The 111,026-nt window shown below is 72.6% G+C and carries 103 protein-coding genes and 7 pseudogenes (1 of these 110 only partly in view); 62 read left to right on the forward strand and 48 right to left on the reverse strand.

Annotated elements, in window-relative coordinates; translation table 11 throughout:
- On the forward strand, positions 1-998 hold a 998-nt coding region (locus ACZ5ON_RS11140; protein WP_465589006.1), incomplete at its 5' end, for an alpha/beta hydrolase family protein.
- A gap of 65 nt (positions 999-1,063) precedes the next feature.
- Here ACZ5ON_RS11140 and ACZ5ON_RS11145 read toward each other — a convergent pair.
- A complete protein-coding gene (locus tag ACZ5ON_RS11145; protein WP_465589009.1) occupies positions 1,064-1,771 on the reverse strand; it encodes a response regulator in 708 nt (235 codons plus the stop codon).
- Positions 1,768-3,468: a sensor histidine kinase gene (locus ACZ5ON_RS11150; protein WP_465589014.1), complete on the reverse strand. Its 1,701-nt coding sequence runs from the start codon at positions 3,466-3,468 to the stop codon at positions 1,768-1,770. The genes ACZ5ON_RS11145 and ACZ5ON_RS11150 overlap by 4 nt, the downstream gene beginning before the upstream one ends.
- A gap of 172 nt (positions 3,469-3,640) precedes the next feature.
- On the opposite strand from ACZ5ON_RS11150, the gene ACZ5ON_RS11155 reads away from it, so the two are divergent.
- Positions 3,641-5,002, forward strand: a complete 1,362-nt coding sequence (locus ACZ5ON_RS11155) for a cation:dicarboxylate symporter family transporter (RefSeq protein ID WP_465589017.1) — start codon at positions 3,641-3,643, stop codon at positions 5,000-5,002.
- 144 nt (positions 5,003-5,146) lie between these two features.
- On the opposite strand, the gene ACZ5ON_RS11160 is transcribed toward ACZ5ON_RS11155, so the two are convergent.
- The gene (locus ACZ5ON_RS11160) at positions 5,147-6,352 is read right to left on the reverse strand and encodes a hypothetical protein (RefSeq protein ID WP_465589020.1); all 1,206 of its coding nucleotides are present in this window, start codon (positions 6,350-6,352) and stop codon (positions 5,147-5,149) included.
- A gap of 129 nt (positions 6,353-6,481) precedes the next feature.
- Between ACZ5ON_RS11160 and ACZ5ON_RS11165 the strand changes: the two genes are divergently transcribed.
- Positions 6,482-7,327 carry an alpha/beta fold hydrolase gene (locus ACZ5ON_RS11165; RefSeq protein ID WP_465589025.1) on the forward strand — a complete coding sequence of 282 codons (846 nt, stop codon included), beginning with the start codon at positions 6,482-6,484 and terminating at the stop codon, positions 7,325-7,327.
- 71 nt (positions 7,328-7,398) lie between these two features.
- Here ACZ5ON_RS11165 and ACZ5ON_RS11170 read toward each other — a convergent pair whose 3' ends face one another.
- The 6 genes from ACZ5ON_RS11170 to ACZ5ON_RS11195 all read right to left on the reverse strand — a co-directional run bounded on the left by ACZ5ON_RS11170 (position 7,399) and on the right by ACZ5ON_RS11195 (position 14,334).
- Positions 7,399-8,730 carry an ABC transporter substrate-binding protein gene (locus ACZ5ON_RS11170; protein WP_465589028.1) on the reverse strand — a complete coding sequence of 444 codons (1,332 nt, stop codon included), beginning with the start codon at positions 8,728-8,730 and terminating at the stop codon, positions 7,399-7,401.
- Positions 8,731-8,896: 166 nt separating this feature from the next.
- Positions 8,897-9,502 (reverse strand): GTP-binding protein, encoded by a 606-nt coding sequence (locus tag ACZ5ON_RS11175; protein WP_465589033.1) that lies wholly within the window; start codon positions 9,500-9,502, stop codon positions 8,897-8,899.
- Entirely contained in the window at positions 9,483-9,812 is a 330-nt protein-coding gene (locus ACZ5ON_RS11180) for a DUF742 domain-containing protein (RefSeq protein WP_344637119.1), read from the reverse strand. The genes ACZ5ON_RS11175 and ACZ5ON_RS11180 overlap by 20 nt, the downstream gene beginning before the upstream one ends.
- A 182-nt stretch (positions 9,813-9,994) precedes the next feature.
- Entirely contained in the window at positions 9,995-10,405 is a 411-nt protein-coding gene (locus ACZ5ON_RS11185) for a roadblock/LC7 domain-containing protein (RefSeq protein ID WP_465589036.1), read from the reverse strand.
- Positions 10,402-13,308 (reverse strand): sensor histidine kinase, encoded by a 2,907-nt coding sequence (locus tag ACZ5ON_RS11190; protein WP_465589040.1) that lies wholly within the window; start codon positions 13,306-13,308, stop codon positions 10,402-10,404. Before ACZ5ON_RS11190 ends, ACZ5ON_RS11185 begins: the two co-directional genes overlap by 4 nt.
- 228 nt (positions 13,309-13,536) lie before the next feature.
- A complete protein-coding gene (locus ACZ5ON_RS11195) occupies positions 13,537-14,334 on the reverse strand; it encodes an MHYT domain-containing protein (protein WP_465589043.1) in 798 nt (265 codons plus the stop codon).
- A gap of 262 nt (positions 14,335-14,596) precedes the next feature.
- On the opposite strand from ACZ5ON_RS11195, the gene ACZ5ON_RS11200 reads away from it, so the two are divergent.
- Together ACZ5ON_RS11200 and ACZ5ON_RS11205 are read left to right on the forward strand one after the other, a co-directional pair.
- Positions 14,597-15,682: an ADP-ribosylglycohydrolase family protein gene (locus ACZ5ON_RS11200; protein WP_465589047.1), complete on the forward strand. Its 1,086-nt coding sequence runs from the start codon at positions 14,597-14,599 to the stop codon at positions 15,680-15,682.
- A gap of 28 nt (positions 15,683-15,710) precedes the next feature.
- A pseudogene (locus tag ACZ5ON_RS11205) lies at positions 15,711-16,554 on the forward strand (NADP-dependent oxidoreductase).
- 31 nt (positions 16,555-16,585) lie between these two features.
- On the opposite strand, the gene ACZ5ON_RS11210 reads toward ACZ5ON_RS11205, so the two are convergent.
- The 3 genes and pseudogenes from ACZ5ON_RS11210 to ACZ5ON_RS11220 all read right to left on the reverse strand — a co-directional run.
- On the reverse strand, positions 16,586-18,007 hold the full coding sequence (locus ACZ5ON_RS11210) for a cytochrome P450 (RefSeq protein ID WP_465589050.1): 1,422 nt from the start codon (positions 18,005-18,007) through the stop codon (positions 16,586-16,588).
- Between the two features lie 112 nt (positions 18,008-18,119).
- On the reverse strand, positions 18,120-19,190 hold the full coding sequence (locus ACZ5ON_RS11215; protein ID WP_465589053.1) for an RNA ligase (ATP): 1,071 nt from the start codon (positions 19,188-19,190) through the stop codon (positions 18,120-18,122).
- Between the two features lie 133 nt (positions 19,191-19,323).
- Positions 19,324-19,562 (reverse strand): annotated as a pseudogene (locus ACZ5ON_RS11220) (transcriptional regulator); the annotation flags it as partial.
- Between the two features lie 14 nt (positions 19,563-19,576).
- Here ACZ5ON_RS11220 and ACZ5ON_RS11225 point away from each other — a divergent pair.
- Positions 19,577-19,762: an aromatic-ring hydroxylase C-terminal domain-containing protein gene (locus ACZ5ON_RS11225; protein ID WP_465589418.1), complete on the forward strand. Its 186-nt coding sequence runs from the start codon at positions 19,577-19,579 to the stop codon at positions 19,760-19,762.
- Positions 19,763-19,870: 108 nt separating this feature from the next.
- Positions 19,871-21,370 carry an IPT/TIG domain-containing protein gene (locus ACZ5ON_RS11230; protein ID WP_465589056.1) on the forward strand — a complete coding sequence of 500 codons (1,500 nt, stop codon included), beginning with the start codon at positions 19,871-19,873 and terminating at the stop codon, positions 21,368-21,370.
- Between the two features lie 240 nt (positions 21,371-21,610).
- Here ACZ5ON_RS11230 and ACZ5ON_RS11235 read toward each other — a convergent pair whose 3' ends face one another.
- The 3 genes and pseudogenes from ACZ5ON_RS11235 to ACZ5ON_RS11245 form a co-directional block, all read right to left on the reverse strand.
- The gene (locus tag ACZ5ON_RS11235) at positions 21,611-21,814 is read right to left on the reverse strand and encodes a DUF397 domain-containing protein (RefSeq protein ID WP_465589059.1); all 204 of its coding nucleotides are present in this window, start codon (positions 21,812-21,814) and stop codon (positions 21,611-21,613) included.
- The gene (locus tag ACZ5ON_RS11240; protein ID WP_465589421.1) at positions 21,807-22,034 is read right to left on the reverse strand and encodes a Scr1 family TA system antitoxin-like transcriptional regulator; all 228 of its coding nucleotides are present in this window, start codon (positions 22,032-22,034) and stop codon (positions 21,807-21,809) included. Before ACZ5ON_RS11240 ends, ACZ5ON_RS11235 begins: the two co-directional genes overlap by 8 nt.
- Positions 22,028-22,609, reverse strand: a pseudogene (locus tag ACZ5ON_RS11245) (DUF5753 domain-containing protein); the annotation flags it as partial. The pseudogene ACZ5ON_RS11245 and the gene ACZ5ON_RS11240, both read right to left, overlap by 7 nt.
- A 61-nt stretch (positions 22,610-22,670) precedes the next feature.
- Here ACZ5ON_RS11245 and modA point away from each other — a divergent pair.
- From modA to ACZ5ON_RS11260, 3 genes are all read left to right on the forward strand, one after another.
- Positions 22,671-23,486, forward strand: a complete 816-nt coding sequence (modA, locus tag ACZ5ON_RS11250; RefSeq protein WP_465589062.1) for a molybdate ABC transporter substrate-binding protein — start codon at positions 22,671-22,673, stop codon at positions 23,484-23,486.
- Complete coding sequence (locus ACZ5ON_RS11255; RefSeq protein WP_465589065.1) at positions 23,483-24,334, forward strand: ABC transporter permease; 852 nt, start codon at positions 23,483-23,485, stop codon at positions 24,332-24,334. Before modA ends, ACZ5ON_RS11255 begins: the two co-directional genes overlap by 4 nt.
- 175 nt (positions 24,335-24,509) lie before the next feature.
- Positions 24,510-25,574: an ABC transporter ATP-binding protein gene (locus ACZ5ON_RS11260; protein WP_465589068.1), complete on the forward strand. Its 1,065-nt coding sequence runs from the start codon at positions 24,510-24,512 to the stop codon at positions 25,572-25,574.
- 214 nt (positions 25,575-25,788) lie between these two features.
- On the opposite strand, the gene ACZ5ON_RS11265 is transcribed toward ACZ5ON_RS11260, so the two are convergent.
- Together ACZ5ON_RS11265 and ACZ5ON_RS11270 are read right to left on the reverse strand one after the other, a co-directional pair.
- Positions 25,789-26,367 (reverse strand): AMIN-like domain-containing (lipo)protein, encoded by a 579-nt coding sequence (locus ACZ5ON_RS11265; RefSeq protein ID WP_465589071.1) that lies wholly within the window; start codon positions 26,365-26,367, stop codon positions 25,789-25,791.
- 674 nt (positions 26,368-27,041) lie between these two features.
- Positions 27,042-29,018 (reverse strand): annotated as a pseudogene (locus ACZ5ON_RS11270) (BTAD domain-containing putative transcriptional regulator).
- A 117-nt stretch (positions 29,019-29,135) separates the two neighbouring features.
- Here ACZ5ON_RS11270 and ACZ5ON_RS11275 point away from each other — a divergent pair.
- Positions 29,136-30,014, forward strand: a complete 879-nt coding sequence (locus ACZ5ON_RS11275) for an alpha/beta fold hydrolase (RefSeq protein ID WP_465589074.1) — start codon at positions 29,136-29,138, stop codon at positions 30,012-30,014.
- Between the two features lie 28 nt (positions 30,015-30,042).
- On the opposite strand, the gene ACZ5ON_RS11280 is transcribed toward ACZ5ON_RS11275, so the two are convergent.
- Entirely contained in the window at positions 30,043-31,188 is a 1,146-nt protein-coding gene (locus ACZ5ON_RS11280) for an FAD-dependent oxidoreductase (protein WP_465589077.1), read from the reverse strand.
- Between the two features lie 137 nt (positions 31,189-31,325).
- On the opposite strand from ACZ5ON_RS11280, the gene ACZ5ON_RS11285 reads away from it, so the two are divergent.
- Positions 31,326-31,979, forward strand: coding sequence for a TetR/AcrR family transcriptional regulator (locus ACZ5ON_RS11285; protein WP_465589080.1), 654 nt, complete (start codon positions 31,326-31,328; stop codon positions 31,977-31,979).
- A 3-nt stretch (positions 31,980-31,982) separates the two neighbouring features.
- Positions 31,983-32,078 (forward strand): annotated as a pseudogene (locus ACZ5ON_RS11290) (GNAT family N-acetyltransferase); the annotation flags it as partial.
- 314 nt (positions 32,079-32,392) lie between these two features.
- Here ACZ5ON_RS11290 and ACZ5ON_RS11295 read toward each other — a convergent pair.
- Both ACZ5ON_RS11295 and ACZ5ON_RS11300 read right to left on the reverse strand, forming a co-directional pair.
- A complete protein-coding gene (locus ACZ5ON_RS11295) occupies positions 32,393-32,548 on the reverse strand; it encodes a hypothetical protein (protein ID WP_465589083.1) in 156 nt (51 codons plus the stop codon).
- A 460-nt stretch (positions 32,549-33,008) separates the two neighbouring features.
- A complete protein-coding gene (locus ACZ5ON_RS11300; RefSeq protein ID WP_465589086.1) occupies positions 33,009-33,281 on the reverse strand; it encodes a hypothetical protein in 273 nt (90 codons plus the stop codon).
- Positions 33,282-34,185: 904 nt separating this feature from the next.
- On the opposite strand from ACZ5ON_RS11300, the gene ACZ5ON_RS11305 reads away from it, so the two are divergent.
- Both ACZ5ON_RS11305 and ACZ5ON_RS11310 read left to right on the forward strand, forming a co-directional pair.
- On the forward strand, positions 34,186-34,467 hold the full coding sequence (locus tag ACZ5ON_RS11305) for a helix-turn-helix domain-containing protein (RefSeq protein ID WP_380459111.1): 282 nt from the start codon (positions 34,186-34,188) through the stop codon (positions 34,465-34,467).
- Between the two features lie 388 nt (positions 34,468-34,855).
- Complete coding sequence (locus ACZ5ON_RS11310; RefSeq protein WP_465589089.1) at positions 34,856-35,134, forward strand: STAS domain-containing protein; 279 nt, start codon at positions 34,856-34,858, stop codon at positions 35,132-35,134.
- 91 nt (positions 35,135-35,225) lie between these two features.
- On the opposite strand, the gene ACZ5ON_RS11315 is transcribed toward ACZ5ON_RS11310, so the two are convergent.
- The 3 genes from ACZ5ON_RS11315 to ACZ5ON_RS11325 form a co-directional block, all read right to left on the reverse strand.
- A complete protein-coding gene (locus tag ACZ5ON_RS11315) occupies positions 35,226-35,606 on the reverse strand; it encodes a CBS domain-containing protein (protein ID WP_465589092.1) in 381 nt (126 codons plus the stop codon).
- Positions 35,607-35,724: 118 nt separating this feature from the next.
- Positions 35,725-37,275, reverse strand: a complete 1,551-nt coding sequence (locus tag ACZ5ON_RS11320; RefSeq protein ID WP_465589095.1) for a DEAD/DEAH box helicase — start codon at positions 37,273-37,275, stop codon at positions 35,725-35,727.
- 367 nt (positions 37,276-37,642) lie between these two features.
- Positions 37,643-37,846 (reverse strand): cold-shock protein, encoded by a 204-nt coding sequence (locus tag ACZ5ON_RS11325; protein WP_099897249.1) that lies wholly within the window; start codon positions 37,844-37,846, stop codon positions 37,643-37,645.
- Between the two features lie 482 nt (positions 37,847-38,328).
- Here ACZ5ON_RS11325 and ACZ5ON_RS11330 point away from each other — a divergent pair, with 482 nt between their 5' ends.
- The 3 genes from ACZ5ON_RS11330 to ACZ5ON_RS11340 all read left to right on the forward strand — a co-directional run bounded on the left by ACZ5ON_RS11330 (position 38,329) and on the right by ACZ5ON_RS11340 (position 40,060).
- Positions 38,329-38,556, forward strand: coding sequence for a hypothetical protein (locus ACZ5ON_RS11330; RefSeq protein ID WP_465589099.1), 228 nt, complete (start codon positions 38,329-38,331; stop codon positions 38,554-38,556).
- Between the two features lie 348 nt (positions 38,557-38,904).
- Positions 38,905-39,267 carry a hypothetical protein gene (locus ACZ5ON_RS11335; protein WP_465589102.1) on the forward strand — a complete coding sequence of 121 codons (363 nt, stop codon included), beginning with the start codon at positions 38,905-38,907 and terminating at the stop codon, positions 39,265-39,267.
- A 151-nt stretch (positions 39,268-39,418) separates the two neighbouring features.
- Positions 39,419-40,060 carry a carbonic anhydrase gene (locus ACZ5ON_RS11340; protein WP_465589105.1) on the forward strand — a complete coding sequence of 214 codons (642 nt, stop codon included), beginning with the start codon at positions 39,419-39,421 and terminating at the stop codon, positions 40,058-40,060.
- Positions 40,061-40,064: 4 nt separating this feature from the next.
- Here the strand turns inward: ACZ5ON_RS11340 and ACZ5ON_RS11345 are convergent.
- From ACZ5ON_RS11345 to ACZ5ON_RS11355, 3 genes and pseudogenes are all read right to left on the reverse strand, one after another.
- Positions 40,065-40,610: pseudogene (locus ACZ5ON_RS11345) on the reverse strand (transposase family protein); the annotation flags it as partial.
- Positions 40,611-40,888: 278 nt separating this feature from the next.
- On the reverse strand, positions 40,889-41,659 hold the full coding sequence (locus ACZ5ON_RS11350) for a peptidyl-tRNA hydrolase (protein WP_465589426.1): 771 nt from the start codon (positions 41,657-41,659) through the stop codon (positions 40,889-40,891).
- Between the two features lie 152 nt (positions 41,660-41,811).
- Positions 41,812-42,738 carry a hypothetical protein gene (locus ACZ5ON_RS11355; RefSeq protein WP_465589108.1) on the reverse strand — a complete coding sequence of 309 codons (927 nt, stop codon included), beginning with the start codon at positions 42,736-42,738 and terminating at the stop codon, positions 41,812-41,814.
- A 135-nt stretch (positions 42,739-42,873) separates the two neighbouring features.
- Between ACZ5ON_RS11355 and ACZ5ON_RS11360 the strand changes: the two genes are divergently transcribed.
- Together ACZ5ON_RS11360 and ACZ5ON_RS11365 are read left to right on the forward strand one after the other, a co-directional pair.
- Positions 42,874-43,245, forward strand: coding sequence for a YbjQ family protein (locus ACZ5ON_RS11360; RefSeq protein WP_465589111.1), 372 nt, complete (start codon positions 42,874-42,876; stop codon positions 43,243-43,245).
- A gap of 192 nt (positions 43,246-43,437) precedes the next feature.
- Positions 43,438-44,226 carry a hypothetical protein gene (locus ACZ5ON_RS11365; RefSeq protein ID WP_465589429.1) on the forward strand — a complete coding sequence of 263 codons (789 nt, stop codon included), beginning with the start codon at positions 43,438-43,440 and terminating at the stop codon, positions 44,224-44,226.
- Positions 44,227-44,591: 365 nt separating this feature from the next.
- Here the strand turns inward: ACZ5ON_RS11365 and paaE are convergent, their stop codons facing one another.
- The 6 genes from paaE to ACZ5ON_RS11395 all read right to left on the reverse strand — a co-directional run bounded on the left by paaE (position 44,592) and on the right by ACZ5ON_RS11395 (position 50,300).
- Entirely contained in the window at positions 44,592-45,662 is a 1,071-nt protein-coding gene (gene paaE / locus ACZ5ON_RS11370) for a 1,2-phenylacetyl-CoA epoxidase subunit PaaE (protein ID WP_465589114.1), read from the reverse strand.
- On the reverse strand, positions 45,663-46,175 hold the full coding sequence (paaD, locus tag ACZ5ON_RS11375) for a 1,2-phenylacetyl-CoA epoxidase subunit PaaD (protein WP_465589432.1): 513 nt from the start codon (positions 46,173-46,175) through the stop codon (positions 45,663-45,665).
- Between the two features lie 74 nt (positions 46,176-46,249).
- Positions 46,250-47,149, reverse strand: a complete 900-nt coding sequence (gene paaC, locus ACZ5ON_RS11380; RefSeq protein WP_465589118.1) for a 1,2-phenylacetyl-CoA epoxidase subunit PaaC — start codon at positions 47,147-47,149, stop codon at positions 46,250-46,252.
- Between the two features lie 15 nt (positions 47,150-47,164).
- On the reverse strand, positions 47,165-47,458 hold the full coding sequence (gene paaB, locus ACZ5ON_RS11385) for a 1,2-phenylacetyl-CoA epoxidase subunit PaaB (RefSeq protein WP_344637031.1): 294 nt from the start codon (positions 47,456-47,458) through the stop codon (positions 47,165-47,167).
- The gene (paaA, locus tag ACZ5ON_RS11390; RefSeq protein ID WP_465589435.1) at positions 47,455-48,432 is read right to left on the reverse strand and encodes a 1,2-phenylacetyl-CoA epoxidase subunit PaaA; all 978 of its coding nucleotides are present in this window, start codon (positions 48,430-48,432) and stop codon (positions 47,455-47,457) included. Before paaA ends, paaB begins: the two co-directional genes overlap by 4 nt.
- A 635-nt stretch (positions 48,433-49,067) precedes the next feature.
- Positions 49,068-50,300 carry a M20 family metallopeptidase gene (locus tag ACZ5ON_RS11395; RefSeq protein ID WP_465589123.1) on the reverse strand — a complete coding sequence of 411 codons (1,233 nt, stop codon included), beginning with the start codon at positions 50,298-50,300 and terminating at the stop codon, positions 49,068-49,070.
- 1,524 nt (positions 50,301-51,824) lie between these two features.
- On the opposite strand from ACZ5ON_RS11395, the gene ACZ5ON_RS11400 reads away from it, so the two are divergent.
- The 3 genes from ACZ5ON_RS11400 to ACZ5ON_RS11410 all read left to right on the forward strand — a co-directional run bounded on the left by ACZ5ON_RS11400 (position 51,825) and on the right by ACZ5ON_RS11410 (position 54,654).
- Positions 51,825-52,832, forward strand: a complete 1,008-nt coding sequence (locus tag ACZ5ON_RS11400; protein ID WP_465589126.1) for an aldo/keto reductase — start codon at positions 51,825-51,827, stop codon at positions 52,830-52,832.
- Between the two features lie 67 nt (positions 52,833-52,899).
- Positions 52,900-53,487 (forward strand): TetR/AcrR family transcriptional regulator, encoded by a 588-nt coding sequence (locus ACZ5ON_RS11405; RefSeq protein WP_465589129.1) that lies wholly within the window; start codon positions 52,900-52,902, stop codon positions 53,485-53,487.
- 261 nt (positions 53,488-53,748) lie between these two features.
- Positions 53,749-54,654: an ADP-ribosylglycohydrolase family protein gene (locus tag ACZ5ON_RS11410; RefSeq protein ID WP_465589132.1), complete on the forward strand. Its 906-nt coding sequence runs from the start codon at positions 53,749-53,751 to the stop codon at positions 54,652-54,654.
- Positions 54,655-54,712: 58 nt separating this feature from the next.
- On the opposite strand, the gene ACZ5ON_RS11415 is transcribed toward ACZ5ON_RS11410, so the two are convergent.
- Positions 54,713-54,979 (reverse strand): GlsB/YeaQ/YmgE family stress response membrane protein, encoded by a 267-nt coding sequence (locus ACZ5ON_RS11415; protein ID WP_465589135.1) that lies wholly within the window; start codon positions 54,977-54,979, stop codon positions 54,713-54,715.
- A gap of 328 nt (positions 54,980-55,307) precedes the next feature.
- On the opposite strand from ACZ5ON_RS11415, the gene ACZ5ON_RS11420 reads away from it, so the two are divergent.
- The 11 genes and pseudogenes from ACZ5ON_RS11420 to ACZ5ON_RS11470 all read left to right on the forward strand — a co-directional run bounded on the left by ACZ5ON_RS11420 (position 55,308) and on the right by ACZ5ON_RS11470 (position 65,506).
- Positions 55,308-56,117 (forward strand): response regulator transcription factor, encoded by an 810-nt coding sequence (locus tag ACZ5ON_RS11420; protein WP_465589138.1) that lies wholly within the window; start codon positions 55,308-55,310, stop codon positions 56,115-56,117.
- A complete protein-coding gene (locus tag ACZ5ON_RS11425) occupies positions 56,114-57,586 on the forward strand; it encodes a sensor histidine kinase (RefSeq protein WP_465589141.1) in 1,473 nt (490 codons plus the stop codon). Before ACZ5ON_RS11420 ends, ACZ5ON_RS11425 begins: the two co-directional genes overlap by 4 nt.
- A gap of 187 nt (positions 57,587-57,773) precedes the next feature.
- Positions 57,774-58,172, forward strand: coding sequence for a hypothetical protein (locus ACZ5ON_RS11430; protein ID WP_465589144.1), 399 nt, complete (start codon positions 57,774-57,776; stop codon positions 58,170-58,172).
- Entirely contained in the window at positions 58,169-58,411 is a 243-nt protein-coding gene (locus tag ACZ5ON_RS11435; protein WP_465589147.1) for a hypothetical protein, read from the forward strand. The genes ACZ5ON_RS11430 and ACZ5ON_RS11435 overlap by 4 nt, the downstream gene beginning before the upstream one ends.
- A 457-nt stretch (positions 58,412-58,868) precedes the next feature.
- Positions 58,869-59,411, forward strand: coding sequence for a cysteine dioxygenase (locus ACZ5ON_RS11440; protein WP_465589150.1), 543 nt, complete (start codon positions 58,869-58,871; stop codon positions 59,409-59,411).
- A pseudogene (locus ACZ5ON_RS11445) lies at positions 59,405-59,773 on the forward strand (rhodanese-like domain-containing protein); the annotation flags it as partial. The gene ACZ5ON_RS11440 and the pseudogene ACZ5ON_RS11445, both read left to right, overlap by 7 nt.
- Positions 59,774-60,033: 260 nt before the next feature.
- Complete coding sequence (locus tag ACZ5ON_RS11450; protein WP_465589153.1) at positions 60,034-61,122, forward strand: ABC transporter ATP-binding protein; 1,089 nt, start codon at positions 60,034-60,036, stop codon at positions 61,120-61,122.
- Complete coding sequence (locus tag ACZ5ON_RS11455; RefSeq protein WP_465589158.1) at positions 61,112-61,777, forward strand: ABC transporter permease; 666 nt, start codon at positions 61,112-61,114, stop codon at positions 61,775-61,777. Before ACZ5ON_RS11450 ends, ACZ5ON_RS11455 begins: the two co-directional genes overlap by 11 nt.
- Positions 61,774-62,472, forward strand: a complete 699-nt coding sequence (locus ACZ5ON_RS11460) for an ABC transporter permease (RefSeq protein ID WP_465589163.1) — start codon at positions 61,774-61,776, stop codon at positions 62,470-62,472. Before ACZ5ON_RS11455 ends, ACZ5ON_RS11460 begins: the two co-directional genes overlap by 4 nt.
- Before the next feature lie 76 nt (positions 62,473-62,548).
- Positions 62,549-63,463 carry an ABC transporter substrate-binding protein gene (locus tag ACZ5ON_RS11465; protein WP_465589166.1) on the forward strand — a complete coding sequence of 305 codons (915 nt, stop codon included), beginning with the start codon at positions 62,549-62,551 and terminating at the stop codon, positions 63,461-63,463.
- 279 nt (positions 63,464-63,742) lie between these two features.
- The gene (locus ACZ5ON_RS11470) at positions 63,743-65,506 is read left to right on the forward strand and encodes a glycosyl hydrolase family 18 protein (protein ID WP_465589169.1); all 1,764 of its coding nucleotides are present in this window, start codon (positions 63,743-63,745) and stop codon (positions 65,504-65,506) included.
- Positions 65,507-65,770: 264 nt separating this feature from the next.
- Here the strand turns inward: ACZ5ON_RS11470 and ACZ5ON_RS11475 are convergent, their stop codons facing one another.
- The 3 genes from ACZ5ON_RS11475 to ACZ5ON_RS11485 all read right to left on the reverse strand — a co-directional run bounded on the left by ACZ5ON_RS11475 (position 65,771) and on the right by ACZ5ON_RS11485 (position 69,135).
- Complete coding sequence (locus tag ACZ5ON_RS11475; protein WP_465589172.1) at positions 65,771-67,060, reverse strand: multidrug effflux MFS transporter; 1,290 nt, start codon at positions 67,058-67,060, stop codon at positions 65,771-65,773.
- 103 nt (positions 67,061-67,163) lie between these two features.
- The gene (locus ACZ5ON_RS11480) at positions 67,164-67,622 is read right to left on the reverse strand and encodes a hypothetical protein (protein WP_465589175.1); all 459 of its coding nucleotides are present in this window, start codon (positions 67,620-67,622) and stop codon (positions 67,164-67,166) included.
- 331 nt (positions 67,623-67,953) lie between these two features.
- Positions 67,954-69,135 (reverse strand): acyl-CoA dehydrogenase family protein, encoded by a 1,182-nt coding sequence (locus ACZ5ON_RS11485; protein ID WP_465589178.1) that lies wholly within the window; start codon positions 69,133-69,135, stop codon positions 67,954-67,956.
- Positions 69,136-69,367: 232 nt separating this feature from the next.
- Here ACZ5ON_RS11485 and ACZ5ON_RS11490 point away from each other — a divergent pair, with 232 nt between their 5' ends.
- The gene (locus tag ACZ5ON_RS11490; protein ID WP_465589181.1) at positions 69,368-69,598 is read left to right on the forward strand and encodes a hypothetical protein; all 231 of its coding nucleotides are present in this window, start codon (positions 69,368-69,370) and stop codon (positions 69,596-69,598) included.
- 49 nt (positions 69,599-69,647) lie between these two features.
- Here the strand turns inward: ACZ5ON_RS11490 and ACZ5ON_RS11495 are convergent, their stop codons facing one another.
- The gene (locus tag ACZ5ON_RS11495) at positions 69,648-69,971 is read right to left on the reverse strand and encodes a hypothetical protein (RefSeq protein ID WP_465589183.1); all 324 of its coding nucleotides are present in this window, start codon (positions 69,969-69,971) and stop codon (positions 69,648-69,650) included.
- 93 nt (positions 69,972-70,064) lie between these two features.
- Positions 70,065-70,691, reverse strand: coding sequence for an aldo/keto reductase (locus ACZ5ON_RS11500; RefSeq protein ID WP_465589186.1), 627 nt, complete (start codon positions 70,689-70,691; stop codon positions 70,065-70,067).
- A gap of 110 nt (positions 70,692-70,801) precedes the next feature.
- Here ACZ5ON_RS11500 and ACZ5ON_RS11505 point away from each other — a divergent pair, with 110 nt between their 5' ends.
- The gene (locus ACZ5ON_RS11505; protein WP_465589192.1) at positions 70,802-72,196 is read left to right on the forward strand and encodes a class II fumarate hydratase; all 1,395 of its coding nucleotides are present in this window, start codon (positions 70,802-70,804) and stop codon (positions 72,194-72,196) included.
- Positions 72,197-72,274: 78 nt separating this feature from the next.
- On the opposite strand, the gene ACZ5ON_RS11510 is transcribed toward ACZ5ON_RS11505, so the two are convergent.
- Positions 72,275-72,766 carry an SPW repeat protein gene (locus ACZ5ON_RS11510; RefSeq protein WP_465589197.1) on the reverse strand — a complete coding sequence of 164 codons (492 nt, stop codon included), beginning with the start codon at positions 72,764-72,766 and terminating at the stop codon, positions 72,275-72,277.
- Between the two features lie 281 nt (positions 72,767-73,047).
- Here ACZ5ON_RS11510 and ACZ5ON_RS11515 point away from each other — a divergent pair, with 281 nt between their 5' ends.
- Positions 73,048-73,599 carry a PadR family transcriptional regulator gene (locus ACZ5ON_RS11515; protein WP_465589201.1) on the forward strand — a complete coding sequence of 184 codons (552 nt, stop codon included), beginning with the start codon at positions 73,048-73,050 and terminating at the stop codon, positions 73,597-73,599.
- Between the two features lie 26 nt (positions 73,600-73,625).
- Entirely contained in the window at positions 73,626-75,344 is a 1,719-nt protein-coding gene (locus ACZ5ON_RS11520; protein WP_465589204.1) for an acyl-CoA dehydrogenase, read from the forward strand.
- Positions 75,345-75,438: 94 nt separating this feature from the next.
- Here the strand turns inward: ACZ5ON_RS11520 and ACZ5ON_RS11525 are convergent, their stop codons facing one another.
- The gene (locus ACZ5ON_RS11525) at positions 75,439-75,885 is read right to left on the reverse strand and encodes a DoxX family protein (protein WP_465589207.1); all 447 of its coding nucleotides are present in this window, start codon (positions 75,883-75,885) and stop codon (positions 75,439-75,441) included.
- 510 nt (positions 75,886-76,395) lie between these two features.
- Here ACZ5ON_RS11525 and hppD point away from each other — a divergent pair.
- The 7 genes from hppD (at position 76,396) to ACZ5ON_RS11560 (ending at position 84,016) form a co-directional block, all read left to right on the forward strand.
- Positions 76,396-77,604: a 4-hydroxyphenylpyruvate dioxygenase gene (hppD, locus tag ACZ5ON_RS11530; protein ID WP_465589210.1), complete on the forward strand. Its 1,209-nt coding sequence runs from the start codon at positions 76,396-76,398 to the stop codon at positions 77,602-77,604.
- A gap of 27 nt (positions 77,605-77,631) precedes the next feature.
- On the forward strand, positions 77,632-78,834 hold the full coding sequence (locus tag ACZ5ON_RS11535; RefSeq protein ID WP_465589213.1) for a cupin domain-containing protein: 1,203 nt from the start codon (positions 77,632-77,634) through the stop codon (positions 78,832-78,834).
- The gene (locus ACZ5ON_RS11540; protein WP_465589218.1) at positions 78,831-79,649 is read left to right on the forward strand and encodes a hypothetical protein; all 819 of its coding nucleotides are present in this window, start codon (positions 78,831-78,833) and stop codon (positions 79,647-79,649) included. The genes ACZ5ON_RS11535 and ACZ5ON_RS11540 overlap by 4 nt, the downstream gene beginning before the upstream one ends.
- Complete coding sequence (gene fahA, locus ACZ5ON_RS11545) at positions 79,646-80,860, forward strand: fumarylacetoacetase (protein ID WP_465589221.1); 1,215 nt, start codon at positions 79,646-79,648, stop codon at positions 80,858-80,860. The genes ACZ5ON_RS11540 and fahA overlap by 4 nt, the downstream gene beginning before the upstream one ends.
- A gap of 163 nt (positions 80,861-81,023) precedes the next feature.
- Positions 81,024-81,878 (forward strand): polysaccharide deacetylase family protein, encoded by an 855-nt coding sequence (locus ACZ5ON_RS11550; protein ID WP_465589224.1) that lies wholly within the window; start codon positions 81,024-81,026, stop codon positions 81,876-81,878.
- Between the two features lie 205 nt (positions 81,879-82,083).
- Complete coding sequence (locus ACZ5ON_RS11555; RefSeq protein WP_465589227.1) at positions 82,084-83,139, forward strand: enoyl-CoA hydratase/isomerase family protein; 1,056 nt, start codon at positions 82,084-82,086, stop codon at positions 83,137-83,139.
- 100 nt (positions 83,140-83,239) lie between these two features.
- On the forward strand, positions 83,240-84,016 hold the full coding sequence (locus ACZ5ON_RS11560; protein WP_465589230.1) for an enoyl-CoA hydratase: 777 nt from the start codon (positions 83,240-83,242) through the stop codon (positions 84,014-84,016).
- A gap of 119 nt (positions 84,017-84,135) precedes the next feature.
- Here the strand turns inward: ACZ5ON_RS11560 and ACZ5ON_RS11565 are convergent, their stop codons facing one another.
- Together ACZ5ON_RS11565 and ACZ5ON_RS11570 are read right to left on the reverse strand one after the other, a co-directional pair.
- Positions 84,136-85,962: an NAD-binding protein gene (locus ACZ5ON_RS11565; protein ID WP_465589233.1), complete on the reverse strand. Its 1,827-nt coding sequence runs from the start codon at positions 85,960-85,962 to the stop codon at positions 84,136-84,138.
- Positions 85,963-86,091: 129 nt separating this feature from the next.
- Complete coding sequence (locus ACZ5ON_RS11570) at positions 86,092-86,397, reverse strand: antibiotic biosynthesis monooxygenase family protein (RefSeq protein ID WP_465589236.1); 306 nt, start codon at positions 86,395-86,397, stop codon at positions 86,092-86,094.
- 167 nt (positions 86,398-86,564) lie between these two features.
- Between ACZ5ON_RS11570 and ACZ5ON_RS11575 the strand changes: the two genes are divergently transcribed.
- From ACZ5ON_RS11575 to ACZ5ON_RS11595, 5 genes are all read left to right on the forward strand, one after another.
- Positions 86,565-86,822 (forward strand): Prokaryotic metallothionein, encoded by a 258-nt coding sequence (locus ACZ5ON_RS11575; RefSeq protein ID WP_465589241.1) that lies wholly within the window; start codon positions 86,565-86,567, stop codon positions 86,820-86,822.
- A 384-nt stretch (positions 86,823-87,206) separates the two neighbouring features.
- Positions 87,207-87,923 (forward strand): maleylpyruvate isomerase family mycothiol-dependent enzyme, encoded by a 717-nt coding sequence (locus ACZ5ON_RS11580; protein ID WP_465589244.1) that lies wholly within the window; start codon positions 87,207-87,209, stop codon positions 87,921-87,923.
- Positions 87,924-88,285: 362 nt separating this feature from the next.
- Positions 88,286-88,720 (forward strand): nucleoside deaminase, encoded by a 435-nt coding sequence (locus tag ACZ5ON_RS11585; protein WP_465589438.1) that lies wholly within the window; start codon positions 88,286-88,288, stop codon positions 88,718-88,720.
- Between the two features lie 476 nt (positions 88,721-89,196).
- On the forward strand, positions 89,197-91,125 hold the full coding sequence (locus tag ACZ5ON_RS11590) for a putative Ig domain-containing protein (RefSeq protein WP_465589441.1): 1,929 nt from the start codon (positions 89,197-89,199) through the stop codon (positions 91,123-91,125).
- A 61-nt stretch (positions 91,126-91,186) separates the two neighbouring features.
- On the forward strand, positions 91,187-91,498 hold the full coding sequence (locus ACZ5ON_RS11595) for a P-loop nucleotide/nucleoside kinase family protein (RefSeq protein ID WP_465589248.1): 312 nt from the start codon (positions 91,187-91,189) through the stop codon (positions 91,496-91,498).
- 31 nt (positions 91,499-91,529) lie between these two features.
- Here ACZ5ON_RS11595 and ACZ5ON_RS11600 read toward each other — a convergent pair whose 3' ends face one another.
- Positions 91,530-93,359 (reverse strand): hypothetical protein, encoded by a 1,830-nt coding sequence (locus ACZ5ON_RS11600; protein WP_465589251.1) that lies wholly within the window; start codon positions 93,357-93,359, stop codon positions 91,530-91,532.
- 252 nt (positions 93,360-93,611) lie between these two features.
- On the reverse strand, positions 93,612-95,102 hold the full coding sequence (locus ACZ5ON_RS11605) for a lipase maturation factor family protein (protein ID WP_465589254.1): 1,491 nt from the start codon (positions 95,100-95,102) through the stop codon (positions 93,612-93,614).
- A 256-nt stretch (positions 95,103-95,358) separates the two neighbouring features.
- On the opposite strand from ACZ5ON_RS11605, the gene ACZ5ON_RS11610 reads away from it, so the two are divergent.
- From ACZ5ON_RS11610 to ACZ5ON_RS11630, 5 genes are all read left to right on the forward strand, one after another.
- Positions 95,359-96,324, forward strand: coding sequence for an EamA family transporter (locus ACZ5ON_RS11610; protein WP_465589256.1), 966 nt, complete (start codon positions 95,359-95,361; stop codon positions 96,322-96,324).
- Positions 96,325-96,445: 121 nt separating this feature from the next.
- Entirely contained in the window at positions 96,446-96,859 is a 414-nt protein-coding gene (locus ACZ5ON_RS11615) for a cupin domain-containing protein (RefSeq protein WP_465589258.1), read from the forward strand.
- A 207-nt stretch (positions 96,860-97,066) separates the two neighbouring features.
- Positions 97,067-98,149, forward strand: coding sequence for a sugar ABC transporter substrate-binding protein (locus ACZ5ON_RS11620; protein WP_465589261.1), 1,083 nt, complete (start codon positions 97,067-97,069; stop codon positions 98,147-98,149).
- A 337-nt stretch (positions 98,150-98,486) separates the two neighbouring features.
- Positions 98,487-98,807: a hypothetical protein gene (locus tag ACZ5ON_RS11625; protein WP_465589264.1), complete on the forward strand. Its 321-nt coding sequence runs from the start codon at positions 98,487-98,489 to the stop codon at positions 98,805-98,807.
- A gap of 198 nt (positions 98,808-99,005) precedes the next feature.
- Positions 99,006-99,905 carry a zinc-binding dehydrogenase gene (locus ACZ5ON_RS11630; protein ID WP_465589267.1) on the forward strand — a complete coding sequence of 300 codons (900 nt, stop codon included), beginning with the start codon at positions 99,006-99,008 and terminating at the stop codon, positions 99,903-99,905.
- Positions 99,906-100,022: 117 nt separating this feature from the next.
- Here the strand turns inward: ACZ5ON_RS11630 and ACZ5ON_RS11635 are convergent, their stop codons facing one another.
- The 3 genes from ACZ5ON_RS11635 to ACZ5ON_RS11645 form a co-directional block, all read right to left on the reverse strand.
- Positions 100,023-100,736, reverse strand: coding sequence for a transglycosylase SLT domain-containing protein (locus ACZ5ON_RS11635; protein WP_465589270.1), 714 nt, complete (start codon positions 100,734-100,736; stop codon positions 100,023-100,025).
- Positions 100,737-100,837: 101 nt separating this feature from the next.
- Positions 100,838-102,430, reverse strand: a complete 1,593-nt coding sequence (locus tag ACZ5ON_RS11640) for an ABC transporter permease (RefSeq protein WP_465589273.1) — start codon at positions 102,428-102,430, stop codon at positions 100,838-100,840.
- Positions 102,427-103,350: an ABC transporter ATP-binding protein gene (locus tag ACZ5ON_RS11645; protein WP_465589276.1), complete on the reverse strand. Its 924-nt coding sequence runs from the start codon at positions 103,348-103,350 to the stop codon at positions 102,427-102,429. The genes ACZ5ON_RS11640 and ACZ5ON_RS11645 overlap by 4 nt, the downstream gene beginning before the upstream one ends.
- Before the next feature lie 143 nt (positions 103,351-103,493).
- Between ACZ5ON_RS11645 and ACZ5ON_RS11650 the strand changes: the two genes are divergently transcribed.
- The 4 genes from ACZ5ON_RS11650 to ACZ5ON_RS11665 all read left to right on the forward strand — a co-directional run bounded on the left by ACZ5ON_RS11650 (position 103,494) and on the right by ACZ5ON_RS11665 (position 106,227).
- Entirely contained in the window at positions 103,494-104,003 is a 510-nt protein-coding gene (locus tag ACZ5ON_RS11650) for a GbsR/MarR family transcriptional regulator (RefSeq protein WP_465589279.1), read from the forward strand.
- 233 nt (positions 104,004-104,236) lie between these two features.
- Positions 104,237-104,734 (forward strand): anti-sigma factor antagonist, encoded by a 498-nt coding sequence (locus ACZ5ON_RS11655; protein ID WP_465589282.1) that lies wholly within the window; start codon positions 104,237-104,239, stop codon positions 104,732-104,734.
- Between the two features lie 62 nt (positions 104,735-104,796).
- Positions 104,797-105,192, forward strand: a complete 396-nt coding sequence (locus ACZ5ON_RS11660; RefSeq protein WP_465589285.1) for a hypothetical protein — start codon at positions 104,797-104,799, stop codon at positions 105,190-105,192.
- 246 nt (positions 105,193-105,438) lie between these two features.
- Positions 105,439-106,227: a hypothetical protein gene (locus tag ACZ5ON_RS11665; protein ID WP_465589288.1), complete on the forward strand. Its 789-nt coding sequence runs from the start codon at positions 105,439-105,441 to the stop codon at positions 106,225-106,227.
- Positions 106,228-106,575: 348 nt separating this feature from the next.
- Here ACZ5ON_RS11665 and ACZ5ON_RS11670 read toward each other — a convergent pair whose 3' ends face one another.
- Positions 106,576-106,833 carry a zf-HC2 domain-containing protein gene (locus ACZ5ON_RS11670; RefSeq protein WP_465589291.1) on the reverse strand — a complete coding sequence of 86 codons (258 nt, stop codon included), beginning with the start codon at positions 106,831-106,833 and terminating at the stop codon, positions 106,576-106,578.
- Between the two features lie 61 nt (positions 106,834-106,894).
- Here ACZ5ON_RS11670 and ACZ5ON_RS11675 point away from each other — a divergent pair, with 61 nt between their 5' ends.
- From ACZ5ON_RS11675 to asnB, 3 genes are all read left to right on the forward strand, one after another.
- Entirely contained in the window at positions 106,895-107,596 is a 702-nt protein-coding gene (locus ACZ5ON_RS11675) for a sigma-70 family RNA polymerase sigma factor (protein ID WP_465589295.1), read from the forward strand.
- Positions 107,597-107,851: 255 nt separating this feature from the next.
- Positions 107,852-109,273 carry an MFS transporter gene (locus ACZ5ON_RS11680; RefSeq protein ID WP_465589298.1) on the forward strand — a complete coding sequence of 474 codons (1,422 nt, stop codon included), beginning with the start codon at positions 107,852-107,854 and terminating at the stop codon, positions 109,271-109,273.
- Positions 109,274-109,355: 82 nt separating this feature from the next.
- On the forward strand, positions 109,356-111,026 hold the 5' portion of the coding sequence (gene asnB / locus ACZ5ON_RS11685; protein WP_465589301.1) for an asparagine synthase (glutamine-hydrolyzing). 213 nt of this gene lie beyond the right edge of the window; 1,671 of the gene's 1,884 nt are visible here — the first part of the coding sequence; it begins with the start codon at positions 109,356-109,358; the stop codon falls past the right edge of the window.

The raw sequence follows: 111,026 nt of genomic DNA on the forward strand, positions 1-111,026 counted from the left end.
TCCTGCACCTCGTCGACCAGGACCGCCCGGACCCCTGGGTCCCCTCCGCAGGCCCCCGCCAACTCATGGTCTCGATGTACTACCCCGCCCACCCCGGTACCGGCGGACCGGCCCCCTACATGACCACCGAGGAGGCCCGGCTCCTGCTGAAGCTGAGGCTCCCGAACTCCGACTACCCGCCGGAGTTGCTCGCCGGCACCCGCACCTGGGCGCACACCGACGCCCGCCCGGAGCACGGCAGGTTCCCGCTGGTGGTGCTCTCCCCCGGATTCACCTTCCCGCGCGCCACCCTCACCGGCCTCGCCGAGGACCTGGCCAGCCGGGGCTACGTGGTCGCACTGGTCGACCACACCTACGAGGCCTCCGGCATCACCTTCCCCGACGGACAGACGATCCCCTGCGGCCAGGTCTGCGACACTCCCCCTACGGGCGGGCCGGGGGAGGTGTCCCAGAGCCGGGCCAAGGACGTCTCCTTCGTACTCGACCAGTTGACCGGGCGTCACCCGGCCTGGCGGCACGCCCGCATGATCGACCCGAACCGGATCGGCATGGCCGGGCACTCCATCGGCGGCGACGCCGCCTCCGTCGCCATGGCCGCCGACGACCGGATCCGCGCCGGAGTGAACATGGACGGCCACTTCTGGGCGCCCGACCCGGCCACCGGACTGCACGGCCGCCCCTTCCTGCTGATCGACAAGCTGGCGGACCACCCCGCCGGTGGCGGGGACAACAGCTGGGACAAGGCCTGGGCGAACCTCGGCGGCTGGAAGCGCTGGCTGACCGTCGCCGGCGCCGACCACTCCAGCTTCACCGACGCGGACGTGCTGGCCGCGGCCATGGGCATACCCCTCTCCGACGGGCTGCCCGCGCCCCGCTCGGAGGAGATCACCCGCAGCTACGTCGGCGCCTTCTTCGACCTCCAGCTCAAGGGAATCCCACGGCCGCTGCTCGACGGCCCGTCCCCCGCCAATCCCGAGGTCACCTTCCAGCACCCGTGACCGCACCCACGACCACATGACCGCCGCCGGGCGGGCCACCACCTCGGCCCGACCGGCCGGCCGTGCTACGGGCCGGAGCGCGGCGCGGCGATCCGGTAGCAGAGTTCCGGGCGGCCCACCTGGCCGTACTGGGGTTCGCGGACCGCGAGGCCGATGTCGACCAGGTGTTCCAGGTAGCGGCGGGCGGTGATCCGGGAGACTCCGGCGGCGGCGCCCGCCGCGGCGGCGGACAGGCCCGCCTCGGCGTTGCGGAGCACCGCCGCGACCGCCTCCAGGGTCGGCGCGCTCAGCCCCTTGGGCAGGGTGCTGCGCTCGGGGGCGGCGCGGAGCGCGGCGAAGGCCTGGTCCACCTCGTCCTGTCCGGTGGCCTCGCCGGTGCGGGCGAGGGTGTCGCGGTAGCGCGCGTACCGCTCCAGTCGGTCGTGCAGGGCGGCGCTGCTGAACGGCTTCAGCAGGTACTGGACGACTCCGGCCGAGACCGCCTGCCGGACCATCGCCAGGTCACGGGCCGAGGTGACGGCGATGATGTCGCTGGAGTGCCCGGCGGCGCGCAGGGTGCGGCAGAGCTGCAGGCCGTGCCCGTCCGGAAGGTAGAGGTCCAGCAGCACCAGGTCGACCGGGGTGCCGGCGGCTCTGGCCCGGTCCAGCTGGCGGAGCGCGTCGGTACAGGTGTGCACGGTGGCCGCCACCTTGAAGCCCGGTGTGCGCTGCACGTACAGGGTGTGGGCGGCGGCGGCCACCGGGTCGTCCTCCACCACGAGTACGTCGATCATCTGACCGCCTCCCGCTCGCTGCCGCTCCGCACCGCCGCCCGCTCCACCGCGCCGTCAATCGCGTGGTCCGCCGCCTCGCGCCGGAGCGGTAGCCGAACGGTGAGCACCGCGCCGCGCTCGCGTCCGACCTCGACGGTGCCGCCGTTGCGCCGGGCGGTCTGGGCGACCAGCGCGAGGCCGAGGCCCCGGCCGCCGCTCTTGGTGGTCCAGCCGCGGCGGAAGACCTCGGTGGCGGCCTGCGGATCGATGCCGGCTCCGGTGTCGGCGACGCGCAGCAGCAGTTCGCCGCCGTCGATCCTGGCGGTGACGGTGACCTCGGGCGGGCCGGCGGCCGTCGCGGCGCCCTCGATCGCGGCGTCCACCGCGTTGTCGATCAGGTTGCCGAGGACGGTGACCAGGTCGCGCGGGCTGAGCGTGGTGGGCAGGACCCCGTCGTCGATCTGGCTGTCCTCGGTGAGGGTGAGCTCGACCCCGCGTTCGGTGGCCTGCGCGGCCTTGCCCAGCAGCAGGGCGGCGAGCACCGGTTCGCCGACCGCCGCCACCACCTTGTCGGTGAGCTGCTGGGCCAGGGCGAGTTCGGCGGTGGCGAACTCCACCGCCTCGCGGTGGCGACCGAGTTCGATCAGTGAGACGACCGCGTGCAGCCGGTTGGACGCCTCGTGCGCCTGTGCACTGAGCGCGTCGGCGAAGCCCCGCACCGAGTCCAACTCACCGCTCAGCGCCTGGAGTTCGGTGTGGTCGCGGAGGGTGACCACGGTACCGAGGCCGGGGCCGACTGCGGAGGTGTTGAGGACCACCACCCGCTCGTGAGCGAGGTGGACCTCGTCACGGACCGGCGCCGGGCCGAGCAGGGCCCGAATGAGCGACTCGGGCAGGCCGAGGCCGGACACCGGCAGGCCCTCCAAGTCACCGGACAGGCCGAGCAGTTCGCGGGCGGCGTCGTTGCAGAGCACCACCCGCCGGGCTCCGTCCAGCAGCACCAGGCCCTCGCGCACCGAGTGCAGGGTCGCCTGGTGGTACTCGTAGAGGTGGCTGAGTTCGGCGGCGCCCATGCCGTGGGTATGGCGGCGCAGCCGGACGCCGACCAGGTAGGTGCCGAGTCCGCCGAGGGCGAGGGCCGCGAGGGCGACGCCGACCAGGGCGGTCAGCGGCCCGCGCAGCCGTTCGCTGATGGACTCGACCGTGATGCCCGAGCTGACCAGGGCGATCACCTGGTGCCGCCCGTCCAGCACGGGGACCACGACCCGGACGGAGGGGCCGAGGGTGCCGGTGTAGGTCTCGGTGACGGTGCCGCCGGCCAGCGCCCGGTCGATGTGGCCGAGGAAGGGTTTGCCGATCTGGGCGGGATCGCGGTGGGTCCAACGGATGCCGTGGGTGTCCATGACGGTCACGAAGTCGACGCCGGTGTCGCGGCGGACCTGCTCGGCGTACGGCTGGAGCAGCCGTGACGGGTCCGGCCCGGCGGCGGCCTCTCGGACCGTCGGCGAGTCGGCGACCGCCCACGCGGTGGCGGTGACCTGGCGGCTGGCGGAGTCCTCGGCACGCCCGGCGGTGGACAGGTAGGCGAGGACCGCGCCGCCCGCGACCACGCCCGCCACGATCACGATCTGCACCGCGAACAGCCGCGCTGCCAGGCTGCGCCGACGGCGGCGCGGCGAGGGGCTCGGGGGCGAGTGCGTGCCAGACAGCCGGTGCATGCCAGACAGTGTGCCTTGCCCGCACGGTGCGGCGGACATGCGTGAACTCTATGAACTTAAGCGTGACGGCCGTCACGCCCGGCGCCCATAGTTCGGTACGGCCCACCACCCGGGCCGGCACGGCGGTCCGCCCCCGGGGCCGCCAGCGACGACAGGGCAAAGGAGCCGCAACATGACGACCGCAGAAATCGGAGCGAAGAGACCCGCCGACCGTACCCACCGGCTCTATCTCGCCGTGATCGTCGCGGTGCTCGCCGGCATCGTGGTCGGCCTGGCCGCGCCCGGCACGGCGGTGGAGCTGAAGCCGATCGGCACCGGCTTCGTCAACCTGATCAAGATGATGATCAGCCCGGTGATCTTCTGCACCATCGTGCTGGGTATCGGTTCGGTCTCCAAGGCGGCCAAGGTCGGCCGGGTCGGCGGACTGGCCCTCGGCTACTTCCTACTGATGTCGACCGTCGCCCTGGCGATCGGCCTGGTGGTCGGCAACCTGCTCGACCCCGGCTCCGGTCTGCACCTCACCAAGGCCCTCGCCAAGGCCGGTCACGCCCAGGTGGCCGGCGGCTCGCAGGGCACCGCCGACTTCCTGCTCGGCATCATCCCCACCACCGCCTTCTCCGCCCTCACCCAGGGGCAGGTGCTGCAGACCCTGCTGGTCGCACTGCTGGCCGGCTTCGCGCTGCAGGCGATGGGCCCGGCCGGCGCGCCGGTGCTGCGCGGCATCGAGCACCTGCAGAAGCTGGTCTTCCGGGTCATGTCGATGATCATGTGGGTGGCACCGATCGGCGCCTTCGGCGCGATGGCGGCGGTGGTCGGGGCGACCGGGACGGCCGCGCTCAAGAGCCTCGCGGTCATCATGATCGGGTTCTATCTGACCTGTGTGCTGTTCGTGGTCGTGGTGCTCGGCCTGATGCTGCGCCTGCTCGCCGGGGTGAACGTCTTCGCCCTGCTGCGCTACCTCGGCCGGGAGTTCCTGCTCATCCTCTCCACCTCCTCCTCGGAGAGCGCGCTGCCCCGGCTGATCGCCAAGATGGAGCACCTGGGCGTCAGCCGCCCCGTGGTCGGCATCACCGTGCCCACCGGCTACTCCTTCAACTTGGACGGCACCGCGATCTACCTGACCATGGCCTCGATCTTCATCTCCGAGGCGATGGACAAGCCGATGTCGATCGCCCAGCAGCTCTCGCTGCTCGTCTTCATGGTGATCGCCAGCAAGGGCGCCGCCGGCGTCACCGGTGCGGGCCTGGCCACCCTGGCGGGCGGGCTGCAGTCCCACCGGCCGGAACTGGTCGACGGCGTCGGCCTGATCGTCGGCATCGACCGCTTCATGTCCGAGGCGCGTGCCCTGACCAACTTCGCGGGCAACGCCGTGGCCACCGTCCTGATCGGGCACTGGACCAAGGAGCTCGACCACGACCGGCTGGGCCGGGTCCTCTCCGGCGAACTGCCCTTCGACGAGAGCGCCCTGGCCGACTCCGACCACCACGCCCCGGCTCTCCCGCCCCAGCCCGAGCCGGCACCCGCCGCGGCCTGACCGACCGCCACCCGCACCCCGGTCCGGGGCCGCCACCCCGGGCGCGGCCCCGGACCGGGGCGTTCCCGTCGCGCCCGAAGCGACCGGCCACCCGGCACCGACCGCACGGCACCCCGGGCCGTACCGCCGGATTCCCCCGGGCCGTCAGCCCTGCCCGGGGAAGTCCGGCACGAGCAAGTCCGGTACGGGGAGGTCGACTTCGGCCCCGCTGACCGCCCAGGCGAGACCGGTCGCGGGGTCCTCGACGGCCAGGTGGACGTACCAGACCTCGTCCGCGGGCTCGCACCAGGTGAAGCAACGCAGGCGCGCGATCAGTGCATTGACCTCGGGTACGTCGACCCCTGCCACGGTGCCCCCGGGCAGCGGGAGCCGGGTCTCCCCGGTCATCGCGGAGAGCACCCGCCACAGCGCCAGCCGTCCGTCCGCCGAACCGAGGGCCGGACTTCCGCTGGCGGCCTGCACCAGCGCCGGATACGCGACACAGAACGGGATGTGACCACCGGTCACCCGGCTCCGGGCCCGCCGGCCGCCAGTACCGCCCTCGCGCGCCGGCCACCCGGCCGGCAGGCGCTCCGCGGCCGAAAAGCCGGCACCCCGGCGGCCGGTGTCCCACACACCGGGGGCCAGCCGTTCCCACCCGGGCGGATCCACCGGACGGACCGGCCGCCCGTTGCTCTCCGGCGACCAGGGGCCCGGCACCAGCTGCGCCACCGCGTCCAGCACGGAGCCGCGCACACACGCCACCTCCAGCCACGGCGCGAGCCCGCCCAGCAGTCGGGTGGCGGTCAGCCCGGCGGCCCGGCGGCCCGGCGGCGGCAGTTCGACCGGCCCGAGCCCCTCCAGGGTCGCGGGCAGCGCCACCAGCGCCCGGCGCGCACCGCCCTGCGGCAGGTACTCGCGGATCCGGCCGCGCTCCTCCCAGCCGGGCACCTCCCATGACTCCAGGGCCAGCGGTACGCCCTCCGGGTCGGGCTCCGCCCCGCAGGAGAGGTCCTCGCCCAGCAGCACCCGGGTGTGCGCGACCAGCCGCCGCACGGCGGGCGGTCCGAGCAGCGGAGCCAGCCGGCGCCAGGTGTGCCTGGTGGCCAGCACCTCCCACAGCGGACCGGCATCGTGGTCACCCTCCCCGGCGGCGGTACCCTGGCCGCCGTCCCGGTCGAAGAGCCGTGCCGCGAGCTCGGGCGGCGCCCCGTACGCGACCAGGTGCCCCAGCGGCGCAGCCTCGGCCGCCGCCGGCTCGCCGCCCCGGGCCACCGCCGCCGCCCGGGTGTACCGGTACAGGCCGAGCAGCTCCGGCCAGCGGCCCTGGACCGCCAGGCTGCGCAGTCTGCGCTCCTCGAACGTGATCACGTTTTTCAGCGTACGTCCGGCGGCCCGACATGACCTGACACATCGTCAGCCCGGTGCGTCGCGCGGCCGGGCGCGGCACGGCGGCGATCGGTTTGCCGACCGCACCGGCGCGTTGCCAGGATCCGCCCCATGCCCACCTTCAGCACCCATGACGGAACCGAACTCGCCTACCGCCTCCGGGGCACCGGCACACCGCTGGTCTGCCTCCCCGGTGGCCCGATGCGCGCCTCCGATTACCTCGGCGAACTCGGCGGACTGTCCGCCCGCCGGCAGCTGGTCCTGCTGGACCACCGCGGCACCGGTGACTCCGCCGGGGCGGCCGATCCGGCCGGCTACCGCTGCGACCGGCTGGTCGCGGACGTCGAAGCCCTGCGCGCCCACCTCGGCCTGGAACGGATGGGCCTGCTCGGGCACTCCGCCGCGGCCGGCCTCGCGGCCCTGTACGCGGCCCGCCACCCCGAGCGGCTGGACTCGCTGACCCTGATCGCGCCCAACACCCGCGCGGTCGGGATCCCGGTCACCGCCGAGGACCGGCGCGAGGCCGTCGCCCTGCGCGCCGACGAGCCCTGGTACGCCGACGCCCTGGCCGCCTTCGAGGCGATCGAGGCCGGCAGCGAGGCGGACGACGACTGGGAAGCCGTCTCCCCCTTCGGATACGGCCGCTGGGACGCCGCCGCGCGGGCCCACGCGGCCGCGGGCCCGGCGCAGACCAACCTGGCGGCCTCCGAGGTCTTCCACGCGGAGGGCGCCTTCGACCCGCCCGCCACCCGCGCCGCGCTCGCCCGCCTCACCGCGCCCGTGCTGCTGCTCGGCGGCGAACTCGACTGGAGCCCGCGGCCGGTGCACCTGCACGCGTTCGCCGCCCTCCTTCCGGCCGCCCGGGCCGAGGTGGTGATCCAGCCCGGCGGCGGGCACTACCCGTGGCTGGACGATCCCGCGGCGTTCACCGGGGCGGTCGCGGCCTTTCTCACCTGACGCCCGACGGGCGGGGTCCGGCCGAGGCCCGGGCGGGCGGCGTGATCAGCGCCGGACCGGCCGGAGGGCTGCTACTGGTTGGCGGGGGGTTTGCCGCCGGTCAGGACCCAGCGGACGTCGGAGAAGCCGCGCTGCTGCTCCGTCAGCCGCCCGTTCTTGACCTGCTGGAAGGTGACCCAGGTGTTCACCAGGCGGGGCGACTCGGCACTGGGGAGCATGTCGGTCATGCCCCAGTTGAGCCTGGGGGTGGTGCCGCCGGTGTCGAAGGAGTCGCCGCTGTCCAGCTCGGACCGCAGGGTCTTGGCGGTGAGCGGCTGGCCGGCCGCGCTCACCCGCTGGGTGGCCTGCAGGAAGACCTGGTAGGCGACCCAGGTGTTCTGCACGCCGAGGTCGGAGGTGTCGATGCGCTGGTCGCCCGCCGACTGGACGGTGGCCCGCAGGTCGTCCCAGACCCTGGCCCCTTCCGGCGGGTACCAGCCGACCGCGAGGCTCTCGTTGAGCGGGCTGTTGGTCCCGCCCGTGGCGTCGATCACGGACTGCTGGACGCTTCCCAGCAGTGAGGCCAGCACGGTGTGTTTGGGGGCGAGCCGGCGGTAGGCGTCGATCAGGGTGAGCGTCTGGTCCGGGCCGAGCGCGTTGGTCACACAGGCACCCGTCTTGTCGTCCCCGATCGCCCGGCTCGCGGGCTCCTTCAGGTCGAGGGACTTCTCCGCGACCTTGATGTCGGTGAGCTTGACACCCGAGGGCTGCAGCGCCCCGCTCAGATAGCGGGTCAGGGTGTCACCGGCCCTGGTGTCGGGGCGGATCAGCGCGACGCTGCGGCAGCCCGCGGCTGCCAGCTGGCGTCCGCTCCCGGCCACCAGCGTGGGCGTGCCGCCGGCCACCGGGTACGAGTCCGGGCTGCTGAAGTCGGCGCTGGAGAGACCGAATCCGCCCAGGTAGGGGATCCGGGCGTTCTCCAGAGCGGGCATGAAGGTGTCGGCGTACTGGCTGTAGGAGCCGAGCACGGCCAACGCGTGGGCGTCCACCGCCTTCCGGGCGCAGGCGGCGGCACCGTCCGCGGTGTTCTGCTCGTCGCAGGTGAGCACCGTCAGCTTCCGGCCGTTCAGACCGTCCTTGAAGACGGTCTTCCCGATCGCGACGGCGACGTCGATCACCCCGTGCCGGTCGGCCGTACCGCTGCCGGACGGGGCCCAGGTCATCACCGTGTAGTCGCCGCTGCCGTCGGCTCCGGCCGGTGCCGAACCGCCGCAGGCCGAGGTGGCCAGCAGCCCGGGGAACACCGCCAGCGCGGCGGCCGTGGCCCCGGCCCGGCGGCGGAGCCGGCCGGCCGGCCGATCGCGGTCGAACGGCCGTCTGCGGTACGGGAGTTGTCCGGCCGCCGATCCGGAGCGCCTCGTCATCCTGTCGTTCCTCCTGCCGTTTCGGCCGGGTTGGAGCCCGCGGCCAAGTGATCACCCAAGCCCGGATCGGGCACGGCCCGGCGGACTCCACGCGAACAGCAGGAAGACGTGAGTGGAACACCCTGTTGTATGGCCAACTTTTCATCTGCGGCCCGGCGACAGGCCGCTACCCCACCTCCGCGATCAGACGGGCGGCGTGCACCCGGCCGGCGTGCTCGACCAGGTTGATCAGTACGCCCTTGCCCGAACTGCGTTGCCTGGCATCGCAGATGAGCACCGGTGTGCCCGCTTCCAGGTCGAGTGCGCGGGCCACCTCCTCGGGCCGGAAGTCCCGGGTGCCCGCGAAGCGGTTGACCGCCACCACGAACGGGATGCCCCTGTGCTCGAAGAAGTCCACCGCCGGGAAGCAGTCGGTCAGCCGACGGGTGTCGGCCAGCACCACGGCACCGAGCGCCCCCTGGGCCAGCTCGTCCCAGAGGAACCAGAACCGGTCCTGCCCCGGGGTCCCGAAGAGGTAGACCGACAGCCCGTCCCTGATGGTGATCCGGCCGAAGTCCATCGCCACCGTGGTGGTGCTCTTCTGCTCCACCCCGCCGAGGTCGTCGACTCCCCTGCCCGCAGCGGTCAGCTGCTCCTCGGTGCGCAGCGGCCGGATCTCGCTCACGGAACCGACCAGCGTGGTCTTGCCGACGCCGAAACCGCCGGCCACCAGGATCTTGAGCGCGAGCACCGGGGTGTCCCGCGCACGGCTGTCAGAGAGCGCGGAGTCCATGGATGACCTCCTGGAGGATGTGCTCGTCGGGGAGCAGGGCGGGCGGCACCGGACGGCTGACCCGGATGAGCTCGGCGGCCAGCAGGTCGCCCAGCAGCACCCGCACCACACCGAGCGGCAGGTCGGTCTCGGCCGCGATCTCGGCGACCGACAGGGCGTTGTTCCGGCAGAGCGCCAGGATCAGGCCCGCCTCGGGGCCGATCGGCAGGTCCTTGGCGTCCGGCACGTCACTGACCACCAGGGCGATCAGGTCGAACTCCAACCCGGCCGGGCGGGTCCGGCCCCTGGTCATCGCGTACGGGCGGACCATCGGACCGGCCGCGTCGTCGTACCAGTGGTCGGGCTGTGGGGGCCGGGTGGGCCGCGGCGGTGCCGGGCGGCCGGACGGCGGCACCGGCAGACCTGGGGCCGGCGGGTGGTCCGGCACCGGCGGGCGGGGGATCGGCGGGTGGTCCGGCGCCGGACGACCGGGCCACGGGTTGGACATCACGCTCACCCGCCGACCGCGCTGCGGGGCGCGGCGTACAGGTGCTCGCCGACCCGGCGGACCAGACGGGCCATCTCGTAGGCGATCAGACCGAGGTCGGCCTCGGCGGTGGAGAAGACCGCCAGGCAGGTGCCCTCACCCGCGGCCGCGACGAACAGGAAACCGTGCTCCAACTCGACCATGGTCTGGCGCACTTCACCCGCCTCGAAGTGCCGTCCCGCCCCCTTGGCCAGACTGTGGAAGCCCGAGGCCACGGCGGCCAGGTGCTCGCCGTCCTCGCGACCGAGGCCGGCCGAGGTGCCCATCGCCAGACCGTCGGCGGAGAGGATCACGGCGAACCTGACCTGGGCGACCCGGGAAACCAGTTCGTCGAGCAGCCAGTTGAGCTCTCCGGCGTGATGCGTGGTGCCGATCATCGAGGCCGTCCTTCCGTGGGGCCGGGACCTGTGGGGGCTGTGGGGGTGTCGGGGGTGCCGGGCCGAAGTGGGTTCCGGCCGCGCGCCCAGCCCTGCTGGAAGGCGGACATCGCGGCCCGAGCCTCCTCCGGGGCGCGGCCGGGGACGCCGGCTCCCCCGCCGAGGCGGGCACCGGGCCGAGGCCGCGGCGGGGCCTCGCGCAGTTGCGGGGCCAGGCTGGCCTGGCGGACCCGGCGCGGGAGTTCGTCGTCCGCCGTCTCGGGCCGGTCGGGCACCCGCTGGGCCTGCCCGGCCGACTGCGGAGGGTCGGCGGCCGCCGGACGTACGGCGGAGGGCTGTCCGGCAGCCGGGTCCCGGCGGGCGGAGAGCGGGCGGACGACGGCCGCACGGGTCGGCGGATTCGGTCCGACGGTCGGGTGCGGTCCGATCGGCGGATTCGGTCCGACGGTCGGGTGCGGTCCGGCCGGCGGGTGCGGTCCGGCCGGCGAATTCAGTCCGACCGGTGCCGGGAACCGGGACGGACGGCTGCCGTCGACGCCGAACGGGGTCAGCCGAAGCACCCCGGGATGGTTCCCGTTCGCACCGAACGGCCGCACCGGTCCCGCCCCACCGGCCGACGGCTCGGACAGCGACTCGGCCGGCGGCACCGCAGGCAGCACCGGGACCTGCGCCGGGGCCGCGACCGCAGCCGGACGCGGCGACAACTCCACTTCGCCAGACGCGGGTTCCTCCACCTCCGGCCCGGCCGACGGCCCACCCGGGGCGCTCTCCGCCGGAAGCCTCAGCAGCACGGTCGGCAGCAGCACCACCGCCGTGGTCCCGCCGTACGCCGAGGGCCGCAGCGCCACCCTCACCCCGTGCCGCTTCGCCAGCCGGCTGACCACGAAGAGCCCGAGACGGTCGCTGTCGAAGAGGTCCACCTGTTCGGAGGCCTCGATCCGGCGGTTGGCGTCGGCGAGCGCCTCCGGGCCCATGCCCAGGCCCCGGTCCTCGATCTCCAGCGCGTACCCGTTGCCGACCTGTTCGCCTCGGACGTGCACCTTGGTGTGCGGGGGCGAGAACCCGGTGGCGTTCTCGACCAGTTCGGCGACCAGGTGGGTCAGGTCGGCCACGGCGGATCCGGTGAGCGCCGCCCGCGGAAGGCGGTGCACCTCGACCCTGGCGTACTCCTCGACCTCGGCGACGGCCGCGCGGACCACGTCCATCAGCGGTACGGGCTTGCGCCAGGCGCGGCCGGGGGCGGCGCCGGAGAGGATGATCAGGCCCTCCGCGTGCCGCCGCATCCGGGTGGTCAGATGGTCGAGCCGGAACAGGTCCTCCAGTTCGGCCGGATCCTCGGTGCGCCGCTCCATCGCGTCCAGCAGGGTGAGCTGGCGGTGCACCAGCACCTGGCTGCGCCGGGCCAGGTTGACGAAGACCCCGGAGACCCCGCTGAGCACCTCCGCCCGTTCCACCGCGGCGGTCACCGCCGCCCGCTGCACGGTGCCCAGTGCCCCGTGCACCTGGCCGATCTCGTCCGCGCCGTGCGGGCGCAGCGGTGCCTCGGTCTCGATGTCGAGTTCCTCGCCGGCGCGCAACCGCCGCATGGTGGCGGGGAGTTTGCGGCCGGCGAGTTCGAGGGCGGAGTTGCGCAGGCCGACCAGCTCGGCGACCAGGCCGCTGCCGATCTGTACCGAGATCAGCAGCGAGGCGATGACGGCGGCCAGTCCGAGCAGCACGGCGGCGCCGGAGGGGGTGAACAGGCCCGGCGCGTACGGGTCGGCGCGCTCGGCCGCGCTGCCGGCCGCGGTGCCGACGGCGAGCAGCGCGCGGCTGACGTTGTCGGCGGCCACCGCCCACTGGTCGGGGCTCACCGCGGCCACGGCGGCCCTGCCGTCGGCGGCGGTACGGACCGCGTCCTCGTAGCGGGTGAGGTCGCGGTAGTCGGTGCCGGAGGAGGTGGCGGTGCCGGCGGTGACGGCGCTCAGCGCGGCGCGGTCGGCGGGCCGCAGGTCGGCTCCGGCGGTCTGGAGGAGCAGCCGGCGGGCGTAGCCGGCACCGTCGAACTCGTGCAGCTGCCCGTCCGTCAGCCTGCCGGTGATCTGGCCGTTGCGCAGCAGGGCGTCCTCGCGGGCGAGCAGTTCCCGGGAGCGGGCGAACTCCAGCAGGACCCGGGCGTCCGAGGCGACCCGGTTGTCCGGTAGCCCGGTGGTGGCACCGGTGACGTCGAGGGCCCGGTCGATGGCGGCGGTGTAGTCGGCGTAGGTCTCGTCCCAGCCGGCCGAGCGGGACAGCACCCGGCCGCGGAGCACGCCGAGTGAGGCGACGGCGGCGGTGAACGCGTCGACCCGGGTGGCCGTCGCGGCGCCCAGGCCCAGGGCGTCGGCCGGGTTGTAGTGGTCGCCCAGCTCCAGCGGGGCGACGGCCCGGTCGGTGGCCTCGGCGGCGTCCCGCAGCGCGCTCTCCCTGACGGTGCCTCCGGGGGCGGCCAACAGCTGTCCGGCGGCGGAGCGTTCGGTCTGCAGTGCGGTGACGGTGGCGTCGACGGGGTCGAGCAGGGTGCGGTGCACCTGCTGCAGGCTGAGCTGGTCCCAGACGTTCCGCGCGATGGTGACGGTGGCGAACGACCAGAGCGCCATCACCGAGACCACCGGGACCATCAGCAGGGCGACGATCCTGGCACGCACGGTGCGGGGGCGCAGCCGCGACCCGAGCGGTCCGGCCGCCGTGCGGGCGGCGCCGGGGCCCGGCGGACGGTGCGGCGGGTCCTGGGTGGCCGGCGGGACGGACACGGTCTCGCGGGCGGGCGGGCCCGCGTGGGCGCCGCGGCGCTGACCGGTGCCGCCGGGGCGGACGGGGCCGCGCACGGTGCCCGGGGTGGTGGCCGCCGGTGCGCTGCGGGGGGTGCCGCGGCGTACTCGCATGGGTGAGGGCCTTTCGGTGCGGTACTCGGTGCTGTCCGGTGGGTGGTGGGATTGCGGTCAGCCAAGGGGCGCGGGGCACGGAGGAGCACGCGACCGGGGCGACGAAGGTGCGGGGGGCTCGATCCCCGCGCCCCCCGGGGTGGTGGGGTACCGGTTCCCGCGCGTGGTGGACGGGTTGCGCCGCCGGTGGCGCGGAGCCTCACGCCCTGGGCTGCCGCCCTCGCGGGTTCAAGCCGCGTGGTCGAGGTCGGCGGGGCGCTGGTCCTCCACGGTGAGTTCGCCGGCCTCGCGGTAGGCGGCGCGCTCCTGGGTGGTCGGGGAGAGCGCGACGAAGGCCGAGGTGAGGAAGAGGAAGGAGCCGAGTCCGACCGCGAGCGGGAAGACGAACTCCATCGGGGTGGCGCCGCCGAGCTCGGCGCGGACGGGGTGCATGTGGACGTGGACTGCGGCCATGCCGGTGTAGTGCATGCAGGTCACCGCGATGCCCATGACCAGCGAGGCCGCCGCGGCCGCGTACACGTTGCGGATGGTGACGGCGGCCCAGAGCGCGGCGGTGGCGGCGCCGACGCCGATGAGCACCGACAGGCTCACCGTGGCCGGGTCGTAGTCGATGGCGCCGTGGATCCGGACGGCGGTCATGCCCAGGTAGTGCATGGCCGCGACGCCGAGGCCGGTGGTGAGTCCGCCGAGTGCCAGCGCCCGGTTCCGGTGCCGGCCGTGGGCGACCACGAACACCCCGGCCCCGGTCACCAGGACGGCGACCAGCAGACTGAGGACGGTGATCGGGACGTTGTAGCGCAGTTCGGTGCCGCTCACGCTGAACCCGAACATCGCGACGAAGTGCATGGTCCAGATGCCCGAGCCGAGCGCGGCGGCCGCGGTGAGCAGCCAGTTGCGCCGGGCGGTGCCGGTGGCGGACAGCGCGCGCAGCGTGCAGCGCAGGCCGAGTGCGGCACCCACGCACGCCATCAGGTACGCGAGGATCGGTGTGAGCCAGCCGAAGCTGAAGTGGTGCAGGGTTCCCATCGGGGCCTCCGGGGCACAGGACCGTCGCGCGCCTGACGAACCGTCATATGCCTTTCGCATAAGCGCTTTCGATCTCGGATGCGCTGGACGCTACCCAGCGTCCGCAATCGGTCACCAGAAGATGTGAAAAGCTGCCCACAAAGGCCCGGGAGTGTGCTCGAATGGTGCGCCACCCCTACCCACGGCCCGGCGTACCACCGCTCGCGCGCCGGCGTGCGCCCCGGGCGACCAGTCCGCCGCCGGGCTCTGCGATGATCTTGACATGACCGACCTCGCACAGTTCGCCGACCGGGTACGCGGTTCGCTGCTCGGCGGCGCGGTAGGCGACGCCCTCGGCTGGCCCGTCGAGTTCCTGGGGCTGGACCAGATCCGCGACCGCTACGGCCCGCAGGGCGTGACCTCCTTCCCCACCGACCGGCCGATCGAGGTCACCGACGACACCCAGATGACCCTGTTCACGGCCGAGGGCCTGCTGCGCTGCCCGCCCGGTGCCCATCTCGCGCCGACGATGTGCGCCGCCTACCAGCGCTGGATGCTGACCCAACGGCTGCCACGGCCGGAGGCCGCGCCGGACGGCTGGCTGCTGGCCCAGCCCTTCCTGTACGCCAGTCGGGCTCCCGGCAACGCCTGCACCAGCGGCCTGATGGACCAGCGCAACAGCTTCAAGACCCCGGCGCCGTTCGGCAAGTTCGGCCCGGTCAACGCCAACTCCAAGGGCTGCGGCACCGTGATGCGCTCGGCCCCGTTCGGCCTGGCCCGGCTCGGCCCCGAGCTCTCCTTCGAACTGGCCGCCACTTGCGCCCAGTTGACGCACGGCCACCCCACCGGCTACCTCGCCGCCGGCGCCTTCGCGGCCCTGGTCGACCGGGTGGCGAACGGCACCGAGCTACGGCGGGCCGTGAACGAGACCATCGCCCAGGTCGCCGCCAAGCCGCACGGCACCGAGACCGTCGAAGCGCTGCGCCGCGCGGTCACGGCGGCCGACACCGCTCCGCCCTCCGCCGAGGGGGTCGAGCAGGTCGGCCTCGGCTGGATCGCCGAGGAGTGCCTGGCCGTCGCGGTCCACTGCGCACTGCACGCCGCCCGGACCGGCGACGTGCGCCAGGCGCTGCTGCTGTCGGTCAACCACTCCGGCGACTCCGACTCCACCGGCTCCGTCTGCGGCAACCTGCTCGGTGCCGTCCACGGACTGGCCGGCCTCCCGCCGGAGTGGACCGGCACGGTGGAGGGCCGGGACACCATCGTCCAGGTCGCCGACGACCTGGTGGCGTACTTCATCCACAACGACCGCGCCCGCCTCGCCGACCGCTACCCGCTGGACACCCCGGGCAACCACCTCCCGCGCTGATCCCGGTCCCGGGGAGGTCCTGGTCCGGGTGCACGCCGCGGGCGTCAATCCGGCCGACTGGAAGACCCGCGAGCGCGGCGAGTTCGCCGTCGGTACCAGGACTCCGTTCGTCCTGGGCTTCGACGTCTCCGGGGTGGTGGCGGAGGTCGGCCGCGGGGTCACCCTCTTCCAGCCGGGCGACGAGGTGTTCGGCATGCCGCGCTTCCCGCACCCGGCCGGCGCCTACGCCGAGTACGTGACCGCCCCCGCCCGGCACTTCGCCCGGCGTCCGGCCGGCCTGGACCACATCCGCGGTGCCGCCCTCCCGCTCGCCGCGCTGACCGCCTGGCAGGCCCTGGTGGACACCGCCGGCGTCCGGCCCGGGCAGCGGGTCCTGGTCCACGCGGCGGCCGGCGGCGTCGGCCACCTGGCCGTGCAGATCGCCAAGTCCCTCGGCGCACACGTGATCGGCACCGCCCGGACGGCCAAGCACGACTTCGTCCGGGGCCTCGGCGCGGACGAAATGGTCGACTACGCCCTGCAGGACTTCGCCGAGACGATCAGCGACGTCGATGTCGTCCTGGACACCGTCGGCGGCGAGTACGGCGCCCGCTCGCTGCGCACGCTGCGGCCGGGCGGCACCCTGGTCTCCATCCTGCCGCTGGCGGAGGACTTCCCCGCCGAGCAGGCCCGCGCGGCGGGGATCCGGGCCGCGTTTCATGCTGGTCGAACCCGACCGGCAGGCGCTGCGCGAGATCGCCGCCCTGGTCGAGAGCGGCCGGCTGCGGGTCGAGATCGACACCGTCGTACCGCTGGCCGAGGCCGCCAGGGCCCACGAGCGCGGCCAGACCAACCGGGCCGGCGGCAAGATCGTCCTGGCCGTGGCGCCGTGAACCCCGGGCGCGCAGAGCCCGTACCGGCGCACTACTCGGTCGCCGGTACCGCCCCGCGCGCCCCGCGCGCCCCGCCGACGCGCTGCCGCGGCGTCAGCCGGATCCTGACCGGCCCCCGCACCTCCAGGGTGACGCCCTGTCCGAGCTGGACCGCGGCGCCCACCGTCTCCACCTCGAACGCCCGCAGGAAGACCGCGAGTCCGAGCACCGACTCCAGCATCGAGAAGTGCTGCCCGATACAGGCCCGCGGCCCACCGCCGAACGGGAACCAGGCGTACCGGTGCCGGGCGGCCTCGCGCTCGGGGGTGAACCGCTCCGGGTCGAAGCGCTCCGGCTCCGCCCAGTGCAGCGGGTGGCGGTGCACCGCGTACGGCGCGACCAGCACGTCAGCACCGGCCGGGATCACCACCCCGTCCACCACGGACTCGGCCACCGAGCGGCGTCCGATCGCGGGAGCCGCCGGGTAGAGCCGCATCGCCTCCTTCAGCACCTGGGTCAGGTAAGGCAGTTCGGCGAGATCACTCGCCCGTGGACGGCGGCCGTCGCCGAGCAGCGCGTCCACCTCGGCCCGGGCCCGGGCCTGCTCCTCGGGGTGCAGTCCGAGGAGTTGCAGCGCGAAGGTGAGCGAGGTGGAGGTGGTCTCGTGCCCGGCCAGCAGGAAGACGAGGACCTGGTCGCGCAGTTCGGCGGGGTCGAGTTGCTCACCGTCCTCACCGCGCGCCGCCGCGAGCAGCCCGAGCAGGTCGTCCGTCTCCCGCTCGCCGTCCCGTGTCCGCCGCCGGGCGATGATCTCGTCGCAGACCCGGTAGAGCTCCCGCTTGGCCGCCATCGCCTGCCGGTTGCCGGGGGTCGGCCAGTCGCGCGGGATGCGGACCGGCGAGAAGCCGCGCGAGACGGTGTAGTGACCCAGCAGGGGGAAGCTACTGCGCACCGCCCTGATCGCGTCCTCCACGTCGGCGCCGAACAGGATCCGGGCCACGGTGCGCAGTGCGAACCGCGACATCTCCTCCACCGCGTCCACCACGCCGTCGGCCGCTCCGCCCGTCGCCGCCGTCCAGCGCTCGGCCAGGGCCTCGGCCTCCACGCCGATCGCGTCCGCGTAGCCGTTCACCCGGCGCTGGGTGAACAGCGGCTGCACCAGGCGGCGCTGGCGCCGGTAGTCGTCGTCCTGCGCGGTGAGCAGACCGTTGCCGAAGCTCTCCCTGATCTCCTCGTAGATGGCGTTCTCCTTGCGGAAGTTCGCCGCCTGGGTGGCCAGTACCTGCTGGGCGCCCTCCGGTGAGGAGACCAGGTAGAACTCCGCGCGCACCCCGGGCGGTCCGGCGCTGATCCGGGCCACGCCGCCGTGGTTCCGGCGGGCGTCCAGATACACCCCGAGGGGGTCCCGGCGGAGGTCGAGCATGGAACCGATCAGCGGGAGTCCGGCCGGTCCGGGTATTCGAGTAGCAGGCATGGATGCTCCGATCGGGACGACTGTTCGGGCCCGCTCAAACTATCCGAGCATCCGTCAGAACATAAGAGGCCCAATGGGGCGCGGCCGCGATCACGGCCACACCCCGCAGTGCTCATTCGTACTCGGTGCCGCCCTTGCGGGTGAGGTAGCCGCCGCCGACGGCCTTGACGATCGCCCGGCCGCCCAGGACCGGGCTGTACCGCTCGACCGCCGGCCGGACCACCACGCCCTCCCTGGTGTGCAGTCGGCGGCCGGAGACCGTCTCCTTGCCTTCGGCCAGCTCCAGCACCCGGGCCGCGTCGAACGGGCCGCGCCACAGCTCGGGGGCCAACGGCAGCTCGCCCGCGAGCAGTCGGGGCGCGTCCAGCCAGCGCAGCTGGCCGTCGATCACCGCCGAGACGTCGAAGGCCGCGTACCCGGGCGGCTGTTCGGTACGGCTGGACGCCCCGTAGCCGAGGTCCTGCACGCCCTCGCCGAAGACCTCACCGAAGATCCCGATCCGGCTCGCCCCCAGCCGCTCGGCCAGCCGGGCGGCCAACTCCGGTATGCCGTAAGCCCGGACGGCGCGCCAGTACAGGTTGCGCTCGTCCTCCTTCAGCGCGAGCCCCTGTGCGCCGATCCCCTTCGAGGAGACCTGGACGGTACCGGAGTCGGCGTGGAAGGTGAGCAGGCAGCAGCTGCCGTGCAGCTTCTCGGTGACCACCACCGGCTCGCCCGGCTCGAAGACCTCGGGGAAGCGCTTGAGGTTCTCGATGTCCACCCAGGGCAGCAGGTCCGGCGCCGATTCGACCTCGCCGCTCATCATGGTCGGCACCGGCGGTGCCCACTTGGTGATGCCGAGCAGTTCCGCGAAGTCCGTGCCCTGCTCGGCCGCCTGCGCCAGATCGACCCCGGCCAGGGCCCGGGGACGGCAGACGATGCCCTGCGACAGCTCGCCGCGCAGCCGTACCGCCTTGACCCGGTCGGCCTTGCTGCCGGCGAGCCGGCCGGTCAGCCCCAACTCCTCGATCAGCTCCGGCGGCAGCACCGACTGCTCGGGGATGTAGCACGCGAAGTCCCCGGTCCGGTAGGCCCCCTTGGGCACGACCGCCCGGTAGAGGCCGATCTGCGCCAGCTCCAGGGCGTCCGCGTTCGGGTGCTCCAGGATGGTCAGGCGCTCGGCGGTGACCCGCAGTGTGGACATGGCGGTTTCGTCCTCCCCGTTTCGGAATGTCCGTGAATCGGACGAGATCCACTCTGTCGGGCGGGCGCCGCGCGGCGCCAAGGGTTTTCGAGCGCTACGGGAAGCTGACGTCCGACTCGGATGGCCTGTGTGCTCAACTCGATTGCAGGGAGGCCAAGGCGCCCACCACAAGTGCGCGCCTCTGCGCCCGCGCTGCCCCTGCGAGAGCCGTTCAAAGGCTCGGGCGTACAGATCGACCTGGCCGGGCTGCGTGAGTGTGGGGGCGGCGTCCAGCGTGTCCGCGTGGACCCTGCTGCCGTCGAAGATCGTGAAAGCCGGCACGGGCCACACGGTCCGCTGCGCCGAGAACGGGACGATGCCCGTGGCGACATTCAGAGGGCGCGCCCATCCGCCCCGACGGCATCGTCGCCTGGGCCGCCGCCCCGGGCCCGCCCGCGGACACCGCAGCTCTGGCGACCGCGCTGCGCACCTGGCTCGGCGGACCGCGCGAACGCATGACGAACGGCCAACAAGGTGAACCTTGTCAACCTGAAGTCAGGAAAAGCACCGGACAACGCAGAGGGGGGTTCTGATTGTGCGCGATCCACTCTGACGGTCGGTTCGGCACGGATCTGCCCTGATGCTGCCGAAAGACCGGCCCGCCTCCGCACCGGCAGAACATCCGAGGAGCAGGAACGACGATGGCACCCGATCCGACAACCGCCCAGGTGACCATGACCCTGGCTGCCCTTGCAGCCACCGGGGCCACCCCGATTCCGTCCGGGGAAACCCTGGAGCATCACACCAAACGAATCATCACCGGCATCGACGCGCAGCTGGACAACACCAGCCTTGCGACGCAAGGCGCGTGGGAGCTGGTGTGGCTCGCGCTGAGCGAGGCCAACGCCAACATGGCCTACATCGCACGGAGCACCAACGGCTCGAACGAGTTCGCCGTGGTCGCTCGCGGAACGGACGCCGATCTGACCGACATCCTCGAGGACCTCGATGTCGGCACGGTCGTCCCGTTCCCCGAAAGTGGTTCGCCGACGCCCGTCGCCGTCTCCAAGGGGGCGATGGACGCGTTCAAACGGGTCGTCAACGCCCGCTCGATCGCCTCGCCCTCCCCGAACGTCACGCTCGCTCAGGCGCTCTCCGCCGCGCTCGAGTCGGCGCCCTCCTCGCCGCAGCCGACCGTCTATCTGACCGGTCACAGCCTGGGCGGTTGCATCGCCACCATGCTCGCGCCGTACGTGCAGGCACAGACCTGGCCGAAACAGCCGAAGTTCGCGGTGATCACCTATGCCGCTCCCACCGCCGGCCTGCAGAGCTTCGTCGACTACGTCGACTCCTTGCCGTGGGTCATCAACGAACGCCACAACAACGCCTTCGACCTGGTACCGCACGCGTGGGCCGATCTCGACACCACCACCCGCTGGTACCCGAAGCCGGGACCGCAGGCGACCGAAGAAGTGAAGCTGCTCATCGAGGCGATCTCCAAGCGCACCAACGGCAACATCTACGTCCAGCCCGGCGCGCTCCACCAGATGAACACCGGATACACGAGGTTCGCCAGGAACCTGGTCAACAAGACGACCCAGGACTTCCTCGGCCAGGTCGCCTTCCAGCACGCCAACTCCACCTATCTGGCCCTGGTGGGGGCGCCTGCCGTCCCTTCCGGGCCGGTGGTGACCGACGTGACCCCCACCTTCGGCGCAGCAGGCGCCACGGTGACCATCCACGGCCACGGTTTCAGCCCGGACAGTGTGGTCGACTTCGGCCACTTCGCCTGCACCAAGCGCGACATCCATCCTTCCGGTACCAGGATCACCGCTCAGGTCCCCAACGGAACCGGCGTGGTCCACGTCCGCGTCACCAACACCCTCGGCACCTCCCCGGCCGTCGCGATGGGGCAGTTCGCCTATGGCGGACCCGCGCCCGTGGTGGTCCGTGCGGTCAGCCCGACCAGCGGAAAGATCGGCACCCCGGTCACCATCAGCGGCTCGGGCTTCGCCAACGGCGCCACCGTGCACTTCAAGGACAAGGCATCCGCTTCGGTCAAGTTCGTCTCCACCGGCCAGATCATCGCAACCGCCCCCGGTCAGCTCGACGACCACCAGACGGTGAACATCACCGTGACGGTCGGCAAGGCCACCTCTCCCACCAGCCCGGACGACGAGTTCACCTACACCGGACGGTAGCGTCCGCACTTCCCGTTCCCGGGGCGGCTCTTCGAGCAGCCCCGGGCCCTTGCCGCCGACCAGTCGAACAGTGCCGGGCGACGATCCGCAGCCGCCGCGACGAGTCGGCGGCAAGCACGGCGGGTCAGGTCGCCGCGGATCGGACGGCGTGGATGACGGGCTTCGAAGCGACGTCGGGCGGGGGGCGCTGTTGTGCTTGAAGCGGTCCCTCGCTCACTGGAGCGAGGGGCCGCCGTCGCGTCAGCCGGCGAAGTCACCATGGTGGTCGAACTCCCCGGCCTTGACGCCCTGGAGGAAGTTGGCGAACTTGACGGGGGTGGTGCGGACGATGATGTCGCCGTCTTCGGACTCGCGGAGTTCGACCAGTCCGTTGACGGTACGTACCTCGACACACGCGTTACTTGAGCCGGAGTAGCTGGACTTCTGCCATGCGGGGCTATTCATGTTTGCCCTCTATCTCCTTCTTGATGGACCGGATGAAGTCGCGCGAGTCTTCCTCCGAGAGTGCTACGGATGCCACGCGGGCGAGGATCTCGCGGTAACTTGACAGGTCGGAGGGCGCATCGAAGAGCGGGCAGCCGAAGCTGATGTCAATCTGTACGGTGTCCAGCTCGGGGACCAGGCCCTCGACGTAGACGAAGTTCTCGCTGGGGCCGGCAGCGATTCGATGTCGAACGGGACAACTCGAACTGAGATGCCTGGGCTCTGGGAATCCTCGATGAGAGCACCGAGCTGCTCGGCGAGTACCTCCGGCCCGCTGAACTGCATGTGGCGTGCGGCTTCGTGGATGGACGCCGTACAGGGCGTCGCGCCCGATCGGACGATCTGCTGCCTCTGCAGGCGGAAAGCCATCCTGAGATCGACATCTGAGCGCGGCAGCGCTGGGATCGCACGAGCGAATACCGAGGCCGCGTAGGCCGGGGTCTGGAGCAGCCCGGGTACGAAGGTGATCGAGTAGGTAGAGATCCTCCGGGCATGAGCCTCGATCGCAGCCACGTCGAGCAGGTCGGTGGTCAGGCTATGGCTGTACTCCTCCCACCAGCCCGTCCCTCGTTCCTCGATCAGACATCGAGGTCGACGCCGTCCCTGCCGCGAACGCGGGAGAACTCGGTACCCTGCTGGTCCGCAAGAGCCCGTTTCGTGCCGACCTGTCCGAGCCTTCGCACCTACGGGGATCAGCAGCGCTCGGACATGGCTGGTGCAAGGACGAAGTGCTTTCTGGTGCCGTAACCGCGACACTATGATCGCCTCAAGCTACGAGCTCCTGCGCCGTCCGCGGCGCGGCAGAGGGGACCGCCGAATGACCACCACCATGCGCCGCACCGCGATCGCCGCCGTCTCCGCCCTCTCCCTCGCCACCGGGCTCAGCGCCTGCGGCAGCGGCGGTTCCGGCAACGCGTCCGGCGGGGGCGACTCCTCGTCCGCCTCGCCGTCCAAGGTGTCGGGCACGATAACGGTCTTCGCCGCCGCCTCGCTGCAGGGGACCTTCACCGACCTCGGCAAGAAGTTCGAGGCCGCGCACCCGGGCACCACGGTCAGGTTCAACTTCGGCGGCAGCTCGGCCCTCGCCCAGTCGATCGTCTCGGGCGCCCCGGCCGACGTCTTCGCCGCCGCCAGCCCGGCCACCATGAAGACCGTCACCGATGCCAAGGACGCCGCGGGCGAGCCGAAGGTCTTCGTCCGCAACACCCTGGAGATCGCCGTCCCCAAGGGCAACCCGAAGCACATCGCCTCGCTGGGGGACCTGGCCGGCTCCGGTCTGAAGGTCGCGCTGTGCGCGAAGCAGGTGCCGTGCGGCTCGGCGGCCCTGACCGCGCTCGACGCGGCCGGCGTCAGCCTCACCCCGGTCACCCAGGAACAGGACGTCAAGGCCGCGCTCACCAAGGTCGAACTCGGCGAGGTGGACGCCTCGCTGGTGTACCGGACGGATGTCCGGGCCGACGCCGGCAAGATCGACGGTGTGGACTTCCCCGAGGCCGCCAAGGCCGTGAACGACTACCCGATCACCGCCCTCTCCAAGGCGCCCAACGCGGGCGGCGCGGCGGCCTTCGTCGCCTACGTCCAGTCCGCCGAAGCCGGGCAGGTGCTCACCGCGGCGGGCTTCCAGGCACCGTGAGCCCCATCCCGCCCACTGCCGTCGCGCCCGACCCGGCCGTCTCTCCACGGCCCCGGACGCGGCGGCGCTCCGCGCGCATCCCGTACGCCCTGGTGCTGCCCGCCCTGCTCGGGCTGGCCTTCCTGGTCCTGCCGCTGGTCGGGCTGCTCGTCCGGACGCCGTGGAGCTCGCTGCCCACCCGGCTCTCCAGCACCGAGGTGTGGGACGCGCTGCGCCTGTCGCTGATCTCCGCCACCGCGGCAACCGCCCTCTCGCTGCTGGTCGGCGTGCCGCTGGCCTGGCTGCTGGCCCGTACCGACGTCCCGGGCCGCCGGCTGATCCGGGCGCTGGTCACCCTGCCGCTGGTGCTGCCGCCGGTGGTCGGCGGGGTGGCCCTGCTGCTGGTCCTCGGACGCAACGGCATCCTCGGCCGCTGGCTGGACTCGGCCTTCGGGATCACCCTTCCGTTCCACACCTCGGGCGTGGTGCTGGCCGAGGCCTTCGTCGCGATGCCCTTCCTGGTGATCAGCGTCGAGGGCGCGCTGCGCGCCGCCGACCCCCGTTACGAGGAAGCCGCCGCCACCCTGGGCGCCTCCCGGCTGACCGCGTTCCGCCGGGTCACCCTGCCGCTGATCGCGCCCGGCATCGGGGCCGGTGCGGTGCTCGCCTGGGCCCGGGCGCTGGGCGAGTTCGGCGCCACCATCACCTTCGCCGGCAACTTCCCCGGCCAGACCCAGACCATGCCCCTCGCGGTCTACCTGGCCATGGAGTCCGACCCGGAGGCCGCCATCGCGCTCAGCCTGGTCCTGCTCGCCGTCTCGATCACCGTCCTCGCCGGTCTCCGCGACCGCTGGACGGCAACGCCCTGAAGGCGGTACGGCCGGAACCAGGGGCGCCGCCCGATCGCCCCTCCTGCACGGTCGGGCCCCGCTCCGCCCCTCGCGGCAATCTGGATCCGCCCGGCTCGCCGCGAACCCGCCCGACCCCCGCGCCGCCGATCGTCCACCCGCCCCACCGAGAGCTCCACCCGACGGAGACCAGCCGATGACCCCGCCTCCCGCCCTCGACGCCCAGCTGCGGATCGACCGCGGCGCCTTCCGCCTCGACCTCTCGCTGACCGCGGCCGCCGGCGAGGTCCTGGCGCTGCTCGGGCCCAACGGCGCCGGCAAGTCCACCGCCCTGCGCGCGCTGGCCGGCCTGCTCCCCCTCGCCGAGGGGCACCTGCGCCTCGACGGCACCGCCCTTGAGGACCCGGCCACCGGCCTGCACACCCCGGCCGAGTCCCGCCCGGTCGGCGTGGTCTTCCAGGACTACCTGCTCTTCCCGCATCTGAGCGCCCTCGACAACGTCGCCTTCGGCCTGCGCTGCCGGGGCGCGGACAAGAAGACCTCCCGTGCCCAGGCCAGGCCCTGGCTGGAGCGCCTGGGCCTGGCGGAGCACACCGAGAGCAAGCCCCGGGCGCTCTCCGGCGGCCAGGCACAGCGGGTCGCGCTCGCCCGTGCCCTGGCCGTGCGGCCGCGCCTGCTGCTGCTGGACGAGCCGCTGGCCGCGCTGGACGCCCGCACCCGACTGGAGGTGCGGGCGGAACTGCGCCGCCGGCTCGCCGAGTTCGAGGCGGTGGCGGTGCTGGTCACCCACGATCCGCTGGACGCGATGGTGCTGGCCGACCGCCTGGTGGTGATCGAGGGCGGCCGGGTCGTGCAGACCGGGACACCGTCCGAGATCGCCCGCCACCCGCGCACCGACTACATCGCCCGACTGGTCGGCCTCAACCTCTACCAGGGCACGGCCGACGGGCACACCGTCACCCTTCCGGTCGGCGAGAAGCTGGCCACCACCGAGGAGCTGGCCGGGCCCGCCTTCGTCGCCTTCCCGCCCGCGGCCGTCACACTGCACCGCACCCGCCCCAGATCCAGCGCCCGCAACGTCTGGCAACTGGAGGTGGCCGGTCTCGACCTGCACGGCGACCAGGTGCGCGTCGACCTCACCGGCGCACTCCCGCTCGCCGCCGACCTCACCCCGGCCGCCGCCGCCGAACTCGACCTGGCCCCGGGTGCCACGGTCTGGGCCACCGTCAAGGCCGCCCAGACCCACGCCTACCCGGCCTGAGGCCGGGCCTCGACCCGGATCCAACCGGTCGACTTCCGCCACCGAACGTCACCTTCCATGCGTGTTTGGTGGTGATCGACACGGGCAGGAGGTGCGTGCACTGACAGACGCGCCTCCCGCCGGCTGCCCCATGGCACCCCAGGCGCCCGGAAGCTCGGAAAAAAACAGATGCGACGGCAACTCACCGCGGCTGCAATGGCACTGGGCGTCGCGGTCAGCCGGTGGCGCCCCGGTCGTGGGCCACGTCCACGACCAGCCGGTCGTCGAGCTGGAAGACCCGGAACGGGAGCCGGGCCCGCACACCGACGCCCAGCTGCGTGTAGCCCTCGAAGCTGCCCGCGAACTGGGCGTCGGTGAAGGCGTGGTAGCCCGTGAGGTCCACCCCGGGCAGCGGCTGCCCGACCCGGCCCGGGTAACTCGGCTTGCCGGCGCCGAAGTCCATGGCGGAGGCCGTGAGCACGACCTCCAGGACGGCCCCGCCCTTGACCGGTATCGGCGTACCGGAGCCCTGCTGGAACAACTGGTCCACGTACTGGACGTGATAACCGACCCGGCGGCTGCCGGAGGCGCCGGGCACGTCGAACACCAGCCGGTCGTAGCAGGGGTTCTGCCCGGTGCGGATGTTCACCAACTGGTTCGAGGTGAATGAGGAGTCGTTCTTCGAGAGACTGCCCCAGTCAGCCGCGCACTGGGCCGCCGCCGGCCGGGTGGCCGCCGAGGCCACGGCCGGTACCGCCGCAGTCCCCGCCACCGCGAGGGCGATTGCCACAGGCACCGTGGTCCAACGTCGCATGTTCCGTCTCCTGGATAGAGGTGGATATCCCTTTTACGGAAATACGCGCACGGACGGTCGCGGGTTGCACGGATCGGCCGATCAGTTGACCCTTCGTCAGCATTTCCGCAGCGCCGGGTGTTAGGCGACCACGGTACAACTCCCGGGGGCGATCTCCCTGCGCCTGGGTCCTGCACCCGAACCGCACCGGTCGCGATCTCCAGGCCGAGCTGGTCGCACAAGAGAACAAGGACCCCACGAGCGCCTGACCCGTTGGCAACTACCTCTGGCGCATCTCCAAGCCGTGGACGCGGCGCCTGGACGATGACCAGCTTCGACGCGCCCCGCGACTAGCCCCTGCTCCAGCCGCGTGACAGCAGAGATAGACCAGATCATCTGAGACAGCGGCAGGCATCCGTTCGGTTCGGACCAGATCGACTGAAATTGCCGACGTCCCCGCGTCTCAGTTCTTCTGGGCGCCCCAGGTCCCAGGAATGACCTTGGCTGTCCGCTGCCATCCAATCGAGTCGTTTGACAGCGGAGTCAGTCCGCTGCGGTTCTGTGCCACCAAACCTAGTCCTGCGAGGTGAGCGGGCCAGGGGTGCATGGCTGCGGGCGAGGCTGTACCGGTGGGGTTGGACCCGGTCGGTCCGTACGTCGAGTTGTCCTTCGTCGATGCCGTAGGCGGTCGGGGCTCACCGAGGATGCCGGAGGGCGGTAGCGAGGTCGTCGAGGTGCTTCGAGACCGGGCCCAGGGTGAGCAGGCCGCTGCCTGCCCCGGCCAGCTCCGCCGTTGCGGGGGTGAGCTCGGTGTAGGCGCGCTCCATCGTCTTCCGGTCGCCGACGGCGATCGCCGCTCGTGCGGCGAGGCACCACAGGGCCTCGAACAGCAGGTCGCGGGGCGGGTCCGGAAGTTGACGCAGCGCCGCTGTGACCTCACCGCGGCGGTCTAGGGCCAGCAGCACCAGGGGGCGGGTCCAAGGTTCGTAGGGTCCCCAGTCGGTGTGTTCGTCGGTCTGGGCGGGCTGTGCGTGCCACAGGCGCAGGGACAGCAGCGCGAGCGGCAGCAGCCCGCGTTCCAGTCCGGGCATGCCGGCTCCGTTCATTCGCGCGGCGGCGTCCTGGTAGGCCGCTTCCACCTCGGCCGCCGATGTCCCGCCGGTCGCGGCGAGCCTCAGCGCCCGGTACCACTGGGTGAACACGCCCACCAGCGGCAGTTCATGACGCTTGGCCAGGCGGTCCGCAGCGGCCGCGTGCCCGTCGGCTGCGGGGAAGTCCGCGAGGGCGCTGCGGGCTTGGAGCCGGATGAGGTGTCCAAGCACTTCCCAGGTGGCCAGGGCGTTCCTGGCGGACAAGGCGACGAGCTCGGCGCCGACCTCGTCCCGGTGCGGGGCCAGACCCGCGCGGTGGAAGGTCTGCATGAACACGCCGTTGAGGGCGAACGCCAGCAGCGCGGGGTCGTCCAACCGCCGGGCGATCTGCTCCGCCCGTTGGGCGGCTTGGGGCCCGCGCGCTGAGCGGGTGCCGCGTGATTCCAGGGCGATCGTGGCCAGCAGGCGGGCCTGCGCGGCGGGGTGCGCACCCGGCCGGAGGGCAGCCAGGGTGCGCTCGGCCGCCGCCACGACCCACGCGGCCTGCTGTGGGTCATCGACACGGGTCCAGATCGCCGGCACGTCGTAGGCGCCGATCACGCGGGCGGTCAGTTCCGCGTCGCCCAGTTCTTCCGCCGCCGTGATGGCCGCCAAGCGGTGTTGGCGAGCGGCCTGAAGGCCCCCGCCTCCGGTCACCGCGAGGTTGCGCAGCAGGCTCACCGTCGACTCCAATCGCGCCCGGGCGTCGGATGCCACGGTTCGGTCGTAAGCCGCGGCCGCCTGCGCCCACACCCGCGCCGCCGGACCGCCGGGCCCGGATGCGGGGTCGAGGTCGTCAGCGTGGTCGAGGATGTCCGCCTCCAGGCGGCGCAGGCGCGGGCCTGGATCCACCCCCAGTTGTTCAACGAGGAGCGTTCGTGCCCGGCGCAGCACCGCGAGCGCGTCGCCTTGGCGACCGGTGCGTTACAACGCGAGGGCCAGCAGTCGCCAGGCGTCCTCGCGCCAGGGGTGCTCAGCCACGTGCGCGTCCAGATCCGGCACCGCCTCGCCCGCGAGCCCCAAGGCCAGTCGGGCCTCGGCCTGCCGCTCGACGCCGTGCAACCGCAGCTCATCCAGGCGCGAGCGCTCCGCACGGGCCCAGGTCTCCTCGGTGAAGTCGGCGTAGGCGGGGCCGCGCCACCACCCCAGCGCATCCTCCAGCCGGGCGAGAGCATGCTGGGGTGGCTCGGTCGCGGCGGCGGCCACCACCTGCTCGAAGCGCCAGGCATCCACCGCGCCTGGCTCGGCATGCAGCGCGTACCCCGGGCCCTCGGTGACCAGCAACCGGGCCGGAGTACGGGGCGGGCGCTGCGGCTCCAGCGCACGGCGCAGCGCGGCCACGAACGTGCGTACCGCGCCCACCGCATCAGCGGGCGGGTCCTCCCACAGGTCCTCGACCAGGCGAGTGACCGGGACGACGCGGCGGCGGGCGACGATCAACCTGGCCAGCACCGCGCGGTGCCGCGGCCCCTTCAACGCGATCGCACCGCCAGCACCGTCCCAGGCCATCACCGGCCCCAGCACACCGAACGCGACCTCCACCCTTGACCACCCTTTCTGGAGGCATCGCTCCTGGTCACGGTAGCGCGCTCACTCGATGCTCATCCGCGCCCGGCAGGCTGCCAGGCACCTGGCCACCTATGGAGAAAGGGCGAAACCATGGCGCCTTCCATCACCGGTTCCACTTACCAGCGCGTCCCTGTCGCCGACGGCGTGTCCCTGAACGCAGCCGTCTGCGGCTCGGGCACCCCGGTCGTGCTGCTGCACGGGTTCCCGCAGACACACCTGATGTGGCGGCATGTCGCCGCCGACCTCGCGGCCGATCACACTGTGATCTGCCCCGACCTGCGCGGCTACGGCGCCAGCGACAAGCCTGCCGAGACCGACGGAACCACCTACGCCAAGCGCACCATGGCCGCGGACATCGTCGCCCTGACCCGTGCGCTGGGGCACGAGCGCTTCGCGCTGGCCGGACACGACCGCGGCGCCCTGGTCGCCTTCCGCGCCGGGCTCGACCACCCCGAGACGATCACTCACCTGGCCTGCCTCGACGTGCTCCCCACGCTGGACATGTGGGAGGTGATGCGCGGTGTGACCGCCGCCGTCGGCTTCCACCTCTACCTGATGGCCCAGCCCCCGGGCCTGCCCGAGCAGATGATCGCCGCCAGCCCGGACGCCTTCTTCGGCCACTTCCTCGACGTCTGGACCAACAACCCGCAGGCGATCCCCGCCGACGTCCGCGCCGCCTACCTGGACGCCTGCCGCGACGCGGTGCCCTCGATCGTGGCCGACTACCGCGCCTCCGCCGGCATCGACGTCGACCACGACCAGGCCGACCGGGACGCCGGCAACCGCCTACGGATGCCGGTCACCGTGCTCCAGCAGGACTGGGGCGCCGCCCTCGGCTTCGACGCGGCAGCCCTGTGGAGCGCCTGGGCACCGGACCTTCGGCACACCATCGTCACCTGCGGCCACTTCATGGCCGAAGAAGCCCCCGCCGACATTGCCAAGACACTTCGAGACCTCCTCGCCCGCTGAAGACCGAGGCGCTCTCGCGGGCGGGGGCTCAGGGCTGGGTGGCGGCCTCGTCGCCGAAGTCGGGGATATCGGCGGACAGCAGGTGCTCGGCGCCGCGTTCGAGGATCTTGGCTGTCTCGGTGGAGCGGGGGAGCATGGTCTTCTCGTAGGCGCGGATGGCGTCGTCGACGGTGGCCGCGTTCGCGAGGGCGAGGGCGAGTTCGCTGGCGTCGAGCATGGCGAGGTTGACGCCGACGCCGAGCGGGGGCATGAGGTGGGCGGCGTCGCCGAGCAGGGTCACGGTCGGGTTGTGCTCCCAGGTGTGCGGGACGGGGAGGGCGAAGATCGGGCGGTCGACGTAGGGACCGTCGTTGTCGGTGATCATCCGGCGCAGGCGGGGCGACCAGTCGGCGTATTCGTCGAGGAGCAGGGCGCGGATGGCATCGGTGTCGGCGGCGGTCAGGCCGCTCCGGCTGATCCAGTCGACCGGGGCTCGTTGGATGAGGTAGACGCGGATGTGGTTTCCGCTGTTGCGCTGGGCGAACAGAGCGCGCTCGCCGTCGGCTGCATGTGCGCCGCCCAGGCCGACCAGCTCGGCAACGTCGGGGTGTCGGTTCTCGACGTCGGAGAACCAAGCCTCCAGGAAGCTCACCCCGGTGTACCCAGGGACGGCGGGAGACACGGCCGGACGCACTCGGGAGAAGGCGCCGTCGGCGCCGATGACCAGATCGGTCTCGATGGTCGTGCCGTCGGCGAAGTGCAGCTGCCGCGGCCCGTCCGCGGGCCCGCTGATCGTGTCGAGGGCGCGGTCCCAGTGCACGGTTCCCGGCTGCAGGGAGTCGAGCAGCAGGTCGCGCAGCTGGCCACGGTCGATTTCTGGCTTGAAGAGCTCGTCGGCCGCCGGGACCTGATGGGACGTCATCGTGCCGGTCGGGTCCAGCCGGCGCATCTCCTGCCCTTCGGGGCGGGCCAGCGTGAAGAACTCGTCGAGCAGGCCGGCTTCGCGCAGGGCGATCTGGCCGTTGTCGGCGTGCAGGTCCAGGGTGCCACCCTGGTTGCGCGCGTCGGGTCCCGGGTCGCGGTCGTGGACGGTGACCGCGAGGCCGCGCCGCTGGAGGATGCGGGCGCAGGTCAGCCCGCCAGGTCCGGCGCCGATGATGCTGATCCTGGCCTGGCCAGGTGCTACGGAGTTCATGGGGTTCCCTTCGCCGGCGCCGGATCACGGCCGCGACCCTGTGCCGCGGACCCGTCAGGCGCCGCCTCCATTGTTTTGGAACGCTTCCAAATATGCAACCGTTTCACCTTTGCTCGATGCCGGGTAGGGTTGCACGCATGGCAGAGACGATCGACCGCGCACAAACGGGCGGGCGGCGCGAACGCAAGAAGGCCGCCACCCGCCAGGCGATCGCCGACACAGCACTGCGGCTGTTCCTTGAACGCGGCTACGAGCAGGTGAGCGTCCGCGAGATCGCCGAGGGTGCCGACGTGTCGGTGTCGACCCTGTTCAACTACTTCCCCCAAGGCAAAGAGGCCCTGGTCTTCGACGAGGACGCCCGCAACGAGGCCGCCCTGGTCCGCGCGGTCACCAACCGGCCGCCGGGCCAGACGATCCCCCACGCTCTACGCGCCCACCTCACCGGCTTCGTCGACTCGGCCCACACCCGAGACCCCCGCTTCGCCGACTTCCAGCGGCTCGTCCAGGAGACCCCGGCCCTGCGCGAGTACTCCCGCACGATGTGGCTGCGCCACGAACACGCCCTGGCTCGCGCTCTCGCCGACCAGACCGGCCGGTCGCACGGCGACCTCATCTGCGCCGCCTACGCCCGGTTCACCCTCGAAATCCTCGCGTTCGCCGGCTCCCGCCCAGACCCCGTCGCCGCTATCGACCAGGCCTGCCTCCTGCTCGACCAGGGCTGGACGACTACGGTCGCCCAACACGACCCCAAGCCCGGCAGACCCGCCACAGCCCCCTCCCCAACCACATAGGGCTGCGAACGGCTGCACGTCGATTTCGAGGACGACCTACGGGCGCTCTACTTCGACGCCTGCGAGTTCAAGCCGACGAACGCGGGTCTCATCGCGCTCCGAGCCGGGCTCACCACACCGCGCACCCGGCCATGGACAGCCGCGAAGCCCCTGGTGGGACAGGTCTCACCACAAGATCATGTCCGCACCTACCAGGGGCTTCACGGTTGGTCAGCTATGTGGCCACGTCGACGTCCCACGCCACGTGGTGGAGTATCTGGCCCGCCTCCTGGCCACACATCGCCGTCGAATGGGAACCCCACGCGGTAGCCGCGCCCTGAGCCATGGACGACGACACCGACGAGGCCCAGGACGACCGCCACGACGACAACCAGGAGGAGGACCATCACATGCCCCTCGCGGGACGGACGTTTTCAGCGACGGGCGAGCTGGCGCTCTCCCACAGCGCCCTGCCGATAGGGGAGGCCGTAGTGCCGGAAGACGTCCTCCTCGTCCTCGGCGGGCAGGACGTCGTCGGTGCCGATCGCGGGGCAGTCCTTGACCAGCGCCTTGGCGTAGGCCACGTTCACGTACCCGGGGCCTACCGAGGCCCCGTCGAGGGGGACGAAGATCAGCGCTGCCCCTGCCCGGCCACCAAGCTGCACCCTCGCGACGACGCCGTGCGCATGAGGGAGCTGCAGGACCTGGCGGCCGGCATTTGGATGGTGGCAGCCGCACCTCGAGGCTGCGCCGCTGTTCTCCGTGCACCGGCTCGGGAGGCCGGGGAGGAGGCCGCTGCATCTGTCGGTGGACTTCGAGTGCCTGTGCCGGGCGCGGATCGGGATCGACATCCTCGACCTGCTCGCCAATGGCGGTGGCGCCGCACCTGTCCTGGGGGGAATGGACTGGTCAGGCCGGGCCCGACCAGGACCGTCTACTGGGCCGTCATGAACGGCACCGGGTACCGCCAGCCGCAATGCCACTGATCTAGCGGCCTTTCACGACCCTATGGCCGAAGCATCGCCGCAGGTCAGGGGCTCGCGATCGCTGTCAAGCCCAGTGGCAGTGCGCCGAGTCGGGCAGGTCTGTGGGCGGTTCCCCAGCGGAGGGTCGCAGATACCTCTGATCGTTGGCCTGGCGGGCGGTATCGAGGGCGTCGCGCAGGGCGTACAGGTCGGTGATGGTGGCCAGTTCGGCGAGGCGGGCCAGCAGCCGGCGGACGGCTCGGCCGTCGCCGTCGGACACGGCCTCGATGATCGCCTCGATCAGGTCCGCCTGTCCGTGCCGGGCCGTCTCCGGTGCCGCCGGCACCAGCGCTTCCATTCCCGCCTCCCTGCGCGGTCTCGCTGGGTACTTCGGTCGCGCGGCGGCGGTTCGGGGGGTTGCCGCCGCCGCGCAGCGGGAAACTACCTCACTCACGGGCGCCGCAAAATCTATGCGCGCCGGAGTAGACATTGCTCGCGGACGGGTCTAACGTTTCTCTCGTAGACAGCAGTCGGCGATACCGGCCAGACACGAACTGGCCGGGCTGTTGGACGCAAGTTCGCAGTTCGGTCCGACAGTGGAGTTCCGAAGCCAGGCAGGTGCACGACGGCGACGGGACTGGCTGCCGGACCGGGCGGCCCGCAGGCATCAGGGGCCGCCACCAGTGGTATCGAGCAGTACGCAGTTCAGTGAGTGCAGTACCGGCAGTCGCAAGACAAGGCAGGACCTCGGCAAAGGCGCCCAGACTGCGGGCGCGCGTGCCGAGGGGTCCAGGCAGTGGGGTTCCAGGCCAGCGCAGGTGCAGGACGGCTGGCGGGGCCAGCTGCCGGACCGGGTGGGCCGTCACGGCCACCGACCAGCAGTACGCAGTTCAGCAGGTGCAGTACCAGCAGTACGAAAGTGACAGGTCAGAACAACGGATGAACGGAGGGCGCAAGCGCCATCAGGATCGCCCGGCCCGTGAATGCTCGCCCGGGCGGACACCGCAGACCCCAACGCAAGGACGGTGGTTTCCGGTCACGCATACGCGATCCCCGCACACCCCCTCCCCCGGGGCAGTGCGGAAGTAACAGGACCGGCCCAGGCCGGTAGATGGTGTTGTTCCCCTTCGGGGCCCCGGAGCCGACACGGCCCCGGGGCCCCTCGACGCGTTCTCCCCGAGAACCAGAGAGGTGCAGTGACTACAACGGCCAGCCCCGACACACCCGACAAACTCGACGACGACGACTACCCCGCCTACACCATGGGCCGCGCCGCCGAGATGACCGGCACCACCCCCGGCTTCCTGCGAGCCCTCGGCGAACACCGCCTCATCACCCCCCTACGCTCCGACGGCGGCCACCGCCGCTACTCCCGCTACCAACTGCGCATCGCCATGCGCGCCCGCGACCTCGTCGACCAGGGCACCCCCATCGAAGCCGCCTGCCGCATCGTCATCCTCGAAGACCAACTCGAAGAAGCCCTGCGCCTCAACGAACAGCTCCGCCGCTCCCAACACCGCCAGGAGCCCACCGCGGACACCTGACCTGCCCGCCAGGCCGACGAGACCGGCCTGCGGTGAGCGGCAGGTGCTCACCGCAGGCCGCCCCGCGAGCGAGAAGCCCCGGCCCCCGATCGCCGGCCGGCGCTCCCCACCTGTACGGCCGACATCGGCGCCGACCGGCCCCGGGCCGCCCGGTGCGACGACTCTGCGTCCTGGTTGAGTCACACCCAGGGCGTTTGTTCACCACCGTTCTGCCCGGGGCATGACCCGTGCCCCGCAGCGTGGGCCCGGACCGGACTCCCCTCGTGAGCGGGCCGCCCCACCCTCCCACCCCCCTGGACCGACAACCCCCGATGGCCACTTCGCGACGCCCGCGTCGCGAAGTGAGCGGTGGCAGCGGGCGGGACACCGAATCCGCCTGTGAGCGGGAATGGGCGGCCTGGTTCTCGACGCGGTGGGCGAGCGCGACCGGGAAACCGGCCCGCAGCTGGCCGCCGCCGTGGACAGCCCCCTGGACGGACCTTCCGTTCTGCGGGAGTTGGTGGTCGACAGGTCCCGAGTCGTTTTCTTCGACCCCGGCGGCCTCGACGCCCTCATCCGCGCCCACGTGATTGCCCGCCAAACAGGCACGAGACTCCACTTACTCAACCCGCCCCGCCGGTCGCAGCCCTGCTGCCCCCACCAGGCCTCGACCAGGTGGGGCAGGTGAGCTCCGACCCCGTGGAGGCCGCTGGCGCGCAGGGTATTCCAGGATCCTGCGCCGCCCGGTCGTCCCGGTGTGCCCGGGCCGACGGGCCGGTCTAGAGGCTGAGCAGGCCGATGGCGTGGCCGTCGGGGTCGACCACCGGCCACATGGCCAGGCCTCGGGCGCGCATGGCGGTGGCTGCGGTGGCGGCGAGCATGTCGGCGGTGGCGAACGGGGCTCGGTCGAAGGCGATGTCGCGGACCGGGGTGCGCTCGTTGGACCGGGTGCGGGTCTGGAACGGGGCGAGGTGCAGGCGGGTCAGCAGCCCGGCGCAGCGGCCGTCGTCGTCGCGGACCAGGAGGTGGTCGGCGCCGGAGCCGTTCAGGATGTGGATCGCCATGTCGAGCATGACGTCGTCGCTGATCTGGAGGTCGGGGCGGGTCATGAGGTCGTGGACCGTGGTGGTGGTCGCGGGGCGTTCGAGGGTGAGGGTCATGGGGCTCCGTGGTGTCGTTTCCGCCGGGGGCGGCGGTGGTCGGGGTGCCGGCCGTGGGACGGCCGCCGGGGTCCGCCTGGGCTTGGACCGCGGGGGCGGTCCGGCCCGGGCCTGTCCTCTAGGCCGCGAGGACCGTGCGCCTGGGTGCCCGGCGGCGGCCGGAGGGGCTCTGGGTGTCGCGGCTCACTGCGATGGCGCGGGTGTCGCCGCCGGTGGGGGCCGGGCGTTCGCGGCGGCCGCGGTTCGTGGCCGCGCTGCGGCGGGGGCGTTCGACGACGGGGTCGGCGATGACGACGGGCACGCCGGTGGGGACGCGGGCGCCGGTGATGCGGGTCAGGTCCTCGTCTCCGGCGCTGACGCGGGTGGTGACGGGGGTGATGGCGGCGGTGGCCATCATGCGGGCCGTCTGGCGGCGCTGGCTGGGAAGGACGAGGGTGACGACGGTGCCGGACTCGCCGGCCCGGGCGGTGCGGCCGCCCCGGTGGAGGTAGTCCTTGTGGTCGCTCGGCGGGTCCAGGTTGACGACCAGGTCGAGACCGTCGATGTGGATGCCCCGCGCTGCGACATTGGTGGCGATCAGTGCCGTGACCTGGCCGGTGCGGAACTGCTCCAGGGTGCGGGTGCGCTGGGGCTGGGACTTGCCGCCGTGCAGGGCCGTGGCCTTGACCCCTTTGGCGAGCAGGTCCTCCACCAGCGCGTCGGCGCGGCCCCGGGTGTCGGTGAACATGATCACCCCGCCGTCACGGGAGGCGATGTGGGCGATCGTGGCGTTCTTGTCGAAGTTCTGCACGTGCAGCACGTGGTGCTCCATGGTGCTGACCGCCGCCGCGGACGGGTCCACCGAGTGGGTGACCGGGTCCTTCAGGAAGCGCCGGACGAGGCGGTCGACGTTGCGGTCCAGGGTGGCGGAGAACAGCATCGTCTGGCCGCCTTCGGCGACCTGTTCCAGGAGTTCGGTGACCTGTGGCAGGAAGCCCATGTCGGCCATCTGGTCGGCCTCGTCGAGGACGGTGACGCCGACCGCGTCGAGCTGGCAGTCGCCGCGTTGGATCAGGTCCTTGAGCCGGCCGGGGGTGGCCACGACGACCTCCGCCCCGCGGTTGAGCGCCTGGGCCTGGCGGCCGATCGACATCCCGCCCACCACGGCCGCCATCCGCAGCCGCACCGCGTGCGCGAACGGGGTGAGGGCGTCGGTGACCTGCTGGGCGAGCTCGCGGGTGGGGACCAGCACCAGGGCCAGCGGCCGGCGCGGCTCCGCGCGCCGGCCGGCGAGGCGGGCCAGCACCGCGAGACCGAACGCGATGGTCTTGCCGGAGCCCGTCCGTCCGCGTCCGAGGACGTCACGTCCGGCCAGCGAGTTCGGCAGGGTCGCGGCCTGGATCGGGAACGGCGTGGTCACGCCCTGGCGGGTCAGCACCGACAGCAGCGCCTTGGGCATGCCCAACTCGTCGAACGATTCGACGGCGGGCAGCGCCGGGGTGGTGCTCACTGGCATCACGAACTCGCCTTGCGAGGAAAGGCTTTGACGGGCACTACGGCCGCTGGCCGGCCGGTCGCCGCAGAAGGAGCCGCCACCCGAGCGGGAGCCGTAGGCGGCGCCGGCGGATCGGGAGGAGGCCGAGGAACGGGAGTTGGCGTTCTGGTACGGGGAGCGGCGGGAGCGGTTCATGTGAAACCTTCCGGGGGTGGCACGTCGCGAGGCGGCTCCGCGGCACGGGGCGCCGGCAGGAGGTCGCGAGGGAACGGGCCGAAAGTGTGGAGCGCGGGGCGTGAACGGTGAAACCGTGCGGCACGTCACCTCAGGTCGGCGCTCACCGCCGGGGCGGGAACGGAGATCCTCGAACCGTGGGATGTCACGGCAGGGCGGCGGTCCGGACGCGGCGCTGCTCGTCTCGCGTGGGGATGGCCGCCGGTGGCGGAGCCAAGGGGCCTGAACGGCCGGGGATGTGCATGGTGGAGCAATGCCGAGGGACCCGCACCGGGCATCCTGTACTCGGTGCGGGCCCCTCGCTACCAGGCGGGTGCCGTGGCAGAAACTACAGCGGACGAATGTTCTCGGCCTGCGGGCCCTTCTGACCCTGCGTGACGTCGAACTCGACCTTCTGGCCCTCGAGCAGCTCACGGAAGCCGTTGGCGTTGATGTTCGAGTAGTGGGCGAAGACGTCAGCGCCGCCACCGTCCTGCTCGATAAAGCCGAAGCCCTTTTCCGCGTTGAACCACTTCACAGTGCCATTAGCCATTAAAAAATCTCCTTCAAGGGGCTGTCCGAAGCGTGCACAGCGCGCGCTTCGAGTCGCCGCGATGAGCACCCACCCGGGGAAGAGCCGGGAAACAAAAAGGCGCCTGCGAAACATCAGCAGGCGCACACAAAGTTCATGGGAACCACTACTGCAACTAAAACGACTCTAGCAGGCCCGGGCCCGGCGCGGGTGGATATTCCGCCCCCGGTTCTGCGACGCCCCTTGCTGGGAGGCGCCGGCTGCGAGGTCGCGGGACTGTCAAAGTGACTGCATGGCAGCCTAGTTGGGAATGTCGTCCGCCCCTTTGGGTGCCGGCCAGTTGCTCTCCGGGGAGGGCGAGTCGCGTAGGCGCCGATCCTGCCCTCGGCGCGGCAGACCCGCGAAAGCGGCGTGCCACGCCCACCGGCGCCATCCGGAGGCACTCCGGAATCGAGTGCGCGAAGAAGGCGCGCTCCCGCGATTTTCGGCGCATACTGCATGGAATGACGAAATCTTCAGCAGCCCGCCGTGTCCTGCCCGCCAGCCCCTTCAAAGCCCGGACCGAAGCACCGCGCAAACACTTCGCCGTCGGTGACCGCGTCACCCACGACACGTACGGCCTCGGCCGGGCCATCGGCGTCGAAGGCGACAGCGACATCGCGGTACTCGTCGACTTCGGAACGCGACAGGAACGCATCACCCAGCCCTACACCACGATGTTCAAACTCTGACACCGGACGCACGCGGTTCTCCGGGGATCACTGGTGCTGGGATGGGCGCAGGCCAAGAGCTGATCGGACCGACCCTCCACGCCTGCCCGCATCCCGCCGTCGTCGCCGGGCGCACCGGCTTCCGCGGCATCCGCAGTGAGCTGATGCTGGACCTGCCGGAGGTCCTCGGCTCTGCGGGCTCCACCGTCACCACCATCGGAGCCGACCCTGCTCGTCACCGCCGGCCCGCGCGATCCGGGCGACGGCCCGGCCCTCACGGCTGCCGTACAGCAGGCGCAAGGCGCGTGACTGCCATGGCTGCCGCCCAGGCCCTTGGGCCCGCGGAGGCGGTGTCATATTCTGTGGGATATGTCGAACCCCGACGTGCTGCTCGTCGACATCGCGGCGATGGTCGAGTCTGAGCACAGCAACCAGATGTCCCTGACCGTAGCGGTCCCCGGAGCCGTGATCACCGGCAGGCTCGCCCCGGTGGCCCTGTGGTTGGAGCGGGTGGCCGAGGTCCTCCAGGCCTCGGAGCACCTTAAGCCCTTCGCCGCTCTCTTCGCCCCGCCCGCCGACGCCCCGCCCGCACGGCCCACCCATCTGCATCTCCACCGGGCGAAGATCCTGCAGGGCGACTTCGGACTGCCCCACACCGGCGGCATGTACCGCATCGCCATCGAGGACGTCAGCAGCTGGACGGTCGGGGACCTCAGCTACTCCGATTCCTGATCGCCACAGCAGGCCAAGTGGCCGACCGGCTCGGCGCCTTGCCTCCTCGCAGCAGTGCGTTCACCGGGGCCACGACGGGCGCAGCCAGCGGGTAGGGCGGCGGGCAAGGGGTGCCCGCGCGGACGGCAGGGCCGGGTCGTAGTCTGCGGCCATGACCGAAGCCCTCATTGCGACGCCCCGGGAAGCTTTCGAGACGTTGCTGGCCGGCAACCGGCGGTTCGTCGCGGGTTCGCCGGAGCACCCGAACCAGGACGCCGCCCGCCGTACCGAGATCGCACCGGCCCAGAGCCCGTTCGCGGTGTTGTTCGGGTGTTCCGACTCGCGGCTGGCCGCCGAGATCATCTTCGACCGGGGGCTGGGGGACCTGTTCGTGGTCCGCACCGCCGGGCACGTCGCTGGCCCGGAGGTGCTCGGCAGCATCGAGTACGGGGTGAGCGTGCTCGGCTCCCCGCTGGTCGTGGTGCTTGGCCACGACGCATGCGGCGCGGTCGCGGCCACCCGTGCCGCCGTTGCCGACGGCACCACCGCCGGCGGGTACGTGCGGGACGTGGTCGAGAAGGTGACCCCCAGCGTGCTGGCTGCCCGCGCGGCCGGGCGTACCGAGGACGCGGACTTCATCGCCGAGCACATACGGCACACCGTCGACCTGCTGCTGGAGCGCTCCCGCGCACTCGCCGACGCGGTCGAGGCCGGCCGGGTCGCCGTGGTCGGGCTGTCCTACCGGCTCGCCGACGGCACCGCCCACCTGGTCACCGCCCGGGGCCTCGACCTGCCCGTCGGCTCGGTGGCGTGACCCGGCTGTTCAGGTTCACAGTGATGTGCTCGGGCAATGGTCCCAGTCGGACAGGCGGTCCAGGGTCGGGGCGAGCAGCGGCGAGTCGTGGCGATTCGCCCCGGCAAGGACACGACCCAGAGGGATTCCGTAACCGTCCGTCATACCCGAGCGTTTCGATCCTTGTTTGCCACGGTCAACCGGGGAGCATCCAGCGGCCTCACCACCGCCGGGGCCTTGGTGATCGAGCCGTCAACGGCGATCTCATCCAGGACAAGACCGACTATCCGGCCGTAGGACTCCAGCGCGATCCGCTTGAACCGGGCGAACACGCCGAGCCGGATCCACTCGTCACGGCGGTTGCGGATCGTGGTGGCCGAGCAGGTCGTGTCAGCGACCGCCTGGTAGGAGCAGCCGAATTCAGCAGTAACTTGTCGAAGACGATCCGGTCGCTGATGCGCGACCTGTGACAGCCCGGCGGATGGGTCGCCGCGTAGGTCGGCCGCTCAGGCAATAGCGCAGCAAACTGGCTCCAGAGTGGCTCGGTCAGCCATGACGCAAGTACAGGCACAGGTCTCCCCGGTGACCGGGGAACGTCGCAACTCCATGATTGCCAAGGCCTGTGTCTGTTCCGCTGTTGGGGTGCCGACACCGCGCCTATCTGCGCGACCTCCTACTCAGGTTGAACTCCGCGCCTGCGCCCCCGGGGACAGCTACCAGTCTTGCCCGGCAGAGGGGGCGACACCCTCCCCCACCCCCTCTGAGAGAGGACCTGCCGGAGGCGCGCAACTGCCGGGAACGCGCGCGCCTCACCTGCTAATTTGCCGTGTTGGGGTCGGAGTGGTGCGTTCACGGGCGTCGTAGGCGCGGGGTGGGGCAGTAGCGCGTGCCTCCTTCGAGTGCAACAGTTGGCCCGGGGGCGATCTCCGTGAAGCCCGCGTCACGCACCACCGGCAGGCCGCCGCCGGCCAGGCGGGCCCAGTCCGCGGGGCTCGCGGTACGGACGGCGAGCGGGAACCCGGCCTCGGCCCACTCCTTGCGCTGGGTGTCGTCCAGCCGCCACCAGGCCAGCTGGGCGGCGTGCCCGGTCTGCGCCATGGTCTTGCCCGCGCTCATCTCCAGCTCGGGGTTGAGCCACAGCACCGGGACCCCGGGCGCGGGTTCGGCCGGCGGCTCGACGTCGTCGAGATCGGTGCCGGAGACCTGGAGCTTGGCCAGCTCCTTCGGCCAGCCGTCCAGCGGGACCGGCGGGAAGACCCGCACCTCGGCGCTCTCCCCCGTCACCGTGATGCCCGGCAGTTCGCTCGCCTTGCGCCACTCGCCGCCCCTGGCCCGCCGGACCACCTTGCGGATCCGGGCGTCCTCCCAGGCCGCGACCCGCTCGGCCCACTCCCCTTCGGCGGCGGTGACCCGCTCGTCGGCGAGCAGCGCCAGCACCGCGCGCGCCGAGGTCTCCAGCGCGTCGGTACGCCCCGGCGGGGTGGCCCGCTCCAGCCGGACCAGCAGTGGCAGCACGTACTGCGGGCGGTCGTCGCGGGGATCGGCCGCGGCCTGCTCCGGCTCGGCAGGCGCGGTGCGGCCGCCGTCGTTCGGGTCGACGGCGGCCGGGGTGGCGGCCAGGTTGTCGGCTTCGTTGGCTGAGGTCACCTCACCAGGATGCCAGGCCGCCTCCGCCCTCCCGCCGGGCCCCCGGGCCGACCCGGGAGGGCCGGCGCGAGTCCGCCGGAGCGCCGACGCCGGTCGGTGCCGACGCCGGTCAGCGCCGACACCGGTCAGCGCCGGTAGCCGCGCGCCGGGTCGCGCTCCTCCGCGTCCTCGTACGGCAGGAACCAGCCCTCCGGGTGGGTGGCGGCGAGGAGTTGGTCGGTACGGTCGGTGGCGTCCAGGTCCGGATCGCCGTCGTCCGGGCCGTAGACGCCGAACAGCTCGTCCACGCAGCCGTCCCAGTCGTAGTCGTACAGGTCCACCGGCAGATCGCCCATCATGTCGGCGACCGCCTGCGGCTGGGCGCCGAGCAGTTCACGGGCGTCCACCAGGGCCAGCCGCAGGGCCAGTTCCTCGGCGAGGCAGCGCGGCAGCGGCCACTCGCCGAGCGCCAGGTCCTCGGCCAGGTCGTCGAAGGTCCTCGCCAGCGCGCGGCGCCAGCTGCGGTGCATGCCCCAGGTCCGGCGCGGGAGGCGGGCGAGGACGGCCCACTCGTGCTCCTCCTCCTCGGTGACCGGCTCGTCCTCGTGCTCGTCCAGGTCGTCGTAGGCGGCGTCGGCCAGGGTGATCAGCTGGGTGTGCAGCAGGCACGCGGTGCGCGGGGTGAAGGTCCAGTCGCCGACGGCTCCGCCGCTCTCCTCCGCCTCCAGCGGGAAGAGCTCCGCGAAGTCGGGGGCGAAGTCCTCGGTGACGCTGATCTCCAGGGTGCCGCCGAGCGCCTCGACGCCCGGGATGGTGGAGACCAGCCGGTCCGGATGGAGCAGCGCCCCGAGCGCCGCGTTGGCGTCCTCGGAGACCTCGCGCAGCAGTGCCGCGCGCTGGCCCTCCGGGTCCACGCCGTCGAAGTCCAGGTCCTCGACGACCGCCCGCGCGGCGGCGCGCAGCGCGGGCCAGTCCGTGATGCGGATGCCGAGAACCACGGTGGCCTCCACCTCCGGCACTTCGGAGTCCTCCGCCGCGCCCGGCCCCTGTGGATGATCGTTTCGCTCGCCCATGGGGCTACCGTACGGCTTTTTCGGGTGGCGGTTCACCGGTGCCGTGAGAGGATCTTCTGCCTGTTCCGAAAGATTCTCCGCCCGTTCGGCCGTGTCCTCGGCGTGGCGTTCCACCCGGTAGGAAAGCATGGCGGTATGAGCAACATTGCAGAGTACGGCGGCGGGCAGGAGCAGGGCTCGGCGGTCCTGGTGGTCACCACCAACGACGTCCCCGGGTGCCGGGTCGACCGGGTGATCGGCGAGGTCTTCGGCCTGACCGTGCGCAGCCGCCACATCGGCACCCAGATCGGCGCCTCACTGAAGTCCCTGATGGGCGGTGAGCTGAAGGGTCTGACGAAGACCCTGGTGGACAGCCGCAACCAGGCGATGGAGCGGCTGATCGAGCAGACCAAGGCGCGCGGTGGCAACGCGGTGCTGGGCATGCGGTTCGACGTCACGGAGGCTGCCGACCTCGGAACGGAGATCTGCGCCTACGGCACGGCCGTGGTGATCTCCCCGGCCTCCTGACCCTGACTCGTCCGGAGAGGGTGCTTCCCGCGCGGCAGCACCCTCTCCGCTCGTCCCGGCCCGTCCCGGGACCCAGCCAGGAACCTCCCCGGCCAGGCGGGAGGTGGGAAGGAACCCGCCGCAACCGGTGCTTCACCGGCTGACTGTTTACGGTGCAACAAGCTTCGCGAGGTCACCACGGTCGACGCGGTGGTGATCGGTGCGGGGCAGGCGGGCCTGTCCGCCGCCTACCACCTGCGGCGACGCGGTTCGCGCCTACCGGGCTTTGTGGTGCTGGACGCCGGCAGCACGCCCGGCAGCGTCTGGGCACACCGCTCCCCCTCGCTGCGGATGGCCACCGTGCACGGTTTCCACCACCTGCCGGACTTCGAGCTGCCCGCACCCGACCCGGCCGCCCCGGCGCGCGAGGTGGTGCCGGAGTACTTCTCGGCGTACGAGACCCGGCACGCGCTCCCGGTGGTACGCCCTGCGCGGTCAGTTGTGCACCCGGCCCGTCACGGCCTTGACCAGCGGCGTGAGTCGGTCCTCCAGATGCTGGAAGTCGCTGCTGTGGCCGTCGGACCACTGGGCCATCCCGACGAGCATCAGGTTCCCCATGCTCGCGAACTGCTGGACCAGGCCGCTGTCGGCCGGCAGCGCCCGCAGTCCCGAACCCTCCGGGGGAAGCTGGACCGCGACCTGGAAGTCGGTGGGGTCGGCACTGAGCGCCATCGTCACGTGCACCGTGTCCACCGGGTCCTTCATGGTGAACAGCGCCAGGTTGTACTCGTTGTTGTCGGCGTCCTTGTAGTAGGCCAGATCGACGCCGAGGCAGCCGTGGCTCTGCGTGATCAGTCCCGCCAGGGTGGGCCCGACGGTGTCCGCTCCGGTGCACTTCGGGTTGGTGGTCTCGGCCACCCGTGTGAAGCCCTGGACCTGGTCCGGAAAGACGGAGAGCGGCACCGGCGCGGTTGCCAGGACCATCGTGGACGGCGCCCCTGAGCGGGCCGCCGGGGCCGGGGCGGTGGCCGTCGGCACGGGCGCCGCCGTCTGCCCCACCGGGTGGGCCGACCAGGCCGGGTACGCCACCAGGCCGGCCGCGACCGCCAGGCCGCCCAGGACCGCCACCGGCTTCAGCCAACGCCGCCGGTTCTGCGGAGCCTGTGCGGCCGCGGTCTGCCCGGCGTCCGTGCGTTCAGCCGCACTGGGCTCCCGTATCGCGTTGTTCTTCTCGAATTCCCTGACGAACTCGTCCCACAGCTCGTCGCCGGTCTCACGTTCGGTCACGGCCGAACCCTAGTGATCGTCAGGCCGGTTGGAAAACCGGGCCCGGCGGGGGGCGGACCGGGGCTCTCCGACGTGGCCGGTCAGCGGTCGAAGTCGACGGTGACGCGGTCGGAGACCGGGCGGGCCTGGCAGGTCAGGACGTAGCCGGCGGCCACCTCCTTGTCCTCCAGGGCGAAGTTGCGGCGCATGGTGACCTCGCCCTCGGTGACCAGCGCCCGGCAGGTGCCGCAGACGCCGCCCTTGCAGGCGAACGGCAGGTCGGGCCTGGCCCGCTGGGCTCCGTCCAGGATCGACCGGTCGCGCGGGAGGGCCAGGGTGCCCGAACGGCCGTCCAGAACCACGGTGACCTCGCTCGACTCGCCGTCCACCGCACCGTCCTCGTCCACACGCTCGGCGACCGGCTCGTCCTCGGCGTGGAACAGCTCCTGGTGCACCCGCTCGGCGGGCACGCCCAGTTCGGCGAGCAGCTCCTTGGCGCCGGCCACCATGCCGTACGGGCCGCAGAGCCACCAGTGGTCGGTGTGCTCGACGTCCACCAGGGCCTCCACCAGGGCCCTGACCCGCTCCGGATCGAGCCGCCCGCTGAGCAGTTCGGCGTCACGGGTCTCCCGGGAGAGCACGTGGAGCAGCTGGAAGCGGCCGAGGTAGCGGTCCTTCAGATCGGCCAGCTCGTCGGCGAACATCACCGTGTCGCTGCGCCGGTTCCCGTAGAACAGGGTGACCTCCGAGCCCTCGTGCGCGGCGAGCACCGAGCCCGCGATGGACAGCATCGGCGTGATCCCCGAACCGGCCGCGAGCAGCACATGCCGTGCGGGAACGCCCAGTTCGGGGCTGAACAGGCCGGACGGTGGCAGCACCTCGACCCGGCCGCCGACCGCCGCCTCGCGTACCAGCCAGCGCGAGAACAGCCCGCCGGGCACCTCCCGGACGGCGATCCGCAGCGGTCCGCCGACCGGCGAGCAGATCGAGTACGAGCGGCGCTCGTCCGCGCCGTCCACGATTCGGCGGAGCGTCAGCGTCTGGCCCGGGCGGAACGCGAACTCGGGGGCCAGCTCCGGCGGCACCTCGAAGGTGACCGCGACCGCGTCCTCGCAGAGCGGCTCCACCGCCCCGATGGACAGCTCGTGAAAGGCCGGTCGGCGGACGGACATTCAGATCTCCTTGATCCGGTCGAAGGGCTCACGGCAGCTGCGGCAGCGCCAGAGCGCCTTGCAGGCGGTGGAGCCGAAGCGGGACAACTCCTCGGTGTCGGCGGAGCCGCACTGCGGGCAGTGCACCGACCGCCGGGTCGGCCCGAGCCGCAGCACACCCGGACGGCCGGACCCGGGCTGGGGTGGGGCGATCCCCGCCTCGGCCAGCTTGCGGCGGCCGGCCTCGGTGATCAGGTCGGTGGACCACGGCGGGTCGAGGCGCAGCCGGACCCTGACCTCCGGGTAACCGGCCGCGCGCAGCCGGGCGTCCACGTCGGCGGCCATCTCGGCGACCGCCGGGCAGCCCGAGTAGGTCGGTGTGAGCCAGGCCGTGACGGTGCCGCCGGCCTCCTCGACACCGCTCAGCACGCCGAGGTCGGCCAGCGTGAGCATCGGCAACTCCGGGTCGGGCACGGCCGCCGCGATCTCCCAGGCGGTTCCCGGACCCGCGGTACCGGCGGGCGCGGCCTGCATGGACGTTGTGGTCGCAGGCGCGGTGGTCGCGGACGCGCCGCGCTGCGCCGGGTCGTGGTGCGAGGTCGCGGTCATCACCAGGTCGCCCCCGGGTGTGCGCGGGCCACCACCTGCAGTTCGGCGAGCAGCGGGCCGAGCGCCTCGGTGTGGACGCCGTCGCGGCCGGCCCGTCCGCCGACGTACGCCAGCGGCGGGGCCTGCGGCACGGTCAGCCGGGCCTCGGCGATCACCTCGCCGAGCTCCCTCAGCACGCCTTCGCGCAGTTCCGCCGGGTCCACGCCGAGCCGCAGCTCCACCGGGTGCGGGGTGAACAGCTCCTCCAGCAGCGGCCAGAGGGCGTCCAGCGCCGTCTGCATCCGCCGGGCCGAGTACTCGGTGCCGTCGCCGAGCCGCAGCGTCCAGGCGGTGGCGTACTCGCGGTGGTAGGCCAGTTCCTTGACTCCGCGCGCCGCGACGGCCGCCAGCACCGGGTCGGCGTGGCCGGTGAGCCGCTGGTAGAGCGCGTGGCGGGCGGTGGCGAAGAGCAGCAGCCGGGCGACGCAGTGCGCGAAGTCGCCGTTCGGCGTCTCGACCAGGCGGACGTTGCGGAACTCGTGCTCCGCACGCCAGTACGCGTAGTCGTCCTCGGTGCGGCCGGTGCCGTCCACCTGGCCGGCCCGGGTGAGCAGCAGGCGGGCCTGGCCGAGCAGGTCGAGACCGAGGTTGGCGAGTGCGACCTCCTCCTCCAGCTCGGGGGCCCGGGTGCACCACTCGGTCAGCCGCTGGGCCAGGACCAGGGCGTCGTCGCCGAGCATCAGGCAGTAGGCGCCGAGGTCGCTGCCGTCGGTCCCCGGCGGCAGCGCGGTGTCCACACCGAGCAGCGGGTCCGCGAAGCCCGTCCCGTACGCCCAGCGGGCCTCGCCCTCGGGCTCCGGGGACGCCTCGGAGAGGGTCAGGTAGACGTGGTCGGCTGACGTGCCGGTTCCATCGGTCATGGCGTGTGCTCCCCGTCAGATGTGCGGGACATCCTCGGGGATGTCGTAGAAGGTCGGGTGGCGGTAGACCTTGTCACCGCTGGGGGCGAAGAACGGGTCCTGCTCGTCGGGGGCGGAGGCGGTGATGGCGTCCGAGCGGACCACCCAGAGGCTGACGCCCTCGTTGCGGCGGGTGTAGAGGTCGCGGGCGGCGAGCAGCGCCATCCGGTCGTCGGGGGCGTGCAGCGAGCCGACGTGCACATGGTTGAGGCCGCGCCTGGGGCGCACGAACACCTCGTACAGCGGCCAGTCGGCCTTGGTCCCGCTCATCGTCCTGCCCCTTCGTCCTCGTCCCGGTGGTCGCCGGCCCCGCCGGCCTCCGCTCTGCGCTTGGCCGCGTACGCGACGGCCGCCTCGCGCACCCAGGCGCCGTCCTCGTGAGCGGCGCGGCGGCGCTCGACGCGCTGGGTGTTGCACGGGCCCTGGCCCTTGATCACCTGCTTCAGCTCGGACCAGTCGGGCTCGCCGAAGTCCCAGCTGCCGCGCTCCTCGTTCCAGCTCAGGGCCGGGTCGGGCAGGGTGACGCCCAGGTGCTCGGCCTGCGGCACGGTCATGTCGACGAATCGCTGCCGCAGCTCGTCGTTGGTGTGCCGCTTGATCCGCCAGGCCATCGACTGGGCGGTGTTCGGCGAGTCGTCGTCCGGTGGGCCGAACATCATCAGCGACGGCCACCACCACCGGTCCACCGCGTCCTGCACCATCCGGCGCTGGGCGTCGGTGCCGCGCATCAGCGTCATCAGCAGCTCGTAGCCCTGCCGCTGGTGGAAGGACTCCTCCTTGCAGATCCGCACCATCGCCCGGGCATACGGACCGTAACTGCAGCGGCAGAGCGGCACCTGGTTGCAGATCGCCGCGCCGTCCACCAGCCAGCCGATCACCCCGACGTCGGCGAAGGTGAGGGTCGGGTAGTTGAAGATGGACGAGTACTTCTGCCGGCCCGAGATCAGCTTGTCGGTGAGCTCCGCCCGGTCCACCCCGAGGGTCTCGGCCGCGGCGTAGAGGTAGAGGCCGTGGCCCGCCTCGTCCTGCGCCTTGGCCAGCAGGATCGCCTTGCGGCGCAGCGAGGGGGCCCGGGTCAGCCAGTTGCCCTCCGGCTGCATCCCGATGATCTCGGAGTGCGCGTGCTGCGCGATCTGCCGGACGAGCGTCGCCCGGTAGGCGTCCGGCATCCAGTCCCGTGGCTCGATCCGCTGCTCGGCGGCCACCACCATCTCGAAGTGCCCCTCCAGGGGCTGATCGACCATCTGCGGTGCCGACACTGCACCCACCTCCCGACTGACCGTTCGGTCGGCACCATTCTGTGCGTCGAGCCGGGGAATGACAAGAGATGGCGATCACCGGCAGTCTGCCCTGGCGTGATCTGCCGCGTTCTGCTGCGATCTGCCATGGTCTGCCGCGCTTGGCAAGCGGTCGTCTGGCAACGACGGCGTGGTGACGGCCCGCGGCACCGACCGTCGACGAACGCGATCTCCGCGAGGCGGCGACCGAGGCGTCACGGGTCCATTGCGCACGGTGCCACCTTTGCGCACGGTGCCAGGGGCCATTGCGCACGCACCGCGAGGGCCTGGCAGGGTCGGCCGGTCCGCCGGACGGCCGGTCCGCCGGGGACGGATCGGCTACTGGAGTAGGGAATCGGTCGCCCGACCGCTTCGAATGGCGGGCCAAGTACCCCCGGGTGCGGCTCTGCTTGATCAGCTGCGTGCGCGACGACCGCGACGGTCCACCGCCACGGTGGTGCGACGCTGCTCACTGACGCAGCTGGTCAAGCGGAGCCTCACCCTCGGAGCAATGTCCGGCCGCCTCCACGGCCGGACCGACTGCCGCCGGCTTCCGCGGGCCATCGCCTCACCGCGCGGCCACCCCCGGGCAGCGGCGACGGCTATGGCCGCTCGCGCAGCCGGGGCAGCGGGACGGCGAGCAGCGCTGCCAGGAGGGCGACGCGCGGGGCGAGTTGGTCCACCCGGATGTGCTCGTCGCGGGCATGCGGACCGGCCCCGACCGCGCCGAGGCCGTCCAGGGTCGGCAGACCGCGCGCACCCGCCAGGTTGGTGTCACCCGCGCCACCCGCCGGAGCACCGTCCAGCTTCTGACCGAGGGCCGCGGCCAGCGACCGTACGTGCCGCAGCAGGGGGTTGCCCGAACGCTCCGGCCAAGCGGGGCGACTGGAGAGCACCTCGGTCCGGACCCGGGCACCCGGACGCAGGGCGGTGAGGTGGGCGAGGGTGTCGAGGGTGTTGCGCTGGGCCTCCGCGGTGGCGAAGCGCAGACCGAGTTCGGCCTCGGCCCGGCCGGCCACCACGTTGGCCCTGGTGCCGCCGGTGATCCGGCCGGCGTTGAGTTCGGTGCCCGGAAGCCTGGCGAGACTGCGCACCGCGACCAGCTGATCAACCAGTTCGTCTACGGCCGAAACGCCCTCGGAGGCGTGGTTGCCCGCGTGCGCCTCGCGGCCGGTCACGGTCAGCCGCACTCTGGTGCTGCCGCGTCGCGCGGTCTTGAGCCGGCCGTCCGGGTGCGGCGGCTCCAGGCCCAGGACGGCTGCGGCACCCGGCAGTTGGCGCTCCACGAGCTTTCGTCCGTCCGGGCTGCCGACCTCCTCGTCAGCGACCACCACCAGCCGGACCGGCCGGTGCGGCCGCTCGCCGAGATCGGCCAGCAGCGCGAACGCGCCTTCGAGCAGCGCCAGACCGGCCTTCATGTCCAGCACACCGGGACCGCTGAGCAGCCCGTCCTCCTCCTGGACCGGCCAGTCCTGGAGCGTCCCGACCGGCCAGACCGTGTCGTGGTGGCCCACCAGTAGGAGGTGCGGCAGGGTCTCGTCCCGGCCGGCCCAGGTGAGCAGCAGATGGTCACCGGCCGGCCCGGGCTCGCGACGGACCTCGGCCCCGGTGGCCCGGAAGCCGGCGGCCAACTCCTCGGCCAGGACGTCCAGCCGGGGTGCGTCTCCGGACGGCGACTCCATCCCGGCCAGATCGGCACAGCGGCGGCGGACGGCACCGGCCAGCGTGCGGGCGCGGGCGCTCAACGCCTGCGGAAGTCCGGGCAGCGCAGCCGTGCCGATGCACTCGCCGGCCGCCACGGTGCCCTCGGTCCCGGCCGCAACACCGGCCGTCATCCCGGCCGCCGCGCCAGTCGTCGTCCCAGCCGCCGTGCCAGTCGTCGTCCCAGCCGCCGTGCCAGTCGCGGCCCCGGCGGTAGCCCCAACTGCTGCTCCGGGCACCGAAGGCCGTAGGGCCGCCGTACGGGCGGACGATGCCGAGACCGCTGCCGTGGCGGCGGTGGCCACGGCGGCACGGGGCGCTATCGGGCTCGAACTCGCGGACTTCGGGGCAGCCGCGCGCGCACCGCCGCTGTCGGCCCCGCCGACACGAACGCCACGGGCACCGACCGGACGCGAGTGTGCTGCCGCGTACGCGCTCACGGTCTGCGGCCCGGCCGGACGGGAACTCCCGGGCCGGACACCCGAACCAGCCCCGGGTCCGGACTTAGCACCGGAACCGAGGCTCCCACCGGCACCGGCACCGGCCCCTTGACCCGAACCGTGCGCGGGGCCGGGCGCGGGCCCGTGAGCCGGACCGGGAGCAGGCCCGGCACTGGAACCGGGGCTCGGACTGGGGCTGGTACTCGGACTCATCGGACGCCTCCCCGATCGCCGCCGGTATAGCGGCACCGGCAGCCGCAGACTCGGTCGGGCAACGCCGATTGGTGCGACCTCGGGCTGGGCAACACTGCGTCCTCCTCGCTCGGTCCGGCAGCCCCGGCTGGACCCGGGGGCCGTGTGGACGGCAGCCCCCTGATCCATCGGTGCACTCGGGGCGCCGGTGCAGGGGAAGCCGAGAAGTGAGCCTAGAAGATTGGTTCGTTCCCTTGCGAGGTGCCCCGAGCACTGCGTCGCGTCGGCCACCGAGCGAGGACGGCGGGTCGCCGGGACGGTTCCCGGTCGGGCACGGAGCCCGGGCCTGGGCCAACGCACGAGCGCGGTCGAGGGATCGCGCCCACTTCCACCATGGACCTCCGTCCGCATCACTGCACAGCGAAGCCGCAACGCCCGGCCGATCCACGTCCGATGAGTGATGAGCACTCAGCGTTTGGTACCAGATCGGCGACCGCGGGAGGAACGACCGGCGCGTACCGCTTCACGCCGTTCCAGGACTTCGAGCCGGGCGCAACCGGCAGGCAACAGGCCCGGATTCCGGCGTGCGGGGTCACGGTCGGCAACGAACCGATGACGCAGCGACGGCGATCGCGTGCCGACGGCCGCCACCTTACGACGGACCGCGCCCGGCAGCCGGTCCGCGATCGACGGATGCCCGGGGTCGGATGACGGGCGGTCGGTGAGTCCGGCAGCAGAGAACCTACCCATCGGCGGAAGCCCGGCACCCGGCAATAGGCGGAGGCCCGGCACCCGACGACAGACGGCAGACGGCAGACGGCAGACGGCAGACAACGGTCGACCGATGCCCCATGACCGGTGACCGATAGCCGATAACGACTGTCAGATGTCGGATGACAGATATTGAAATCTGTCATCCGACATGCCATAGTCGATACCACAGGCGGACTTCCGCCCGCATCCGATCCGCATCCGCACTCGTACATCGCGCCCACACCCCCCTCCGCACCTCCAGGAGCAGACTCCGTGAGCACCACCCCCACCCGCGCCACCCTCGGCGCGAGCTCCTTCGCCACCTCCGCCCTGGGCCTTGGCCTCATGGGCATGTCAGACCTCTACGGCCCCGCCGACGAGGCCGAGAGCATCGCCACCATCCACGCCGCAATGGACGCCGGGATCACCCTGCTGGACACCGGCGACTTCTACGGCATGGGCCACAACGAGCTGCTGATCCGCGAGGCGCTTCGCGGCCGCAACCGCGAGGACGTCGAGATCAGCGTCAAGTTCGGCGCCCAGCGCGGCCCGGACGGCAGCTGGCTCGGCATCGACACCAGCCCCGCCGCCACCAAGACGGCCCTGGCGTACACGCTGCGCCGCCTGGGCACCGACCACATCGACGTCTATCGCCCCGCCCGGCTGGACCCGAACGTGCCGATCGAGGAGACGGTCGGCGCCATCGCCGAGCTGGTCGAGGCCGGCTACGTCCGCCACATCGGCCTGTCCGAGGTCGGCTCTGAGACCCTGCGCCGGGCCGCCGCGGTCCACCCGATCAGCGACCTGCAGATCGAGTACTCGCTGCTCTCCCGCGCTCTGGAGGCCGAGGTGCTGCCCGTCGCGCGCGCTCTGAACATCGGCATCACCGCGTACGGCGTGCTCTCCCGCGGCCTGCTCAGCGGCCACTGGACCAGCGACCGTGAGATGAGTCCGGCCGACTTCCGCGGCCACAGCCCGCGCTTCCAGGGTGAGAACCTCACCCACAACCTCCGCCTGGTGGAGGCGCTGCGGGCGATCGCCGAGGCCAAGGGCGCCACCGTGGCCCAGGTAGCCATCGCCTGGGTCGCCTCGCGCGGTTCGGACATCGTGCCGCTGGTCGGCGCCCGCCGCCGGGACCGCCTGGCCGAGGCCATCGGTGCGCTGGACGTCACGCTGACCGCGGCCGACCTCGCCGCCATCGAGGCAGCGGTCCCGGCCGGTGCGGCCGCCGGCGACAGGTACGCTGCCGCACAGATGGCCCACCTCGACAGCGAGCACTGACACCGGTCAGACCCGTACCGCGGCGAGCCACGCCGGACCGCCACCGCACTGAAGGACGTACCCCGCCGTGACCACGGACAGCGCACTCACTCCCGAGCAGATCCTGAGCGCGGCGGAGGACGTCCTGCGGCGGTTCGGTCCGGCCAAGGCCACCGTGGTGGACATCGCCCGCACGCTCGGCGTCAGCCACGGCAGTGTCTACCGGCACTTCCCCAGCAAGGCCGCGCTCCGCGAGGCGGTCACCCAGCGCTGGCTGGACCAGGCGCACCACGCCCTGGCGGCGATCACCGGGGAGCGCGGCCCGGCCGTGGAGCGCCTGCACCGCTGGCTGGCGACGCTGTTCGCCGCCAAGCGCAAGAAGGCGCTGGACGATCCCGAGCTGTTCGCGACCTACATGACGCTGGTCAACGAGCTCTCGGCCACCGTCGAGGCGCACATCGAGACGCTCACCACCCAGATCGCCACGATCATCCAGGACGGCATCCACCAGGGCGAGTTCCGCCCGACCCACGTGGCCACGGCCGCACGCGCCGTCTTCCAGGCCACCGCCCACTTCCACGACCCGGTACACGCCGCCGAGTGGGCCGACCCGAAGTGCGAGACCGACTTCGAGGCCCTCTGGAACCTGCTCCTCACCGGCCTGCGCTCGCGCTGACACCCCGCGTCGGCGCCGGTACCCGCACGCTCGTACCGGCCCCGAGCGGCCAGGAGCCAGTGCTCGGCAGGCCCGCGCCTGCGCCTGGCACGGCCCTGCGCCCGACGCGGCTCCGCCCGACACCGCCCTGCGCCCGACGCGGCTCCGCCCGCCCCTGCCCCGCACCTGGCGTGGCCCATGCCCGTCCGGAATCCAGTCGCGCACGGCCGGGTCAAGCGGGCACGATGTCCCCCACCAAGTTGATCTCACACGGAGGACGACGTGCTTGCTCCCCGGTCGGCCCTCGACAGTCTGCGGGGCCTGGCCCTCGGCGACGCCTTCGGCGACCGCTGGTTCAGCGTGGACAACAGCGAGGCTGACGCCCGACTCGCCGCCCGGATGGTCCGCGAGGCGCCGTGGCACTGGACGGACGACACCGCGATGGCGCTGGTCCTCTTCCAGCACCTGCTCCAGTACGGCGAGGTCAGGCAGTCGGAGCTGGCGCGGGCGTTCGCAGAGGCCTACACCGACGACCCGGCGCGCAAGTACGGGCCGTCGATGCACCAGGTGCTGCGGCAGATCCACGAGGGCGGTGACTGGCAGGCCATCACCTCGTCGATGTTCGGCGGCCAGGGCTCGCACGGCAACGGCGCGGCGATGCGGGTCGCGCCGCTGGGCGCCTGGTTCGCCGACGACCTGGACCGGGTCGCCGAGCAGGCCGAACTCTCCGCGCTCACCACGCACTTCAACCCGGAGGCGGCCGCGGGAGCGGTGGCGGTCGCGCTCGCGGCGGCCTTCGCGGCCCGCAGCCGGGGCGAAGCGGCACCCGACCGGGTCGAACTGCTGGTCAGGGTCGCCGAGTTGCTGCCGGATTCCGATGTGCGCTCGGGCCTGCGGATCGCGGCCCGGTTCCCGGCGGGTACCTCCATCCGGCATGCCGCGAGCGTGCTCGGCTCCGGGCTGCAGATCTCCGCGCAGGACACCGTGCCGTTCGCACTCTGGTGCGCGGCGGGGCAGTTGGACTCGCTGCCGGAGGCGATCTGGGACACCCTCGGCGGCTGGGGCGACATGGACACCACCTGCGCCATCGCGGCCGGCGTGGTCGCCGCCCGCACCGGGCTGGCCGAGGTACCGCCGAGCTGGACCGCGGCGCAGCAGGAACTGCCCGACTGGGTCCCGGCGGCGTGATCCGGTGATCGGCCGACAGGGTGGTGGGTCCACGCCAGCGCGGACCCACCACCTTACGTCAGTCGCGGGAGTTGCCGAAGAGCAGCCGGTAGGCGATCAGCAGCACCAGCGAACCCGCGATCGCCGCGCCCCAGGTGGCGGGGTCGTAGAAGTGCCTGGCCACCGACCGGTGCAGGAAGGTCGCTGAGAGCCAACCGCCCACGAAGGAACCGGCGATACCGATCAGGGTGGTACCGATGAGGCCGCCCGGGTCACGTCCGGGAAGCAGGATTTTCGCGATAGCCCCGGCCAGCAGGCCGAGGATGATCCAGCTGATGAATCCCATACGTCTCTCCAACCCTTCGCCACGCCGCTCAGACGCAGCCTTACTGCCAGCGAGGACGCGTCCGGCCGCCGGCCGGTTCCCGCCACCCCGTTCCCGCTGGACCGTCCCGGACCACCGCACTCACCGCACCCGGGGCCCCAGCCCCGGGCCAGACCCCTCGCCCCGTCCCAGGAACGGTCCCGGACCCGAGCCCCGCCCCGGGCTCGGACCCCACCCCGGGCCCGATCGCCCACGGGAAGCATGAGAGGGTCGGGCGCCCGGAGCGGCCGCGCACGAGCGGCCGCCACCCGGCAGCCGCGGACGGGCAGGCGAGGAGGAGGGCGAGGCCATGGCCACCGGACGGGTACTGATCGCGGACGACGACGCCGCCATCCGCCGCTCGCTGGAGCGCGGACTGCGGCTGAGCGGCTTCACGGTGCTGGTCGCCGAGGACGGACCCGGGGCGATGCGCTTGCTGACCGGGGCGGGGGCGGGGTCCGCGCCGGACGTCGTGGTGCTGGACGTCTCGATGCCGGGCCTCAGCGGGATCGAGGTGTGTCGGGCGCTGCGGGCCGGGGGCGACGACACGCCCGTGCTGATGCTCTCGGCGCTGGACGAGGTGACGGACCGGGTCGCCGGGCTCCAGGCCGGGGCGGACGACTACCTGGTGAAGCCGTTCGCCCTGGAGGAGCTGGTCCTGCGGATCAGGGCGCTGCTCCGCCGCCGGGCGCCGGTGCCCACGGCCGGGCCGGCCGAACCGCCGCGACCGGAGGTGCTCCGCGCCGGACCGCTGACCGTCGATCCCGCCACCAGGCAGGTCTTCCGCGATGGCGTCGAACTCCAGCTCACCCGAAGGGAGTTCGAGCTGCTGGTGCAACTGGTGCGGAACTCCGGCCTGGTGCTCACCAGGGACCAGTTGCTCGACCGGGTCTGGGGCTACGACTTCGAGGTGCGGACCGACGCGGTGGACACCTTCATCAGCTATCTGCGCCGCAAGCTGGAGGCGGGTGGACGGCCTCGGCTGATCCACACCGTCCGCGGCGTCGGTTTCGTCCTGCGCCCGCCGAGCGACGTCCCCGAAGAACCCGGCCGCCCGGCCGCACCGCCGCCGGACGGCACCGGCCAGGCCGACGGCACCGGGCCGGCGGTCGGCCGATGAGGCTCTCGACCCGGATCGCGCTCTCGGTGACCGTCATGGTGCCGCTGCTGGTGCTGGCCGCCGGGCTGCTGGTGCTGGGGCTGGTCGGCCGCGACCTGCGGCACCAGCAGGACACCCGGCTCCAGGACCGGGCCGCGCTGGTGAAGCCGGACGTGAAGGCACTGCTCGCCGCCGACCAGGGCGGCCGGCCCCAGGCCGAGCAGAACCGGCACCGCAGGGTGCTCGCGGACACCCTCGACGCGGGGATCCGGGTGGCGGCGGCGGACGGCACGGTGCTCCTGACCGGCGGCCCGCAGCCCGCCGCCCCGGTGCGGCTGCCCCGGGCGACCGGGGACACTCCGGTCACCATCCGGGAAAGGGCGCGCGCCTGGCGGGTCCTGGCCGTACCGATGGACGGCTCGGCCCCTGGAACGCTCTGGCTGCTGACCCCGGCCTCGGCCACCGAGACCGAACTCGCGGCGGTGCGCCGGCGGGTGCTACTGGCCGCCCTGGTCACCGCACCGGTCTCCGGCCTGCTGGCCTACGCCATCGCCGACCGGACCACCGCCTCGCTGCGCCGGCTCAGCCGCCGGGCGGGCGAGCTGGACCCGGGAGCGGGCGCGGCCGGTTTCGCCACCCAGCACTCCGGTGTCGCCGAGGTGGACGAACTGGCGCTCTCCATCGCCGGGTTGCTCGCCCGCTACGAGGAGCAGGCGGGCCGTACGGCCCAGGCGCTGGACACCGCGCGGTCGTTCTCCTCCGCGGCCTCGCACGAACTGCGCACCCCGCTGATGAGCATGCGCACCAACCTGGACGTGCTGGCCGCGCACCCCGACCTGCCGGCCGAGGAACGCGACGAGGTGCTGGGCGACCTGCGGAGCGAACACGCCCGGCTGCTGGACCTGCTGACCGCGCTACGCGCCCTGGCCCAGGGCGACCTGGTCGAGCTGACCGCGTTCGGCCCGCTGGACCTGGCCGAGTTGACGGACGCGGTGGCGGGCGAGACGGCACGGCTCAGCCCGCAGGCCGAACTCTCCTGCGAGCTGCCGGCCGAGCTCCGGTTCTTCGGCTGGGAGGCGGGACTGCGCATCCTGCTGGTCAACCTGCTCAACAACGCGGCGGTACACGGCCGTTCGGCTGATTCCACGGTACGGATCGCGGTACGGCTGCGCGCCGAAGGCCAGTTCGCGGTGCTCACGGTGGACGACGGCGGGCCGGGCGTCCCGTCCGACGAGCGGGACAGGGTCTTCGCCCGGTTCCACCGCAGGCCGGGCAGCCCGGGCTCGGGACTCGGGCTGACCCTGGTCGCGCAGCAGGTGGCGCTGCACCGGGGCACGGTTTCGGTCGGGACACCGCCCCAGGGCGCGGGCTGCCGGTTCGAGGTCCGTCTGCCACTGCCCGCCACCGACGCCACGCCCCCGCGCCTCCCCCTCCGCCGCGACTGGCTCTCGGGGCAGGACCGCGGCTCGGATCCACACGCCGGGGTCTGACCAGGACGTCGTTCCCGGTACCGGCCGCCGCCCAGCCCGACCCGGACACCGAGCCCGGCCGGGGCGTTCCCGGTACCGGCCGCCGCCAGGATCCGGCTCACAGGGAATCCACAAGAACCGCCGCTACCTTCCGGTCCGGCCGGTCCGCGAAGGGCCGGCGTCTCGTGGCACTGGAGGAGATTCAGCCATGTTCCCGAACCGCAAGGCCACCGCCGCACTCGGCGCGCTCGCCCTGGCCGGCGCCCTGTTCGCCGCCGCCGCTCCCGCCCAGGCGGCGACCAAGCCGGCCCCGAAGGGGGACGGTGCGGTGGCCGTCTGCAAGCGCCTGCCGCAGACCGAGAAGCGGCTCACCGCCGCGATCACCCGGCTGAACGGTGACGCCACCGTGCCCGGTTCGATCGCCCGGATGGAGCAGCGGGTGGACAACGCCAAGTCGGCCGGCCACACCGAGATCGAGAAGTACCTGGGCGACCGACTCGCCTACCGCAAGAGCCTGCTGCCGAACCTGCAGACCCGGCAGACGGACCTCAAGTCCGTGGCGACCTGGTGCGAGGCGCACGGCCACGGTACGGCGGCGGGCCAGTGACCGTACGCCGCTCCGCCGCCACCCTGCTGGCCGCGCTGGTGCTCGGCTCGGCACCGCTGCTCACGGCCTGCGGACCGACCGGCGCCGCGCCCGCGCCGGCGGCCACGGTGACGTCGGCGCCGACGGACGGGGCGTCGGACGGCGGCGCGGACCCCCAGCTGAAGGACATGCAGCAGAAGGTTGACGCCGCGGAGAGCGCCGCCGCCCAGGCGGACGCGGACGCGACCAAGGACAACTGAGCCCGCGCGACGCCGAGCGCCGATCCGGCACCGCGTTCACGCGGCCTCCTCCGGCCGGCCTGCCCCGTCTCCCCCGGGGCAGGCCGGCCGCTTCCGGGTGCGGGCCCGAACCCGGCCGCGCGCTCGGCTACGAGCCCGGGCTCCGCCGCGCGGGCGGCGGGGGGCGCGGCGAGGCGACCACCAGGCGGTCCGCGCTTGACGCGTCGGCCCCGGCTCCGCGACGATCAGCCCATGGACACCGGCACCACCCTGGTCTGCCGCCTGCACGTCGATCTGCGACGCCAGGCGAGCGACATGTGTGCCCGCTGACCCGTCTCCCCGCCCTGTGACGTCCGCCAGGGCCTGAGCCGCGCTCCCGCCTCGCTCCCCCTTCGCTCTCCTCCTGCCTACCGCACGGGTCCGCGCTTCTCCGTGTGCCGTGTCCGGCAGGCTCCTTCGGCCTACCCGAGGATGCCCCATGAGCCTTGACCTCGCCCCCGCGCCCGCCGTGGCGCCGCCCGTCCCGAACGCCCAGCTCCCCCAGAACGCCCAACCCTCCCCACCCGTCCCGCTCTCCCCGAACGCCCTGCGCGAGATCGTCCGGGAGCTCGCCGGGCAGCCCGACCGCTGGCTGCCCCGGGTCCGGCTGTCCGCCGAGGACCGCTGGTACGAACGGCTGGTGCTCACCGAGGATCACGAGGTCTGGCTGATCAGCTGGCTGCCGGGCCAGTCCACCGGCTTCCACGACCACGGCGGTTCGCGCGGCGCCTTCGTGGTGACGCTGGGAGAGTTGGAGGAGCTGTCACTGGGCGGGCCCGGGCAGGGACTGCTGATCCGGCGGCTGGCCCCGGGCACGGCCCGGTCCTTCGGTCCCGAGTACCTGCACGACGTCCGGAACACCGGCGGTGGACCGGCGGTGACCATCCACGCGTACTCGCCGCCGCTGGCGTCGATGTCCCGGTACGAGCTGCGCGCCGAGGGCCTGGCGCGCACCGCCCAGGAGGGGCCGGAGCAGTGGTGACCACGGTTGACGAGCTGGTCGAGCGCGCGCGGGCCGGGGTGCACCGGCCGGGCCCGCTGGAGGCGTACCGCGCGGCCGCCGCGGGCGCACTGCTGGTGGACATCCGCCCGGCGGCGCAGCGTGCGCGTGAGGGCGGCATCCCCGGTGCGCTGGTGATCGAGCGGAACGTACTGGAGTGGCGGCTGGATCCGACGAGCGGTCACCGCGTGCCGGAGGCGACCGGGCACGGGCTGGCGGTGATCGTGCTCTGCTCGGAGGGCTACGCGTCCAGCCTGGCCGCCGCCGGCCTGCGCGAGCTGGGGCTGTACCGGGCGACCGACCTGGACGGCGGTTTCCTCGCCTGGGCCGCCGCGGGCCTGCCGACCGTGCCCGGGGCGACCGAGGGCCCGGAGCACCGGACCGCTCCTCCGTGCCTGACCGCTGCCGAGGGCCCGGAGCACCGGACCGCTCCTCCGCTGCGGCCCGGCGGGAATGCGTGACAGGGCGGTGAGGTTTGCACCCGCGAAGGACGGGGAAAGCCGTGACGATCCGAAGATCAGTTCGAGTCGGACGCGCTCTGCCGTGTTCTGACATCCGTTCCAAGAACCGAACGGCGCCCGGGCGCCGAAGCTAGGATCCTTTCGTGATCAGATTCGACGGCGCCGCCAAGCGCCACCCCGACGGCACGATCGCCGTCGAGGGCCTCGACCTGGACATACCTGCCGGCCGCACCACGGTGCTGGTCGGACCCTCCGGCTGCGGCAAGACCACGATCCTGCGGATGGTCAACCGCATGGTCGAGCCGACCGCGGGACGGGTGCTGCTGGACGGCACCGACGTCTCCCAGCTGCCCGCCGCCAAGCTGCGCCGGGGCATCGGCTATGTGATCCAGCAGGCCGGGCTCTTCCCGCACCGCCGCGTCATCGACAACATCGCCACCGTCCCCTACCTGCTCGGCTGGGACCGCAAGAAGGCCCGCGCCCGAGCCGCCGAGCTGCTCGAACTCGTGGGCCTGGCGCCCGAACTGGCCAAGCGCTACCCCTTCCAGCTCTCCGGCGGCCAGCAGCAGCGGGTCGGCGTGGCCCGAGCGCTGGCGGCCGACCCTCCGGTGCTGCTGATGGACGAGCCGTTCAGTGCGGTCGACCCGGTGGTCCGCGCCGGACTTCAGGACGAACTGCTCCGTCTGCAGAGCGAGTTGAACAAGACCGTACTGTTCGTCACACACGACATCGAGGAGGCCGTCCGGCTCGGCGACCAGGTGGCGGTACTGCGCGAGCGGGGTCGCATCGCCCAACTCACCGACCCGCACACCCTGTTGACCGAACCGGCCGACGAGGGCGTGGCCGCCTTCCTGGGCCGCGACCGCGGGCTGCGCGGCCTCGGGCTGCTCCCGGCTCGCACGGTCGCCGTCCGTCCACTCGGCGAGGGCACCCGGCAGGGCGACTGGGAGCTGCGGCTGGACGCGGACGGTCGGCCGACCGGCTGGGTCGACCTCGACCGGCCGGATGAGGAGCCTCACCCCGCACCGGTCTTCCACCCCGGAACCGACACCCTGCGCGGTGCGCTGGACGCCGCCGTCCTCTCCCCGGCCGGCGCGGTCGTCGCCGTCGACGCGAACGGCCGGGCGGTCGGCACCGCCGACCGGGCGGCGGTCCTCGCCGCACTGACCGGCGCCCCTACGGCTCCGGAGCCCGGGAGCAGCCGAGGTCCGGTGAGCACCGATGGACGGTGAACCCCTGGTCCGCTGGTACTGGATCGGGGACCACCTCGGCTACCTGCGCGACCTCACCCTCGACCATGCGGTGATCTCCCTGGTCCCGGTGCTGATCGCGCTGCTGATCGCCGTTCCGCTGAGCCTCGCCTGTGCTCGCTTCCCCCGCATCTACCAGCCGCTCTCCGCCGTCTTCAACGTGGTGTACGCGCTGCCCTCGCTCGCGGTCTTCGTGGTGCTGATCCCGTACACCGGGCTGGCCACCCGGGCCACCGTGATGGTGCCGCTCACCTTCTACGCGCTCGCCGTACTGCTGCCCACCGCCGTGGACGGGCTGCGCTCGGTGCCGGACTCCGTGCGGCAGGCGGCGACCGCCATGGGCTACGGCCCCTGGCACCGGCTGTCCGCCGTCGAACTCCCGGCCACCGTCCCGTACCTGATGGCCGGGCTGCGGGTCGCCGCGGTGTCCAGCATCTCGCTGGCGGCGGTCGGCGCGCTGATCGGCCGGGGCGGCCTCGGCTACCTGTTCATCGACGGTTTCCAGCGCACCTTCCCGACCCCGATCGTGGCCGGCATCGTGCTGATCGCCGCGCTCGCCCTGGCCACCGACCTGCTGCTGATCCTGGCCCGGCGACTGCTGGCGCCCTGGGCCGTCCGGACGGGGGCCGCCCGATGAACTGGATCGGCTGGCTGCACACCTTCTTCACCGCGCCCGACCGGCAGAGCGGGCCCAACGCGATCACCCACCGGGTCGCCGAGCACCTCGCCTTCTCCGGCGAGGCCCTGCTGTACGCGGCGCTGCTGGCGATCCCGCTCGGCCTGCTCATCGGCTACACCGGGCGCGGTGCCGTCGCCGTGACCGCGCTCACCGGCATCGCCCGCGCCCTGCCCACCCTCGGCCTGGTCACGCTCACCGTACTGGTCGGCGGGGTCGGCGACACCGCCATCCTGCTCCCGCTGGTCGCACTGGCCGCACCGCCGGTGCTGGTCGCCACGGTCGAGGGCATCCGGGGCACCGACCCCGAACTGCGGGACGCCGCGCTCGGCATCGGCATGACGGGCCGCCAGGTGCTCTGGCAGGTCTGTCTGCCGGGTGCGCTGCCCGCCGTCCTCGCCGGCCTGCGCACGGCGGCCGTCCAGGTGATCGCCACCGCCACCGTCGCCGCGTACGTCGGCCTCGGCGGACTCGGCCGGTACGTCATCGACGGCCTGGCCACCCGCGACTTCCCGGCCACCCTGGGCGGCGCACTGCTGGTCGTACTGCTCGCCGTCGCCACCCAGCTGCTGTTCGCCGGCCTGATCCGGTACGCGCTGCCGCGCGGCGTGCGTGCCCAGCGTGCGGCCGGTGCCACCGTCGCGCACAGCTCGTGAGGCCGCCCGGCGGCCAGCTCGTCCACCGGACCACCCCCCGCGCCGCGCCCGGCCGCGGGACCACGAAAGGGACCCCATGACCACCCGTCTGCTCAGGACCGTCACCGCCGTTGGCCTGCTGCTCGGTGCGGCGGCCTGCTCCTCCTCCGGCAGCGGCAACCCGCTGGACTCCTCGGCCAATTCATCGGGCTCGTCAGGCGGCGGGAAGACCGTGGTGGTCGGCTCGGCGAACTTCCCGGAGAACGTCCTGCTGGCCTCGATCTACTCGCAGGCGCTGAAGGCCAAGGGCGTCAAGGTCGAGGAGAAGTTCAACATCGGCAGCCGCGAGGTGCTCTACGGCCAGCTGAAGAACGGCAGCCTGACCGTCCTGCCCGAGTACAACGGCGCGCTCCTCGGCTACCTGGACGCCAAGAACACCGCCACCGGCACCGAGGCGGTCAACGCCGCGCTGCAGCAGGTGCTGCCGAGCACGCTGGGGATCCTCGACTCGGCCGCGGCCGAGGACAAGGACTCGCTGAACGTCACCCAGGAGACCGCCGACAAGTACCAGTTGAAGAGCATCGCCGACCTGGCCGGCAAGGCCGGCGAGTTCACCATCGGCGGGCCACCGGAGTTCAAGTCCCGCCGCGAGCAGCAGTTCAAGGACGTCTACGGGCTCACCTTCAAGGAGTGGAAGCCCACCGGGGACACCACCGCCAACGCGCTCAAGGACGGCTCGATCCAGGTCGGCAACGTCTTCACCACCGACCCGAAGATCGTCCAGTTCAAGCTGGTCTCGCTGACCGACCCGAAGAACCTCTTCAGCTCGCAGAACGTCACCCCACTGGTCAACAAGGCCGGTCTGGACGCCACCGCCACCGGCGCCCTGAACGCCGTCTCGGCCAAGCTCGACACCCCGGGCCTGACCACCATGATGAAGCGGGTCTCCGTCGACAAGGAGGACCCCTCGACGGTGGCCAAGGACTGGCTGAAGTCCAACGGCCTGGGCTGACCGCACCCGGCCGGGCCCCGCACCTCCGATTCCCGAGGTGCGGGGCCCCGCCGTTCTCCGGGACCAGGTGCCGACCGGGCGTCAGATGCCTTGACAGCCAAGTGGTCCAGACCAAACATAGGCGATGTAGTTCCGACCGGGATGCACTGCGGGGCTGTGAACACCGGCCGGCCGTGCGCTCCCTCCGCACGCCGCACCACCCCTGCGGGGCCCGCGTCAGGCACCGTCGTGCCCACACCCGGGCGAACGGTCATCACCTTCACGTCTGTTGGAGCATCCATGCGCCTGAACAGATCCATCCGTGCACTGCTGGCCGGCTGTGCCGGCCTGGCCGCCACGGTCGGGCTGACCGTCGTGGGCGGCACCGCCGCCCACGCGGCCACCCCGGCCGCCACCCCGCTGCCGCAGCACGTCTTCGCCCCGTACTTCGAGGCGTGGACCGGGGACAGCCCGGCGAAGCTGGCGAGCCAGTCCGGCGCCAAGTACCTGACCATGGCGTTCATCCAGGCGGCCGGCAAGGGCAGTTGCACCCCGTACTGGAACGGCGACACCTCGATGCCCATCGCCCCGGCTCAGTTCGGCGCCGACATCGCCGCCATCAGGGCGGCCGGCGGAGACGTGATCCCGTCCTTCGGCGGCTACACGGCCGACAACACCGGCACCGAGATCGCTGACAGCTGCGCCGACGTGAACGCCGTCGCCGGCGCCTTCGAGTCCGTCATCACCGCCTACGACGTCAGCCGGATCGACCTCGACATCGAGGACAACTCGCTGACCGACGCCGCCGGGATCGACCGCCGCAACAAGGCGGTCAAACTGGTCGAGGACTGGGCCGCCTCGAACGGCCGCAGCATCCAGTTCTCCTACACCCTGCCGACCACCACCGGTGGACTGGCGGCCGGCGGGCTGAACGTGCTGCGCAACGCGGTGCAGAACAACGCGCGGATCGACGTCGTCAACATCATGACGTTCGACTACTACGACAACGCCTCGCACGACATGGGCAACGACACCCAGAGCGCGGCGACCGGACTCCACGACCAGCTGGCCGAGCTCTACCCGGGCCGGACGGCCGCACAGCTGTGGGGATCGATCGGGGTCACCGACATGCCGGGCATCGACGACTTCGGCGCGGCCGAGACCTTCACCACCGCCGACGCCGCCAACGTCTACGACTGGGCCGTCGCCAAGGGCATCAACACCCTCTCGTTCTGGGCGCTGCAGCGCGACAACGGCGGCTGCGTCGGCACCGCCGGCAGCGACAGCTGCTCCGGGATCAGCCAGCACCCCTGGGACTTCACCCATGTCTTCGCGCCGTTCAGCGGCGGCGGCAGCGGACCGGTGACCAACGACTTCTCGGTGGGGCTATCCCCCGCCGCCGGTTCGGTCACGCCGGGCGGCAGTCTGCGCAGCAGCGTCACCACCGCCGTCACGGCCGGCTCGGCGCAGTCCGTCACCCTCGGCGTGAGCGGCGCGCCCGCCGGGGTCACCGCCAGCGTCAGCCCGAGCCCGGTGAACGCCGGGGACAGCGCCACGCTCGACATCTCCACCCCCTCGGTGGTGGCGCCCGGGACCTATCCGCTCACCATCACCGGCGACGCGGCCTCCGGCACCCACAGCGCCACCTACACGCTGACCGTGACCGGCTCCGGTGGCGGGGCCAAGGGCCTGGCCAACGGCGACCTGGAGAGCGGCAGCCTCAGCCCGTGGGCCTGCCAGAGCGGCGGCGCGGTGGTCACCGCCCCGGTGCACTCCGGCAGCTACGCGCTCTCGGCGGCGGCCGGCCCGAACCAGACCGGCGAGTGCGGCCAGACCGTCACGCTGTCCCCCAACACCCAGTACACGCTGACAGGTTGGGTCCAGGGCAACTACGCCTACCTCGGCGTCAGCGGCGACGCCACCGCCGGCACCTGGGCCTCGGCGAGCGGCTGGATCAGGCTGACCGTCCCGTTCACCACCGGCTCCACCGGTAAGGTCACCGTCTACGTGCACGGCTGGTACGGCCAGGGCAGCGTCCACGGAGACGACTTCTCGATCGCGTAAGGGCGCTGCTGGAGCAGCCCTTCGGGTTCTCGATCGCGCAAGCGCGCCGGGGAACAGCCTCCGGCCTGGTGAACGACGGATCGATCGCCTACTGCACCTCCGCTGGCTGCGCCAACACCCATGGCGGGGTCGGCCGTTACACGTACTACACGGTGTCCGGCACCCTCAAGCCGGGCGGGAACGCCTCGGACGTCACCGCGGCCGGGCCGGACCTCGCTCGTACGTCCGCGAGCAGCTGCCGGGGCGCGGCGAGTCCCGCTGACGCTACGCCGGCTCCTTCTTCCGCCACGGACTGCAGAGCGTGACGTAGCAGGCGGTGGCGAGCACCGCACAGCCCAGCACCACCACGCCGAGCAGCAGCGCCGAGGGCCGGCCGCCCGCGCTGCTGAGCGGAGCGACGACGGCGGCGCACAGGAAGGTGCCGGTGCCGATCAGCGCGGAGGCCGAGCCAGCCGCGTGCGGGGCCATGGTCAGCGCCTGGGCGTTGGAGTTGGGCACCAGGATGCCCATGCTGGCCATCAGCAGGAAGAGTGCGGGCCACACCCCGGGCAGGCCCAGGTGCCAGACACCGGTGGTGAGGACGATCGCCGCGCCCGCCGTCCCGGCGCCGCAGAGCCCGAGCAGCATCAGGGTGGGCGCCGGCAGCTTCCGTACCAGCAGTCGGCCGTTCAGCTGGGTGGAGCCCACCACCGCAACGGAGTTGGTGGCGAAGACCAGGCTGTACATCTGCGGCGAGATGGCGTACTCGCTCTGCAGCACCGAGGAGGAACCGCTGACGTAGACGAAGAGCGCGCCGAAGGCGAAGGTGCTGGTGAGCAGGTAGCCGAGGAAGTGCCGGTCGCGCAGCAGTCCACCGATGGCGCGGACCGTGCTGCCGATGCCGTCGGTGTGGCGGCGCTCGGGCGGCAGCGACTCGCGCAGCGCCAGCGCGGAACCGAGGGTGAGCAGCGCGCCGACCAGGGCGAGGGCGACGAAGGTGCCGCGCCAGTTGGTGAGGTGCAGCAACTGGGCGCCGAGGACGGGAGCCAGGATCGGGGCGAGACCGGATATCACGCCGAGGGTGGCCATGAAGCGGATCATCGCCACCCCCTCGTACCGGTCGCGGGCGACGGCCCTGGCGATCACCAGACCGGCGGCCCCGCCGAGTCCCTGCAGGGCCCGTCCGGCGATCAGCAGCGGTACCGAACCGGCCAGTGCGCAGACCACGGTGGCCAGGGTGTAGATGGCCATGCCGACCAGCAGCGGAGGCCGCCGGCCGAGCCGGTCGCTGAGCGGCCCGAACAGCAGCTGACCCGCCGCCATACCGAACATCGAGCCGGTGAGGGTGAGTTGCGCGGTGGTCGCGGTGGAGCCGAGGTCGGAGGTGAGCGCGGGCAGGGCGGGCAGATAGAGGTCGGTGGTGAGCGGCCCCAACGCGGCCAGTCCACCGAGGACGACCACGGCGCCCCGGCTCGGCGCCCCGCCCAGCGGGTCGGTGGGCGCGGTCTCGCTGGTGGCGGCTCCGGAGGCATCGGACGACTGGTCACCGGTGGCGCCCAAGGTCGGGCCTGGCATGGGCCTCCTCTGCGGTGGGTCGGGTACGCCCCCACCCGCAGCGATGAGATGTCGGACTGTTCGTACTCCAGTCTACTTGAGTGAACGTCACATAATCCAAGAGTCAGTCGGCGGCCTGTCCCGCCTTGCGGGCCGCGACGACGACCGCGTCGTCCTGCCAGCCGTACAGCTCATGGCCGACCAGGGCCACGTTGTAGAGACCGCAACGAGCCGTCGCCCTGGCGGGTATGTCGCCGGGGAACCAGGACGCCTTGAGGCGCACCGCTCCCTGGGGGGTGCCGTTGCTGCAGCCCGCGGGCAGCTTCCCGTCGGGCAGCGAGGCCTTCAGCAGGCGGTCGCCACCGGTGGTGGACATCAGGTAGGAGACCCTGGTCGCGCCGTCCGGCAGCCAGGCGGGCATCGACTTGCGGTCGGCCTTCGCCGCACTTCCGGTGGGGTACGCGGCCTCCTGGCGGTGCATGTTCTCCCGCAGCTCGCCGGCCTTGGGCACCAGCATGACGGCCCCGATCGCCACACCTCCGGCGGCTATGACGCCCACGAAGGCCTTCCCCGCGAAACCCATGATGACGAACCTCGGTTCTCGTTCCCGTCTGTCCCTACCACTCCATCCTGACCGCCGCCGGTGCCCGCGACGATCGGCATCAGGTACCGACCGCCCTCCACCTTCGGGCGTACCCACCGCTGGGACAACCCCCCGATCGGCCGCCGATCACCGGCTCCGCCCCGGACCCAGGGTGACGGACCGCCGACGGCACTCCGTTCCCGCGCGCCGCGGACGGTTCAGTCGGCGGGCCGGAACTCGTGGACGACCTCGATCGGGCCGACGATGTGGCGGGGTGGCGCGCCTGGCCGCCCAGGCTGCCGGACCAGTGCGGTTTTGACGCTGACCCGCGTCAGCGGTAGGCCGCCTCGCCGGTGATCGCCTCGCCGAGCACCAGGGTGTGGATCTCGGAGGTGCCCTCGTAGGTGAGTACGGACTCCAGGTTGTTGGCGTGCCGGAGCACCGGGTACTCCACGGTGATGCCGTTGGCGCCCAGGATGGTGCGGGCGCTGCGGGCGATCTCCAGGGCGGTGCGGACGTTGTTGAGCTTGCCGAAGCTGATGTGTGCGGGCCGGCACTGCCCGGCGTCCTTGAGGCGTCCGATCCGGACGGCGACCAGGTACGCCTTCTCGACCTCCAGCATCATCTCCACCAGCTTCTGCTGGGTGAGTTGGAAGGCCGCGATCGGGCGCTCGAACTGGATCCGGCTCTTCGCGTAGTCCAGTGCTGTGGTGTAGCAGTCGCGGGCCGCGCCGACGGTGCCCCAGAGGATGCCGTACCGGGCCTCGTTCAGCGAGGAGAGCGGGCCGCGCAGCCCCTGTACACCCGCGAGCACCGCATCGGCGGGCAACACGACCTCGTCCAGCACCAGTTCGCTGGTCACCGAGGCACGCAGCGAGAGCTTGCCGTGCACATCGCGGGCCGTGAACCCGGGGGTGCCCTTCGGGACCAGGAAGCCCCGGACGCCCTCCTCGGTCTGTGCCCAGACGACGGCGACGTCCGAGATGCTGCCGTTGGTGATCCACATCTTGCTGCCCGAGAGCACCCAGTCACCGCCCTTGCGGCGGGCCCTGGTCCGCATGTTGACCGGGTCGGAGCCGAAGTCCGGTTCGGTGAGGGCGAAGCAGCCGATCGCGCGTCCGGTGGCCAGCGCCGGCAGCCACTGCTGCTTCTGCTCCTCGGAGCCGAAGGCGTGGATGGAGCGCATGGCGAGCGAGCCCTGGACCGAGACGAAGCTGCGCAGCCCCGAGTCGGCGGCCTCCAGTTCCATGCAGGCGACGCCGTAGGCGACCGCGGAGGAGCCGGTGCAGCCGTAGCCGTCCAGGTGCATGCCGAGCACGCCCAGCTCGCCCAGTTCCGGGGCGAGTTCGCGGGCCGGGAAGACGCCGCGCTCGAACCAGTCGCCCACGTACGGCCGGATCCGCTCGTCGGCGAACTTCCGTACCGTGTCCCGGATCAGCCGCTCCTCGTCGGTCAGCAGCTCGCCGACGGAGAGCAGGTCGGCCGGATCCAGGCGGGCAGGGGTCGTTGCCATTCGGGCTCCTCGGGACGGTGCGGGGGCGCGGCTGGGTGGGCCACGGCGACGAGTATCGCGCACGGGCGCGCGAGGAGGGTACGAGACGCTGCCCACACCCGCGATCGCGCCATCACCCCTTCCGGCGCGGACTCTTGATGCGGTCACGACCAACTGCTTCGCTTCCTTGCACTGTTGGGAAACCTTCCTGATGTGCGACCGACAGGCCCGACGGACTCCCGGATGGTGACCCATGCGCTCACGTGCTCCGCTCCGCCCGCTCCTCACCCTGGCGATCACTGCCGCACTGGCCGGCGGCACCCTCGCACTCGCCCCGGCCGGCCAGGCGGCGACCCCTGCGGCCACCGACCCGATCGGCCTCAACGCCCCCTACGAGTACCTGGGTTGGGGCAGCGCGCAGAAGCCGGGGATCGGCCGGTCGCGGTACGCGTTCACGAAGATCGTCGCCAGGTACCACGGCTGACATCGAGGATGTTCGGGCACCCGGACGGCCGACGGCGCTCCCGGCGTGCTCAGCGCCGGGCGCCGAGGGCCGCTTCGGCGAAGTTGTCCCAGTGGCCGGCCGAGGCGACCGGGATGCACACCCAGTCCCGCATCGGCCGGCCGCCCATCGGATCGAAGAAGTGCGCCCCCGGCAGGTGCAGCGCCTCGGCCTGCGCGGGAGTGCCGTGGCCCAACCGGCAGACCAGCTCACTCCGGTGGAGGCCGGCGAAGGCCTTGCCGTCGGCATCCTTCAGACAGGGCATGCCGAACATCTGGGAGCGGGTGGCTCCGAGCGGCGCCAGTTCCTCGGCGATCTCCTCGTAGCGGACCGCCGGATCGGTTCTCTCGGTCATGCCGCCATGCTGCACCCCGGCAGCCCGCTCCGCCTCACGTCGCGGCCATGCGGGCCGGGAGCGGGTCCGGGCGACCGGGGAGCAGGCCGGGTCTCAGCTCCGGGTGGTGCTGTAGGCCGCGAAGGACTGGCGGTCGCCCGACCAGGCCGACCGGGGGACGGCCTGGTCCAGGTGGTCCAGGTCGGCGACGGACAGCACGAGGTCCGCGGCGGCGGCGTTCTCGGTGATCCGGGCGGCCCGCCTCGTCCCGGGGATCGGCACCACGTCGCTGCCCTGCGCCAGCAGCCAGGCGAGGACGAGCTGAGCCGGCGACACCTCGCGCTCCGCGGCGAGCTGGCCGACCTCGGCGGACATCGCCCGGTTGTGCTCCAGGCTGCCGCCCTGGAAGCGCGGGTCGACGAGCCGGAAGTCGCCGGGCTGGAGGGAGTCGGGGCTGACGGCCCCCGCCGGGAAGCCCCGGCCGAGCGGACTGTACGGGACCAGGCCGATGCCCAGCCGGCGCGCGGTGGGCAGCACGTCGTCCTCGATGTCGCGCCACCACAGCGGCCACTCGTACTGGACCGCGCTGATCGGGTGGGTGGCCGCCGCCCGCTCCAGTTCCTCGGGGCTCGCCTCGGACAGCCCCAGATGGCGGACCTTGCCCTCCGCGACCAGCTCCGCCATGGCGCCGACGGTCTCCTCGATCGGCACCTGCGGATCGATCCGGTGCTGGTAGTACACGCTCGCCGGGCGGCGGGGCTCCGCCGCGGTACGACCGGCCGCGCGGAAATACCTGGGCCCGTCCGGAGGCTCTCATGATCAGAAGCCGGCAATCAGGGAGGTGTCCCACCATGGGTGGCGAGCAGGAGTACCGCGTCGAGCACGACTCGATGGGCGAGGTCCGAGTCCCGGCCGCGGCGAAGTGGCAGGCGCAGACACAGCGGGCGGTGGAGAACTTCCCGGTGTCCGGCCAGCGCCTGGAGCGCGCCCATGTCGAGGCCCTGGCGCTGATCAAGGCGGCCGCCGCCAAGGTCAACGCCGAGCTCGGTGTGCTGGACCTGCCGACGGCGAAGGCGATCCAGGAGGCGGCCTGCGAGGTCGCCGCGGGGCGGTGGGACGACCAGTTCCCGGTGGACGTGTTCCAGACCGGTTCCGGTACGTCCTCCAACATGAACGCCAACGAGGTGATCGCCACCCTGGCCGGCGAGCGCCTGGGCCACCCGGTGCACCCCAACGACCACGTCAACGCCAGCCAGTCCTCGAACGACGTCTTCCCCTCCTCGATCCACATCGCCGCGACGGCGGCCGTCACCGGCGACCTGATCCCGGCCCTGGAGCAGCTCGCGGCGGCGCTGGAGCGCAAGTCCGCCGAGTTCGCGGAGGTGGTCAAGTCGGGCCGCACCCACCTGATGGACGCCACCCCGGTCACCCTGGGCCAGGAGTTCGGCGGCTACGCGGCGCAGGTGCGGTACGGGATCGAACGGCTGGCCGCGACCCTGCCCCGGGTGGCCGAGCTGCCGCTGGGCGGGACGGCCGTCGGCACCGGCATCAACACCCCGCCCGGGTTCTCCGCCGCCGTGATCGCCGAGGTCGCCCGGGCCACCGGGATGCCGCTGACCGAGGCGCGCAACCACTTCGAGGCCCAGGGTGCCCGGGACGGCCTGGTGGAGCTGAGCGGCCAGCTGCGCACCATCGCGGTCGGCTTCACGAAGATCGCCAACGATCTGCGCTGGATGGGTTCCGGCCCGCGGACGGGCCTCGGCGAGATCAACCTGCCGGATCTCCAGCCGGGTTCCTCGATCATGCCGGGGAAGGTCAACCCCGTGCTGCCCGAGGTGGTGCTGATGGTCGCGGCCCAGGTGATCGGCAACGACGGGACGGTCACCGTCGCGGGCGCCGGCGGCAACTTCGAGCTGAACGTCATGCTCCCGGTGATCGCCCGCAACCTACTGGAGTCGATCCGGCTGCTGGCCAACAGCGCCCGGCTGCTGGCCGACCGGGCGGTGGACGGCATCACCGCCAACGTCGAACGGGCCCGCGAGTACGCCGAGTCCTCACCCTCCGTGGTGACCCCGCTGAACCGCTACATCGGCTACGAGGAGGCCGCCAAGGTGGCCAAGCAGGCACTGGCCGAGCGCAAGACCATCCGGCAGGTGGTGGTGGAGCGCGGCTACCTGGCGGACGGCCGACTGACCGAGGCTCAACTGGACGAGGCGCTGGACGTGCTGCGGATGACCCGCCCTTGACCCGCGCACCCGGGGTGTGAACGGCGTGCGGGCCGGCCACCGAGGTGACCGGCCCGCGCGCGTGCTGCCCCGGTGCCGTCACCGACTCTCGCTCCTGGGCACCCGCGGAGCGGCCGTGTGGCCGGGCTGACGTCCGGCCTTCAAGCCGCCCAGGGCCCGCGCGCCGGCGATGGCCGCGAGCGCGAGGCAGAGCATCACCGCTCCGGTGATCACGTTGGCGAGAATCGACCGCATGATCGCTTCGTGGCCGGCCATCGACCAGGGAGCGATGATCGTCCAAACACCGATCACCGCGGCGGCCCAGGCCCGGGCGTGGGTCCGCTCGTAGGCCGAGCCGAAGCCCGAAATCAACACCGCGAAGGCGAGACCGAGCACCAGGTTGTTGATGGTGAGCGCGTGCAGGGGGGTAAACCCGACCACCCACGGTGACACCGCCAGGAACAGACCGGCCAGAGTCGCCAGCGCCTCGATGCTCTGCGCCCTCGGTGTCGCCACGACTCTTTCGGACTGCTCATGCAACTCCAGGATGTCCGGATGGTGCTCCATCCCCATCGGCAGCTGAGTTGACACCGGGACCACCTCCTAGCTCTGGGCCACGGCCGGTCCGCCTGGCCACTATCCATTTTGTGGCAGGAATAACGGTTTGTCCCGATTTACCACTCGGCCGTACCCACCTTCGGAGCCACCCGCAGCGCCCTGGCCCATCAAGGATCGGCGCCCCTCACGGGCCTCCTGACCCGCCCTTCCACGTGAAGGTCCGAGCGGCCCGGCAACAGCCCGATTCGTGAGCTGCGTCTCACCGGGGCTGGGCACCATTGCCTATGCAACTAGTTGCATAGAAGGATGCGGGCATGGCACTGGAGCACGCGATCCTCGTCTCGCTGCTGGAGCAGCCCGGCTCGGGCTATGAGCTGGCCAGGCGTTTCGACCGCTCGATCGGGCGCTTCTGGACCGCCACCCACCAGCAGATCTACCGGGTGCTGCGGCGGATGGAGACGGACGGCTGGGTCGCCGTGGAGGCGGTGACCCAGGACGGGCGGCCGGACAAGAAGGTCTACTCGGTCGCCGCTCCCGGTCGCTCGGCGCTCGGCACCTGGCTGCGCGAGCCGGTGGAACCGGAGACCGTCCGCCACGAGCTGGCCGTGAAGATCCGTGCGGCCGCCTTCGAGGACCCGGGGGCACTGATCCCCGAGGTCGAGCGGCACCGGGAGATCCATGCGGCCCTGCTGGGCCGCTATCTGACCGGCGAGCAGCGGGACTTCCCCGACCCGTCCGCGCTCGACGCCCAGCAGCAGCTCCAGCACGTGGTGCTGCGCGGCGGCATCGAGTACGAGCGGATGACCCTCGCCTGGCTGGACGACGTCCTCGCCACCCTGCACCGTCTGCACCGCCACACCGACTGAACCCTCGACTCCCAGGGACTCACACCATGCTGTTCAACCCGCGCACGTACGACCCCGCGCAGTTCGACGACACCACCCGCCGCCTGCTGCGCGCGACCGTGGACTGGTTCGAGTCGCGCGGCAAGAAGGCGCTGATCGACACCTACATCGACCGCGCCTGGTACGGGGACTTCCTCGAGTTCGCCGCCAAGGAGGGACTGTTCGCGGAGTTCCTGACGCCGTCCGCGGCGGACGGCACCAGGCGCTGGGACACTGCCCGGATCGCGGAGCTGAACGAGATCCTCGGCTTCTACGGCCTGGGCTACTGGTACACCTGGCAGGTCACCATCCTGGGCCTGGGACCGGTCTGGCAGAGCGAGAACGAGGCCGTCCGCGCGCGTGCGGCGAAGCTTCTGGCGGAAGGTCACGTGATGGCCTTCGGTCTCTCCGAGCGCACCCACGGCGCCGACATCTACTCGACCGACATGATCCTCACCCCGGACGGCGAGGGCGGCTTCACCGCGACCGGCTCCAAGTACTACATCGGCAACGGCAACGTGGCCGGCCTGGTCTCGGTGTTCGGCCGCCGCTCGGACGTGGAGGGACCCGAGGGGTACGTCTTCTTCGCCGCCGACAGCCGGCACGAGGCGTACCACCTGGTCAAGAACGTGGTGAACGCGCAGATGTACGTCAGCGAGTTCCGCCTGGAGAACTACCCGGTGCGGGCCGAGGACGTCCTGCACACCGGCAAGGCCGCCTTCGACGCCGCCCTGAACACCGTCAACGTCGGCAAGTTCAACCTGTGCACGGCCTCCATCGGCATCTGCGAGCACGCGATGTACGAGGCGGTGACCCACGCCCACAACCGCGTGCTGTACGGCCGGAAGGTCACCGAGTTCCCGCACGTGCGCCGGGAGTTGACCGACGCGTACACCCGCCTGGTGGCGATGAAGCTGTTCAGCGACCGCGCGGTGGACTACTTCCGTTCCGCCTCGGCCGAGGACCGCAGGTACCTGCTGTTCAACCCGATGACCAAGATGAAGGTCACCACCGAGGGCGAGAAGGTCATCGACCTGATGTGGGACGTCATCGCAGCCAAGGGCTTCGAGGCGGACACCTACTTCGACAAGGCCGCCCGCGACATCCGGGGCCTGCCGAAGCTTGAGGGCACCGTCCACGTCAACCTGGCCCTGATCCTCAAGTTCATGGCCAACTACCTGTTCAACCCGGCCGAGTACCCGGCGGTGCCGACCCGGCTGGACGCCGCCGACGACACCTTCCTGTTCCAGCAGGGCCCGGCCCGCGGCCTGGGCGCGATCCGCTTCCACGACTGGCGCACCGCCTACGACGCGCACGCGCACATCCCGAACGTCGCCCGCTTCCGCGAGCAGGCGGACGGCCTGTGCACGCTGCTCGCCACCCACGCGCCGGACGCCGCCCAGCAGCAGGACCTGGACTTCCTGCTGGAGATCGGCCAGCTGTTCGCGCTGGTGGTCTACGGCCACCTGGTGCTGGAGCAGGCCGAGTTGACCGGGGTCACTGCGCTTGACGAGCACGGGGGCGACCTGCTGGACGGCATCTTCGACTTCCTGGTCCGCGACTTCTCCGCCCACGCCACCGAGTTGCACGGCAAGAGCTCCACCACCGAGGCGCAGGCCGCCTGGGCGCTCGCCCACGTCCGCCGTCCGGTCGCGGACGCCGAGCGCGCCGAGCGGGTCTGGCAGACGGTCGCCGCGCTCAGCGGCACCTACGAGATGCAGCCGTAGCCGGATGCGGTCGTAACCGCGCCCGGAGGCCCACGGCCACGGCCGGTCCCCGAGTCACCGCAGGACCCGGGGACCGGCCGCGCTCGTCATCCGCTCAGTCCACCGGCACGGCGGCTCCCACCGGGCGCCCGGCCGGGTGCGGGCGGAGGTGGTCCACGGCGAGGCTGCCGGGGCCGGTCACGGCGATGGCCAGGAAGGCCCAGCAGAACAGCACCGCCGGTTCACCGCCGTTCTCGATCGGCCACAACGCATGCTCCTGGTGCACGCTGAAGTAGGCGTACGCCATGGAACCCGAGCAGAGCAGCGCCGCGGGCCGGGTACCGAGCCCCAGCAGCACCAGCACCCCGCCGACCAGCTGGATCAGCGCGGCCCACCAGCCCGGCCACTGGCCGACCGGGACGGTCCTGCCGTGCGCACCGCCCAGCACTCCGAAGAGGCTCGCGGCGCCGTGACAGGTGAAGAGCAGGGCGATGACGACGCGGAACAGCGCCAGGGCGTGCGGCCTGGCACGGTCGGCCAGGGCACGGGGATCGAAGGACATCGAGTTCTCCTCGGTCGGCGGCCGACCGGACGACCGGCACGGGCATCGGACGGACCCGGCATCGGCCCCACTCCGGTACCGGCGCGCATGAACGCACTGCGTGACGTACCGCTCGCCTGCGGCCGGCGGCATCGCTTGACGTGCTGCGCTCAATTCTGACGGTGCATCACCACGCCGGGCCAGGCCCGCATCCTATGAGGTTCCTCAGAATCCCGGCGGCCCCGCCGGCTCCGGCTCCGGCCCCGATGGCTGAGAGCACTCCCCCGCCCACCGCCGTACCGTGGAAAGGGGCCGGGGAGCCGTTATCGCACGCCGGTAGCGGAGGGCAAGGCTCAGCCGATCCACTGGGCAATCTGCCCAGTGAGGTACGCGATCCCCTACTCATCTTGCACAGATTGATCAGCCGGAAATCCCACTGTTGCCCACCGGCCCGGGCGGGAGCAAGCTCTGCGCACAACCGCAGGCACCCACTCCCCCGACCTGCGGAAGCCTCAACGTGGAGGAACACCGATGACCGCCGACGCCGTTGAACTCACTCCCGAGGAACTGGACGCGGGCCTCGACGCGGAGCAGCTGCGCCGCCTGGTGGGGCTGGTCGAGCACGACCCGGCCGGCGACCCGTTCCCGGTCATCGCGCAGGACGCGATCGTCTTCGTGGTCGGCAACGCCACCCAGACGGCCCACTACTACCAGGCCGTCTTCGGCATGGACCTGGTCGCCTACTCCGGCCCGGAGACCGGCCGCCGGGACCGCAAGTCGTTCGTGCTGCGCTCCGGCTCGTGCCGCTTCGTGATCGAGGGCGGGGTCGCCCCGGACAGCCCGCTGCTGGACCACCACCGCCGGCACGGCGACGGCGTGGTCGACCTGGCGCTGGAGGTGCCGGACGTCGACAAGTGCATCGAGCACGCCCGGGCCCAGGGCGCGAAGATCCTGGAGGAGCCGAACAACGTCTCCGACGAGCACGGCACCGTCCGGCGCGCCGCCATCGCCACCTACGGCGAGACCCGGCACACCCTGATCGACCGGTCCCAGTACCACGGCCCCTACCTGCCGGGCTACGTCGCCGCCGAGACCAGGGTGACCCGCCCCGAGGGCGCCCCCCGCCGACTGTTCCAGGCGCTGGACCACGCGGTCGGCAACGTCGAACTCGGCAGGATGGACGAGTGGGTCGCCTTCTACAACCGGGTCATGGGCTTCGTGAACATGGCCGAGTTCGTCGGCGACGACATCGCCACCGAGTACTCCGCCCTGATGAGCAAGGTGGTCGCCAGCGGCAACCACCGGGTGAAGTTCCCGCTGAACGAGCCCGCCATCGCCAAGAAGAAGTCGCAGATCGACGAGTACCTGGAGTTCTACGGCGGCCCCGGCTGCCAGCACCTGGCGCTCGCCACCAACGACATCCTGACCACGGTGGACGTGCTGCGCGCCAACGGCGTGGAGTTCCTCTCCACCCCCGACTCCTACTACGACGACCCGGAGCTGCGCGCCCGGATCGGCAAGGTGCGGGTCCCGGTCGAGGAGCTCAAGAAGCGCCACATCCTGGTCGACCGCGACGAGGACGGCTACCTGCTGCAGATCTTCACCAAGCCGCAGGGCGACCGACCGACGGTGTTCTTCGAGTTCATCGAGCGGCATGGATCGCTGGGCTTCGGGAAGGGCAACTTCAAGGCGCTCTTCGAGTCCCTGGAGCGTGAGCAGGACAAGCGCGGCAACCTCTGAGCCGCGGCACCCGAGGGAGATCCGACCATGGCGCACTACCGGCAGCTGGGCAACATCCCGCGCAAGCGGCACACCCAGCACCGCACCCCCGACGGCGGGCTGTACTACGAGGAGTTGATGGGCGAGGAGGGGTTCTTCTCGGACTCCTCGCTGCTCTACCACAAGGGCATCCCCTCGGCGATGGTGGACGCCGTCCCCTGGGAGCTGCCCGACCTCGCCACCACCCCGAACCTGCCGCTCAAACCCCGGCACCTGAAGCTGCACGAGCTGTTCCCGGGTGAGGAGTGGAAGAACGCCGACGCCGTCACCGGGCGCCGCCTGGTCCTCGGCAACGGCGACGTGCGGATCGGGTACGTGGCCGCCGGCGCGCCGAGCGCGCTCTACCGCAACGGGCTCGGCGACGAGTGCGTCTACGTGGAGTCGGGCACGGCCACGGTGGAGACGGTCTTCGGCTCGCTGAAGGTCGGCCAGGGCGACTACGTGATCATCCCTCGGGCCACCACCCACCGCTGGGTGCCGACGGGCGACGGCCCGCTGCGGGCGTACTGCATCGAGGCCAACAGCCACATCACCCCGGCCCGGCGCTTCCTCTCCAAGTACGGCCAGCTCCTCGAGCACGCGCCGTACTGCGAGCGCGACCTGCGCGGTCCCGTCGGCCCGTTGCTGGTCGAGGGGACGGACGTGGAGGTGCTGGTCAAGCACCGCGGCCCGAACGGGGTGGGCGGCACCCGGTACGTGCTGCCGCACCACCCGTTCGACGTGGTGGGCTGGGACGGCTGCCTCTACCCGTACGCGTTCAACGTCGGCGACTACGAGCCGATCACCGGGCGGATCCACCAGCCGCCGCCGGCCCACCAGGTCTTCGAGGGCAACAACTTCGTGATCTGCAACTTCGTACCGCGCAAGGTGGACTACCACCCGCTGTCCATCCCGGTGCCGTACTACCACTCCAACGTGGACAGCGACGAGGTCATGTTCTACTGCGGCGGCGACTACGAGGCCCGCAAGGGATCGGGGATCGGGCAGGGCTCGATCTCACTGCACCCCGGCGGGCACACCCACGGACCGCAGCCGGGCGCGTACGAGCGCAGCATCGGCGCGGAGTTCTTCGACGAACTCGCGGTGATGGTGGACACCTTCCGCCCGCTGGAGCTGGGCGAGGGCGCCACCGCGAGCGAGGACCCGGGCTACGCCTGGACCTGGTCGGGCGGACGGGGGCCGGCCCGGTGACCGCCGTTCCCGCACTGTTCCAGGGGCTGTTCGACGACGCGGCGGTCTTCCCCCCGGGGGACCTGCCGCTGCCCGAGGCGGTGCCCGCCCACCGGGCGCACCGGGCCGCGTGGTACGCCGGGGCGGTCGGCCCGTTCCTCTGCGGAGCGGGCCGGCTGGCCGAGTTGACCGCGCTGGACCTGTCCGGGGTGCCGGTCGTACTGGTGCTGCCGGGCGGGGTCGCCCAGCTCGGGCCGGCCCTGGCGGCCTGCTCCTCGGGGGTGGACCTGGTGTCGGTCGAGGTGGCGGCGACCACCCCCGTCCGGGAGGTGGTGGCCGCTCTCGACGGGCAGCTGCCCGAGGGGGTCACGGCGGCGGTCGAGATCCCGCGCGACGGCGGCGGCCTGGCGCGGTCGCTGGACGCGCTGGCCGGGACGCCGTACCGGGCGAAGTTCCGCACCGGCGGGCTGAGCTCCGCGGCGTTCCCCACCGAGGCGGAGCTGGCGGCCTTCATCACCGGCTGCGCCGAGCGGGAGCTGCCGTACAAGTGCACGGCAGGGCTGCACAACGCCGTCCGGCACACCGATCCGGCCACCGGCTTCGAGCACCACGGCTTCCTGAACGTGCTGCTGGCGGCCGGGGAGCCGGAGCGGGCCGGCGAGTTGCTCGCGGAACGCTCGGGCAAAGCACTCGCCGCCACGGCCACCGACCTGACGGTTGTTCAGATCGCCCGGATCCGTGGTTCGTTCACCGCCTTCGGCACCTGCAGCATCGTCGAGCCGCTCGCGGACCTGGCCGAACTCGGCTTGCTGGAAACCCCTTTGGAGAACCGTTGACCACCACCTGGCTCGCCGTCCCGCAGGACTCGCCGTTCGGCCCGGCCAACCTGCCGTACGGCGTCTTCACGGCGCCCGACCAACCGGGCCGGCGCCGGATCGGCGTCGCCATCGGCGAGTTCGTACTGGACCTGGGTGCCGCCGCCCGCGCCGTGGGCGAGCCCTCGGCGCTGCTGGACGCCGACTCGCTCAACCCGCTGCTCGCGGCGGGCCGTCCGGTCTGGACCCAGGTCCGTGCCGCACTGACCCGCTGGCTCGGCGACGAGTCGTACCGCCCCGCGCTCAGCCCCTGCCTGCTGGAGCGCGACGGGGTCGAACTGCACCTGCCGTTCGAGGTCGCCGACTACGTCGACTTCTACGCCTCCGAGCACCACGCGAGCAACCTCGGCCGGATCTTCCGCCCCGGTTCCGAGCCGCTCACCCCCAACTGGAAGCACCTGCCGATCGGTTACCACGGCCGTGCGGGCACGGTGGTGGTCTCCGGCACGCCGGTGGTCCGGCCGCACGGCCAGCGCAAGGCGCCCGCCGACCCGCTGCCGTCGTTCGGGCCGTCCCGGCGGCTGGACATCGAGGCCGAGGTCGGCTTCGTGGTCGGCGCCGGCACCGAACTGGGCCGGTCCGTCCCGCTGGAGGCGTTCCGCGAGCACGTCTTCGGCGTGGTGCTGGTGAACGACTGGTCCGCGCGGGACATCCAGGCCTGGGAGTACGTGCCGCTCGGCCCGTTCCTCGGCAAGTCCTTCGCCACCTCGCTCTCCCCGTGGGTGGTACCGCTCGACGCCCTGGAGCACGCCCGGGTGGCCCCGCCGGCCCGCGACGTCGAACCGCTCCCGTACCTGGACGACCGGGAGGCCGAGCCCTGGGGCCTGGACCTCGCCCTGGAGGTACGGCTCAACGGTCACCTGATCTCCCGGCCGCCGTTCGCCACGATGTACTGGACGGCGGCGCAGCAGCTCGCCCACCTGACGGTCAACGGCGCCTCGCTGCGGCCGGGCGACCTGTTCGCCTCCGGCACCGTCAGTGGCCCCGAGGTCGACAGCCGGGGCGCCCTGATCGAGCTCACCTGGAACGGCGAGAACCCGCTCCTGCTCCCGGACGGCACCACCCGCACCTTCCTGGAGGACGGTGACGAGGTCACCATCACGGCCACCGCCCCGGGCCCCGACGGCACCCGCATCGGCTTCGGCGGGGTCACCGGCCGGATCGTCCCGTAGCACGGCGGGCTCCGGGCGCGGGGGACGTGCCCGGAGCCCGGTGACCGCGCCGGGGCCGCAGGTGGTCTCCGCCCTGTGGCGGTGCTGCGCCAGGTGGTTGACAGCACGGACGACCGGGGCGGGTCGAACGGACTTCCGTGACGGGGCGCTTGATACTTCGGCGATGAACGATCACCAGGATCATGTGCCAAGACGCCTGCTGCTGGTGGCCGGTGGAATGACCCTGCTCGCCGCCTGCGGAGCGACCGAGGACCGCGCCGGTTCCCAGGCGCCCGCTCCGGCCACGGGTGCCGCCCCGGGCGGCCCGATGGCGAAGAGCGGTCCTAGCACCAAGGTCACGTCGGATCCCTCGGCCCCCGCCGTCCGCCCCGTCGCCACGGCGAAGGAGCCCGAGTACCACGTCCACGCCGGCGACACGGCGGTGGCCCTGACCTTCGACGACGGCCCGAGCCCCACCTACACCCCGCAGGTGCTCTCCATCCTGCACCAGTACAACGTCACCGCGACGTTCTTCATGATCGGCGCCAACATCGAGCGGCACCCGGACGTGCTGCGCCAAGTGCTCGCGGCCGGGCACCTGGTGGGCAACCACACCTGGTCCCATCCCGACCTCCGCACCCTGGACCAGGCCAAGGTCCGGGAGGAGGTCGAACGCACCAGCGACATCATCACCCGGGTCGGCCGAGGCGCTCCCCCGATCCTGTTCCGGGCGCCCTACGGCAACTTCACCAGCGCCGCGATGACCGTCAGCGCGTCCCTCGGAATGCACCCGGTGGCCTGGTCGGTCGACCCCAGGGACTGGTCCAGGCCGGGCGCCCGGGCCATCGTCGACGGGGTGCTGGGCGCGGTCCGGCCCGAGGCGATCGTGCTCAACCACGACGGTGCACTGCTCGAACCCGGCCGGACCGAGATCGGCGGCCCCGCCGACCGCTCGGAGACCGTCGCCGCCCTCCGTACCTACCTCCCCCGCCTGATCGACGCCGGGTACGAGTTCACCGTCCCCGACCCGGCCCGCTGACGGCCCCGCACGGCGCCCGGCTCCGGCCGGACGGGGGCACGCCGTCGTGCCCGCGAGGCCGGCGGGCGGGACGACCGCGGGAAGCGGCCGCACCGGGACGCACGCCCGAGTACCGTGTCCGTGGATCTTGCACTGCACAGCCACCCCGCACAGTGATCCTGCCAGCTCAGCGATCCTGCCCGGACAGCGAGGAGACGGACGAGCCATGACGACGGACGCAACCGACCTGACCCTGCACACCGACGGCCGCGCCGCCCGGATCGTGCTCAACCGGCCGCGCGCCCTCAACGCGCTCACCCACGGGATGCTGCTGCGGATCCACGAGGCCCTGAACGCCTGGGCCGAGGACGAGGACGTCGCCACCGTCGTGCTGACCGGCGCGGGCGAGCGCGGGCTGTGCGCCGGCGCGGACATCCGCGCCCTGCACGACGACGCCAAGCTCGGCGGCGCCCGCGCCCGGCGGTTCTTCCGGGACGAGTACCTGCTGAACCTCGCCATAGCCCGCTACGCCAAGCCGTATGTCGCGGTGATGGACGGCATCACCATGGGCGGCGGCGTCGGCCTCTCCGCGCACGGCGGCGTGCGGGTGGTCACCGAACGCTCCCAGGTGGCCATGCCGGAGACCAGGATCGGGCTGGTCCCGGATGTCGGCGGCAGCCACCTGCTCGCCCACGCCCCCGGCGAGCTCGGCACCCACTTCGGCCTGACCGCCGCCTCGATGGGCCCCGGCGACGCGATCCTGCTCGGCTTCGCGGACACCTTCGTCCCCGCCCGCTCGCTGGCCGCCTTCACCGGCGCGCTGGCCGCGGGCGACGCCGCCGAGACGGTCCGCCGCTTCGCCGCCGAGGCCCCGGCCGCCGAGATCGCCGCCCAGCGGGAGTGGATCGACACCTGCTACGCGGCCGACACCGTGGAGGAGATCCTGGACCGGCTGCTCGCCTGCGGCGTGGCGGAGGCCAAGGAGGCCGCCGAGCAGATCCGGGCCAAGTCCCCGACCGCGCTCAAGGTGACCCTGGCGGCGCTGCGCCGGGCCCGTGCGCACACCACGCTGGCCCAGACCCTGGAGCAGGAGTACCGGGTCTCCTGCGCCGCCCTCGACACCCACGATCTGGTCGAGGGCATCCGCGCCCAGGTGGTCGACAAGGACCGCAACCCGCGCTGGTCCCCCGCCGCACTCCCCCAGGTCACCCCGGACGAGGTCGCCCGGTTCTTCGCGCCGCAGCCGGACGGCGGTCTGGGCCTGGCCGCCGGGCTCGGGTGACCATCGTCTCGCCTGGCGAGACTGGCGCCGGGCGGCCCCGGTCCGGGATTGTTGCCTCGTCAGGGCGTACGCCGCCGAACAGCAGTGGGAGTCAGAGTCGATGACCGAGTACGAGACGATCCTGGTGGAGCGCAGGGGCCGGGTCGGGCTGATCACGCTCAACCGGCCGAAGGCGCTGAACGCGCTGAACACCCGGCTGATGACCGAGGTGGTCGCGGCCGCCAAGGACTTCGACCGCGATCCGGAGATCGGCTGTCTGGTGATCACCGGCTCGGAGAAGGCCTTCGCGGCCGGCGCCGACATCAAGGAGATGCAGGACAACCGCTTCCCCGAGGTCTACCTGGACGACTGGCTCGGCCCCTGGGACGAGCTCGGCCGGCTGCGCAAGCCGGTGGTGGCCGCCGTGGCCGGCTACGCGCTGGGCGGCGGCTGCGAGCTGGCGATGCTCTGCGACATCCTGCTCGCCGCCGACACGGCGCAGTTCGGCCAGCCGGAGATCAAGCTGGGCGTCATCCCCGGTATCGGCGGCTCGCAGCGGCTCACCAGGGCGATCGGCAAGGCCAAGGCGATGGAACTCTGCCTCACCGGGCGGATGATGGACGCCGAGGAGGCCGAACGGGCCGGCCTGGTCTCCCGGGTCGTCCCGGCCGCCGACCTGCTCACCGAGGCGCTGGCCACCGCCGAGAAGGTCGCCGCGATGTCGGCCCCGGCGGCCGTGATGATGAAGGAGAGCGTGAACCGGGCCTTCGAGACCACCCTCGCCGAGGGTGTCCGCTTCGAGCGCCGCCTCTTCCACGCCGCCTTCGCCACCGCCGACCAGAAGGAGGGCATGGCCGCCTTCGCCGAGAAGCGCAAGCCGTCCTTCCAGAACCGGTAGTCCCGCCGCGGGCAGTGGCAGGAGACCGGGCGCGGGGAACCCTGCACCGCCGTGGTGTGCGGCCGGGCGGTTCCCCGCGCCCCGGCGTCGCGCGTCCGGAAGGGACCGCCGGACACGCCCTACGGGTTCGCCGCCTGCTCCTGGGGTGTCTGAGAGGGCACCAGGGCGTTGATCCGGGCCAGGCCGGCCCGGGTGGCGGCGACCACGATGTGGTCGCCGGGGAGCAGCCTCCTCGCCCGGTCGGCGAAGTTCCACTGGTAGTCCTCGGGGCGCCTGGCCAGTCGTACGGCGATCACGCGTACCCCGCCCGGGTCCTCGATGTCGTGCAGGTTCCGGCCGGCCAGCGCGTTGCCCTCCTCGGCGGCGAGCTCGGCTATCAGCAGCACATGCCGGTAGACCGAGAGGGTGCCCAGTACGTCCCGACCCATCAGTGAGGCGGCGAAGGCCGGCGCGGAGAGGTAGGAGACCGAGCGGGAGGCCACGTTGCCCAGGGTCGCGTAGACGTTCCGGGCGAAGTCGTCGTCGAAGAGCCGGACCACGATCCGCACCTCGCGGCGGACCGCCCGGGCCTCCAGTGCCGCCTCCAGGTTGGTCGCGTCGTCGCTGGTCACCGCGACCACCGCCCGGCTGAACCTGACCCGGGCACGCCGCAGTTGGCTCTCCAGCGGGCCTTCGCCGACCACCACCGGTATGCCCAGTGCCCGGGCCGCCGCGATACCCCTGGCCTGCGGATCCCGCTCGATGCCGACCACCGGCACCCCCGCTTCCCGGACCAGGGTCGCCACCCGGGTGCCGACGTTGCCGAGGCCGACCACGATGACGTGGTCCCGGGTGCCCGCGCCGGGTGCCCTCGGCAGACCGCGCCGTCCGGTGGAGAGGGCGTCCACCACGATCGCGGTGAGCACCGGGACGAAGGTGATCCCGCAGAAGGTGATGACCACCTGGGCCGCCCGCTGCCAGAGCGCCCCCTGCTCCGCCGTGCCCGGCTGGTCCGGCTGCGCGGCGCCCGCCATGTCCAGCAGGGTGAAGTAGAGCGCCCAGGCGAGGCTTCCGTTGAAGTACCAGATCACCATCGCGCCGACCAGCACCGCCACCATGGCGGTGATCAGCACCAGCCGCAGCCGGGCACTGGTGAAGAACCGCAGGGTGTCCAACACCCCCCAGCGCAGCCTGGTGAACCACCCGATGGCCAGCGGCGGTTCGCTGGTGAGCGCCTGCAGTGCGGCGATCCCGCCGGCGCCCGGCCGCTCGCCGGGGCCCGCGCTCGACCCCAGTTCGATCGGGCCCTCCTCGCCGAACCTCCGGGCCAGCGCGATGAACTCGGCCGCCCTACCGCCGGTGTCGGGCAACAGCCGCAGCCGCTCCAGGTCCTGCCGGTCGATCCGGTCCGCCACCACGCAGATCTGGTTGGCGCGGATGTCGTCGTCGTACGCGACGTACAGGTAACGGTCGCCCACCCGCACCGAGTTGGGCCGCCCGAGCGCGCCGGCGGCGAAGGCTGGTGCCGCGGTGGCCGAACCGGAGAGCGCCGAGCCGTTGTCCAGCAGGTGCTCGATGTGCTCGCCGAGCCGCTGGTTGAACATCCGTAAGACCACCCGGATTCCGGGGTTCCGGCCCTGCGCGTTCAGCGCGGCGTGGATGTTCTCCTGGTCCGAGGCGTCCACCAGGGCGATCCCGCGAGCGGTCTCCACCTGGGCCGCGCGCAGCGCCTCACCGGTGATGGTGGCGTGCTCCAGTACGGCCGCGACGCCCGGCAGTTGCAGGATGTTGGGCCCGTGGTCCCGGGTGAGGTCCGGGACCACCGCCACCACCGGGACGTCGTACTGCTCGATGAGTTCACGGATCAGCCGGTGTGCGAGCGCGTTCCCGCCGCAGACCACGTAGTGGCCCGCGAACGACTCGCCCGCCGGCTCGACCGGAGGGTTCCCCCGCCCTTCTTGAGTCATCGTCGGAGTGTACTGATCCGTGCCGACATCCGGGTGAGCGGCGGATGGCCGGGCTCCTCCGGGCGGGCGGCGCGCTCCTCTCCTCCCGCGTCCTCCGTGTCCCCGCACAACGCCGTCCTCCGGGCGGCCTCAGTCGGGTCCGACCGGGATGAAGTGGGAGACGGTCGGCGGGTGCCGCAGGAAGGTGAACTCGCCCTCGGCCCAGACCGGGCGGATCCGCCACATCGGCCCCGCGTAGGCGCGGACCGCCGCCTCGTCCCGCCAGCGGGTGATCACCAGGACCCGGTGGTCGGTGTCGGTCGCGGACCGCATCAGCTCGGCGCCCCCGAAGCCGTCGGCCCGGTCCAGCCCCGAGAGCACCTCGGTGACGAGCTTGGCACAGAACTCGTCGGCTCGCTCCGGCGTGACCTGCGCCTCCCAGATTCTGACGATCATGGCTGCCTCCTCGCGAGGGGTGCTCCCAATTATCCGCGCGCGGACCGGTTCGGATATCCGTTCGGCCGCGCGCGGATTGCCGGTTCCCCGGGCCCGCCCGAGACTCAAAAACGCCCGGCCGGGCCCGGCCCGGGAACCGAACCAAGGCAGGGAAGGGGACATTCCCCATGGCGGTCTGCGACACGTGCAACAACGACTACTGGCTGGCCTTCGAGATCCGGACGGTCACCGGCGACAGCTACATGTTCGACAGCTTCGAGTGCGCCATGGAGAAGCTGGCGCCCCGCTGCGAGTACTGCCAGGTGCGGATCATCGGGCACGGGGTCGAGGTCTCGGGCAAGTTCTTCTGCTGCGCCAACTGCGCCCGGCGCGACGGCGGCCTGGGCGAGCAGGTCCGGGACGCGGTCGGGACCCACCCCGCCTGAGCCGCGCGGACCGGCCGCCCCGAGCGGGTCCACCGCTGCCCCGAGCGGGTCCACCGCCACTCCTCGCCGGGGAGCCCGCAGCCGAGCCGTCCGGTCCTCGGCACCCGCCGCCGGACCGGACGGGCTCGCGCCCCAGGGCGCGCAGCCGGGCGAAGGCGGCCTGCTCCTGGGCGGGCAGGCTCCAGAACTCCGGATGGGCGGGGTTGCCGCCGACGGGTGGGCGGCCGGTGTCCGAGGCGTTGCCCGCCGGTGCGCCCATGCGGCAGCTATCGTTCAGTCATCACTGAATGTCAAACTTCCTGTCATCTATGATTCCTGATATCGCATCACATTCCGAAGGGTAGTGTGGACCCCTCTCCGACCGGTTCGATAGCGTCTGGTCCCGTGAACCGAACCGACTACATCCACGCACTCCGCCGCGACGGCGCCCGCCTGGCCGAGGCCGCCGCGGGCAACCTCCACTCGGCCGTCCCCAGCTGCCCGGAGTGGACGGTCGCCGATCTGGTCTGGCACACCAGCGAGGTGTACATCTTCTGGACCATGATCGCCGACGGCGAGATCGCCGGCTTCGACGACTACGTCGAGCCCGCGCGCCCGGCCGAGGACGAACTGCTCGCCTGGTTCGCCGGGGCCCTCGAGCGGTGCGCGGCAACCCTGGAGCGGCTCGACCCCGAGCTGCCCCGCTGGACCTGGTCCGACCGCCAGGACGCCGGCTTCATCCAGCGCCGGATGGCCCAGGAGACCGCCGTCCACGCCTGGGACGCGCTGGCCGCCATCGGCCGCGACGAGCCGGTCGACCGCGAGCTGGCGGTGGACGGCGTGGCCGAGTTCCTGGCCCACTTCGGCTCCACCCCGCCGGCCGGCTTCCCCCAGGAGGGGCTGCACCTGCACGCCACGGACGGCCCCGGTGAGTGGTCCGTCCGCGCGGTGGACGGCGTCTGGCAGGTGCGCGAGGAGCACGGCAAGGGCGCTGCCGCCGTCCGGGGCACCGCCTCCGACCTGCTGCTCCTGCTCTGGCAGCGCCGCACTCCCGAGCAGTTGGAGACCTTCGGTGACCCGGATGCGCTGAAGCTGTTCCTGGGTGCCTTCCGCTCGGACTGACCCCACGGCCCGGTCGGGCGGCACGGCGGTCCGCTCACCCTTCGGACTGACGGATGACCGGGTGACCGGGTGGCCGGGTGACCTCATGGTCGTCCGCCAGCAACGGGCCGGCTCGACAGGGGCCGGGATCCGTCCCGGGGGTGACACCCGGCGCTCCGGGCCGGCCGGCCGCGACTTCGCCGCGCACCTGCTGCGGCGCGGCCGTCGCCGCAGAGCAGGGTGGTGGACCCCGAACGCGCGCCCCCGCTCCGTTTCGACGCCCGATCCGCCCCGCCGGGCCGTCCGCTTGGGATACCGTCCAAGCGGACGACCCCACAACCGGCGGCGGACACGGGCGAGGTGCGGCAGTGGATCCACAGCAGATGCTGGCGGTCGCGGTCGAGGAGGCCAGGGCCGGGCTCGCCGAGGGCGGCATCCCGATCGGGGCGGCACTGTTCGGGCCGGACGGGGAGCTGCTCGGCCGCGGCCGCAACCGCCGGGTCCAGGACGGCGATCCGTCCGTGCACGCCGAGACCGCGGCCTTCCGCGCGGCGGGCCGACTGCGCGACTACGGCCGCACCACGATGGTCACCACGCTCTCGCCCTGCTGGTACTGCTCCGGCCTGGTGAGGCAGTTCGGGATCGGCCGGGTGGTGATCGGCGAGTCCCGCACCTTCACCGGCGGCCACGACTGGCTGGCCCGGCACGGCGTACGGATCACCCTCCTGGACGACCCGGAGTGCGTCCGTCTGATGACCGACTTCATCGCCGCCCGTCCGGAGCTCTGGGCCGAGGACATCGGCGAGCCACCCGCCTGACCAGCGACTTCACCGAGGGGCGACGGCACGTGCCGCAGGCATGCGCCAACTCCGCTATCCCGCTGGACAATTGATGGACAAGCAGCGGTAAAGGCTGCGCGCCCGACCTTGCCCCCGACCGCAACCCGTCAGTAACGTCATGGCCACGCCATCCTGGTGCAGCCGTGCGCGATCTGCCCGCCGGCCCGCCGGATGGTGTGTCCAACGGCTGCCCCCGGCACCGGAGTTCCGGACTCCCGTACCGCGCAGCATTCGTACAGCGCAACTCCCGTACCGCGCGAAGACGTCGGCACGCGGCCATCAGCCGCAGCCGCTCAGCACATGCCGAGCACCGTCAACACGGGCACGAACCCCGGCTGCGACCCAGGCCGGCCGGCCGCGCCCTCGCCCCCACGGAGGGTCCACCCTTGCGCTTCCACTCCCCCACCGGTCCGCGCCTGCCGCGACCGCGCAGACTTCTCGCCGCCCTGCCTGCCATGGCGATGGCCGCCACCGGGCTGCTCGGGCTCGCCGCCCCGAGTGCGACCGCGACCACGAGCACACCGGCCCCGGCCGTCCACACCAAGCGGCTGTGCGCGGCCCCGAGCCACCGCGGCGAGATGGCCTGTCTCGCCCTGGCCCGCACCGACATCAAGTCCGTTCGGAGCCTGGCGCCGAACGCGACGCCCTCCGGCTACGGCCCGAGCGACCTCGCCTCCGCCTACGACCTCCCGGCCTCCGCGGGATCGGGTGCCACGGTCGCCATCGTCGACGCCCAGGACGACCCCAACGCCGAGTCGGACCTGGCGACCTACCGCTCGCAGTACAACCTGCCCGCCTGCACCACCGCCAACGGCTGTTTCAAGAAGGTCGACCAGAACGGCGGCAGCAACTACCCGACCGCCGACACCGGCTGGGCCGGCGAGATCTCGCTCGACGTCGACATGGTCAGCGCGATCTGCCCCAACTGCCACATCCTGCTGGTCGAGGCCAACAGCGCCGACATGGGCGACCTCGGCGCGGCGGTCAACGAGGCGGTCGCCCTCGGCGCGAAGTACGTCTCCAACAGCTACGGCGGCTCGGAGGACTCCACCGACCCGAGCTCCGACAGCAGCTACTTCAACCACCCCGGCGTCGCCATCACCGTCTCCTCCGGCGACTCCGGCTACGGCGTCGAGTACCCGGCGGCCTCGCAGTACGTGACCGCGGTCGGCGGCACCAGCCTCAGCCGCGCCTCCAACACCCGCGGCTGGAGCGAGAGCGTCTGGGGCAGCAGCTCCGGCGGCAACGGCGCGGGTTCCGGCTGCTCGGCCTACGACCCCAAACCCTCCTGGCAGAGCGACAGCGGCTGCTCGAAGCGCACCGTCGCGGACGTCTCCGCGGTCGCCGACCCGGCCACCGGCCTGGCGGTCTACCAGACCTACGGCGGCAGCGGCTGGGCGGTCTACGGCGGCACCAGCGCCTCCTCCCCGATCATCGCCAGCGTGTACGCCCTGGCCGGCACCCCCGCCGCCGGCAGCGCCCCGGCCTCGTACCCGTACTCGCACACCGGCTCGCTCAACGACGTGACCAGCGGCGCCAACGGCAGCTGCTCCCCGTCCTACCTCTGCACGGCGGGCACCGGCTACGACGGCCCGACCGGCCTCGGCACCCCTAACGGCACCGCCGCCTTCGCCTCCGGCGGCAGCACCGGTGGCAACACCGTGACGGTCGGCAACCCCGGCAACCAGACCACGGCGCAGGGCGGTTCGGTCAGCCTGCAGGTGTCGGCGCATGACTCGGCCCCCGGCCAGACCCTCGGCTACAGCGCCAGTGGGCTGCCCACCGGACTGTCCATCGACTCCGCCACCGGCCTGATCACCGGTACCGCGAGCACGGCGGGCAGCTACAACGTGACCGTCACCGCGACCGACTCCACCAACGCCAGCGGCTCGGCGAGCTTCACCTGGACGGTCACCGGCTCCTCCGGCGGCTGCACCGGCGCCCAGCTGCTCGGCAACTCCGGCTTCGAGACCGGCAGTGCCTCGCCCTGGACCGCCACCGCCGGTGTCATCGACAACTCCAGCAGTGAGCCCGCCCGCTCCGGCAGCTGGAAGGCCTGGCTGGACGGCTACGGCTCCACCCACACCGACACCCTCTCGCAGACCGTGAACATCCCGGCGGGCTGCAAGGCCACCCTCGGCTTCTGGCTGCACATCGACACCGCCGAGACCGGCAGCACCGCGTACGACAAGCTGACCGTCCAGGCCAACTCGACCACGCTGGCCAGCTACTCCAACACCAACGCGGCCTCCGGCTACGTCCAGAAGACCTTCGACCTGTCCTCGTTCGCCGGAAAGTCGGTGACCATCAAGTTCACCGGCACCGAGGACTCCTCGCTGCAGACCAGCTTCGTCATCGACGACACCTCGCTCAACGTCTCCTGACCCGAAGCCGGTTGAGGGGCCGCGACCAGAGGGCCGCGGCCCCTTGCGCCATGGTCCGATCATGCTCACGGTACTGGTCAACGGACTGCCCGGCGCGGGCAAGACCACGCTCGCCCGGGCGCTGTCACGGGAGTTGGGGCACCCGCTGTTCAGCAAGGACTCCGTCAAGGAGACCTTGGCCGACGCCATCGCCCCGATGCGCCCCGCGGACTGCGATGCCCGCGAGTGGAGCCGGGCCCTCGGTGCGGCCTCCGCCGACACCCTGTGGACACCACCGGGGTCGGTCGACGTCCCGGCCCTCGCCGCGCGGCTCAGGGCCGGCGCACGGGTGCAGCACGAGGGGCGGCCGGTTCCATCGCTCGGTGAGCGGTGAACCGGCCGCCCCTGCGGCGGTCGTCCGGGCGTCAGCCGCGGGCTTCGGCGACGGCCGCGCCGAGCGCCTCCTTGATCCGGGGGCCGAGACGGGTGAAGCCGAGCTCCTTCATGGCCGCGCGGAGAAGCTCGTCGTCGGTGCGCTCGACACCGTCGCTGTCGATCCAGCGGACCAGGGAACGCAGTTCGGTGGACGAGTAGGCGGTGATCGGCTGACCCGCGGTGAGCGAGGGCTTCCGCGGGCGGCGGACACGCTTGGGACGGTCCGACTCGGGGGCGGGCTCGGGCTTGGTCGCGGCCTCGGTCACGGGCTCCCCGGCCTCGGTGACGGGAGCGGAGGCGAGCGCAGCCGACGGTTCCGGCGCGGGCTCGGGCGTGGGCTCGGGCTCCACCACCGCTTCGGCCTCGACGGCCGGCTCCGCCTCGGGCTCGCCCACGGCCTCGGGCCGGTGCTCCGCCTCGACCTCGACCTCCGCGACCGGCTCGACCTCGGCCTCCGCGACGTCCTCGGATCCGGACTCGCCCTCAACCTCGGCCACGGGCTCCGGTTCGGGTGCCACGGCCTCCGCCGCCACCTCGGTTTCGCTCCCGGGCTCAGTCCCGGCCCCCGCGACGGCCTCGGCCGGCTCCGCAGCGGCTACGACCTCGACCACGGCCTCGGTCTCTGCGGCCTCCTCGGCCACGACCTCAACCCGTTCGGTCTCCGTCCGAACCTCTGCCGCCGCCTCGACCTCAGCCTCGGCCTGGGTCTCGGGCGCAGCCTCGACCGCTTCCGCCTCGATCACGGTCTCCGGCCGCGCCGCCGGAATCTCCACCAGCTCGGCAGCCGGCGCCTCCGGAGCGGCCGGCGTCAGCTCCGCACCGGGGTCGGCCTCCGTGCGCGGACCGGCCGCGAGCGCCTGACGCGCCGCCTCGACGCCACCGTCGGCGGTGTCGGCCGCGTCGGTTCGGCGGTCGTAGGCGGCGATGGCGGCCTCGCGGTCGGCCTGGCGTTCCGCCAGCTCCTCGAAGAGGTCGGCGAGCCCGGCCTCGTCCAGCTCGACGCGGAGCGCGCGCAGCGTCGGCAGCCGGTGGAGGGTGCCCTCGTCGGTGGCCAGACGGTCGATGAGGTCGGCCAGCTCTCCCAGCGGAGCCTTCTCCAGATCGCGTCCGGGCAGCAGCCGGCCGAGCGCGCGGACCGCGTCGGTGAGCGCCTCCACCGCCTGCGCGGCCTCGGTGAAGCGGGTCGCGTCGGCCGGCACGACCGGTCGCACCTTCCGACCTGCGGCGGGCGCGGCGCCCGCGAGGGCCGTCCAGTCGGCGCACTCGGCCGCCGCCGCGGCCAGCGCCTCGTGCAGGTCGGCCCGCCGGGTGCGGCCGCCCGCGGCCAGCTGCCTGGCCTCGGCGCGCAGGGCCCGACGCCGACCCCAGGAGAGCTTGACGCCCTGTTCCTTGCGCCAGCGGGAGCCCGCGGTCGCGGCCGTGAGCGCCGCCAGGTCGGCGGCGTACGCCTCGGGCCTGAGCTTGGCCGAGGTGCCCTGTACCCGCCGCAGGATGTCGACGACCAGGCCGAGGGCGATCACGCTGTCGGGCTCGTCCAGGCCACCGGGGGCGACCAGCTCGGTGACGGCGGCTCGGACGGCCGGCACGTCCCGGCTGCGCAGCTCGGCGAGGACGGTGGAGGCGGCGCGGGCGTCCTCGGGGGTGCCGATGGCATCGCCGGCCGCGTACCAGGGGTGGGTGTCGGCGTTCAGGGTGAAGCCGCCGAGTTCGGCGTACCTGCCGATGGCCTCGCGCGGCCCCGGCCGGGCCTCGGTGTCGGTGGTGGCCGCCGGGTCGTCCGCCGGCGCGGGCTCGGTGTCGCTCTGGTAACGCACAGTCATGGTGATGTCCGGTTCGTGGCAGGGCAGTCAGGGACGGGACGGGACGGGCATCGTCCGGCGGTACGGGCGGTGGGAGTGCGGTGCCCGGCGCGGGCGACCAGGATACGGGTGGGCGTTCGAGGCATGCACGCACCCGGCCCGCTGGGACCTGAGGCGACACACCCCGTTGGCGCACGGAGTCGGCCGCGGCCGCGGATTTGGGCCTCGCAGGCTTGGTCCGACCGGCTGTACGGCCCGCGGGGCCTCGTGGTCTCACGGCTCCCCCGGCGCCGGCCGGCGCCGGGTCGGGTCCGTCGTGTGCGGAACCAGGAATGCCAGATCGCGGTAGGTCACGGGAGGAAAGTACTCGCGGACCGGCGTGCGCTCCCACCACGCGCCGGTGGTGCGCAGTGTGCGCCAGTCGGTGAACCGGTAGCGGTAGAGCAGCGCGCGTACATAGCGCGGGGGTTCGTCCGGGAACGGGTTGCGCCGCAGCAGCCGGAGGGTGTCGGGGTCGTTGACCAGCAGCCGGGCGATGAAGGCGGCGAACCAGGGCCGCCCGTACACGGGCGAGATCGCGGCGAACCACATCAGCCAGTCCAGCCGAAGGTGGTACGGCGCGAACTGGTGTGGCAGGCGCCGCAGCTCACCCGGTTTGCCCTTGAAGGCGTACTCGCTCCACTTCACGCCGGGTCCTAGCTCCGGTGCACTGGTGCCCTGGACCACCACCTCGAAGCGGATCCGGTTGATCGAGCCGAAGGCCCCGTAGGCGTTGACGAGATGGAACCGGTTGTATGAGCGGTTCATCAGCTGGCGGCGGGACACCAGGTTGCGGGCCGGCCAGTAGCTGAGGCCGGCGAAGAGCGCCGTCAGGGCGAGCACCAGGAGTTGGAACCAGAGCGGGGCGGGGTGCGGCGCGGGCGGCGTGGGTACCGGCAGCAGCCGGGCGATCGTGGAGGTGTCGACGGCGGAGAGCGCGAGGGCGATGGTCAGCCAGTTGAGCCAGGCGAAGTTGCCGGAGGCGATCAGCCACAGCTGGGTGACCGTGATCAGCAGGGCCGCGGCGCCGGCGATCGGCTGGGGCAGGAAGAGGCAGACGGGGACGACGAGTTGGACGAAGTGGTTGGCCGCCACCTCGGCCTTGTGCAGCGGCCCGGGCAGGTGGTGGAAGAACCAGCTGAGCGGTCCCGGCATCGGCTGTGTCTCGTGGTGGTACTTCAGGCAGGTCAGGTCGCGCCAGCACTGGTCGCCGCGCACCTTGATCAGCCCGGCCCCGAACTCGACCCGGAACAGCAGCCAGCGCAGCAGCCACAGGACGGGTACCGGGGACGCGACGCGGGCGTTTCCGAGGAAGGCCGCCAGGAAGCCGGACTCCAGCAGCAGCGACTCCCAGCCGAAGGCGTACCAGGTCTGCCCGACGTTGACGATCGACAGATAGAGCACCCAGAGCAACAGCCAGCCGGCCATCGCCGCGCCGAGCGGGACCACGTCGGCGGCGCCGGCCAGGACGGCCGCGGCGAGCGCGGCACCGCCCCAGCAGACGGCGGCGAACGTGCGGTCGGAGTAGTGGAGATGGAACAGGCTGGGTGAACGGTCCATCGGGATCCGGGCGGTGAAGCGCGGTACCGGCAGCATGCCCCGCTCGCCGATCAGCGCGCGGAACTGGCTGACGGCGGCCAGGAAGCCGATCAAGTAGAGGGCGGCGACCAGCCGTTGGAAGACCAGCCGCCCGAGCCAGTACTCGGGTGCCGCGAACCACTCCACGCCGGCTGCTCCTCCCACGCCTTCCGGGGGTCATGCCTACCACCCGGCGGCGGCGGGGCGGGCTGCGGCGAGCGGCGGGCGGCGCCGGGTTCAACCACTCGGCGCACCCGGCGCACGGCCCTCGCCGCACTCCCGGGCCGAGCGCCGGATGCCCCTCCCGGTGAGGGTGGGGCCTGGACGGGACGTCATACCCCTCGCGTCCGCCGCCCCGGCTGTGATGCCATACCCCGTACAGCACCAATACCGGGAGATACTCATGACCGCTGCACCGGGACAGTCCCGTCCCTCCGACTCCACCGCTCCTCAACTGCTCGCACACGGCTCGGACCCCGCCCGCCCGAGGATCAGCGGTGCCGCCTGGGCCGCACTCGCCGTCGTCTACGTCGTCTGGGGTTCCACCTATCTGGCGATCCGAATAACCGTCGAGACCGTCCCGCCGTTCCTCTCGGCGAGTGCCCGGTTCGTCGTGGCGGCCCTGCTGCTGGCCCTTCTGCTGGCGTGGCGGCAGGGCCCCGGCGCATTGAGGGTGAACGCCCCTCAGCTCGGCTCGGCGGCACTGGTGGGAGTGATGCTGCTGCTCGGCGGCAACGGCCTGGTGGTGCTGGCGGAGCAGTCCGGGGTGCCGTCCGGGCTCGCCGCGCTGCTGGTGGCGGCCGTGCCGCTCTGGGTGGTGCTGCTGCGCCGCGCGACCGGCGGGCACACCTCGGGGGCCACCGTCGCGGGTGTGCTGGTCGGCCTGCTCGGGCTCGTGGTGCTGACGGTGCCGGGGCTGAGCGGCGACGTGAGACTGAGCGGGCTGCTCATGGTCATCGGTGCCACCCTGTCCTGGTCGAGCGGCTCCTTCCTGGCGAGCCGGCTGCCGCTGCCCGCCAACCCGTTCACCGCCAGCGTGTACGAGATGCTGGCCGGCGGGCTGGCCTGTCTGCCGGTGGCCGCGGCCAAGGGCGAGCTGCACCGGCTGGACCTGTCGGCGGTCTCGACCGGCTCCTGGCTGGCACTCGGCTACCTGGTCGTCTTCGGCTCGCTGGTCGCCTTCAGCGCGTACGCCTGGCTGCTCCAGTCGGCCCCGCTGCCGCTGGTCGCGACCTATGCGTACGTGAACCCGGTGGTGGCCGTCTTCCTCGGCTGGCTGATCCTCTCCGAGCCGCTGAGCCTGCCGATCGTGCTGGGCGGGGCGATCGTGGTGGGCGGGGTTTTCCTGGTGGTCCGCAGCGAACGGTGAATCAGCCCCGAAATGAGCGAGCACGTTGACGGGTAGTCATCGCATTTCGCCCGGACACCGGATCAGGCGCCATTTCGAGGGCCGTTCCAGGAATCCTTCCGAGAACCAGAGGAGACGCCCGGTGAACCACCCCGCATTCGAGACCTGCAGCGTCGAGCGGGCGGCGGTGGTCCGCGCCCCCGACGGTGCGACCGTCCGGCCGCTGGCCGCCCTGGCGGGCCAGGGCAGTCTGGCTCAGTTCGAGCTGCCGCCCGGCGGGGTCACGGCGGCGGTCTCGCACGCCACCGTCCAGGAGATCTGGCACGTCACCCAGGGCACCGGGCGGATCTGGCGGCGCCAGGACGGCCGCGAGGGGGTAACCGAGCTGCGGCCGGGGACGGTGCTGACGGTCCCTCTCGGCACCGCCTTCCAGTTCCGGGCCCATCCGGACTCCCCGCCGCTGCAGATCACCGCCGTCACCATGCCGCCCTGGCCGGACGACGACGCCGAGGCCCGGCCGGAGCAGGGCCCCTGGACGGCGAGCCTCGCCCACTGAGCCGGTCCACCGCCCCCGGCCGCCTGTTGAACGCTTAACGGCCTCATGTCCAACTTATCCCGGCTATCCGCATAGATTCTTCACAAGGTGATCCGTTGTTCGAGCAGTCTCATCCTGGTGGTTTAATTCTTGACGCCAACTCGGCGCGGACGTTTGACTCCCCCCTCAGCCGCGACGGTGCGGCGCACTCAGGGAGGCACCACCCCAATGAACGCTTTGACGCGTCGGATCATCGTCGGCACCGCCGTTGCGTCGATGGCGCTGTCGCTGACCGCCTGCGGCCAGAACGGCAGCAGCGCGAGCTCGGCTTCCGGCAACCAGACCGTCGGTCTGCTGCTGCCCGAGCGGGCCTCGTCCACCCGGTACGAGGCCTTCGACAAGCCGCTCATCGAGGCATCGATCGCCGGCCTGTGCACCAAGTGCCAGGTCGACTACGCCAATGCCGAGGGCAACGAGCAGACCCAGAAGCAGCAGTTCGACGACATGCTGAGCAAGGGCACCAAGGTCATCATCCTCGACCCGGTGAACGGCAAGGGCACGGCTTCCTGGGTCCAAGAGGCGAACGCCAAGGGCACCAAGGTCATCTCGTATGACCGCCTGGCCAGCGGAAACGTCACGGCATACGTGGCCTACGACTCCGAGCGGGCCGGCGAGCTCCAGGGGCAGGCCCTGCTGGACGCACTCGGCTCCAAGGCGTCCAACGCCAATATCGTCATGATCAACGGCGCCGAGGTCGACCCGAACGCCGCCCAGTTCAAGGCCGGCGCGCACAAGATGCTCGACGGCAAGGTCAAGAAGATCGCCTACGAGCAGTCCGGCGAGTGGAAGCCCGACCTCGCCGCCCAGAAGATGAACGAGGCGATCCAGCGCCTCGGCAAGGACGGCTTCCAGGCCGTCTACGCCGCCAACGACGGCATGGCCACCTCGATCATCGGCGCGCTCCAGTCCGCCGGGATCAAGGTCCCGGTCGGCGGGCAGGACGCCTCGCTCGACGCCATCCGCCGGGTGGTCGCGGGCGAGCAGGCGTACACCATCTACAAGCCGTTCCGGCCGGAGACGGACGCCGTCGCCAACCTCGCCGTCTACCTGCTCAAGGGCCTTGACGTCACCTCGGTGGCCACCACGGTGACCATCAGCGACGGCAACCGGATCCCCTCGACGCTGCTCACCCCGCTGATCGTGACCAAGCAGAACGTCGAGGACACCGTGGTCGCCGGTGGTCTCTACAAGGCCGCCGACATCTGCGTCGACAAGTACGCGGACGCCTGCAGCTCGGCCGGAATCAAGTAGCGGCTCCCGGGCCCGCAGGGCGGCGACCCGGCGGGCCCGGGAACGGCCGTCCACAGGCCCTCCGGGGACGGCGGCGCGGAACCACGAAGGGGCTTCTGCCCGGAGCCCGGCACCGTCCCGCGTCACCGAGGCAACGCCCGTCCTGCGGCCGGGCCGGGGAGGCGGCTCGCGTCCCGGGGGCGCCGGCGGGACTCGACCAGGTCGCTGACCGTCGTCGCACCCGGCGGGCGCCTGCCGGACATCCGGCCGGGCCGGGTGCCCTGGCGTCGTACCCGCCCCGTAGGCTGGCGCCGCCGGTCGCCTGGGGGCGGCGGCGAGGCGGGACGGAGGGTGGGCGATGGCTCGTTGGGCGCTGGTGGTCGAGGAGAACACCGGGAGCGGGGAGAACATGATCTGGGCTCCCCGGGTGCTCACCGAGGTCGAGGGAACGCGTGAGCAGGCGATGGCGGAGCTGCGCAAGCTCGTGCCCGGCTACACGCCCAGCCATCCGATGATGGCCAAGCAGCGCACCCTCTACCGGGACAGCGACAGCTATCTGCTGGTCTCCCGGGGCGTCACACGCACCTTCCACACCGTGTTCAGGGTCTGGGAGGTGCTCTGGGACAGCGAGCGTCCGGAGATCCAGCGGCAGCGCCTGGACGAAGAGCCGGCCGACTGACGTAGCGGCGTGCGGGTGGAACCGCTCCGGCGCCCCCGGCGGTGGTTCACACGACGTGCCCACCGGCTGCTCGGCACCGGCCGATCCCGGGCCGCACTACGTCAGGTCCGTGGGAATGCCCGGGCCGCGCTCCTCGTTCGGACCGGCATCGCTCCGCGCCGATCCAGCTGAAGGGCAGTCAGTTCCATGCGCGCACTTGTGGCAGATCACTCCGCCGTTGGCCGACTGAGGCTCACCGAGGCGCCCGACCCGGTGCCGGGCCCGGACGAGGTGCTGGTCCGGGTCGCGGCCTTCTCGCTCAACTTCGGCGAGCTCCCGAAGGCCGACGGCCGCACCCCGGACGGAACGATCCCCGGCTGGGACGCCGCCGGGGTGGTCGAGCGGGCCGCCGCCTCCGGGCGCGGTCCCGAGGCCGGCGAGCGGGTCGCCGCCTTCAGGCTGTCGGGGGCCGGCTGGGCCGAGCTCCGGACCGCCCACATCGACGACGTGGCCGTGCTGCCGGACGACGTGACGTTCAGCCAGGCCGCCACTCTGCCCACCGCGGCGGTGACCGCGCTGCGCGCCCTGCACAAGGGCGGGCTCACGGCCGGGAAGCGGGTCGCGGTCACCGGTGCCTCCGGCGGGGTCGGCAACTTCGCGGTCCAGCTCGCCCACCTGGCCGGGGCCGAGGTGTACGCGCTGGTCGGCAGCAAGGCCCGGGGCGAAGGCCTGGCCGAGCTCGGCGCCGACCATGTGGTCACCGACCCCGAGGAGATCGACCGGCCCATCGACCTGGTGCTCGACAACGTCGGCGGCCCGGTGCTCACCGGTCTGCTCGGCCGGCTCGCCGAGCACGCGGTGGTGGTCTCGGTCGGCGCGGCCTCGGGCGAGCCGAGCCAGTTCACGTCGTACCAGCTGATCGCCGGTGAGATCTCGCTGCTGGGCTTCCGCCACGGCGGCAACGCCGGCCCCGACCTCACCGAACTGACCCGGCTGGTCTCGGCCGGCCGCCTGCAGACCCCCGTCGACTGGGAGAGCGACTGGTCCAAGGCGGGCGAGGCCGCGCTGGCCCTGCTCGACCGCCGTATCCGCGGCAAGGCGGTCCTGACGATCGGCTGATCCGCCTGGCCGGCTGTACGGCGCCTCGGGCACTCGGGCACTCGGGCGCCGTACGGCCGGCGGGCGGCGGGCGGGGGCGCGCCCCGGGCCGGTCGTACGGGCGGCACGCCGGTCGGGCTACTGCCTAGGGCCCACGGCCTGGCCCGCCTTGGCCCAGTTGCCGTGCAGCCGGTCCAGGTAGGACTGGGCCAGCGAGCCCGGGGTCGTGCCCCGGGCGAAGGCCAGCATGTTCCCGGCCCCGGCGTTGTACCCGAGCGCCAACAGCTCGTCCTTGGTGTACGAGGCGGACCAGTGGGACGGGAGCTGTTCGGCCAGGTCGTGCAGGTACCAGGCGGCGGCCTCCACGGCGAGATCCGGGTGGTCGGGCAGCTCCTCCCAGCTGCGGCCGGCGAAGTCCCGGCCCTGCTTGGTGTCGTCGAAGGCGGCCCGGTGCATGTTGGCGATCCCGAAGGCGGAGTCCGGCTTGAGTCGCTGCCAGGCACGTTCCAGCGCGGGGTTGTGCGGTTTGTACGACTCGTTGTAGAGGATCGCCATCAGCAGCTGCGGATTGACACCGGCCCGGCCCGCGGAGGCGCGGACCTGCTCGGTGTAGTCCGCCGGGTCGTAGGAGCCGCTGCCCGTCCCCGGGGTGGACGGCCCGTCGGCGGGCGTCCCGGCCTCGCTCGGCTCCGCCGTCGGTGGCGGGGGCGCACTCGCTCCCGCCACCGGCCGCTGGGACACGGAGGCCGGCCCGGGTCGCCCCGGGTCGTGCCCACCGCGGACCAGCAGCCCGATCGCCACCGCGGCGGCCGCCACGACCAGTACCCGGGTGAACCCGGTGCGCCCACTCATCAGATGCCTCCCCGCTGCCAACGCGTCACCGATCGTCATGGTGCCGGACCCGGCCCGAACAGGCGACCGAGGCGTTGGCGATACCGGACGGCGGCAGCGGGTCAGCCGAGGTCGCGGCGGTTCAGACCGGCCAGGCCGGCGGCCGCGAGGCCGGCGGCGACCGCGGTGAGCCAGAGCAGCGGCTGCGCCGAGACGGTGCCGCCGGGCAGGTGCGGCAGGTGGGTGAAGGGCGAGAGGTCGAGGATCGGACGGCCGAGCCTGAGCACCGGGCCGAGCCAGCCGATCACCAGGAAGGCGGCCGGCATCCCCCAGCCCGCCGAGGTCCACCGGGGACACAGCCCGAAGACCGCCAGCACGGCGGCCGCCGTCAGCCACACCGCGGGCAGTTGGACCAGGGCGCCGCCGACCAGGGCACCGAGCCGTCGGGGAAGGTCGCCCAGGGTCGCGCCCGCCGTCAGCCCGGCGGCCAGTCCGCCGGTGGCGAGCAGGACGGCCGAGCCGAGCAGCGCGAACAGCAGGTGCCCGCCTGCCCAGGCCGACCGGGAGACCGCGCCCGCCAGCACCGGTTCCGCGCGTCCCGCGGTCTCCTCGCCGCGCAACCGCTGTACGCACTGGACCGCGTAGACCGCGGCGACCATGCCGAACAGGCCCAGGATGGTCGCCAGGTAGGCGTCCGCGAAGTCACCTCGGCCTCCGATCCGGTGCAGGATGTCGCCCACCTGCCGGTTGTCGCCGACCAGGGTGGCCGCCCCCTTCGCCACCGAGCCGAAGACCGCACCCGCCACCGCGAAACCGGCACACCAGCCGCACAGGGTCGCACTCTGCAGCCGCCGGGCGAGGGCTAGTTGGCTGCGGAGCGCAGGTGCGGCGCTCGCCGGTCCCGGGCGCCTGGGCAGCAGTCCGGCGCCCAGGTCGCGCCGGCCGACCAGCACGTACGCCGCTGCGGCCAGGGCGCAGGCCGCGAGCAGCCCGAGCGCGACGGCCCACCAGCGGTCGTCCGCGAACGGCCGAACCTGTTCGGACCAGCCGAGCGGGGAGAGCCAACTCAGCCAGTGCGTACGGGAGTCGGAGTCACCGGCCGCGCGCAGCACGAAGGAGAGGCCGAGAGCGGCGGACGCGGTGCCGCTGGTGGCCCGTCCGGTCTCGACGGCCTGGGCGGCCACGGCGGCGAGGGCGGCGAAGACCAGCCCGGTGGCGGCCAGCGCGGACCCGAACGCCAGTGCGCCGCCCACGGGTTGACCGAGCGCTGCGAGGCCCGCGGTGACCAGGGCGGCCAGCAGCAGGTCCGCGAGCAGTGCGGTCAGCAGCGCGGCGGTGAGCGGGGCCCGGCGGCCGACCGCCCCGGCGCCGACCAGTTCGAGCCGCCCGTCCTCCTCGTCGGCCCTGGTGTGCCGGACCACCAGCAGGATGCTCATCAGTCCGGCGAGCGCCGCCCCGAACGCGCCCATCCGCCAGGCCGTCAGACCGCCGACACCGGCGTCGTACACCGTGCCGTAGAGCGCGCGCAGCGAGCCGTTGGCGTTCATGCCGCGCGCGAACTGCTCCCGGGCCGAGGCCGTGCCGTAGAGCTTGCCGAGGCTGTAGCCGGTGGAGATCGTCGTGGCGGCGATGGCGTAGACCCAGGCGGGGAGCATGATCCGGTCCCGGCGCAGCGCGAGCCGGAGCAGGGTGCCGGTGCCCGCGAGGCCGTTCATGACGCCACCCGCGCGTTCTCGTCCGCCTCGGTGGTGCCGTCCGTCTGGTAGTGGCGCAGGAACAGTTCCTCCAGCGTCGGCGGGCGGCTGACCAGCGAGCGCACCCCGGCCGCCGTCAACCCGCGCAGCAGCAGGTCCAGTTGCCCGGTGTCCACCTGGCAGCGCACCCGGCTGCCCTGGATCTCCAGGCCGTGCACCCCGGGCAGGGCGGCCAGCTCGGCCGGTACGGTGGCCAGTTCGGCCTCGACGGAGGTGCGGGTGAGGTGGCGCAGCTCGGCCAGTGTGCCGCTCTCCACGGTGCGGCCCGCACGGATGATGCTCACCCGGTCGCAGAGCGCCTCGACCTCGGACAGGATGTGGCTGGAGAGCAGGACGGTGCGTCCGCGTTCGCGCTCCTCGATCACGCAGGAGCGGAAGACCTCCTCCATCAGCGGGTCGAGGCCCGAGGTCGGCTCGTCCAGGATGAGCAGCTCGGCCTCGGAGCAGAAGGCGGCGATCAGGGCGACCTTCTGCCGGTTGCCCTTGGAGTAGCTGCGGCCCTTCTTGGTGGGGTCGAGCTCGAAGCGTTCCAGCAGTTCGGTGCGGCGGGCCGGGTCCGGTCGGCCGCGCAGTCGGCCGAGCAGGTCGATGGTCTCGCCGCCGGTGAGGTTGCGCCAGAGCGTGACGTCCCCGGGGACGTAGGCGAGTCGGCGGTGTAGCTCGACGGCGTCGTGCCAGGGGTCGCCGCCGAGCAGACGGGCAGTACCGGAGTCGGCCCGCAGCAGGCCGAGCAGGACCCTGATGGTCGTGGACTTCCCGGCGCCGTTGGGCCCGAGGAAGCCGTGCACCTCGCCCTGGGCGACCGTGAGGTCGAGTCCCTCCAGGGCGCGCGTCCGGCCGTAGGTCTTCACCAGGCCGGACGCCGTGATGGCGGTCGTCATGTCGCTCACGGTACTCTTGTTTCACAAAATCGTGAATATTCTGAACTTCATGGGTCGGGAAGACTTCCGCGGCCGCGGCCGTCACGACCGCGCCGGCGGTTTGGGATGATGCGGCGGTGATCACGGAGTCGGCGGGAGATGCCATGCAGGCGCGGGACGGGCAGGGACGGGACGAGCAGGCCGTCGCCGCCTTCATCGAACGGTTCGCCAGCGTGCTCAGCGACGCGGGCTTCCCCCGGATGCCCGCGCGGATCTTCACCGCCCTGCTGGCCACCGACTCCGGCCGGCTGACCGCGGCCGAACTGGCCGAACTCCTCCAGGTCAGCCCGGCGGCGGTCTCCGGCGGCGTCCGCTACCTGATCCAGCTCAACCTGGTCAGCCGCGAGCGCGACCCCGGCTCGCGCCGCGACCGCTACCGGGTGCACGACGACGTCTGGTACGAGGCCTCCGTGCGCCGCGACCAGATGCTGGTGCGCTGGGAGAGCAGCCTGCGGGAGGGCATCGCCGCGCTCGGCCCGGACAGCCCGGCGGGGACGCGGATGGCGGAGTCACTGGAGTTCTTCGAGTTCATCCGCGGCGAGTTGCCCGCCATGCTGGGCCGCTGGCACGCCCGCCGCGCCGCGCTCCGCGCGGAGCGCGGGCAGGAGGAGTAGCGGGAGCGGCGGCAACAGCAGGGGCAGGAACGGTGGCGGAGGCGGAAGGGTGGCGGAGGGCGGTCGAGCCGGGTGCGCCCAGCCACTTGTCAACCTTGCCCCATTTGGGTTTATATGGCCGATATATACGGTTTGGGAGGGAAGACCGCGCACAGCGGAGAAAGGCCCCGCACCCAGCACCATCCACGTACTCGCCGGCGAGTGGGTGGGCCCTCGAGCCGGGAGGGCAGGTCATGTATCTGCAGCTGTCATCGCACCGGGAGGACGGCTGGTCGGTCGTACGCGTGGCGGGTGAACTCGACATCGCCACCGCTGAGCAGCTGCGTCTGCAGGTCAGCGGAGTCCTCGCCCGTCGCGGCCCGCGGGCACGGGTGATCGCCGACCTTTCCGAACTCGAGTTCTGCGACGCCTGCGGCGCCTCCGCGCTCATCGACGCCTACCACACCGCGCGGCGCCACGGAGGCCGGTTCTGCCTGGTGGTGCCCGACGGTCGGGTGCTGCGCCTGCTGCGGCTGACCGGCCTCGACCGGCTGCTGCCGGTGTTCCCGACGGTCCGCGAGGCCCTCTTCCGAGCGACCGTAGCCGACCTGGTACCGCTGCCCGGCTCGCTCCTGCCGCTTCCCGCTGGCGGGCCCGCTCCCGCCCTGTCACCGGACCCCGCCGCGGCACCCGCGGCCGCCACCGAGCCACCGCTGACGGCACCCCCGATGCACACCGCCCAGCTCGCGTAGCGGCCCCGCGAGCCCCGACCCCGAGCCGCCACCGCCGAACCACCCAGGGAAAGGCAGGCGCCATGATCACCGAACTGGCCGTGGAACGAGTCGAATTCACCTGCGGGCGCTGCTGGCATGCCTGGAGCGCCGACTACGACGTGCAGCACTACCGGGACGACGACGGCGCCGACTGGGAGTACTTCTCCCTCGACGGCATTCCGGTCGCCTCTCCGTACTCGGCCGACGGCGCGCCCGCCTGCCCCGAGTGCCACCGCCACTGGGTCGGCCACCTCGCCGCCCGCCGGCTCATCCCGCTCCCGAGCGACGAGCCCGCCAGGCCGCGCACCGGCGTCACCGGCGACCCGACGCTGCACCGACCCGAACGCCACTTCGCGCCACCGATCCCCGTGGCCTCGCACCAGCTGCCGGCCCATCAGCACCCGGCGGCGGTCCGGCACGAGCCCCTCGGGCTCTGACACCGTCCTGGCATCGAGCAGGTCCAGGTACCGAATTCGTTGAAGTGCTGAGTACGTCCGAGTACTGAACCCGTCCGAGTCCGCTCGGAAGGGCGGTGTCACCGCGCTGCCCGGAACAGGGGTTTCGTCGGGCGGCCCGGCGGACCATCCACACCACCGCCCACGGTCGGATGCCGACCGAGGACGGCCGACAACCCGGAGGCGGTCCCACAGCCGGCGGCGGCGGATGCGACGATGGTCGGCATCGTGACGACCTGGCAGCTCCGCACCATCCGCGCCGTGGTCTTCGCCACCCTGTGCGTGGCGATGTCCGCCACCGCGCACCTGAGCATGTCCGCGGCCGGGATCTCCGCCTGGGCCCTGCTCGCCGCCTTCGCCGGCACGGCCGCGGTCACCTGGCTGCTGGCCGGGCAGCGCCGCGGACCGGCGGTGATCAGTCTGTGGATGATGGCCGCTCAGACCTGCCTGCACCTGCTCTTCGAGCGCGGCTCACCGATGAGCACGGGCGCCTCGGCCGGGCGGGCGCACACGGCGGTCGACTGGACCCGGCTGCTGCTCTGCACCTCGGACGGCGTCCCGGCGGGCGTCCAGCCCCTGGAGCTGGCGCGGTCGGCGGGCCTGGATCCCGACGCCATGTCGGCCACCGGCCTGCCCCAGTCGATCCCGGGGATGTCGATGCCCGGGATGTCGATGACCGGCGCGCCGACGCCTGACACGCCGCTCTCCGGTATTCCGATGGCGCACGGGCTCTCGACCGGCATGTTCCTCGCCCACCTGCTCGCGGGCCTCGCCTGCGCGCTGCTGCTCTGGCGCGGCGAAGCGGCGGTGGCCGGCCTGTTCGAGCTGGTGTGGACGCTGGCGACCGTCCTGGTGCCGCTGCTCCTGCTGTTCGTACCGCGCAGCCCGGAGCCGTCCGCTCCCGGAGTTCTGACGCTCCGTCGGGCCGGGCGGCTCAGGTCGGCACTGCTCACCCATGCCGTCGTCCGGCGCGGGCCACCGGCCGTCCCTGCCGTGCCCAGCGCCCGCCTCGCCTGAGCCCGGGACGTCCGACCCGACGTCCGCTCGGCAGCGGCGGGCAGGTCGCCCCCGCGTGCCCCGCCCCGCCCCGGGGCGGACGCGAGGGCCGGCCCGCACCACCACGACGGACCACGGACCGGGCCCGGGCAGCTGCTCCGGGCACTCCTCGGGCTCCGCCCCCCTCCGGGCGGCGGAGGCGGGTCCTCGGCGTGCCGTGGTGACGGGCGCCCACCTCGCGGTACCGCCGTGCGGTACCGCGATCACTCCCTGCCCTCAGGACACGCCATGACCTCAGGACACCCCGTACACGGCGGACGGTCCGCCGAAACCCTCGACGCCCGGGCCACCGGGACGGCGGCCGCCTGCTCACGCCGTCCGGGCCTGGTCGCCCTCGTCGGCGGCGAGCCGGCCCAGCAGCCGGTCCACCAGTCCCGCGGACCACTCCGGGGACGGGCCCTGTGCCCCGGCGGTCAGCGCCCGGAGCCGATGGGCAACCGCCAGCCAGTCCCGGCAGTCGGCGCACCGCTCCTCGTGCTCGTCGAGGCCAGCACCGCCGGCCACGACGTCCGTACGCTCGCCGTCGAGGCGGGCGGACACCGCGGTTCGGTACTCGGCGCAGATCATGCCGCCATGCTCTCCTACTCGACCATGTGTGCGGTAGCGCCCAGGACGGTGGCCGCAGCGGATGGCGCGGCCACCCTGGCCGGGAAGTCGGGGGTGCGCCGTGGATGACGAGCAGCTGACCACCGTGGCGCTGCGCGCGCGCAGCGGCCGGCCCGCCGACATCGAGGCCTTCGTCCGGGCCACCCAGCGGGACGTCTGGCGGTTCGTCGCGCATCTCACCGACGTCCAGTCGGCGGACGACCTCGCCCAGGAGACCTTCCTGCGGGCGCTGCGCAGCCTGCCCGGTTTCGCCGGGCGTTCCTCCGCCCGGACCTGGCTGCTGTCCATCGCCCGCAGGGTGGTGGTGGACCGCTACCGCAGCGCGGCGGCCCGGCCCCAGTGCGCGGCGGTACCGGACTGGCAGGCCGCTGCCGAGCAGCAGCAACGGCCCGACGAGGTACCGCGGTTCGAGAACGAGGTGGTGCTGAGCGACCTGCTGGACCGGGTGCCCGCACAGCGGCGCGAGGCCTTCGTCCTCACCCAGGTCGTCGGGCTCAGCTACGCCGAGGCGGCGGCGGTGTCCGGCTGCCCGGTGGGCACCGTACGGTCCCGGGTCGCCCGGGCGCGGGACGAGCTGGTGGCGCTGCTGCGTTCGGCCGAGAGCGACCGGGCCACGAGCGGACCGGCGGCAGGGACGGCCGGGCTCGGCAGAGCGGGGACGCGGCGTGGCGGCGGGCGGACGCTGTGGGCCGGGCGGGAGCGCCCCGCGGCGCTGGCGGGCTGACGGCCGGTCCGGTTCCGTCGGCCTTGGCCTCAGCCTCGGGCCCGGCTCCTGCTCCTGCTCCTGCTCCTGCTCCTGCTCCTGCTCCTGCTCCTGCTCCTGCTCCTGCTCCTGCTCCTGCTCCGACCACGGCGAAGGCGGCCGTCCGCGTGCCCGAAAATCACGAATCTGTTCGGGAACTCGCGGTGGCCGCCGCCCGACTGCTGTGACGGACGCCGTCACCCGACGGCGTCCGTCACCGTGGAGGGAGGGGCGCGCATGCCCCCACGAAAGCCGGGAGTCCGCCCGGTCCCGGGCCCGCGCCGGTCCCCCGGCGACGGCCCGGCGCCGGGCTCAGCCGTCGCGGCGCCGGCGACGGACCGGTGGAGCCTGGTGGTCGTCGCCGGTCTGCTGTCCTTCGTGGCGATGCTCGACATGAACATCGTCAACCTCGCCGTCTCCTCGCTCTCCCACGGCTTCCGGGTCTCCGTCGAGACCGCCCAGTGGGCCGTGCTCGGGTACCAGCTGCCCGTGGTCGCCCTGCTGCTGCCGGCCGGCCAGTGGCTGGACCGAACCGGGCTGCGGCCCGCACTGCTCTGTGCGACCTGCGGCTTCGCGCTGGGCAGCGCGGCCTCGGCGGCCGCGCCCTCGGTGCTCTGGCTGATCGGGGCCCGGATGGTGCAGGGGGCCTTCGGCGCGGTGCTGTTCGTCCTGATGCCGGTGCTGGCCGCCCGGTCGGTCCGCCCCGAGCTGCGCGGCCGGGCGATGAGCGTGCCCGCCACCCTCGGTCCGCTCGGCGCGGTCACCGGGCCGGCACTGGGCGGGCTGCTGCTGGACCACTTCGGCTGGCGGGCGATCTTCCTGGTCAAGCTCCCGGTCTGTCTGGCCGCACTGCTGATCGCCCGTCGCAGCGCTCCGGCGGGCGGCACGCTGCGCCCGCCCGACCGGCGCACCCTCGCCGACGCCGGGCTGGCCGGCGGTGCCGTGGCCGCGGTGCTGCTAGCACTCAGCCTCTCCCCCGGCTCGCCGCTCTGGCTGCTGCCGGCGCTGCTCGCCGTACCGCTCACCGTCCGCTGGCTGCGCGGAGCCGCCGGCCGGCGGGTCACCGGCGTGCTGCGCGACGCGGGTACGTACGGGATCCACGCCGCGGTACTGGCGCTGGCGGCGGGCTTCGCAGCGATGCACTACCTGGTCGCGCTGCACCTCCAGCGGGACGACGCGGCCGGCGCCACCACGACGGGACTGACCCTGCTCTGCTTCCCGGCCGCCATGGGCCTGGCCGGGCCGCTGGGCGGACGGCTGGCCGACCGCTTCGGCCCGCGCGCGCCGGCCGCCGGCGGGGCCGCGCTGACCGCCGCCGGCCTGCTGCTGCTGGTACCGCTCGGGGACGGCTGGACACCGGCCGACCTCGCCTGGCGGCTGGCCCTCGCCGGATTCGGCACCGGACTGTACGGCGGCCCGGTGCAGGCCCTGGTGATGAGCGCCGCACCACCGGACCGGATGGCCACGGCGGGCTCGGCGGTGCAGCTCTCCCGCAGCCTCGGGTTCACCCTCGGACCCGCGCTGGCCACCGCCGTCTGGGCCCTCGGGGGTGCTGACCGCGGCGGCGTACGGGCCGGGCTGGCGCTGGCGACGGCCGGTGCCGGTGCGGCGGCGGCCCTGCTGCTCCGGTCCGCGCCGTGCCAGGTCCGGCAGCGATGACGCCGCAGGAACCGGCCCCACCCGACCTCCCGGTCCGCCTGACGCCCGGTCCGGCAGCCAACTCGCAGCAAGGAGCAGCCATATGTGCGGCATCACCGGCTGGGCGTCCTTCCGCCCAGGAGCCCAGGACGCCCACGCCCCGAACGCCCACGACCCGCTCACTCGTGACCCGCGCACCGCCGCGCGGCAGGCCCGCACCATCGCGGCGATGACCGCCACCATGGCCCGCCGCGGCCCCGATGCCGGAGGCGTCTGGCTCGGCGCGCACGCGGCCCTGGGACACCGCAGACTCGCCGTACTCGACCTGGCCGGCGGCGTCCAGCCGATGGCGGACCGCCCCGAGCGGCCCGGCGTGGTCCTCAGCTACAGCGGCGAGGTCTACAACCACCACCGGCTTCGTGCCGAACTCCGTTCGCTCGGGCACGAGTTCCGCACCCGCAGTGACACCGAGGTGGTCCTGCACGGCTACCGGCAGTGGGGCGAGGGCATCGCCGACCGGCTGGAGGGCATGTACGCCTTCGCGGTCTGGGACGAGCACCTCGGCCGGCTATTGCTGGTCCGCGACCGGTTGGGCGTCAAACCGCTGTTCTGGGCCGGGATCGACGGCGGCGCCGCGTTCGGCTCCGAGCCCAAGGCCCTGTTCGCACACCCCGAGCTGAGCCCCCGGGTGGACGCGGACGGGCTGCGCGAGGCGTACAGCCTGCTGTTCAACACCGGCCCGACGCTCTGGGCCGGTGTGCGCGAGGTGCCGCCCGGCCACCTGCTAGTGGTCGACCGTGAGGGCGTACGGGAGCGTCGGTACTGGGAACTGACGGCCCGGCCGCACACCGACACCCTGCCCGAGACCGTCGAACAGGTACGCCTGCTGGTGCACCGGGCCGCGCGCGCCCAGCTGGAGGCGGACGTCCCGGTGTGCAGCCTGCTCTCCGGCGGCCTGGACTCGACCGTCATCACCGCGCTCGCCGCCGACGAACTGCGCTCCGCCCGGGGCCCGGAGCAACGGCTGCGCTCGTACGCCGTCGACTACAGCGACCAGGCGGAGTCCTTCACCGGCGACGTGCTGCGCACCGGCCACGACACCCCGTACGCGGCCGAGGCGGGCCGGTTCATCGGCACCGACCACAGCACGGTGGTGCTCGACCCGCGTGCGCTGCTCGATCCGGAGCACCGCCGCGCGGTGGTGGTCGCCCGGGACTCCCCGATCGGGGTCGGGGACATGGACACCTCGCTCTACCTGCTGTTCGGCGAGATCCGGCGGCACTCCACCGTCGCGCTCTCCGGTGAGGCGGCCGACGAGGTCTTCGGCGGCTACCCGTGGTTCCACAGCCCGGCCGCGCTGGCAGCCGGGACCTTCCCCTGGCTGCTGGTCACCGGCGACGAGGCTGCGATGCCGCTCGCCCCGGAACTCGCCGCCGAGCTGCGGATCGGCGAGTTCCGCGACGCCGGCTACCGCCAGGCCCTGGCCGCCGTACCGCACCTGACGGACGAGGACCCGGCGGAGTACCGCCGGCGCGAGCTCCAGCATCTCTCACTGACCCGCTGGCTGAGTCAACTGCTGCACCGCAAGGACCGGTTGAGCATGACCCAGGGGCTGGAGGTCCGAGTGCCCTACTGCGACCACCGGTTGGTCGAGTACGTCTTCAACACGCCCTGGACGATGAAGAGTCACGATGGCCGGGAGAAGAGCCTGCTGCGTGACGTCGGCACCGGGATCGCGCCGCACTCGGTGCTGCACCGGCCCAAGAACCACTAC

Source organism: Kitasatospora sp. NPDC032150 (genome assembly GCF_055579945.1).

Excerpts from the sequence above, each read along its gene's own strand:
- ACZ5ON_RS11145 (WP_465589009.1), bottom strand. The coding sequence starts at position 1,771 with ATGATCGACGTACTCGTGGTGGAGGACGACCCGGTGGCCGCCGCCGCC.
- ACZ5ON_RS11150 (WP_465589014.1), bottom strand. The coding sequence starts at position 3,468 with ATGCACCGGCTGTCTGGCACGCACTCGCCCCCGAGCCCCTCGCCGCGC.
- ACZ5ON_RS11155 (WP_465589017.1), top strand. The coding sequence starts at position 3,641 with ATGACGACCGCAGAAATCGGAGCGAAGAGACCCGCCGACCGTACCCAC.
- ACZ5ON_RS11165 (WP_465589025.1), top strand. The coding sequence starts at position 6,482 with ATGCCCACCTTCAGCACCCATGACGGAACCGAACTCGCCTACCGCCTC.
- ACZ5ON_RS11170 (WP_465589028.1), bottom strand. The coding sequence starts at position 8,730 with ATGACGAGGCGCTCCGGATCGGCGGCCGGACAACTCCCGTACCGCAGA.
- ACZ5ON_RS11175 (WP_465589033.1), bottom strand. The coding sequence starts at position 9,502 with ATGGACTCCGCGCTCTCTGACAGCCGTGCGCGGGACACCCCGGTGCTC.
- ACZ5ON_RS11180 (WP_344637119.1), bottom strand. The coding sequence starts at position 9,812 with ATGGTCCGCCCGTACGCGATGACCAGGGGCCGGACCCGCCCGGCCGGG.
- ACZ5ON_RS11185 (WP_465589036.1), bottom strand. The coding sequence starts at position 10,405 with ATGATCGGCACCACGCATCACGCCGGAGAGCTCAACTGGCTGCTCGAC.
- ACZ5ON_RS11190 (WP_465589040.1), bottom strand. The coding sequence starts at position 13,308 with ATGCGAGTACGCCGCGGCACCCCCCGCAGCGCACCGGCGGCCACCACC.
- ACZ5ON_RS11195 (WP_465589043.1), bottom strand. The coding sequence starts at position 14,334 with ATGGGAACCCTGCACCACTTCAGCTTCGGCTGGCTCACACCGATCCTC.
- ACZ5ON_RS11200 (WP_465589047.1), top strand. The coding sequence starts at position 14,597 with ATGACCGACCTCGCACAGTTCGCCGACCGGGTACGCGGTTCGCTGCTC.
- ACZ5ON_RS11210 (WP_465589050.1), bottom strand. The coding sequence starts at position 18,007 with ATGCCTGCTACTCGAATACCCGGACCGGCCGGACTCCCGCTGATCGGT.
- ACZ5ON_RS11215 (WP_465589053.1), bottom strand. The coding sequence starts at position 19,190 with ATGTCCACACTGCGGGTCACCGCCGAGCGCCTGACCATCCTGGAGCAC.
- ACZ5ON_RS11230 (WP_465589056.1), top strand. The coding sequence starts at position 19,871 with ATGGCACCCGATCCGACAACCGCCCAGGTGACCATGACCCTGGCTGCC.
- ACZ5ON_RS11235 (WP_465589059.1), bottom strand. The coding sequence starts at position 21,814 with ATGAATAGCCCCGCATGGCAGAAGTCCAGCTACTCCGGCTCAAGTAAC.
- modA (WP_465589062.1), top strand. The coding sequence starts at position 22,671 with ATGACCACCACCATGCGCCGCACCGCGATCGCCGCCGTCTCCGCCCTC.
- ACZ5ON_RS11260 (WP_465589068.1), top strand. The coding sequence starts at position 24,510 with ATGACCCCGCCTCCCGCCCTCGACGCCCAGCTGCGGATCGACCGCGGC.
- ACZ5ON_RS11265 (WP_465589071.1), bottom strand. The coding sequence starts at position 26,367 with ATGCGACGTTGGACCACGGTGCCTGTGGCAATCGCCCTCGCGGTGGCG.
- ACZ5ON_RS11275 (WP_465589074.1), top strand. The coding sequence starts at position 29,136 with ATGGCGCCTTCCATCACCGGTTCCACTTACCAGCGCGTCCCTGTCGCC.
- ACZ5ON_RS11280 (WP_465589077.1), bottom strand. The coding sequence starts at position 31,188 with ATGAACTCCGTAGCACCTGGCCAGGCCAGGATCAGCATCATCGGCGCC.
- ACZ5ON_RS11285 (WP_465589080.1), top strand. The coding sequence starts at position 31,326 with ATGGCAGAGACGATCGACCGCGCACAAACGGGCGGGCGGCGCGAACGC.
- ACZ5ON_RS11300 (WP_465589086.1), bottom strand. The coding sequence starts at position 33,281 with ATGGAAGCGCTGGTGCCGGCGGCACCGGAGACGGCCCGGCACGGACAG.
- ACZ5ON_RS11305 (WP_380459111.1), top strand. The coding sequence starts at position 34,186 with ATGGGCCGCGCCGCCGAGATGACCGGCACCACCCCCGGCTTCCTGCGA.
- ACZ5ON_RS11310 (WP_465589089.1), top strand. The coding sequence starts at position 34,856 with ATGGGCGGCCTGGTTCTCGACGCGGTGGGCGAGCGCGACCGGGAAACC.
- ACZ5ON_RS11315 (WP_465589092.1), bottom strand. The coding sequence starts at position 35,606 with ATGACCCTCACCCTCGAACGCCCCGCGACCACCACCACGGTCCACGAC.
- ACZ5ON_RS11320 (WP_465589095.1), bottom strand. The coding sequence starts at position 37,275 with ATGAACCGCTCCCGCCGCTCCCCGTACCAGAACGCCAACTCCCGTTCC.
- ACZ5ON_RS11325 (WP_099897249.1), bottom strand. The coding sequence starts at position 37,846 with ATGGCTAATGGCACTGTGAAGTGGTTCAACGCGGAAAAGGGCTTCGGC.
- ACZ5ON_RS11330 (WP_465589099.1), top strand. The coding sequence starts at position 38,329 with ATGACGAAATCTTCAGCAGCCCGCCGTGTCCTGCCCGCCAGCCCCTTC.
- ACZ5ON_RS11335 (WP_465589102.1), top strand. The coding sequence starts at position 38,905 with ATGTCGAACCCCGACGTGCTGCTCGTCGACATCGCGGCGATGGTCGAG.
- ACZ5ON_RS11340 (WP_465589105.1), top strand. The coding sequence starts at position 39,419 with ATGACCGAAGCCCTCATTGCGACGCCCCGGGAAGCTTTCGAGACGTTG.
- ACZ5ON_RS11355 (WP_465589108.1), bottom strand. The coding sequence starts at position 42,738 with ATGGGCGAGCGAAACGATCATCCACAGGGGCCGGGCGCGGCGGAGGAC.
- ACZ5ON_RS11360 (WP_465589111.1), top strand. The coding sequence starts at position 42,874 with ATGAGCAACATTGCAGAGTACGGCGGCGGGCAGGAGCAGGGCTCGGCG.
- paaE (WP_465589114.1), bottom strand. The coding sequence starts at position 45,662 with ATGTCCGTCCGCCGACCGGCCTTTCACGAGCTGTCCATCGGGGCGGTG.
- paaD (WP_465589432.1), bottom strand. The coding sequence starts at position 46,175 with ATGCAGGCCGCGCCCGCCGGTACCGCGGGTCCGGGAACCGCCTGGGAG.
- paaC (WP_465589118.1), bottom strand. The coding sequence starts at position 47,149 with ATGACCGATGGAACCGGCACGTCAGCCGACCACGTCTACCTGACCCTC.
- paaB (WP_344637031.1), bottom strand. The coding sequence starts at position 47,458 with ATGAGCGGGACCAAGGCCGACTGGCCGCTGTACGAGGTGTTCGTGCGC.
- paaA (WP_465589435.1), bottom strand. The coding sequence starts at position 48,432 with ATGGTCGATCAGCCCCTGGAGGGGCACTTCGAGATGGTGGTGGCCGCC.
- ACZ5ON_RS11395 (WP_465589123.1), bottom strand. The coding sequence starts at position 50,300 with ATGACGGCCGGTGTTGCGGCCGGGACCGAGGGCACCGTGGCGGCCGGC.
- ACZ5ON_RS11415 (WP_465589135.1), bottom strand. The coding sequence starts at position 54,979 with ATGGGATTCATCAGCTGGATCATCCTCGGCCTGCTGGCCGGGGCTATC.
- ACZ5ON_RS11420 (WP_465589138.1), top strand. The coding sequence starts at position 55,308 with ATGGCCACCGGACGGGTACTGATCGCGGACGACGACGCCGCCATCCGC.
- ACZ5ON_RS11425 (WP_465589141.1), top strand. The coding sequence starts at position 56,114 with ATGAGGCTCTCGACCCGGATCGCGCTCTCGGTGACCGTCATGGTGCCG.
- ACZ5ON_RS11430 (WP_465589144.1), top strand. The coding sequence starts at position 57,774 with ATGTTCCCGAACCGCAAGGCCACCGCCGCACTCGGCGCGCTCGCCCTG.
- ACZ5ON_RS11440 (WP_465589150.1), top strand. The coding sequence starts at position 58,869 with ATGAGCCTTGACCTCGCCCCCGCGCCCGCCGTGGCGCCGCCCGTCCCG.
- ACZ5ON_RS11455 (WP_465589158.1), top strand. The coding sequence starts at position 61,112 with ATGGACGGTGAACCCCTGGTCCGCTGGTACTGGATCGGGGACCACCTC.
- ACZ5ON_RS11460 (WP_465589163.1), top strand. The coding sequence starts at position 61,774 with ATGAACTGGATCGGCTGGCTGCACACCTTCTTCACCGCGCCCGACCGG.
- ACZ5ON_RS11465 (WP_465589166.1), top strand. The coding sequence starts at position 62,549 with ATGACCACCCGTCTGCTCAGGACCGTCACCGCCGTTGGCCTGCTGCTC.
- ACZ5ON_RS11470 (WP_465589169.1), top strand. The coding sequence starts at position 63,743 with ATGCGCCTGAACAGATCCATCCGTGCACTGCTGGCCGGCTGTGCCGGC.
- ACZ5ON_RS11475 (WP_465589172.1), bottom strand. The coding sequence starts at position 67,060 with ATGCCAGGCCCGACCTTGGGCGCCACCGGTGACCAGTCGTCCGATGCC.
- ACZ5ON_RS11480 (WP_465589175.1), bottom strand. The coding sequence starts at position 67,622 with ATGGGTTTCGCGGGGAAGGCCTTCGTGGGCGTCATAGCCGCCGGAGGT.
- ACZ5ON_RS11485 (WP_465589178.1), bottom strand. The coding sequence starts at position 69,135 with ATGGCAACGACCCCTGCCCGCCTGGATCCGGCCGACCTGCTCTCCGTC.
- ACZ5ON_RS11490 (WP_465589181.1), top strand. The coding sequence starts at position 69,368 with ATGCGCTCACGTGCTCCGCTCCGCCCGCTCCTCACCCTGGCGATCACT.
- ACZ5ON_RS11495 (WP_465589183.1), bottom strand. The coding sequence starts at position 69,971 with ATGACCGAGAGAACCGATCCGGCGGTCCGCTACGAGGAGATCGCCGAG.
- ACZ5ON_RS11505 (WP_465589192.1), top strand. The coding sequence starts at position 70,802 with ATGGGTGGCGAGCAGGAGTACCGCGTCGAGCACGACTCGATGGGCGAG.
- ACZ5ON_RS11515 (WP_465589201.1), top strand. The coding sequence starts at position 73,048 with ATGGCACTGGAGCACGCGATCCTCGTCTCGCTGCTGGAGCAGCCCGGC.
- ACZ5ON_RS11520 (WP_465589204.1), top strand. The coding sequence starts at position 73,626 with ATGCTGTTCAACCCGCGCACGTACGACCCCGCGCAGTTCGACGACACC.
- ACZ5ON_RS11525 (WP_465589207.1), bottom strand. The coding sequence starts at position 75,885 with ATGTCCTTCGATCCCCGTGCCCTGGCCGACCGTGCCAGGCCGCACGCC.
- hppD (WP_465589210.1), top strand. The coding sequence starts at position 76,396 with ATGACCGCCGACGCCGTTGAACTCACTCCCGAGGAACTGGACGCGGGC.
- ACZ5ON_RS11535 (WP_465589213.1), top strand. The coding sequence starts at position 77,632 with ATGGCGCACTACCGGCAGCTGGGCAACATCCCGCGCAAGCGGCACACC.
- ACZ5ON_RS11550 (WP_465589224.1), top strand. The coding sequence starts at position 81,024 with ATGAACGATCACCAGGATCATGTGCCAAGACGCCTGCTGCTGGTGGCC.
- ACZ5ON_RS11555 (WP_465589227.1), top strand. The coding sequence starts at position 82,084 with ATGACGACGGACGCAACCGACCTGACCCTGCACACCGACGGCCGCGCC.
- ACZ5ON_RS11560 (WP_465589230.1), top strand. The coding sequence starts at position 83,240 with ATGACCGAGTACGAGACGATCCTGGTGGAGCGCAGGGGCCGGGTCGGG.
- ACZ5ON_RS11565 (WP_465589233.1), bottom strand. The coding sequence starts at position 85,962 with ATGACTCAAGAAGGGCGGGGGAACCCTCCGGTCGAGCCGGCGGGCGAG.
- ACZ5ON_RS11570 (WP_465589236.1), bottom strand. The coding sequence starts at position 86,397 with ATGATCGTCAGAATCTGGGAGGCGCAGGTCACGCCGGAGCGAGCCGAC.
- ACZ5ON_RS11575 (WP_465589241.1), top strand. The coding sequence starts at position 86,565 with ATGGCGGTCTGCGACACGTGCAACAACGACTACTGGCTGGCCTTCGAG.
- ACZ5ON_RS11585 (WP_465589438.1), top strand. The coding sequence starts at position 88,286 with ATGCTGGCGGTCGCGGTCGAGGAGGCCAGGGCCGGGCTCGCCGAGGGC.
- ACZ5ON_RS11590 (WP_465589441.1), top strand. The coding sequence starts at position 89,197 with ATGGCGATGGCCGCCACCGGGCTGCTCGGGCTCGCCGCCCCGAGTGCG.
- ACZ5ON_RS11595 (WP_465589248.1), top strand. The coding sequence starts at position 91,187 with ATGCTCACGGTACTGGTCAACGGACTGCCCGGCGCGGGCAAGACCACG.
- ACZ5ON_RS11600 (WP_465589251.1), bottom strand. The coding sequence starts at position 93,359 with ATGACTGTGCGTTACCAGAGCGACACCGAGCCCGCGCCGGCGGACGAC.
- ACZ5ON_RS11610 (WP_465589256.1), top strand. The coding sequence starts at position 95,359 with ATGACCGCTGCACCGGGACAGTCCCGTCCCTCCGACTCCACCGCTCCT.
- ACZ5ON_RS11620 (WP_465589261.1), top strand. The coding sequence starts at position 97,067 with ATGAACGCTTTGACGCGTCGGATCATCGTCGGCACCGCCGTTGCGTCG.
- ACZ5ON_RS11625 (WP_465589264.1), top strand. The coding sequence starts at position 98,487 with ATGGCTCGTTGGGCGCTGGTGGTCGAGGAGAACACCGGGAGCGGGGAG.
- ACZ5ON_RS11635 (WP_465589270.1), bottom strand. The coding sequence starts at position 100,736 with ATGAGTGGGCGCACCGGGTTCACCCGGGTACTGGTCGTGGCGGCCGCC.
- ACZ5ON_RS11640 (WP_465589273.1), bottom strand. The coding sequence starts at position 102,430 with ATGAACGGCCTCGCGGGCACCGGCACCCTGCTCCGGCTCGCGCTGCGC.
- ACZ5ON_RS11645 (WP_465589276.1), bottom strand. The coding sequence starts at position 103,350 with ATGACGACCGCCATCACGGCGTCCGGCCTGGTGAAGACCTACGGCCGG.
- ACZ5ON_RS11650 (WP_465589279.1), top strand. The coding sequence starts at position 103,494 with ATGCAGGCGCGGGACGGGCAGGGACGGGACGAGCAGGCCGTCGCCGCC.
- ACZ5ON_RS11655 (WP_465589282.1), top strand. The coding sequence starts at position 104,237 with ATGTATCTGCAGCTGTCATCGCACCGGGAGGACGGCTGGTCGGTCGTA.
- ACZ5ON_RS11660 (WP_465589285.1), top strand. The coding sequence starts at position 104,797 with ATGATCACCGAACTGGCCGTGGAACGAGTCGAATTCACCTGCGGGCGC.
- ACZ5ON_RS11670 (WP_465589291.1), bottom strand. The coding sequence starts at position 106,833 with ATGATCTGCGCCGAGTACCGAACCGCGGTGTCCGCCCGCCTCGACGGC.
- ACZ5ON_RS11675 (WP_465589295.1), top strand. The coding sequence starts at position 106,895 with ATGGCGCGGCCACCCTGGCCGGGAAGTCGGGGGTGCGCCGTGGATGAC.
- ACZ5ON_RS11680 (WP_465589298.1), top strand. The coding sequence starts at position 107,852 with ATGCCCCCACGAAAGCCGGGAGTCCGCCCGGTCCCGGGCCCGCGCCGG.